110 protein-coding genes, 1 pseudogene and 1 riboswitch (2 of these 112 only partly in view) are annotated in these 115,343 nt (G+C 37.4%); of the genes and pseudogenes, 79 read left to right on the top strand and 32 right to left on the bottom strand.

Annotated features, from left to right (window positions below; translation table 11 throughout):
* Both WAX74_RS05105 and WAX74_RS05100 read left to right on the top strand, forming a co-directional pair.
* Positions 1 to 95: the 3' portion of an ABC transporter permease gene (locus WAX74_RS05105; protein ID WP_336496583.1), read on the top strand. 1,396 nt of this gene lie to the left of the window's left edge; only the last 95 of its 1,491 coding nucleotides appear in the window; the start codon falls outside the window, past its left edge; the stop codon is at positions 93 to 95.
* A 29-nt stretch (positions 96 to 124) separates the two neighbouring features.
* A complete protein-coding gene (locus WAX74_RS05100) occupies positions 125 to 1,936 on the top strand; it encodes an ABC transporter substrate-binding protein (protein WP_336496582.1) in 1,812 nt (603 codons plus the stop codon).
* Between the two features lie 344 nt (positions 1,937 to 2,280).
* On the opposite strand, the gene WAX74_RS05095 is transcribed toward WAX74_RS05100, so the two are convergent.
* The gene (locus tag WAX74_RS05095) at positions 2,281 to 2,478 is read right to left on the bottom strand and encodes a hypothetical protein (RefSeq protein ID WP_336496581.1); all 198 of its coding nucleotides are present in this window, start codon (positions 2,476 to 2,478) and stop codon (positions 2,281 to 2,283) included.
* Positions 2,479 to 2,654: 176 nt separating this feature from the next.
* Positions 2,655 to 3,455 carry a TIGR00266 family protein gene (locus WAX74_RS05090; RefSeq protein ID WP_336496580.1) on the bottom strand — a complete coding sequence of 267 codons (801 nt, stop codon included), beginning with the start codon at positions 3,453 to 3,455 and terminating at the stop codon, positions 2,655 to 2,657.
* A gap of 167 nt (positions 3,456 to 3,622) precedes the next feature.
* Here WAX74_RS05090 and WAX74_RS05085 point away from each other — a divergent pair, with 167 nt between their 5' ends.
* The 4 genes from WAX74_RS05085 to WAX74_RS05070 all read left to right on the top strand — a co-directional run bounded on the left by WAX74_RS05085 (position 3,623) and on the right by WAX74_RS05070 (position 7,987).
* Positions 3,623 to 5,101, top strand: coding sequence for an aldehyde dehydrogenase family protein (locus WAX74_RS05085; RefSeq protein WP_336496579.1), 1,479 nt, complete (start codon positions 3,623 to 3,625; stop codon positions 5,099 to 5,101).
* Positions 5,102 to 5,116: 15 nt separating this feature from the next.
* Positions 5,117 to 6,277, top strand: coding sequence for a saccharopine dehydrogenase family protein (locus WAX74_RS05080; protein ID WP_336496578.1), 1,161 nt, complete (start codon positions 5,117 to 5,119; stop codon positions 6,275 to 6,277).
* Positions 6,277 to 7,473 carry an acyl-CoA dehydrogenase family protein gene (locus tag WAX74_RS05075; protein ID WP_336496577.1) on the top strand — a complete coding sequence of 399 codons (1,197 nt, stop codon included), beginning with the start codon at positions 6,277 to 6,279 and terminating at the stop codon, positions 7,471 to 7,473. The genes WAX74_RS05080 and WAX74_RS05075 overlap by 1 nt, the downstream gene beginning before the upstream one ends.
* A 283-nt stretch (positions 7,474 to 7,756) precedes the next feature.
* Positions 7,757 to 7,987, top strand: a complete 231-nt coding sequence (locus WAX74_RS05070; protein WP_336496576.1) for a hypothetical protein — start codon at positions 7,757 to 7,759, stop codon at positions 7,985 to 7,987.
* Positions 7,988 to 8,387: 400 nt separating this feature from the next.
* On the opposite strand, the gene WAX74_RS05065 is transcribed toward WAX74_RS05070, so the two are convergent.
* On the bottom strand, positions 8,388 to 9,704 hold the full coding sequence (locus tag WAX74_RS05065; protein WP_336496575.1) for a short-chain fatty acid transporter: 1,317 nt from the start codon (positions 9,702 to 9,704) through the stop codon (positions 8,388 to 8,390).
* Positions 9,705 to 9,858: 154 nt separating this feature from the next.
* On the opposite strand from WAX74_RS05065, the gene WAX74_RS05060 reads away from it, so the two are divergent.
* The 3 genes from WAX74_RS05060 (at position 9,859) to WAX74_RS05050 (ending at position 13,382) form a co-directional block, all read left to right on the top strand.
* Complete coding sequence (locus tag WAX74_RS05060; RefSeq protein WP_336496574.1) at positions 9,859 to 11,964, top strand: beta-propeller domain-containing protein; 2,106 nt, start codon at positions 9,859 to 9,861, stop codon at positions 11,962 to 11,964.
* Between the two features lie 223 nt (positions 11,965 to 12,187).
* Positions 12,188 to 12,931 carry a threonine/serine exporter family protein gene (locus WAX74_RS05055; protein ID WP_336496573.1) on the top strand — a complete coding sequence of 248 codons (744 nt, stop codon included), beginning with the start codon at positions 12,188 to 12,190 and terminating at the stop codon, positions 12,929 to 12,931.
* A 10-nt stretch (positions 12,932 to 12,941) separates the two neighbouring features.
* The gene (locus WAX74_RS05050; protein WP_336496572.1) at positions 12,942 to 13,382 is read left to right on the top strand and encodes a threonine/serine exporter family protein; all 441 of its coding nucleotides are present in this window, start codon (positions 12,942 to 12,944) and stop codon (positions 13,380 to 13,382) included.
* Between the two features lie 40 nt (positions 13,383 to 13,422).
* Here WAX74_RS05050 and WAX74_RS05045 read toward each other — a convergent pair whose 3' ends face one another.
* Positions 13,423 to 15,438, bottom strand: a complete 2,016-nt coding sequence (locus WAX74_RS05045) for an EAL domain-containing protein (RefSeq protein WP_336496571.1) — start codon at positions 15,436 to 15,438, stop codon at positions 13,423 to 13,425.
* 169 nt (positions 15,439 to 15,607) lie between these two features.
* On the opposite strand from WAX74_RS05045, the gene WAX74_RS05040 reads away from it, so the two are divergent.
* The 6 genes from WAX74_RS05040 (at position 15,608) to WAX74_RS05015 (ending at position 22,859) form a co-directional block, all read left to right on the top strand.
* Positions 15,608 to 16,534: a DMT family transporter gene (locus tag WAX74_RS05040; RefSeq protein WP_336496570.1), complete on the top strand. Its 927-nt coding sequence runs from the start codon at positions 15,608 to 15,610 to the stop codon at positions 16,532 to 16,534.
* A gap of 170 nt (positions 16,535 to 16,704) precedes the next feature.
* A complete protein-coding gene (locus WAX74_RS05035; protein WP_336496569.1) occupies positions 16,705 to 18,441 on the top strand; it encodes an ABC transporter ATP-binding protein in 1,737 nt (578 codons plus the stop codon).
* Positions 18,422 to 20,245 (top strand): ABC transporter ATP-binding protein, encoded by a 1,824-nt coding sequence (locus WAX74_RS05030; protein WP_336496568.1) that lies wholly within the window; start codon positions 18,422 to 18,424, stop codon positions 20,243 to 20,245. Before WAX74_RS05035 ends, WAX74_RS05030 begins: the two co-directional genes overlap by 20 nt.
* A gap of 15 nt (positions 20,246 to 20,260) precedes the next feature.
* Complete coding sequence (locus tag WAX74_RS05025; protein WP_336496567.1) at positions 20,261 to 20,404, top strand: hypothetical protein; 144 nt, start codon at positions 20,261 to 20,263, stop codon at positions 20,402 to 20,404.
* A gap of 15 nt (positions 20,405 to 20,419) precedes the next feature.
* Positions 20,420 to 21,127 carry a GNAT family N-acetyltransferase gene (locus WAX74_RS05020; RefSeq protein ID WP_336496566.1) on the top strand — a complete coding sequence of 236 codons (708 nt, stop codon included), beginning with the start codon at positions 20,420 to 20,422 and terminating at the stop codon, positions 21,125 to 21,127.
* A gap of 1,012 nt (positions 21,128 to 22,139) precedes the next feature.
* A complete protein-coding gene (locus WAX74_RS05015; protein WP_336496565.1) occupies positions 22,140 to 22,859 on the top strand; it encodes a glycerophosphodiester phosphodiesterase in 720 nt (239 codons plus the stop codon).
* A 90-nt stretch (positions 22,860 to 22,949) separates the two neighbouring features.
* Here the strand turns inward: WAX74_RS05015 and WAX74_RS05010 are convergent, their stop codons facing one another.
* Genes WAX74_RS05010 through WAX74_RS04995 form a run of 4 tightly spaced genes read right to left on the bottom strand, consistent with a single transcriptional unit; the run spans position 22,950 to position 26,729 of the window.
* Positions 22,950 to 23,957: a FecCD family ABC transporter permease gene (locus tag WAX74_RS05010; protein ID WP_336496564.1), complete on the bottom strand. Its 1,008-nt coding sequence runs from the start codon at positions 23,955 to 23,957 to the stop codon at positions 22,950 to 22,952.
* Positions 23,954 to 24,952 carry a FecCD family ABC transporter permease gene (locus tag WAX74_RS05005; RefSeq protein WP_336496563.1) on the bottom strand — a complete coding sequence of 333 codons (999 nt, stop codon included), beginning with the start codon at positions 24,950 to 24,952 and terminating at the stop codon, positions 23,954 to 23,956. Before WAX74_RS05005 ends, WAX74_RS05010 begins: the two co-directional genes overlap by 4 nt.
* A gap of 60 nt (positions 24,953 to 25,012) precedes the next feature.
* On the bottom strand, positions 25,013 to 25,933 hold the full coding sequence (locus WAX74_RS05000) for an iron-hydroxamate ABC transporter substrate-binding protein (protein ID WP_336496562.1): 921 nt from the start codon (positions 25,931 to 25,933) through the stop codon (positions 25,013 to 25,015).
* A gap of 4 nt (positions 25,934 to 25,937) precedes the next feature.
* The gene (locus tag WAX74_RS04995) at positions 25,938 to 26,729 is read right to left on the bottom strand and encodes an ABC transporter ATP-binding protein (protein ID WP_336496561.1); all 792 of its coding nucleotides are present in this window, start codon (positions 26,727 to 26,729) and stop codon (positions 25,938 to 25,940) included.
* A 122-nt stretch (positions 26,730 to 26,851) separates the two neighbouring features.
* Between WAX74_RS04995 and WAX74_RS04990 the strand changes: the two genes are divergently transcribed.
* Positions 26,852 to 27,892 carry an NAD(P)/FAD-dependent oxidoreductase gene (locus WAX74_RS04990; RefSeq protein WP_336496560.1) on the top strand — a complete coding sequence of 347 codons (1,041 nt, stop codon included), beginning with the start codon at positions 26,852 to 26,854 and terminating at the stop codon, positions 27,890 to 27,892.
* Between the two features lie 169 nt (positions 27,893 to 28,061).
* Here WAX74_RS04990 and WAX74_RS04985 read toward each other — a convergent pair whose 3' ends face one another.
* Positions 28,062 to 29,084, bottom strand: a complete 1,023-nt coding sequence (locus WAX74_RS04985) for a DUF2804 domain-containing protein (RefSeq protein WP_336496559.1) — start codon at positions 29,082 to 29,084, stop codon at positions 28,062 to 28,064.
* 146 nt (positions 29,085 to 29,230) lie between these two features.
* On the opposite strand from WAX74_RS04985, the gene WAX74_RS04980 reads away from it, so the two are divergent.
* The gene (locus WAX74_RS04980) at positions 29,231 to 29,719 is read left to right on the top strand and encodes an amidase domain-containing protein (RefSeq protein ID WP_336496558.1); all 489 of its coding nucleotides are present in this window, start codon (positions 29,231 to 29,233) and stop codon (positions 29,717 to 29,719) included.
* A gap of 48 nt (positions 29,720 to 29,767) precedes the next feature.
* Here the strand turns inward: WAX74_RS04980 and WAX74_RS04975 are convergent, their stop codons facing one another.
* The gene (locus WAX74_RS04975; protein ID WP_336496557.1) at positions 29,768 to 30,619 is read right to left on the bottom strand and encodes a DegV family protein; all 852 of its coding nucleotides are present in this window, start codon (positions 30,617 to 30,619) and stop codon (positions 29,768 to 29,770) included.
* A 105-nt stretch (positions 30,620 to 30,724) separates the two neighbouring features.
* Positions 30,725 to 31,291: a glycerol-3-phosphate acyltransferase gene (locus WAX74_RS04970; protein WP_336496556.1), complete on the bottom strand. Its 567-nt coding sequence runs from the start codon at positions 31,289 to 31,291 to the stop codon at positions 30,725 to 30,727.
* A 56-nt stretch (positions 31,292 to 31,347) separates the two neighbouring features.
* On the opposite strand from WAX74_RS04970, the gene WAX74_RS04965 reads away from it, so the two are divergent.
* Positions 31,348 to 33,165 (top strand): sensor domain-containing diguanylate cyclase, encoded by a 1,818-nt coding sequence (locus WAX74_RS04965; RefSeq protein ID WP_336496555.1) that lies wholly within the window; start codon positions 31,348 to 31,350, stop codon positions 33,163 to 33,165.
* Between the two features lie 84 nt (positions 33,166 to 33,249).
* A complete protein-coding gene (locus tag WAX74_RS04960) occupies positions 33,250 to 33,828 on the top strand; it encodes a nitroreductase family protein (protein ID WP_336496554.1) in 579 nt (192 codons plus the stop codon).
* A 741-nt stretch (positions 33,829 to 34,569) separates the two neighbouring features.
* Here WAX74_RS04960 and WAX74_RS04955 read toward each other — a convergent pair.
* From WAX74_RS04955 to WAX74_RS04945, 3 genes are read right to left on the bottom strand one after another with little or no spacing between them, the layout of a single operon-like run.
* Positions 34,570 to 35,334 carry a hypothetical protein gene (locus WAX74_RS04955; protein ID WP_336496553.1) on the bottom strand — a complete coding sequence of 255 codons (765 nt, stop codon included), beginning with the start codon at positions 35,332 to 35,334 and terminating at the stop codon, positions 34,570 to 34,572.
* A gap of 11 nt (positions 35,335 to 35,345) precedes the next feature.
* The gene (locus tag WAX74_RS04950; protein WP_336496552.1) at positions 35,346 to 35,843 is read right to left on the bottom strand and encodes a GNAT family N-acetyltransferase; all 498 of its coding nucleotides are present in this window, start codon (positions 35,841 to 35,843) and stop codon (positions 35,346 to 35,348) included.
* Positions 35,844 to 35,902: 59 nt separating this feature from the next.
* Positions 35,903 to 37,318 (bottom strand): dipeptidase, encoded by a 1,416-nt coding sequence (locus WAX74_RS04945; RefSeq protein WP_336496551.1) that lies wholly within the window; start codon positions 37,316 to 37,318, stop codon positions 35,903 to 35,905.
* A 113-nt stretch (positions 37,319 to 37,431) separates the two neighbouring features.
* Here WAX74_RS04945 and WAX74_RS04940 point away from each other — a divergent pair, with 113 nt between their 5' ends.
* A complete protein-coding gene (locus tag WAX74_RS04940) occupies positions 37,432 to 38,697 on the top strand; it encodes a hemolysin family protein (RefSeq protein ID WP_336496550.1) in 1,266 nt (421 codons plus the stop codon).
* Between the two features lie 121 nt (positions 38,698 to 38,818).
* Positions 38,819 to 39,367, top strand: a complete 549-nt coding sequence (locus tag WAX74_RS04935; RefSeq protein WP_336496549.1) for an RNA polymerase sigma factor — start codon at positions 38,819 to 38,821, stop codon at positions 39,365 to 39,367.
* 362 nt (positions 39,368 to 39,729) lie between these two features.
* Here the strand turns inward: WAX74_RS04935 and WAX74_RS04930 are convergent, their stop codons facing one another.
* The 3 genes from WAX74_RS04930 to WAX74_RS04920 all read right to left on the bottom strand — a co-directional run bounded on the left by WAX74_RS04930 (position 39,730) and on the right by WAX74_RS04920 (position 42,834).
* Entirely contained in the window at positions 39,730 to 41,298 is a 1,569-nt protein-coding gene (locus WAX74_RS04930; protein ID WP_336496548.1) for an ABC-F family ATP-binding cassette domain-containing protein, read from the bottom strand.
* Between the two features lie 300 nt (positions 41,299 to 41,598).
* Positions 41,599 to 41,781 (bottom strand): SE1832 family protein, encoded by a 183-nt coding sequence (locus WAX74_RS04925; RefSeq protein ID WP_336496737.1) that lies wholly within the window; start codon positions 41,779 to 41,781, stop codon positions 41,599 to 41,601.
* A 48-nt stretch (positions 41,782 to 41,829) separates the two neighbouring features.
* On the bottom strand, positions 41,830 to 42,834 hold the full coding sequence (locus tag WAX74_RS04920) for a hypothetical protein (protein WP_336496547.1): 1,005 nt from the start codon (positions 42,832 to 42,834) through the stop codon (positions 41,830 to 41,832).
* A 122-nt stretch (positions 42,835 to 42,956) separates the two neighbouring features.
* Between WAX74_RS04920 and WAX74_RS04915 the strand changes: the two genes are divergently transcribed.
* From WAX74_RS04915 to WAX74_RS04900, 4 genes are all read left to right on the top strand, one after another.
* The gene (locus tag WAX74_RS04915) at positions 42,957 to 43,715 is read left to right on the top strand and encodes an NAD(P)H-binding protein (RefSeq protein WP_336496546.1); all 759 of its coding nucleotides are present in this window, start codon (positions 42,957 to 42,959) and stop codon (positions 43,713 to 43,715) included.
* Positions 43,716 to 43,858: 143 nt separating this feature from the next.
* Positions 43,859 to 44,422 (top strand): NADPH-dependent FMN reductase, encoded by a 564-nt coding sequence (locus WAX74_RS04910; RefSeq protein WP_336496545.1) that lies wholly within the window; start codon positions 43,859 to 43,861, stop codon positions 44,420 to 44,422.
* 106 nt (positions 44,423 to 44,528) lie between these two features.
* Positions 44,529 to 45,065, top strand: coding sequence for a sigma-70 family RNA polymerase sigma factor (locus tag WAX74_RS04905; RefSeq protein ID WP_336496544.1), 537 nt, complete (start codon positions 44,529 to 44,531; stop codon positions 45,063 to 45,065).
* Positions 45,058 to 46,365: a DUF4179 domain-containing protein gene (locus WAX74_RS04900; protein ID WP_336496543.1), complete on the top strand. Its 1,308-nt coding sequence runs from the start codon at positions 45,058 to 45,060 to the stop codon at positions 46,363 to 46,365. The genes WAX74_RS04905 and WAX74_RS04900 overlap by 8 nt, the downstream gene beginning before the upstream one ends.
* Positions 46,366 to 46,592: 227 nt before the next feature.
* On the opposite strand, the gene WAX74_RS04895 is transcribed toward WAX74_RS04900, so the two are convergent.
* Both WAX74_RS04895 and WAX74_RS04890 read right to left on the bottom strand, forming a co-directional pair.
* Positions 46,593 to 48,782: a DNA topoisomerase III gene (locus WAX74_RS04895; RefSeq protein ID WP_336496542.1), complete on the bottom strand. Its 2,190-nt coding sequence runs from the start codon at positions 48,780 to 48,782 to the stop codon at positions 46,593 to 46,595.
* A 95-nt stretch (positions 48,783 to 48,877) separates the two neighbouring features.
* On the bottom strand, positions 48,878 to 49,816 hold the full coding sequence (locus WAX74_RS04890) for a VOC family protein (RefSeq protein WP_336496541.1): 939 nt from the start codon (positions 49,814 to 49,816) through the stop codon (positions 48,878 to 48,880).
* A 168-nt stretch (positions 49,817 to 49,984) separates the two neighbouring features.
* On the opposite strand from WAX74_RS04890, the gene WAX74_RS04885 reads away from it, so the two are divergent.
* The 16 genes from WAX74_RS04885 (at position 49,985) to WAX74_RS04810 (ending at position 63,722) form a co-directional block, all read left to right on the top strand.
* Positions 49,985 to 50,398 (top strand): BlaI/MecI/CopY family transcriptional regulator, encoded by a 414-nt coding sequence (locus WAX74_RS04885; RefSeq protein ID WP_336496540.1) that lies wholly within the window; start codon positions 49,985 to 49,987, stop codon positions 50,396 to 50,398.
* Positions 50,399 to 50,401: 3 nt separating this feature from the next.
* A complete protein-coding gene (locus WAX74_RS04880; protein WP_336496539.1) occupies positions 50,402 to 51,250 on the top strand; it encodes a M56 family metallopeptidase in 849 nt (282 codons plus the stop codon).
* Between the two features lie 53 nt (positions 51,251 to 51,303).
* Complete coding sequence (locus WAX74_RS04875) at positions 51,304 to 51,945, top strand: DsbA family protein (protein ID WP_336496538.1); 642 nt, start codon at positions 51,304 to 51,306, stop codon at positions 51,943 to 51,945.
* Positions 51,935 to 52,339, top strand: coding sequence for a disulfide oxidoreductase (locus WAX74_RS04870; protein WP_336496537.1), 405 nt, complete (start codon positions 51,935 to 51,937; stop codon positions 52,337 to 52,339). Before WAX74_RS04875 ends, WAX74_RS04870 begins: the two co-directional genes overlap by 11 nt.
* Positions 52,340 to 52,544: 205 nt before the next feature.
* Complete coding sequence (gene resA / locus WAX74_RS04865; protein ID WP_336496536.1) at positions 52,545 to 53,090, top strand: thiol-disulfide oxidoreductase ResA; 546 nt, start codon at positions 52,545 to 52,547, stop codon at positions 53,088 to 53,090.
* Positions 53,091 to 53,765: 675 nt separating this feature from the next.
* Positions 53,766 to 54,092 (top strand): metal-sensing transcriptional repressor, encoded by a 327-nt coding sequence (locus WAX74_RS04860; protein ID WP_336496535.1) that lies wholly within the window; start codon positions 53,766 to 53,768, stop codon positions 54,090 to 54,092.
* 14 nt (positions 54,093 to 54,106) lie between these two features.
* Entirely contained in the window at positions 54,107 to 54,316 is a 210-nt protein-coding gene (copZ, locus tag WAX74_RS04855; RefSeq protein WP_336496534.1) for a copper chaperone CopZ, read from the top strand.
* A gap of 81 nt (positions 54,317 to 54,397) precedes the next feature.
* On the top strand, positions 54,398 to 56,815 hold the full coding sequence (locus tag WAX74_RS04850; protein ID WP_336496533.1) for a heavy metal translocating P-type ATPase: 2,418 nt from the start codon (positions 54,398 to 54,400) through the stop codon (positions 56,813 to 56,815).
* A 118-nt stretch (positions 56,816 to 56,933) separates the two neighbouring features.
* Positions 56,934 to 57,503, top strand: a complete 570-nt coding sequence (locus WAX74_RS04845; protein WP_336496532.1) for a YdhK family protein — start codon at positions 56,934 to 56,936, stop codon at positions 57,501 to 57,503.
* A gap of 61 nt (positions 57,504 to 57,564) precedes the next feature.
* Positions 57,565 to 57,891, top strand: coding sequence for a four-helix bundle copper-binding protein (locus tag WAX74_RS04840; RefSeq protein ID WP_336496531.1), 327 nt, complete (start codon positions 57,565 to 57,567; stop codon positions 57,889 to 57,891).
* A 178-nt stretch (positions 57,892 to 58,069) separates the two neighbouring features.
* On the top strand, positions 58,070 to 58,759 hold the full coding sequence (locus WAX74_RS04835) for a hypothetical protein (RefSeq protein ID WP_336496530.1): 690 nt from the start codon (positions 58,070 to 58,072) through the stop codon (positions 58,757 to 58,759).
* A 12-nt stretch (positions 58,760 to 58,771) separates the two neighbouring features.
* On the top strand, positions 58,772 to 59,263 hold the full coding sequence (gene ybaK, locus WAX74_RS04830) for a Cys-tRNA(Pro) deacylase (RefSeq protein ID WP_336496529.1): 492 nt from the start codon (positions 58,772 to 58,774) through the stop codon (positions 59,261 to 59,263).
* Between the two features lie 30 nt (positions 59,264 to 59,293).
* Positions 59,294 to 59,944 (top strand): YczE/YyaS/YitT family protein, encoded by a 651-nt coding sequence (locus tag WAX74_RS04825; RefSeq protein ID WP_336496528.1) that lies wholly within the window; start codon positions 59,294 to 59,296, stop codon positions 59,942 to 59,944.
* Between the two features lie 54 nt (positions 59,945 to 59,998).
* The gene (locus WAX74_RS04820; protein WP_336496527.1) at positions 59,999 to 61,087 is read left to right on the top strand and encodes a hypothetical protein; all 1,089 of its coding nucleotides are present in this window, start codon (positions 59,999 to 60,001) and stop codon (positions 61,085 to 61,087) included.
* 253 nt (positions 61,088 to 61,340) lie between these two features.
* The gene (locus WAX74_RS04815) at positions 61,341 to 62,531 is read left to right on the top strand and encodes a glycine C-acetyltransferase (protein ID WP_336496526.1); all 1,191 of its coding nucleotides are present in this window, start codon (positions 61,341 to 61,343) and stop codon (positions 62,529 to 62,531) included.
* Positions 62,532 to 62,762: 231 nt separating this feature from the next.
* A complete protein-coding gene (locus WAX74_RS04810; RefSeq protein ID WP_336496525.1) occupies positions 62,763 to 63,722 on the top strand; it encodes an L-threonine 3-dehydrogenase in 960 nt (319 codons plus the stop codon).
* Positions 63,723 to 63,746: 24 nt separating this feature from the next.
* Here WAX74_RS04810 and WAX74_RS04805 read toward each other — a convergent pair whose 3' ends face one another.
* The 5 genes from WAX74_RS04805 to WAX74_RS04785 all read right to left on the bottom strand — a co-directional run bounded on the left by WAX74_RS04805 (position 63,747) and on the right by WAX74_RS04785 (position 67,545).
* A complete protein-coding gene (locus WAX74_RS04805) occupies positions 63,747 to 65,087 on the bottom strand; it encodes a YjiH family protein (protein WP_336496524.1) in 1,341 nt (446 codons plus the stop codon).
* A gap of 107 nt (positions 65,088 to 65,194) precedes the next feature.
* Positions 65,195 to 65,881 carry a bacillithiol biosynthesis deacetylase BshB2 gene (gene bshB2, locus WAX74_RS04800; protein ID WP_336496523.1) on the bottom strand — a complete coding sequence of 229 codons (687 nt, stop codon included), beginning with the start codon at positions 65,879 to 65,881 and terminating at the stop codon, positions 65,195 to 65,197.
* 12 nt (positions 65,882 to 65,893) lie between these two features.
* Positions 65,894 to 66,244 (bottom strand): YojF family protein, encoded by a 351-nt coding sequence (locus tag WAX74_RS04795; RefSeq protein ID WP_336496522.1) that lies wholly within the window; start codon positions 66,242 to 66,244, stop codon positions 65,894 to 65,896.
* Between the two features lie 137 nt (positions 66,245 to 66,381).
* On the bottom strand, positions 66,382 to 67,215 hold the full coding sequence (thiD, locus tag WAX74_RS04790) for a bifunctional hydroxymethylpyrimidine kinase/phosphomethylpyrimidine kinase (protein ID WP_336496521.1): 834 nt from the start codon (positions 67,213 to 67,215) through the stop codon (positions 66,382 to 66,384).
* 69 nt (positions 67,216 to 67,284) lie between these two features.
* Positions 67,285 to 67,545: a hypothetical protein gene (locus WAX74_RS04785; RefSeq protein WP_336496519.1), complete on the bottom strand. Its 261-nt coding sequence runs from the start codon at positions 67,543 to 67,545 to the stop codon at positions 67,285 to 67,287.
* Positions 67,546 to 67,650: 105 nt separating this feature from the next.
* Here WAX74_RS04785 and WAX74_RS04780 point away from each other — a divergent pair, with 105 nt between their 5' ends.
* From WAX74_RS04780 to WAX74_RS04760, 4 genes are all read left to right on the top strand, one after another.
* Complete coding sequence (locus tag WAX74_RS04780) at positions 67,651 to 68,403, top strand: DUF4230 domain-containing protein (RefSeq protein WP_336496517.1); 753 nt, start codon at positions 67,651 to 67,653, stop codon at positions 68,401 to 68,403.
* A 6-nt stretch (positions 68,404 to 68,409) separates the two neighbouring features.
* A complete protein-coding gene (locus WAX74_RS04775) occupies positions 68,410 to 69,099 on the top strand; it encodes a uracil-DNA glycosylase (protein WP_336496516.1) in 690 nt (229 codons plus the stop codon).
* 303 nt (positions 69,100 to 69,402) lie between these two features.
* Positions 69,403 to 69,648: a YwdI family protein gene (locus WAX74_RS04765; RefSeq protein WP_336496515.1), complete on the top strand. Its 246-nt coding sequence runs from the start codon at positions 69,403 to 69,405 to the stop codon at positions 69,646 to 69,648.
* Positions 69,649 to 69,667: 19 nt separating this feature from the next.
* Positions 69,668 to 70,048: a DUF423 domain-containing protein gene (locus WAX74_RS04760; RefSeq protein ID WP_336496514.1), complete on the top strand. Its 381-nt coding sequence runs from the start codon at positions 69,668 to 69,670 to the stop codon at positions 70,046 to 70,048.
* 162 nt (positions 70,049 to 70,210) lie between these two features.
* Here the strand turns inward: WAX74_RS04760 and WAX74_RS04755 are convergent, their stop codons facing one another.
* From WAX74_RS04755 to hemQ, 4 genes and pseudogenes are all read right to left on the bottom strand, one after another.
* A complete protein-coding gene (locus WAX74_RS04755; RefSeq protein ID WP_336496513.1) occupies positions 70,211 to 70,390 on the bottom strand; it encodes a hypothetical protein in 180 nt (59 codons plus the stop codon).
* A 410-nt stretch (positions 70,391 to 70,800) separates the two neighbouring features.
* Positions 70,801 to 71,142 carry a spore coat protein GerQ gene (gene gerQ / locus WAX74_RS04750; RefSeq protein ID WP_413788920.1) on the bottom strand — a complete coding sequence of 114 codons (342 nt, stop codon included), beginning with the start codon at positions 71,140 to 71,142 and terminating at the stop codon, positions 70,801 to 70,803.
* Positions 71,143 to 71,160: 18 nt separating this feature from the next.
* Positions 71,161 to 71,557, bottom strand: a pseudogene (locus WAX74_RS04745) (cell wall hydrolase).
* A 103-nt stretch (positions 71,558 to 71,660) separates the two neighbouring features.
* The gene (hemQ, locus tag WAX74_RS04740; protein WP_336496512.1) at positions 71,661 to 72,410 is read right to left on the bottom strand and encodes a hydrogen peroxide-dependent heme synthase; all 750 of its coding nucleotides are present in this window, start codon (positions 72,408 to 72,410) and stop codon (positions 71,661 to 71,663) included.
* A gap of 151 nt (positions 72,411 to 72,561) precedes the next feature.
* On the opposite strand from hemQ, the gene pta reads away from it, so the two are divergent.
* Both pta and WAX74_RS04730 read left to right on the top strand, forming a co-directional pair.
* Complete coding sequence (gene pta / locus WAX74_RS04735) at positions 72,562 to 73,506, top strand: phosphate acetyltransferase (protein ID WP_336496511.1); 945 nt, start codon at positions 72,562 to 72,564, stop codon at positions 73,504 to 73,506.
* A 12-nt stretch (positions 73,507 to 73,518) separates the two neighbouring features.
* A complete protein-coding gene (locus WAX74_RS04730) occupies positions 73,519 to 74,358 on the top strand; it encodes a lipoate--protein ligase family protein (protein ID WP_336496510.1) in 840 nt (279 codons plus the stop codon).
* A 778-nt stretch (positions 74,359 to 75,136) separates the two neighbouring features.
* Here the strand turns inward: WAX74_RS04730 and WAX74_RS04725 are convergent.
* A complete protein-coding gene (locus WAX74_RS04725; RefSeq protein WP_336496509.1) occupies positions 75,137 to 75,760 on the bottom strand; it encodes an RsfA family transcriptional regulator in 624 nt (207 codons plus the stop codon).
* Positions 75,761 to 75,918: 158 nt separating this feature from the next.
* Between WAX74_RS04725 and WAX74_RS04720 the strand changes: the two genes are divergently transcribed.
* From WAX74_RS04720 to WAX74_RS04710, 3 genes are all read left to right on the top strand, one after another.
* A complete protein-coding gene (locus WAX74_RS04720) occupies positions 75,919 to 76,146 on the top strand; it encodes a YuzB family protein (protein WP_336496508.1) in 228 nt (75 codons plus the stop codon).
* A gap of 184 nt (positions 76,147 to 76,330) precedes the next feature.
* Complete coding sequence (locus WAX74_RS04715) at positions 76,331 to 77,626, top strand: HD domain-containing protein (protein ID WP_336496507.1); 1,296 nt, start codon at positions 76,331 to 76,333, stop codon at positions 77,624 to 77,626.
* A 75-nt stretch (positions 77,627 to 77,701) separates the two neighbouring features.
* Entirely contained in the window at positions 77,702 to 78,217 is a 516-nt protein-coding gene (locus WAX74_RS04710; RefSeq protein ID WP_336496506.1) for a YwgA family protein, read from the top strand.
* A 304-nt stretch (positions 78,218 to 78,521) separates the two neighbouring features.
* On the opposite strand, the gene WAX74_RS04705 is transcribed toward WAX74_RS04710, so the two are convergent.
* A complete protein-coding gene (locus WAX74_RS04705) occupies positions 78,522 to 78,707 on the bottom strand; it encodes a 2-hydroxymuconate tautomerase (RefSeq protein WP_336496505.1) in 186 nt (61 codons plus the stop codon).
* A 66-nt stretch (positions 78,708 to 78,773) separates the two neighbouring features.
* Here WAX74_RS04705 and WAX74_RS04700 point away from each other — a divergent pair, with 66 nt between their 5' ends.
* The gene (locus WAX74_RS04700; protein WP_336496504.1) at positions 78,774 to 79,289 is read left to right on the top strand and encodes a YwhD family protein; all 516 of its coding nucleotides are present in this window, start codon (positions 78,774 to 78,776) and stop codon (positions 79,287 to 79,289) included.
* Positions 79,290 to 79,553: 264 nt separating this feature from the next.
* Here the strand turns inward: WAX74_RS04700 and WAX74_RS04695 are convergent, their stop codons facing one another.
* The gene (locus WAX74_RS04695) at positions 79,554 to 81,620 is read right to left on the bottom strand and encodes a transglycosylase domain-containing protein (RefSeq protein WP_336496503.1); all 2,067 of its coding nucleotides are present in this window, start codon (positions 81,618 to 81,620) and stop codon (positions 79,554 to 79,556) included.
* Between the two features lie 179 nt (positions 81,621 to 81,799).
* On the opposite strand from WAX74_RS04695, the gene speE reads away from it, so the two are divergent.
* The 7 genes from speE to WAX74_RS04660 all read left to right on the top strand — a co-directional run bounded on the left by speE (position 81,800) and on the right by WAX74_RS04660 (position 90,628).
* The gene (gene speE / locus WAX74_RS04690) at positions 81,800 to 82,633 is read left to right on the top strand and encodes a spermidine synthase (protein ID WP_336496502.1); all 834 of its coding nucleotides are present in this window, start codon (positions 81,800 to 81,802) and stop codon (positions 82,631 to 82,633) included.
* A 4-nt stretch (positions 82,634 to 82,637) separates the two neighbouring features.
* Positions 82,638 to 83,510, top strand: coding sequence for an agmatinase (gene speB, locus WAX74_RS04685; protein WP_336496501.1), 873 nt, complete (start codon positions 82,638 to 82,640; stop codon positions 83,508 to 83,510).
* 824 nt (positions 83,511 to 84,334) lie between these two features.
* Complete coding sequence (locus WAX74_RS04680; RefSeq protein ID WP_336496500.1) at positions 84,335 to 84,754, top strand: YwiB family protein; 420 nt, start codon at positions 84,335 to 84,337, stop codon at positions 84,752 to 84,754.
* Positions 84,755 to 86,422, top strand: coding sequence for an arginine--tRNA ligase (argS, locus tag WAX74_RS04675; RefSeq protein ID WP_336496499.1), 1,668 nt, complete (start codon positions 84,755 to 84,757; stop codon positions 86,420 to 86,422).
* A 336-nt stretch (positions 86,423 to 86,758) separates the two neighbouring features.
* Positions 86,759 to 88,357, top strand: coding sequence for a sensor histidine kinase (locus tag WAX74_RS04670; RefSeq protein WP_336496498.1), 1,599 nt, complete (start codon positions 86,759 to 86,761; stop codon positions 88,355 to 88,357).
* 20 nt (positions 88,358 to 88,377) lie between these two features.
* Positions 88,378 to 89,082, top strand: a complete 705-nt coding sequence (locus tag WAX74_RS04665) for a response regulator (protein WP_336496497.1) — start codon at positions 88,378 to 88,380, stop codon at positions 89,080 to 89,082.
* Between the two features lie 223 nt (positions 89,083 to 89,305).
* Positions 89,306 to 90,628, top strand: a complete 1,323-nt coding sequence (locus WAX74_RS04660) for a CitMHS family transporter (RefSeq protein WP_336496496.1) — start codon at positions 89,306 to 89,308, stop codon at positions 90,626 to 90,628.
* A gap of 353 nt (positions 90,629 to 90,981) precedes the next feature.
* Here WAX74_RS04660 and yyaC read toward each other — a convergent pair whose 3' ends face one another.
* Positions 90,982 to 91,569 (bottom strand): spore protease YyaC, encoded by a 588-nt coding sequence (gene yyaC / locus WAX74_RS04655; protein ID WP_336496495.1) that lies wholly within the window; start codon positions 91,567 to 91,569, stop codon positions 90,982 to 90,984.
* Positions 91,570 to 92,201: 632 nt separating this feature from the next.
* Positions 92,202 to 92,341, top strand: a riboswitch (cobalamin riboswitch).
* Positions 92,342 to 92,470: 129 nt separating this feature from the next.
* Here yyaC and WAX74_RS04650 point away from each other — a divergent pair.
* The 21 genes from WAX74_RS04650 to rpoE form a co-directional block, all read left to right on the top strand.
* Positions 92,471 to 93,439, top strand: a complete 969-nt coding sequence (locus tag WAX74_RS04650) for an ABC transporter substrate-binding protein (RefSeq protein ID WP_336496494.1) — start codon at positions 92,471 to 92,473, stop codon at positions 93,437 to 93,439.
* A 4-nt stretch (positions 93,440 to 93,443) separates the two neighbouring features.
* Positions 93,444 to 94,427, top strand: a complete 984-nt coding sequence (locus tag WAX74_RS04645; RefSeq protein WP_336496735.1) for a FecCD family ABC transporter permease — start codon at positions 93,444 to 93,446, stop codon at positions 94,425 to 94,427.
* Position 94,428: 1 nt separating this feature from the next.
* Positions 94,429 to 95,898: an adenosylcobinamide amidohydrolase gene (locus WAX74_RS04640; RefSeq protein ID WP_336496493.1), complete on the top strand. Its 1,470-nt coding sequence runs from the start codon at positions 94,429 to 94,431 to the stop codon at positions 95,896 to 95,898.
* A gap of 1 nt (position 95,899) precedes the next feature.
* Positions 95,900 to 96,859 carry an adenosylcobinamide-phosphate synthase CbiB gene (gene cbiB, locus WAX74_RS04635; RefSeq protein WP_336496492.1) on the top strand — a complete coding sequence of 320 codons (960 nt, stop codon included), beginning with the start codon at positions 95,900 to 95,902 and terminating at the stop codon, positions 96,857 to 96,859.
* A complete protein-coding gene (locus WAX74_RS04630) occupies positions 96,846 to 97,922 on the top strand; it encodes a pyridoxal phosphate-dependent aminotransferase (RefSeq protein ID WP_336496491.1) in 1,077 nt (358 codons plus the stop codon). The genes cbiB and WAX74_RS04630 overlap by 14 nt, the downstream gene beginning before the upstream one ends.
* Positions 97,895 to 98,425 carry a bifunctional adenosylcobinamide kinase/adenosylcobinamide-phosphate guanylyltransferase gene (locus WAX74_RS04625; protein ID WP_336496490.1) on the top strand — a complete coding sequence of 177 codons (531 nt, stop codon included), beginning with the start codon at positions 97,895 to 97,897 and terminating at the stop codon, positions 98,423 to 98,425. Before WAX74_RS04630 ends, WAX74_RS04625 begins: the two co-directional genes overlap by 28 nt.
* Before the next feature lie 9 nt (positions 98,426 to 98,434).
* Complete coding sequence (locus WAX74_RS04620) at positions 98,435 to 99,256, top strand: cobyric acid synthase (protein ID WP_336496489.1); 822 nt, start codon at positions 98,435 to 98,437, stop codon at positions 99,254 to 99,256.
* Positions 99,253 to 100,002, top strand: coding sequence for an adenosylcobinamide-GDP ribazoletransferase (gene cobS, locus WAX74_RS04615; RefSeq protein ID WP_336496488.1), 750 nt, complete (start codon positions 99,253 to 99,255; stop codon positions 100,000 to 100,002). The genes WAX74_RS04620 and cobS overlap by 4 nt, the downstream gene beginning before the upstream one ends.
* Positions 99,972 to 100,571 carry a histidine phosphatase family protein gene (locus WAX74_RS04610; RefSeq protein ID WP_336496487.1) on the top strand — a complete coding sequence of 200 codons (600 nt, stop codon included), beginning with the start codon at positions 99,972 to 99,974 and terminating at the stop codon, positions 100,569 to 100,571. The genes cobS and WAX74_RS04610 overlap by 31 nt, the downstream gene beginning before the upstream one ends.
* Entirely contained in the window at positions 100,523 to 100,903 is a 381-nt protein-coding gene (locus WAX74_RS04605) for a bifunctional adenosylcobinamide kinase/adenosylcobinamide-phosphate guanylyltransferase (RefSeq protein ID WP_336496486.1), read from the top strand. The genes WAX74_RS04610 and WAX74_RS04605 overlap by 49 nt, the downstream gene beginning before the upstream one ends.
* Before the next feature lie 5 nt (positions 100,904 to 100,908).
* Complete coding sequence (locus WAX74_RS04600; RefSeq protein ID WP_336496485.1) at positions 100,909 to 101,499, top strand: cob(I)yrinic acid a,c-diamide adenosyltransferase; 591 nt, start codon at positions 100,909 to 100,911, stop codon at positions 101,497 to 101,499.
* 5 nt (positions 101,500 to 101,504) lie between these two features.
* Complete coding sequence (locus WAX74_RS04595; protein ID WP_336496484.1) at positions 101,505 to 101,987, top strand: ECF transporter S component; 483 nt, start codon at positions 101,505 to 101,507, stop codon at positions 101,985 to 101,987.
* Positions 101,980 to 102,642, top strand: coding sequence for a hypothetical protein (locus tag WAX74_RS04590; protein ID WP_336496483.1), 663 nt, complete (start codon positions 101,980 to 101,982; stop codon positions 102,640 to 102,642). Before WAX74_RS04595 ends, WAX74_RS04590 begins: the two co-directional genes overlap by 8 nt.
* Before the next feature lie 820 nt (positions 102,643 to 103,462).
* Positions 103,463 to 105,616 (top strand): (Fe-S)-binding protein, encoded by a 2,154-nt coding sequence (locus WAX74_RS04585; protein WP_336496482.1) that lies wholly within the window; start codon positions 103,463 to 103,465, stop codon positions 105,614 to 105,616.
* 172 nt (positions 105,617 to 105,788) lie between these two features.
* Entirely contained in the window at positions 105,789 to 106,997 is a 1,209-nt protein-coding gene (locus WAX74_RS04580) for an acetyl-CoA C-acetyltransferase (RefSeq protein WP_336496481.1), read from the top strand.
* Entirely contained in the window at positions 106,994 to 107,845 is an 852-nt protein-coding gene (locus WAX74_RS04575) for a 3-hydroxybutyryl-CoA dehydrogenase (RefSeq protein ID WP_336496480.1), read from the top strand. The genes WAX74_RS04580 and WAX74_RS04575 overlap by 4 nt, the downstream gene beginning before the upstream one ends.
* 13 nt (positions 107,846 to 107,858) lie before the next feature.
* The gene (locus WAX74_RS04570) at positions 107,859 to 108,995 is read left to right on the top strand and encodes an acyl-CoA dehydrogenase (RefSeq protein ID WP_336496479.1); all 1,137 of its coding nucleotides are present in this window, start codon (positions 107,859 to 107,861) and stop codon (positions 108,993 to 108,995) included.
* A gap of 126 nt (positions 108,996 to 109,121) precedes the next feature.
* Positions 109,122 to 110,261 (top strand): acyl-CoA dehydrogenase, encoded by a 1,140-nt coding sequence (locus tag WAX74_RS04565; RefSeq protein ID WP_336496478.1) that lies wholly within the window; start codon positions 109,122 to 109,124, stop codon positions 110,259 to 110,261.
* Positions 110,262 to 110,270: 9 nt separating this feature from the next.
* A complete protein-coding gene (locus tag WAX74_RS04560; protein WP_336496476.1) occupies positions 110,271 to 110,891 on the top strand; it encodes a TetR/AcrR family transcriptional regulator in 621 nt (206 codons plus the stop codon).
* Positions 110,892 to 111,589: 698 nt separating this feature from the next.
* A complete protein-coding gene (icmF, locus tag WAX74_RS04555; protein ID WP_336496475.1) occupies positions 111,590 to 114,847 on the top strand; it encodes a fused isobutyryl-CoA mutase/GTPase IcmF in 3,258 nt (1,085 codons plus the stop codon).
* Positions 114,848 to 115,167: 320 nt separating this feature from the next.
* A protein-coding gene (gene rpoE / locus WAX74_RS04550) for a DNA-directed RNA polymerase subunit delta (protein ID WP_413788919.1) crosses the window boundary here: on the top strand, positions 115,168 to 115,343 show its start. It continues 385 nt past the right edge of the window; only the first 176 of its 561 coding nucleotides appear in the window; its start codon is at positions 115,168 to 115,170; its stop codon lies beyond the right edge, outside the window.

The following is a 115,343-nucleotide window of genomic DNA, read 5'->3' as shown; positions in this document are numbered from 1 at the left end:
CTGTAATACCAGGGCTTGCTATTATTGGCCTAGTATTATCTTTCAACTTTTTAGGTGATGGGTTACGAGATGCTTTTGATCCAAGAATGGATTAAAAAGAATTATATTTTAGGAGGAAATTAGTATGAAGAAGAGTATATTGGCCGTCCTGATTGCGTTTGTATTGGTGTTAGCAGGATGTGTAAATACGAAGTCAGATGTTGCTGATAAAGCAAATGATAATAAAGACGTTAACACTGATCAAAGTAAGGTAGAAATTGAACTTTTAGGTATGAGTACAGGTGAAGCGGATATGAACATCGTCCGTGACCAACTGATTAAAAATGGTTTTGATGTAAAGTTAAATATTCAACCTGATTACGGTAGCTTTACTGCACAAAAAGATGCAGGAAACTATGACTTAGCATTATCAAGCTGGACAACGGTTACAGGAAACCCTGACTACGCAGTTCGTTCGCTATTCAAATCAGATGGAGATAACAGTATTATGTCTGATGAAGAAGTGGATAAATTAATTGATCAAGCAAGTACAGAAACAGAAGAAGAATTTACCGAAACATATAAACAATTAGAACAACGTCTAGTTCTAGATAAAGCATATATTGCACCGCTTTATAATTCATTCAAAGCTCAAGGTGTAAATAAAGAAATCTTAAATGCAGATACAGTAAGACTTGCAACATCACGTGCAATTGCATGGGAAACGATTGATTTTGCAGACACTTCAAAAAGAGCAACACAACCATTAATTATGCAACAAGCAATCGGAACTCTAACATCATTAGATCCAATTAAAGGTAATGATGGATCTATCAATACGCTAAATACAAATATGTATGTAAGACTCGTTAATTTAACAGATGACGATAAAGTGGTTTCAGATGGTTCTTTGTCACTTAATCACGCAATCGCTGAAGGTAATGAATCATATTACTTCCTTCTTCGTGATGATATAAACTTTGCTGCAATTACGGACCAAAAAGCAGTTGACACTGGGGAACGCGTTGGAGCAGATGATGTTGTATTTACTCTAAACCGTGCAAAAGATCAAAACTCAGTACCAGATCACCGCACATACAGCTTACACGAAAGCATGAAAGATATTGAAGTAGTAACGGACTTATCAGAGCTTGATGTAAAACAATCAGGAAGTGATGTTACTGTAAGAGAAGCTCTTGAAGAAGGTTTAGATGCAAAAATTACAGAATTAGTAGAAGACAAAAATACAGCAGATAATGCTGCAGGTAAATATCAAGTGGTGAAAATTACAACTGTAAATCCATTTCCACAAGTACTAAACTATTTAGCGCACCAATCTGCAGGAATCGTATCTAAAAAACAAGTAGAAAGCATTAATACTTATGATGTGGCAACATTTGATGTAAATAAAGATATTCCTTATGGAGATCAAAACACAGTTACAGAAGGTGACAAATATAACAATACGTTATATGCAAGCGGACCGTACATCTTGTCACATAAAAATGATTACGAAGCTATTTTCTTGAAAAATCCAGCTTATATGACAGGTACTGAAAATGAAGCTAAAATTTCAAATGTAACTGTACGTTTCATTCAAGATCCAGATAGCGCACTATCAGCATTACGTAATGGGGAAATCCATATCTTCAACGGCGTGCCAGAAACAAAATACGACTTAGTGGAAGGCGACAGTAAATTAACCCTTCAAAAAAGTGACAGCAATGCCGTATCGTATTTGTTGTTTAATACAAAAAATAGAGAAGTATCTAATAGCGAAGATTTAAGAAAAGCTATACTATATTCTATTAACCAAGATGAAATTTTAAATTACTACCAAGGTAACAAAAAGAAAGCAGTTTCCACTGTAAGCCCACTTGTTGATACTGGGAATGAGCTAGTAGCAGATCCAGCAAAAGCAAAAGAATTTTTAGATGCCTATAAAGCAAGTAAATAAGTAGAGAAAAGCTCGGTAAGTGATAACACCACTTACCGAGCTTTTTTATGGTATATAGCTATTAACTAGGCATAAAACTTAGCCATCTTAAGGCTTACCGACTAGTAGGAGCTTATAGTATGAAGAAACCGTATGAAAATCTGCTATTTGGACAGAAAACTTTTTATGTGGACAGATAAAAAGTTATACGGACGTAAATTTCTTTTATCCGGATGCATTTATTTCTATCTGGACAGAAACTTTTTTATCCGGACGAAAGTGCACAATTAGCGCTTTTCAATATATAAAAAGGCATGTGCGGTGACTTGGCCTGGACATGCCGTAAATACAAAATTACCATTTAGCTAAAAGAGCATTGGAAGAAAGATAGCTATTGCTCCAAGTACAATGGCACTCCAAGCAAGGAACTTTTGTGGGGAAGTTAAGCCGAATAGACCTAAGATTATTGCAGCACCACCAAACCAAATAGGAGAGTAAAAGAACCCTAACACTGCAAGGATAATAGCAACCCAGCCAACCCACATACCTAAAGAAGCTTTCATATTGAACACCTCCTTTTTTCAACTTGAGAACAATAAGAAATGTTCAAATTATTGATCTCATTCATAGTATATGAAGGGGTGTTCGAGTGAAAATAAACAATTTGCCGACAAAAGTAAGTGGACAGGCATTATTTCTTACACAAAAAAAGAGGCCTTTAAAAGGCCCCCTACGTATACTATTTCCCACCTAATAGGTCAAACAGTCCTCCAGTAATACTTCCTTCACCTGGGGAACCCCCACCTGGAGTTTGTGGAGCTGCTGCAAACACACGGCTTGCTAAACGGCTAAATGGTAAGGATTGAATCCACACTGTACCTGGTCCACGAAGGGTAGCGAAGAATAAACCTTCACCACCAAATAGAGCTGTTTTTACACCTTTTACCATTTCTATATTGTAATCAACGTCGGAAGTCATTGCTACTAGACATCCTGTATCTACTCGTAAAACCTCTCCTGGTTGTAAAACTTTTTTATGGATTGTTCCGCCTGCATGAATGAATGCAAGTCCGTCTCCTTCTAACTTTTGCATGATAAATCCTTCACCGCCAAAGAATCCCGTTCCCAATTTTCGCTGAAACTCAATCCCTACAGAAACGCCTTTTGCTGCTGCAAGAAATGCATCTTTTTGACAAATTATTTTTCCTCTATGTTCGCTTAAATCCATTGGAATAATTTTTCCAGGGTATGGAGAGGCAAAGTAAACATGTTTCTTTCCGCTACCTGTATTCGTAAATGTTGTCATGAATAAACTTTCACCTGTAAGCATACGTTTACCTGCGCCCATTAATTTACCCATTAGTCCACCGCCGCCACCAGAGCTGGAGCCGTCACCGAAGATTGTTTCCATTGAAACACCATCTTCCATCATCATTAAGCTTCCGGCTTCTGCAACTACTGTTTCGCGTGGATCTAGTTCAATTTCTACGAATTGCATATCGTCTCCGTATAATTTGTAATCTATTTCGTGATTGTTCATGTTTATTTCCTCCTCATTTTTCATTATTTATTAATACGAATCATGCTTTGAAAAGTTTCACTCTGAAAATTCTTATTTTCAGAAAAAATTAAAGGGATTCAACAAGTAATAGAGAATGTATTCTTTATGTTAGCGCTTTCAGAAAAAAAGAAAAGAGGTTAAAAATTATGAAGCTCACTAACTTTTTTGATGGGAAATGGCAAGATATTGGAGAGGGAAAATACACAGCTGTTTTAAATCCTGCGAATGGAGAACAGTTGGCGGAAGTAAGAATGTCAACAAAAGATGACGTTGACTTAGCTGTTGCGGCTGCTAGAAAAGCACAGAAAAAATGGGCACTTGTACCAGCACCAAAACGTGCAGACTACTTATATGAAATTGGTAGGCTAATGAAAGAAAAGAAAGAGCATTTGGCCCAAGTTTTAACGAAAGAAATGGGAAAAGTGATTGAAGAAGGCCGTGGGGAAGTACAAGAAGGAATAGATATGGCATTTTATATGGCAGGAGAAGGTCGCCGTTTATTTGGAGAAACTACCCCTTCTGAGCTTGCGGATAAATTTGCGATGAGCGTACGAGCACCAATTGGAGTAGTTGGACTGATCACCCCTTGGAATTTTCCTGTGGCCATTGCTACGTGGAAGTCATTTCCGGCAATCGTAGCAGGAAATACTTTTATTTGGAAGCCTGCAACTGAAACACCAATGATGGCATATGAAATGGCGAAAATATTTGAAGAAGCGGGTTTACCAGATGGTGTAGCTAATATAGTTTTTGGCTCGGGTTCTGAAGTCGGGACGGCAATGATTGAACACCCAGATGTTAAAGTAATTTCATTTACAGGTTCAACGGAAACAGGTAGTAAAGTCGCAGAGCTTGGAGGAAAACATTTAAAGAAAGTGTCCCTTGAAATGGGTGGTAAAAATGCTGTTCTTGTGATGGAAGATGCAGATTTGTCTCTCGCTGTAGAAGGGATTTTATGGAGTGCATTCGGAACAGCAGGCCAACGCTGTACTGCATGTAGTCGTGTAATTGTGCATAAAGATGTAAAGAAAGAGTTAGAAGCTAAGTTACTAGAGCAAATGGAAAAATTGACTATTGGGAATGGATTAGATGAGTATGTCAAAATTGGCCCAGTAATTAACAAGAAAGCATTGGAAAAAATTCATTCTTACACTTTAATTGGAAAAGAGGAAGGGGCAAACCTTCTAGTCGGTGGAAAGATATTGGAGGACGGAGACTTAGCTTACGGAAATTATTATGCTCCAACCATTTTCACAGACGTATCGCCTAACATGAGAATAGCTCAGGAAGAAATTTTTGGCCCAGTAGTTTCACTAATTGAAGTAGGCTCACTAGAGGAAGCGATTGAAGTGAATAATGGTGTAAAGTTTGGTCTTTCTAGTTCAATCTTTTCTAGAGATGTAAATAAAGTCTTCCGAGCTCAGCGTGACTTAGATACGGGGATTGTTTATGTCAATGCTGGAACTACGGGAGCTGAGATTCATTTGCCATTTGGTGGAACAAAAGGTACAGGAAATGGACACCGAGACTCAGGAGTGGCAGCACTTGATGTTTATACAGAATGGAAGAGTATTTATGTAGACTTTAGTGGGAAATTGCAACGAGCACAAATAGATACAGAATAATAGGGGGATGATTACATGAAGGTTGCTGTATTGGGAGCAGGATTAATGGGAAAAGAAGCAGCTCGTGATTTAGTGAAGAGTCCTAATGTGGAAAAGGTACTATTATGTGATTTAGATGTGGGACAGGCAACGATGTTTAAAGAAAGACTACAAAATTCTAAAATAGAAATTTTAAGATTAGATGCAAATGATGATGTGAATATACTGCAAATTATGGAAAAGGTAGATGTAGTCATTAATGCACTATTTTATTCCTTCAATGAAAAGGTAGCTAGACTTGCTGTAGATGCTGGTGTTCACTCAATTGATCTAGGTGGCCACATAGGAGGAGCAACAGATACAGTCCTATCACTTCATGAAAAAGCCAAACAGAAAGGTATCACACTGATCCCAGATTTAGGTGTAGCACCGGGTATGATTAATATTCTTGCAGGGTATGGAGCTAGTAAACTTGATGAAGTTTCAGGAATCCATTTATACGTTGGTGGAATACCGGTAAAACCAGAAGGGATATTCGGTTACAACATCGTCTTTTCATTAGAAGGTGTATTTGACCATTATACTGACCCATCCCATGTTATCCGAGACGGTAAATTGCAAGAAGTGGAATCCTTATCGGAGATAGAGCCGATTTTCTTTGACGAATATGGTGAATTAGAAGCCTTCCATACTGCAGGGGGAACTTCTACATTACCTAAATCCTTTCCGAACATTGATACATTGGAATACAAAACGATTCGTTACAAAGGGCATGCAGATAAGTTTAAATTGCTTGTAGATTTAGGGCTGACAAATAAAAAAACAATTGTGAATGTAAATGGAAATATGGTGAAGGCCCGTGATGTCTTGAAAGAAGTATTAACACCACAATTATTACTTGGTGATAAAGAAGATGCTGTTTTATTGCGGGTAATTGTTAAGGGTGTAAAAGAAGGAAAAGACACAACCTACTCGTATGAATTGGCTACGAAAAAAGACAGACTTTCTGGTACGACTGCAATGGCAAGAGCGACTGCCAATACAGTTTCTGTAGTAGCGCAAATGATTGGGAATAATGTTATTTCCAAAAGAGGCGTATACCCGCCTGAATTGATCGTCCCTGGAGAATTATATATTAGAGAAATGGCTACTCGTGGCGTAGATATTGTGGAGTCTGTTGTGAGAGGTGAAGCTTAATGAATTTTGAATTTACAGAAGAACAAGTCCTTTTACGTAAGACAGTTCGTCAGTTTGTTGATAATGAAATAATTCCTCATATAGCCAAATGGGAAATGGAAGGTGCTTTTGATAAAGGCATCTGGAAACGTCTGGCGGATCTTGGTTTAATGGGCGTATGTGTTCCGGAGAAATACGGCGGAAGTGGAATGGATTATAATTCACTTGCGGTTGTTTGCGAAGAACTAGAGCGCGGAGACACAGCTTTTCGAACAGCGGTATCGGTGCATATAGGATTAAATTCAATGACGCTTATGCAGTGGGGAACGGAAGAACAGAAGCAAAAATATTTAGTCCCGCAAGCAAAGGGAGAAAAAATAGGCGCTTTTGGGTTAACGGAACCGGGAGCAGGTTCAGATGTAGCAGCCATGTCTACTGTCGCAGTGCTCGATGGAGATCACTATGTCATTAATGGGCAAAAAACATGGATATCATTATGTGATGCCGCTGATCATTTTATCGTGTTTGCATACACGAATAAATCTCAAAAGCATCAGGGTATCAGTGCTTTCATAGTAGAACGGACGATGGAAGGCTTTTCCTCAAAAGCGATTAAAGGAAAGTATGGTATTAAATCAGGAAATACTGGAGAACTATTTTTCGAAAATATGCGAGTGCCGAAAGAGAATCTTTTAGGAAAAGAAGGAGAAGGCTTTAAAATTGCTATGTCCGCGCTCGATAATGGAAGATTTACTGTTGCAGCAGGAGCGGTAGGTCTGTCTTTAGCTTGTCTAGAAGCAAGTGTAAAGTATTGTCATGAAAGAGAAACTTTTGGTAAGGAAATTGGAAGGCACCAGCTCGTGCAACAAATGGTTGCAAAGATGGAAGCAGGCCTACAAATGAGCCGCTTACTTGTTTACCGTGTTGGAGAATTAAAAAACAAAGGAGTTCGCAATACTCGTGAAACCTCCCTTGCAAAATGGCAAGCATGCGACTTTGCAAATAAAGCTGCAGATGACGCTGTGCAAATTCACGGAGCATATGGGTATTCAGATGAGTATCCAGTAGCAAGATATTTACGTAATTCCAAGGCACCTGTGATTTATGAAGGAACACGCGAAATTCATACCATTATGCAAGCGGAATATGTACTTGGTTATCGAGAAGATAAAACACTCTCTCATATGCTACCAAAATGGCCATTCGAAGAAGAGTGATACTGTAAGCTACTGTAAAACTAGATAATATATAAAAAGGTTTTCTTGACTTGATCAAGAAAACCTTTTTCTTATAAATGAGACTGTATGGCGCACATCAGTGTTCTCTCTCTAAGTTACTATATTAGATGCTTCAAAAATTATTTATTTCTCTTATCTGGTTCGTTCTTTTGCGACTTTTTAAATCAACCATGAAGTTTAGCACTTTTATTATAGTCTTAAAAGTAAAACGAATAGTTCAACATTAACAACATCATATTAACTAAAAAGGAGAGATGATTAGATGACTCGAAAAAGTGGTAACCAGCATGTTGAAGCAACTCCGCATTTCGATGGAGAAAAGGAAAATATCCTTAATGACCCAACAGCATCTGCTGCAACAAAAGTAGGTATACAAGTTAATGCAAGAGAGGAATTTGCGCAGGAAAGAAACCCTTTCAATTACCTTCCAAAATACGATAAAGACATGAAAGAATTCGAAAAATTGACTAGAGGAAATAAAGTAGAAGAATAAAAAGAAAAGACCCCTTAATGGGGTCTTTAGATTGACACAAAAGTATTTTTCTAAACAGTTATAAATAATAAACCTCCTAAAGAGGTTGCTTTATCCAATTAAAAGTAAAGATAGTAGATTCCAATATGGAATTGTTTATGAGGCAAGGACCACCACGAAGACTCCTGTGGGAACAGCTTGAGCAGAAGACCCCGCAGGAAAGACACTGGCCGAACTTTATTAGGCCAGTGACTTTGCGACGAGTAACCGCAGAAGCACATGTTTTTGAAGTGACGAGGAGGCTGAAGCCAAGCCCACGGAAAGCGAAGTGGTGGTCCCCGCCGAGTTTTATAAAAAATTCTATGCACTCAAAATCGAGGTTGTCTAAGACCCCTTAATGGGGCCATGTTTTATAAATTATTTAAAAAAAGTAAAGTCCAACACTAATAACTATTCCACTTAATAGGAGAACGAAGACGCAGTAACCCATTATATCCTTTGCTTTTAACCCAGCAATTGCTAATGCAGGTAATGCCCAGAATGGTTGAATCATATTAGTCCAAGCATCCCCCCACGCAATAGACATAGCTGTTTTAGCGTAGCTTAAGTCTAATGCTGAGGCAGCATCTAACATAATTGGTGCCTGTACAGCCCATTGACCACCACCTGAAGGTATAAAAAAGTTAACAATACCAGCAGCGTAAAAAGTAAAGAGATAGAAAGTATGTTCATTTGAAATACTGATAAAAGCCTCGGATACAACTCCTGCTAAACCGGAGGCTACCATCATACCCATAATCCCAGCATAAAAAGGGAATTGAATGACGATATCTCCAACTGTTTTAGCCGCATTTTTCACGGCGATTAAAAACCGTTTAGGTGTACCATGACAAATGATACCAAGTGTCACGAATATTAAGTTGACGATGTTTAAGTTTAAATCAAAACCTTTAGTAATGAAATGTTGTACTAGATATACAAGCCCAAGTAAGCCAATTAAAACCGAAATGACGTAACTACTTTCTAATCGGGAAGCAGGAGTTTTTGTTAATGGTTCTTTTTTCTCTATTACTTCCTCCTCGAGAAGAGTAGGGTCAATTGAAAAGGTCTCTTCTTTCCTAGGCATCATCCATCTGTTTAATAATGGAACTGAAATTAATAGTACTATTACAATTACTAAGTTATAGGTTGAAAATAAAGTTTCAGTTGTAGGAATAACACCCATTTTCTCTGCAAACGGGTGACCTTCTGTTGCGATAGACAGAGGTATCGATCCTGCTAACCCACCATGCCAAATGATAAATCCTGAGTAAGCACTTGCAATAAGTAAACGATAGTCGACATTTTTTACTTTACGTGCAATCTCTTTTGCAAATAAAGCCCCAATAACTAATCCAAAACCCCAGTTAATCCAACAACCTATTAAGGAAACTACTGATACTAGAATAATTGCGGAACCAGGTGTTTTAGCACTGCTCGCCATGGTACTTAGTAACTTTTTAAATACCGGACTACTAGCTAGAACATGTCCTGCTAATAAAACGACAACCATTTGCATAGTAAAAGATAGTAATCCCCAAAAACCATCACCCCAATAAGATACCATCTCTAATGGGGTAGAATCTGTTAAAGTTACCCCCAATAAAAATACTAATAAAGTTAATATTGCAACAAAAATGTATGGATCGGGTAAATACCTCTCCATTATTGCATTTGAAAACCTAGTTAGTGTTTTCACAACATTCCCTCCTTTGTAAAATACTATGTTGCAAATCTAATAATAGACTAATAACAGTAAATTCTCTACATTCAAAAAATAAAACAGAAAAAGTGAAACGAATTAAATAAAATGAAGTCTAATGGTTTAACAAAGGAATAGAGAGGGAGATCATATGAAGAAGTGGATCATGTCGATAATTGGAACGCTCTTAATTGTTGGATTGGTCATAGTATTTTTTTCAGCTAGAACGTCCGTGAGTGCTCAGGATGCTGTATTATCCAACCAACCATTTATCGTTAATTTATCTTCGGCAGTTAGTGAGGATGCATTCGAAAAAGGGGAAATGTATGTAATTGACCAACAAGGGAAGAAAGTAAATGCAAAGCATAGTATCTCAAATAAGGGGAAGTTAGTTGAAATAAAAGGATTAAAAGAAGGTGCTTATACTTTATTTGTAAAAAATAAGATTCTAAAAACGAAATTTCCTTTCACGGTGTACAAAGAACTTCAGTCCGTAAAATCAAAGGAAGAGCTAAAAGCTTATTTCGAGCAAGCGAAAAAAACTCAAGGGTATGAAAAAGTCACAATTATGGAAGACACTATGGCGGAAGCATCAAAAGAATCTTCCAATGTTCAGGGAGGAGATTATTCTTCTACGAATAACCAGGTAGATGGTGTAGATGAAGCAGATATGGTGAAAACAAATGGTTCCCATGTATTCTCGATTAGTGAAAATAATGTTGTTGTAGTAAATATAAAAGATCCAAAGAAAATGAGTGAAGAAACGAAAATCCGCTTCACGAATGATTTTTATCCTTCTCAACTTTTATTGTCTGATGATACGTTAATTATCATTGGGCAAAAGAATGTTTTCCGAACACTAGAATCAGATGGTAAACAAAATATTGATAGAATTGGAATGCCGATGGATTCCATGACGAGTGTATATTTTTATGATATAACAAACCCTGCCTCACCAAAACTATCTAGGGAGATTGCAACCGAAGGATATTTGAATGGGGCGCGTTTAACGAATAATACTATGTACTTTGTCACAACTGTCTATCCAAAGTTTTGGATGATGGAGGAGAATGAGAATATAGAGTTACGTCCAATTATATATGATTCCAAGACCGATAATGAACCAAAACCTATGAATTATGATAGCATTGCCATTCTTCCGAATTCCATGCAAGCAAATTATAGTATTATATCAGCAATCAATATAGAAAACCTAAAAGATAATAGTGTTATGACAAATGGGTACCTTGGAGGAAGTGAACAGCTATATATGTCCAAGGAAAACTTATATTTAACCTCCACAATTTTTGAATCAACAAATTCCAATTCTAAAAAATTGATATGGAATCCAGGTAAAATGGATACGGAAGTATTTAAATTTGCACTTAACGAAACAGCCGTTCAATTCGTTGCATCAAGTCGTTTGACGGGTACGATATTGAACCAGTTTTCCATGGATGAACATGATGGTTATTTCAGAGCTGTAACAACAAAAGAAAATAGGTGGGAAGAAAATGAACCTTCCGAAAACAACCTTTTCATTCTAGATAAAGGGATGAAAATAGTTGGATCCATAACGGGTCTAGCTAAAGATGAGCGTATTTATTCTGCGAGATTCATGGGTGATAAAGCATATATGGTGACTTTCAAGCAAACGGATCCACTATTTGTCATCGATGTTGCAACACCGACAGCACCAAAAGTATTAGGTGAACTAAAAATACCTGGCTTTAGTAATTATTTGCATCCATTAGACGAAAATCATCTAATTGGATTTGGATATGAAACAAAGACGGTCCCACAAGAGGGTTCTAAAGAACCGCTTATTATGACAGAGGGCATGAAAGTGTCTTTGTTTGACGTAAGTGATTTATCAAATCCTAAAGAATTAGATACAGAAGTTATTGGAGGTCAAGGAACTTTCTCGCCAATTCAATACGATCACCATGCATTGTTCCAACATCGTGAAAAAAATCTATATGGCTTTCCAATATCTATTTATGAGCAAGGGACTGGTCAAGAGTATGCTCAGTTCAAACAAGACGGAGCATTGGTTTATGAAATTACACCTGAAAAAGGAATTGTAATGAAAGGAAATTTATTGAACCCTCACAATCCAGCTCAGCTCTACGAAAATTGGGAAAGTAGTATTCAACGAATGGTTTATGTTGGAGATTCTTTGTACACGATAGCAGTAAGGGAAATCACAAGCTATAACTTAAATAAATATGAAAAGATAGGGAAATTGAAATACTAGAAAAAGGGATGAAGCCGACCGTTAACGTTGACTTCATCTTTTTTATGCAGAAAACATTAATCGGGAAGAGATAAGTTGTCGTTTAATGTATACCAACGCTTTATTTTGTTGAAACTTGGAGTACTAAATGAAGATTTTTTATATGATAAAGTAATAAACTGGATTGTTTTTATGTTCAGCGTTCGATAAGATTATCGTAAATAGGGGAAGGGCGGTGTTTTGATTGAGACCTAACTATGATTTAGCAGTAGAGTGTTGTATTCTTGCAGGTCGTTTAATGATGGAGAGCGGAGCAGAGACGTACCGTGCGGAGGATACAATGGATCGCATGGCTCAGTCGCAACAATTGACCGAATCACAAAGCTTTGTGACGCCAACAGGTATTCTTTTCAGCGGAACTAGAGCTATTCCAACTAGATTAGCAAGAATTAATAATAGAACAACAGATTTAGAAAAAATTGCACTCGTTAATGCAGTCTCCAGAAATTTAGCCAACAAAGTAATTACTTTGGATGAAGCGTATTTAGAATTGAAAAGAATAGAGGAAGAACATAAAAAGTATCCCTTTTGGATACAAATAATTGCGGCGTCCATAGCATCCGGGGCTTTTCTCTTTCTCTTCGGTGCAGATCCTATTGATATACCGATGGCCATGTTAGCAGGAGGAATAGGATACACTGTATCTGAAATGCTACAGGAAAAAACAAAGGTTAAATTTTTTGCAGAATTATTAGCTGCATCAATAATTAGCGTGATAGCTATTACTTCAGTTGAATATAGTTTTGGAAGTGAAGTAGATAAAATTATTATCGGTTCTGTTATGCCCCTTGTACCTGGACTACTCATTACAAATGCTATTCGTGATTTAATGGCAGGCCATTTTGTTTCAGGATTATCAAAAGGAGCAGAGGCATTTCTTACCGCAACTGCAATAGGGGCAGGGGTTGCAATAATACTGTCACTTTAAGGAGGAAGTCATGTCCTATTTATTACAAGGTTTTTTAAGTTTTATTGCGGCTGCAGCGTTTGGGATAGTTTTTAATGCACCCAAAAATTCACTTTTTTACTGTGGGCTTGTTGGTATGACAGGCTGGTTAATATACTCTTATGTAAATGAATTAAGCAATGATCCAGTCAAAGCTTCATTTGCGGGTGCGTTTACTATTGCATTTGTTGCGCATTTGATGGCAAAGCACTTTAAAATGCCTATGATAATTTTTAGTGTAGCTGGAATTATACCTTTAGTTCCGGGGGGAGTTGCCTATAATGCCATGAGACATATTGTAGAAAAAGATTATGGGGTAGCGATAGAGTATGCCTCTCACGCACTAATGATTTCTGGAGCGATAGCAATTGGAATGGTATTTGCAGAAATAATTACTAAATTACTATTAAAGACTTTTAAAAAAACAACATAAAAACCGTGAAAAACTTATATGTTTTTCACGGTTTTTACATTTAATTTAATAAATTTTCAACTTCTCTTGTGGAAATAGGACGGCTTATATAATACCCTTGTAAAGCGTCACAGCCTATTTGCTTTAATAGGCTAAATTGCTCGGCCGATTCTACCCCTTCTGCGACTACTCGAAGGCTCAAGGAGTGTCCAAATTGTATCAATCCTTGGACAAGCTGTTGGAGCTTTTCTTGTTGTAAAAGTGAACTGATAAATGATTTATCAATTTTCAGTTGGCTAATTGGGAGAAGTTGCAAGTACCGCAAAGATGCATAGCCGGTCCCAAAATCATCTAGTACAAAAGTTACGCCATCTTGCTGTAACGTCTGCATTTGTTGAATAATGGATTTTTCCGCTTCTGCTTCTAATGCAAATTTCTCCGTAAATTCTATTTGCAATGCTTCAGGTGGGCAATCATATTTCTCTAAAACTTTTCGAATGGTTTTCACCATATTCTTGTCACGAAACTCCCTAATAGAAGAATTAAAGCTAACCTTTATTGGAAATCCTTTGCTGTGCCAAATGGCCGCTTGTTCGCAACATTTTTCTAGTATAAACGTGCCGATTTCATTAATTAGTCCAGTTTCTTCTGCAATCGGAATGAGTTCCTCCGGGGAAATTACTCCAAGAACTTCATCTTCCCAACGAACAAGAGCTTCGACAGCTGTAATTTTATCGGACTCCAAATCTTTTTGTGGCAAGTACATTACATGCAAATCACGATGATTTAATGCTTCTAACAAGCGTTTCTCGATTTGTATTGACCGACTTAACTTATCATGTTCAGATTGAGAAAGACTGGCAATCATACCTCCGCCTTCTTGCTTAACCTTTTGAATTGTTGTATTGGAAGCTTTAATTAAATGTAAGAAGGAATGTTGAGCTTCTGGATATTTTGTTATCGCTCCACTTATAGTAATTGGAATGGCCTTATTATTTAAATAAATTGGGTTTTGTCTAAGATAATTCGTAAAACCTTGGATATACCAATCACTTAATGGAGTGATCAATGCAAATTCATCTCTTCCAACACGAGCAATAGTCGTATCTTCAAAATATACTTTTAATCTTTTTGCGAACTCGATTAATAATTTGGATTCGGTTTGATCGTTAAAAATCTCTCTTAAAGTATAGAATTGATCAATTGTAATAAATACAAATGAAAAATGTCTTTTTTCCTCTATATATTCTGTTACAATATCCTCTAAACGGTGCCTACTCATAAGCCCAGTTTCCGTATCTACATATGCAATTTTCTCTAATCGAGACTGAAATAATTTTTTTTCAGTAATTTCCTCTTCCAATAAAAGATAGTAGAGGGTATCATTTTGAGTGTCTCTAACTGGGAAAGCAAGCATGTTTACCCAGTAGTTCAACCCATCTTTTGTCATTTTTTCTATAGTACCTTGAAAACTCTCTCCTTTTCGGAGTAATTTCATAATGTTATTGGCGACTTTTAGATGATCCGGAGTATCCGGAAACATTTGCCAAAAAGATTTTCCTAATATCCGTTTTGGAGTCCAATTGCTTTTCTTTAAAAATTGAGCATTTGCATCCGTAATTAAACCTTCTTTGTCTAAATAAACAACCATGTAGGAATTAGATAAGCTTTTCTTAATGGATTGTAATTCTAAAAAAGAAGCTTCTTCGGATTTTGGTTGATTATAAAGGTCTATTAGAAATAAAACGAAGGAATTATGATCAATAATAAAGGATCTTGCCACAATAGAAGCAATAGAATGCTCTCCGTTTTCATGATATAGCAGAACAGAATCATAGCGGACAGGATCTTCATTGTGTGAATAATTGTTGTATAAATCTGAGAAAGATTCTTTTACACTACTATCAAGTAAGGGCGGGTTTTCGACTTTAACATCATCATGACTAAACCCAAAATGTTTTTCAGCCTCTTTACTCCACCAAATAATGTTACCTTCTTTATCTGTAAGAAAGGCAGGGTAGGGTATATTATTGAAAATAGAGCTGCTAGAATCTAATGTTGCTTCAATTGAATACATCTTTTCAACCCCTTTCAATATGATTATTTGTTTCTAATTATATAGAATATAGGTAAATTAGTCATTACTCTAGAACAAAATAATCATATATTCAAAAATAATAGTTAATTAGTCACTGAATAACTATTGTATACTAGTAAACTTACAATTAATAAGAGGTGAGAAGTACGTGAATCGTTGGAAAGGTATACTATTAATAATAGTTGGTTCTATGCTTTGGGGCGCTACAGGTCCGATGATGGAGTGGGTATTCAACCATAGTAGATTGTCTGTTTCTTTTTTCCTAACTATAAGATTATCTATAGCAGGTCTATTTCTTTTATTGTTTATGAGATTGAGCGGTAAACAAATTTTTGCTATATGGAAAGAGCCTAGTTGGTGGAGACAGTTAATAATCTTTGGCGTATTTGGGATGCTTGGTGTTCAATATACGTTCGTAGCAGCAATTGATGCTAGTAATGCATCTATTGCGACTTTATTACAATTTTTAGGACCTATCTATATTATTCTATTTGTTTCATGGAAAAGTAAAATGTTCCCACCAAAATACCAAGTGGTAGGTATTATTGGCACTTTAATTGGTCTGTTTTATTTGTTAACCAATGCTGAAATGAACAACTTATTAATAAGTACAGAAGCATTGCTTTGGGGGTTAGGTGTAGGTCTTGCTTTTGCATTTTATACCGTTTACCCAGCTCGTCTCATGAAGGAATGGGGAGTACTAACTATTGTTGGTTGGGGAATGCTAATCGGTGGTTTTTTGTTGGGGATAATCACTCAATTATGGCGTTCAGATGAATGGATATACCTTGCAGATTATCCTTTAAATTTGACGATTATTTTTATTATATTAATTGGTACAGTAGCATTTGTTCTCTTTTTATCCAGCATGAAATACATAACTGCAGTGGAAACAAGTATTCTCTCTAGCCTAGAACCTTTGACAGCAATGATTATCTCTGTAATATGGTTTGGACAAATTCTGGGAGCATGGCAATACTTTGGAGTAGTGGTAATGCTTATTTTTGTCACATGGCTTTCGGTAGCAGGAGAACTTAAATGGATAAAGAAAGGAACAGAGGGTCTAGAAAGTTAAAGATTGATACTGAATAAGCGTTCAAGCTTGTCCGTTTTGGAATTATGTGAATAATCTGAGATGACTTAAATTTTAAGTCATCTTTTTCTATATGTTCTAGTTTGAATATGTCATAATAGGTCTTATCAATAATTAATTCGAGCAACGAAGAATCTAGGGGTGATGGAAACATGAAGACAGTTTTATCCTACTTATCTCCATATAAGTGGCTTGTAATTACGGCATTAATCTTTATGCTGATCGAACTGTCCGTAGAGCTTATTCAACCTTTAATAATAGCAACTATTATTGATGATGGAATTCTAGCTAGAGATCAACAAACAATTATATTTTGGGGAAGTATTATGCTTGCTTTGTCTTTCATTGCATTTCTGGCAGGGATAATTAACACATTCATCGCTTCTCATGCAGTCCAAAGCTATGGATATGACATCCGACAAGCGCTATTTAAAAAGATTCAATCCTTTACGATGACAACCTTTTTAAAATTTCCTACTTCTAGTTTAATTACACGATTAACAACAGATGTGACGATTACACAAAACGTAGTTTTTATGGGCCTACGCATCATGCTGAGAGCTCCTTTGCTCGTTGTAGGAAGTATAATTATGTCATTTGTTGTTCATCCATATTTAGCGCTATATTTAGTGATTGGAGCTCCTTTTTTAGTAGTTTTTTTATATTGGATGAGCCGAAGGGGATTAAAGCTTTTTGGAAAAGTCCAAAGAAGTGTTGACCGTGTGACTCGTAAAATCCAAGAGAATCTTCAGGCAGTACGTTTAATAAAGGCATATTTACGTGGAAGTTTCGAATCCACTCGATTCGAAAAAGTAGCAGATAGTCTCAAGGTGGATAATGTTACTGCATTTCGCATAATGGAGTTAATCTTACCAGTTCTTTTGTTTGTGATGAATGTAAGTTTAATGGCCGTTCTTTGGTTTGGTGCAAAGGAAATACAAATTGGAAACGCTCAGATGGGTGAAGTAGTTGCAATCGTGAACTATGCAACCCGTATGACCGGTGCTTTTTCAATGTTCGCTTTTATCATCATTTTTTTCTCTCGTGCAAAGGCATCATCCGAGCGTATGGAAGAGGTGTTATTAGAGAAGGAAGGAATAGAAGAAATCGATACAGATTCTCCTTATTCTCCTACTGGAATTGGAGAAATTGAATTTAACGATGTATCATTTCATTACCCTACAACGGATGTTCCAGTTTTAAAGGATGTGTCCTTTATTGTCACGCCTGGCTCAAAACTAGCGATCATGGGTGCAACAGGATCTGGAAAGTCAACTCTGTTAAACTTAATTCCCCGCTTTTTTGATGTGACAAAAGGAGAAGTCTTGATCAACGGAGTAGATGTCAAGGAATGGCCTTTAAAGGAGCTTCGTCAAGTGATAGGGCTTGTCCCGCAGCAGTCGATTCTATTTACTGGCAGCATTGAAGAAAATTTAGGCTGGGGTGACTCTAATGCAACAGAGGAGTTATTAAGAGAGGCAGCAAAGCAAGCACAAATTCATAATTCGATTGAGCAATTCCCCGACCAATATGATACAAGAGTTGGTCAAAAGGGAGTGAATCTTTCTGGAGGCCAAAAGCAAAGACTTTCGATTGCGCGTGCTTTAGTTCGAAAACCAGAAATTCTATTGTTAGATGATAGTACAAGTGCATTAGATGTATCGACAGAAAATGCTTTGTGGGGAGCATTAGAGGATGAAAAGGCAACTATGCTCGTGGTCACACAAAAAATTAGAACTGCTAAAGGTGCAGATCAAATCCTCTTGTTAGAAGAAGGAAGAGTTTCGGCCTATGGTACCCATGATGAGTTAATGGAGAGCTCGTCTCTATATAGAGAAATTGCAGAATCACAGCAGGAGGGAGACAATTATGTTGAACTTCATTCGTAAGCCTTTTGGTTATGAACCAATTGTAACAAAAGAAGATTTGAAGAAAAGTAATAAGAAGAAAGTAGAGAAAGCATCCGACTGGAAAGGTGTACTTTCGCGTATATGGAAATTAGTGGATGAACAACGGTTTCTTTTAATAATCGTTCTTTTATTAGTAGTTGTAAGCTCTGCTTTAGCATTACTGGGACCTTATTTAATTGGTGTCATAATAGATGAATACTTAACAAAGAGCAATTTTGCTGGTCTTGCAAAGATAATTGGCATACTAGTCATTGTATATGTTTTTTTATCTGTCTCGATGTACTTGCAAAGTTATTGGATGATTGGAATCTCTCAACAAACGATTTATCGTATGCGAACTGGTCTATTTAATAAGCTACAAAAATTACCGGTGTCCTTTTTTGATCGAAGACAGCATGGTGAGCTGATGAGTCGTATGACAAATGATATTGAAAACGTCAGCCAAACGTTGAATTCTTCATTTATCCAGGTGTTTTCGAGTATATTAACATTAGTAGGTACGACCGCAGTCATGCTTTTATTAAGCCCCTTACTTACAGTAATCACTTTAACAATTGTTCCATTTATGTATTTTGCGATGAGATGGATTACGAGACGAACTTCCAAATTGTTTAAGGAGCAGCAGCAAGCGGTAGGCGAATTAAACGGGATGATTGAAGAAACAATTTCTGGTCAACGAATTGTCAAGGCATTCTCTCAAGAAAGCCGTATGCTAGAAGAATTTTCAGTAAAAAGCGATCGATTGAAAAGAACAGGATTCTGGGCCCTTACATACTCTGGTTTTATTCCAAAAGTGATGAATCTTTTAAATAATGCAAGCTTTACACTGGTAGCCGCAGCAGGTGGGATCTTAGCATATTATAATTACGTAACAATTGGTGAAATTGTTATCTTTACGGAGTATGCTCGTCAATTTACCCGTCCTTTAAATGATTTAGCCAATCAATTTAATACGGTTCTTTCTGCTATCGCAGGAGCAGAACGTGTTTTTACGATTATGGATGAACCTGAAGAAGTGGATGCCGCTATTGACAATAAAGATTACAAACTAATAGGAGATGTCACTTTCGAGAATGTGACGTTTCGATATAATCTAGAGGAAGAAAGTCCAATCATTCAGCATGTTTCTTTCCATGTAGATGCAGGGAAAACAGCTGCTTTAGTTGGTGCAACTGGTGCAGGGAAAACGACTATAATGCAGCTTCTTGCTCGTTTTTATGAAGTGAATGATGGGCGAATATTAATTGATGGGATCCCAATGGATCAATTACCAAGACATACATTACGTAGCCAAACAGCGTTTGTATTACAGGACCCTTTCCTTTTTGAGATGACGGTAAAAGAAAATATTCGTTACGGTAAATTAAATGCAACAGATGAAGAAGTAATAAATGCAGCGAAAGAAGCGAACGCCCATGACTTTATTAGGAAGCTGCCAAATGGGTATGATACGATTTTAACGGCCGATGGTGGAGAGATTAGCCAAGGTCAAAAGCAACTATTATCGATTGCACGAGCATTAGTAGCCGATCCTGCCCTACTTTTATTGGACGAAGCAACGTCTAGTATTGACACAGTTACGGAACTAAAGATCCAAGAAGCGCTCGAACGATTAATGGAAGGAAGAACGAGCTTTGTTATTGCCCATCGATTAAACACAGTACGAAAAGCTGACCTAGTATTCGTAATGGAAGGTGGAAAGCTTGTAGAATCAGGAGATCAAGAAGAATTATTAAAACAAAAAGGTCTCTATTACAATATGTTAACCAATGCGAAAATTTAAGGAGGAAATATGCATATGCATATCTCGATCATGACTGTTTCAATTCCATTAGATGTTGATACGATGTTAGAAATAAAAGGATTGATACAAGAAGCCTCTATAACAGATAAAGAAAACTACACATCCTTATTAAGTGTAGATGAACTTACAGATTATTAATTAAAGGGTTTTTGCGTGCTTGCTTATAATGATGAAGCAGATAAGCTAGTCGGATTAGCAACTGCCATTGATCGTATCGCCACACTAGATTTTGAGTGGAGTGCAGTAGTCTCGCCTAGCTTCCGTCGTCAAGGTATAGGGGAGCAACTTGTGGAGGAGCTTAAAAGGAACTTTGAGCAAAGAGGAGCAGAGACCGATTTAGCTCTAGTTCCAGAAACAGCAGAAATTGGACAGCTTTTGCTAACTAAACATGGGTATAGCCATGACTTTTCAGAGAGAACGATGGTAGGAAATGCTGAAATCATTCCAGTTTCAAATGATATAAAAATAATTCCCTACACGGAAGAAGAATCCGCAGTAATTAAAGTATTAGTAAGTGCATTTGGAGACACAGAAGAGGAAGCAAGGGAACTAATTAGGTTTAATACTGTCACTCCAAACCGTCAACTCATGATCGCATTAATGGATAATGAAGTAGTAGGTACTGTGTCTTTAGTGGACGATTCTGATAAGTTATGGGTGACCGGGCTAGCTGTTCATGAAAAAGCTCGAGGTCGGGGGATTGCCACAGCATTATTAAATTGGTCTAAAAACGAAGCACATCTTTTAGGAAAATCGTCCGTATATCTAGACGTAGAAACAGATAATGAAAATGCATTATCAATATATTCAAAAGCAGGATTTCAGACAATCCAACATACACATTTTTATAGAAAGGAATGATTCAATTGGAGGGCACTGAAAAAGTCCTCAAAAGGTTTTCATAGCGAGTAAGTGAACGACATATTGTTCACTTACTCGCTTTTTTAGATGGAACCCGTTGATTTCAGTTCCAGGCGGACGCGTTCCGCGGGGTGAGCGATGAACCATCACCGCCCCTTCGGGTACGTTGTGATGTTTCATCTGTCTCACTGATCCCGCCGGAGTCGCCGCCTTCCACTACAATCAACTAGTGTATGTCTGTCTACAGTAAAATAAAATAAAATAAAGTAAATGCAGGTGGTGCTCCTCGTAATCTTTCAAACCAAGAGACCCTTTTTCAAAGCCTGATAACAGGAAGTAGGGTTGCTTCTTTCAATAAAAATTCATCGGGAAGTCTACAGGATGTGCGCCTTACACGCCGCATGAGCGCGAAGAATGAGACCCCGTAAAGGATGTGGGAGCGACAAAGGAGCGACTCATCCTGCGGAGGCTCATGCGTAGCGTGCGGCAAGCGCACATCCCGTATTTCTATTTTCTGTGATTGTTATTTTAGCACCTTTCTTAAAAGCAGAAGTCGAATTGGATGAAAGCATCCAATCCTCTTACGAAAGCAACCAACCAACTATCGAAAGCAACCAAATATAATGGAAAGCAACTAGATTAACAAACTCTAAACATAACCTTCACATCCCTTTCATAAACTACGTATATGATGAATGATGAAGACATCGTTCAATCGAAAAGGAGAGATACATATTGGGTTTAAACGAACGCAATGTAACATTGAGAATTTCGAATAAACGATTAAAATCTTTACCTTTCACTCACTTGAGACAAATGATTCAAACAAGTCTACAATGGACTATTCTTAAAAAAGCACGTCCACCTAAGCTAAAATATATTCCAATCCCACCTCGGGATTAATTTAGATGGCGCCATTTCCTTTTGGAGATGGCGTTTTTATTATTATGTTCTAAATGTGTATAATAGAGAGTATAAAAAAGGAAGAAATATTTTGATGGGGGGCCTTTTATTGAAAATTTATGCACATAGAGGATCATCAGGTACACATCCAGAAAACACAATTGCTTCATTCAGAGCAGCTGCAGCTCTTCCAATACATGGAGTAGAATTCGATGTTCATATGACAAAGGATGAGGAGCTAGTAGTCATTCATGATGAGACAATTGACCGTACATCAAACGGAAAAGGCTATATCAAGGACATGACACTAGCTGAGCTGAAAAAGTATGATTTTGGAAAAGGCTTTTCCCCTAAGTTTAAGGGAGAACTAATTCCGACACTTAGAGAAGTGTTATATGTATTTAAAGATACCCATCATCATATAAATATTGAATTGAAATCAGATGTTTTCCCATATGAGGGGATGGAACAAAGAGTTCTAGAGATGCTGAAGGATTACCGATTAGAGAGCCGAGTCGTTATCTCTTCTTTCAATCATGAAATGGTAAGAAATTTTAAAAAGTTGGCCCCCCAAGTAGAAACAGCTATTTTATTTATGGAGGTAATGATCGCTCCACATGATTATGCACGTTTGGTAGGGGCTGATGCGCTTCACGCTTTTTTCCCGACGGCGCTGAGACCTATGGGGATAGAAGCGGTTGCTAGCGGACGAAAGCTTCGTGTATTTACAGTCAATGAAGAGGCATATGCTGACATGCTAAGAGCTGTCAAGGTGGATGCTATTTTTACGGATTACCCGGAGAAAATGTATAACTATTTGAATAAATAAAGATAGAATGGACTTCAAGATGGTTGGATGTAAACATATAAAACAAAAACACGAGCGGTTTACTACCGTTCGTGTTTTTGTTGTACCTAATTATTTCTTCCATAACAAATACATAAAATATGGCGCACCTATTAGGGCGACCATGACCCCTGCTGGAATTCCATTTGGTTCAATAATATTTCGACCAATTGTATCTGCAAAGAGCAAGAGCCAACCGCCTATTAAAAGTGCTATTGGTACAAATAATTGATGTCTAGGACCAACTAAGGACTTTGCGATATGCGGCGCCATTAGACCTATAAAAGCAATACCTCCAGTAACGGAAACAGCAGAAGCTGCCAGAGCAACAGCGGCTAGTAGGAGAACAATGCGTTCCTTTTCTATGGATACGCCAACACCGACAGCTACAGGTTCACTTAATCCCAAAAGGTTTAACTTATTGGCTTTATAAAAAGTGAAGGGGATTAGAACAAATAACCAAGGTAATAAGGCAATAATAAATGGCCAATCAGCTCCCCAAATGTTGCCCGCTAACCATTTCGCGATAAAATCAACCTTTTGGCGTTCAGCAGAGGAGATAAGCACAATCATTAAACCTGATAATGCCATGGAAAAACCTACTCCGACAAGGACTAGTCTTACTGGTTGCAAACCTTCTTTGCGAGTATAAGATAATAAGTAAATTAAACATGCACTAAGTAAAGCCCCTATAAACCCAACAACAGGCAGCAAATAAACAAAAGAACCCGCCTCTATAGGAAGGAATAAGAAAAATAAAGAAATGGCTACTCCTGCCCCTGAGTTGATTCCAATAATGCCTGGGTCTGCTAAATCATTTCGTGTAATACCTTGTAAAATAGCACCAGATAGCGCTAATGCCATTCCAGCAAGAATTGTAATAAGAATTCTTGGTAAACGTATGGAGAATAATACAAATTCTTCTTTAAATGTCCCATTCCCTAGAATGGTTTGTATAAGCCGATCAAAAGTTAAAGAAGAGTATCCAAGTCCAGCACTAATAATGGCCGTTATTACTAGTAGTGCAAGTAAACTAATCAGGATTATACGTTGTTTTTTTAATAGCTCTGATTGTATCATCGGAATATGCCCCCTCCTTTACGAACTATTATTAAGAAGAAAGGTAATCCCATTATTGCAATAATGGCAGTGACAGGTGTTTCATAAGGGATGTTAATTGTGCGTCCAAGCGTGTCCGCAATCAGCATTAAAATTCCACCAACAACAATGGACATAGGAATAATGAAACGGTAATCGGTTCCAACGACAGCTCGTACGATATGTGGAACCATTAATCCCACGAACGCCATATTACCGACAATTGCAACTGATGCTCCTGCAAGTAAAATAACGACGATAAAAAGGATAATCTTTATTTGAACTGTTTTTTGTCCTAGTCCAACAGCAACCTCTTCATTAAGACTTAAAATAGTAAGCTGTCTAGAGAGTAGTAGGGCAATCAATATACCGATACAAATGAATGGACTTATGATTGCAAGTTGTTTCCATGAGGTACCTATTAAGCCTCCTGCTGTCCACATCGAGACATCTTTTGAAACTTTAAAGTAAATTCCAACACCATCTGCGATTGCAAATAGAAAAGCGGAAACAGCAGCTCCCGCAAGAACGATTCGAAATGGTGAAAAACCACCTTTTTTTACAGCACCGAGGCTAAAAACCATTAATGCGCCAAAAGCAGCGCCTATGAAACAAGCGATCGTTATCCCTAAATAGTTGGTAACGGGTAACAGAGCAATTGTAATAGCCAGTGCAGCGTTAGCTCCAGAAGTTAATCCTAATAAACCCGGATCAGCAAGAGGATTACGTGTGATACCTTGCATTATGGCTCCAGAAACAGCAAGAGCAGCGCCTACAATTATTGCTGCAACTTCCCTAGGAAAACGAATCTCTCGAAGAATATTAATTTGATCGCTCTTCATATTTGAAAAAATAGCAGTCCACACATCTTGAATTGATGTTTCTGCTGCGCCAAACACAACAGATACGATAAACATAGTAAGAAGTAAGACCAACCCGACTAAAAACTTTATACCAAAATGAAAAGAAGATTTCATACTACTTATCCTTTCTAATTGAAAGAGGAGGAATCTATTCCTAGAATTCCTCCGCTATTATTACTTACTACCTAAAAAATGATCTTTAAAGAATTCAAGTTGGAAATCTAATGAAATTGGATCATTAAAATAAAATTCCTTTGCATTCGCTTCAAAAACTCGATTATTTTTAACAGCGGGGATATTTTTGTATACATCTGTTTCTTGGAAAGAGTTATCTTGATCTGCTGTTTTACTAAAAATGACATAATCTCCACTGTATTCTGGTAGTACTTCTAAGGATAAAGCGTAGTATCCAGCTTCTAATGCCATTTCTTTTACTTTCTCGGGCATTTTTAAGCCCATTTCTTGATAAAGTACTTCTGTTCCACGTCCCCAGTTATCACCGAATACATATAGTTGTTTATCGAAATTCTCAATTACTGAAACGGTTGCATCTTCACCAATTACATCTTTTATTTCATCACCAGCAGATTTAGCACGTTCTTTAAAATCATTGATCCAATCTTGCGCTTCTTTTTCTTTGTTTAATAGTTTTCCTATTTCTAAATGCTGCGTTAAGTAATCTACTTTTCCATAAGTGAATGTTACAGTCGGTGCGATTTCTTTTAATTTATCTAGATTTTGTGCAGTAGAAAGTCCAATGATTAAATCCGGATTTAGTTCAATAATTTTCTCGAGATTTTCTTCAGATACTTCCTCCACATCTGCTAAATAGCTTTCGTATCGAGGATTTTGTTTGGACCAAGAATCAACTCCCACTAGATTAACGCCAAGTGCAGCAACATTCCCAGCGAAAGAAGAAACAACAACAACTCGCTTCGGATCTGCCGGAACTTCTACTGGACCTTCTTCTGATTGATATGTAATTGTAGTAGGCTCTTCTTTTTCTTCACTTGCTTTCGTTTCAGCTGGTTCGCTATTACATGCTCCTAATATTAGTACAGTCAAAAATAACATAGATAATAATAGTTTTCTCATGATCTTATTCTCCTTTGAGTAAATTGTATGTAATGCACATTGGTTTATTTGTTCGTGGATCAACGCCAATTTCAGCATCAATTTGGAACACATTTTGTAATACTTTTTGTGTAATCACTTCATTACAGCTACCTGCTTTAACAATTTGACCTGATTTTAAGGCAATAATATAGTCAGCAAATCGTGCGGCTTGATTGAGATCGTGTAAAACCATAACAATTGTGCGTTTTTCTTCTTTGTTCAGTTTTTGTAAAAGCTCAAGGACTTCCAGCTGGTGGGCCATGTCCAAGTAAGTAGTAGGTTCATCCAAGAAAATAATTTCTGTTTCTTGAGCAAGGGCCATTGCTATCCATACACGTTGGCGTTGACCTCCCGATAGAGAGTCAACGGGGTAGTACTTAAATTCACTTGTACCTGTAACTCTTAGTGCCCAATCGATTACCTCATAATCTTTTTTTGAAAGACGACCAAATCCAGTTTGATATGGAAATCGACCATACGAAACAAGCTCTCCAACAGTTAGACCTGCAGCACTTTCAGGAGTTTGGGGTAAAATGGCCATTTTCTTTGCTAGATTCTTCGTGTTTTCTTTTGTAACGCTTTTCCCATCTAAGACGATTGCGCCAGAATGGTGCGAAATAATACGAGTAATTGCTTTTAGTAGGGTAGATTTCCCGCATCCATTTGGGCCAATTATGGTTGTAATTTTTTGGTCAGGTATTTCAACAGATAATTCTTTCACAATTAACCGATCGCCATAGCTTATAGACAAATCATCTGTATAAAGACGAACCATATGTAATCCTCCAAACTTAAGATTGCTTTTATAATTGATAACGATTATCATTATCATATATGCAACTATAGGTAACTTTATGAATGATGTCAACAATAATTTTTAGCGGAGGACTGGGTAAAATGGATAATATTTTTGATGTGACGATAATTGGTGGAGGTCCAGCAGGGCTATATTCAGCGTTTTACAGTGGATTACGTGAAATGAAAACAAAGATTATTGAATATCAGCCTCATTTAGGTGGGAAGATACATGTTTATCCAGAGAAAATGATTTGGGATGTAGGAGGACAAACTCCAATTTCAGGTGAAAGGTTAATTGTTCAATTGGTGCAGCAAGGGCTAACGTTTGATCCAGAGGTCGTGTTAAACGAAAAGGTAGAATCGATCGCTCGTGAAGAAAATGGATTATTTGTTTTACATACTGCATCTGGGCAACTCCATTTCTCAAAAACCATTATTATCGCCGTTGGAAGTGGGATATTAAATCCGATTAAGCTAGAGATTGAAGGGGCAGAAAGATATGAAGTGAGTAATTTAAACTACACGGTGAAGTCTCGACAACGATTTAAAAATAAAACGATTGTCATTTCAGGAGGAGGAAATGCAGCGATCGATTGGGCAAATGAACTAGAGCCAATTGCAAAAAAGGTTTTTGTTACTTATCGAAAAGATGCCTTAAATGGTCATGAAGCACAAATAAGTCAACTACTTGAGAGCACTGTAACATGTTTTTTCAATACAACTATTTCAAAGCTAATCGCTAACGATAATCATGATGTAATTGAGCGTGTAGCTTTAACAAATCATGAAACTGGAGAGGTTACCTATCTAGCTATTGATGAAGTGGTTATCAATCACGGATATGAACAAGATGCAGATTTATTGAAGAATAGTGCTATTGATATCGACATTGCAGAGAATTTTTATGTTGCTGGCAATAGTTTAAGCGAGTCTTCTGTTGAAGGTGTTTTTGCTGCTGGAGATATTCTTCATCATCCTGGTAAACTGCATTTAATTGCTGGAACCTTTCATGATGCTGCAAATGCTGTCAACCGTGCAAAACAATATATTCAACCAGATGCAAGCAAAATTGCAATGGTTTCTTCTCATAACGAAGTATTTAAAGACAGAAATAAAGAAATGATTAAACAATTGAATTAGGGAAAAAGGGACTTTTCTAACTAAAAATAAAAATTTTCCAACTAACCCGTCCATTATTCCAACTAAACCATCCATTTTTCCAACTAACCAACTCAAAATTCCAACTAACCAAAAAACCGCTACTTCCTGAGTAATCAATGCCTCAGGAAATAGCGGTTTAATCATATATTTACCATTTTGCTTTATGTTCTTCAATACAACCTAGCATTTTTCGAATATGCAGAGTTGGACCGTTTTCTAATTGGATTTTACCATTATAGTAACCCATCATTTGATTGATTTCTGAGGTAATTAGCTTTGCATCAGTTTTAGCGATACGGTGGAAAAATGGAGTAAAGGTTAGATTCACATCATTGGAAAACTTAGTTTTGATCGTCCAAGGTTCCATGAAATCAAGCGGGTTATAGGAAAACAACAAATCTTCATGAATTTTTGTCATTTGACCATCGACAAAAATGGCGTTTTCCGTCATCCCTGTTCCATCTGTCCATTTACCGCCAAAGTTTAATCCGATTCTTTTTAGACCAACACGTTGGGATGCAAATCCCCAGTTATAAGTAGCTTCACGGGGCCAAACGCCTCTTCCATAGTCGAGTACCGAGAAATTATCCTCTTCTTGAAAAGAATACCTTGAATCACCAATTTTCACAAAACCCGTAGTAGGTAATAGATGATGCTTTGCCGTAAATTGAAATTGTGTACGACTCCATGGGATTACGACGTTTAGCGAATCATCCTCTGTAGGGTGTGAAATATGTAAGTCAGCATGCAAGAGATCTCCATCAAAGTTAGGGATAGTAACAGTCATATGTGTTTCATTCTGTATATATAATAGTTGAATAGACATTTCTTTTGAATGTAATTGTACGCTTTCTAAAATTTGTGTGGGCATTTTTACTTTATTTCCTAAAGGAATGGTTACCGTTTTCTCCACAAATCGTTGCGTTTCGTAATTTAAAAAGTAAACAAAGCAAACCGCTGCATAATCTAAATGACTAATTGTTGCAGAAAAGAGAATTTCATCCCCGAACACGCACCAATAATTCCACTTCTTCTTTCTCATATAGTGACCCTTAAGATTGCTTTCAATAATTGGCTTTTTAGCATAACCGATTGCTTTTGGATTCAAGTTGCCTTTATCATCGCAAAGTAAGGTAGGTACTGTAATTTCTTTCTCGGCATGTTGTGGCATCAGCCATCTTCCTTTCTAAAACCGAGCCTAATTCCACCGTTATCTACTCAGTTTCTGTTTGTTTGCTTTAAAAAAGGATTCATTGACTCAATACTAGCATATATTTTCATTGAAATCATATAAACAAAGTATAGGGAGGTTGAAATTTGGTAAAGTATGATCGTGATGCAGCTGTGGCGTATGCTCAAAAGTGGTGGAATAGCTATAACCCGAAGTTTCCTAAATTTGATGTGGATTGTACCAATTATATCTCACAATGTCTGTTTGCAGGGGGTGCCCCGATGAGAGGGCAGCCAAATAGAGAGAGGGGATGGTGGCTAGGTAGTAATTCATGGAGCTTTAGTTGGAGTACACCACATTCGTTACGTTGGTATTTGGCAGGATCTACAAGGGGATTGCAAGCAACACAAGTAAATTCCCCAACGAAACTGGTTCCAGGAGATTTAATTTTTTATGATTTTGAAGGAGACGGCAGATACGATCATTCTACTATTGTGACAAGTATTCAAAATGGAATGCCATATGTAAACGCACATACGAATAACAGTCGAAATAGGTATTGGAATTATGCAGATTCCTATGCCTATACTTCAAAAACGAGTTATATTTTCTTTCACGTTAAAGACAATTTTTAACAATAATAAAAGAGGGGACCCAAATCCATGGGTGACCCTCTTGTTTTATTAGGAAGCGTACCAAAGCACAGCTATTGTTTCTTCTCCAGCATGCACTGCTAAAGAAGTACTTATTTCTCCAATTTCTAACTGTAGATTAGGTACTTGCAACTGAATGGCTTCTTTTAAGCTCTCCGCTTGTTCCAATGCGTTTGCATGCATAATATATACTACTTCTGCACCTTCTGTTTGGACTGACTTTACAACATTATTTATTAAATACTGTATTGCTTTTTTATGGGAGCGAACCTTATCCAGTTCCTGAAGCTCGCCTTTATTATTAATTTGAATTACCGGTTTTATTTTCAGTAAACTGCCCAAATAAAACTGTACGCTACTTAGTCTTCCACTTTTGTAAAGTCGAGTTAAATTTCCTATGAGAATATAATTACGAAATTTTGTAGCATATGTTCTTAATTGGTCAGCTATTTCTTCGAAAGATAGACCTTGTTCTTGTAAAAGGAATCCTTTATCAACAAGACCGGTGATCCCGGCAGATAATGAAAGGGAATCAACACATTCCATACGCACGTTTGCAATTTGAGCACCACTCATCGAGGCTGAAATCGTCCCACTTAAACTATTGGTAACGTGGATTGCTATGATAGACTCATATTCTTTATCTAATTTTGAATATAGCTCTGCGAACTGTCCAGCGGATGGTTGAGATGTTTTAATCGACTCGGTTTCTATACGAAGTCGATCGTATAATTGTGCTGAAGTTAAGTCAACACCATCTATAAATTCTTGTTGTCCAAAATGAATATTAAGTGGTATAACGTGAACATCTGGATTGTTTTTTAACGTATCACTTACATATGCACTACTATCTACAACCCATGCTATTTTTTTCTTGGTCATATTAAACATCCTATTCGATAAATTATTTAAATGATAATAATTATAGCATAAAGATTAATAGTATACGTAATATTTCACGGAAAAATGTTATAATTTTCATAACAATTATGCGGTCTTTTTCCACCATCTTTTATTCCATGACTCTATCATGTCAAATCGATGTCGAATGAGGATAATAATAATTGCTAAGGAAAGTGGCCATCCATCTTGAAAAGCTGGGTTCACCAAACAAATGCAAGCATATGTGAAAAAGGCTATGATCATGCTTAAAGTAGCACTTCTAAGAATAATTAATAATAATATAAATAGAACCACAAATATTCCAAATAATAGTGTATGATAAAAAAGAGCTACACCAATAAAGGTAGCGATTCCCTTGCCACCTTTAAATTTCAACCAAAAAGGGAAAAGATGCCCCAATATTACAAATAATCCACCGATCGCAATAGTTACCATGGAAAAATGATAATAAATGCCGATATATATAACAAGAATTCCTTTGAATGCATCTCCTAGAAATGTTATAAGAAAGGCGGATTTACCAAGCACAGCACCAGCATTTCTGGCACCCAAGTTACCACTACGAATTGTTCTTAAATCAGTTTTTTTCCACTTACCTACCCACCAAGCTGTAAGAAAGGTTCCAATTATATAACTAATAATCCAATACATATACAATTACATCACCTCAACAAGTTTGATTGTGTGAGTAGAAAGGCTTACAAAGAATGAGAATACGCTTTTTACTACTATTGATTCCTATTTTATTTATACTAACTTCTTGTCAAGAACCGTCATCTAGTCATTCTTCAGCAGTAAACGGAAAACTAACTTTAACAGAGGAAGACTTTACTATTAACGAATCAATTCCATTAAATGGAGAATGGAAGTTCTTTTGGAAAGAACTATTGAATGAAAATGAAATTAACAATAGATTGATTGAAAATAATCAAGCCAATATGTTGGTTCCATCGAATTGGGAAGATTCATTGGGTACATCTCTAGGTTATGGTACATATTTCTTAAAGGTTATTATACCTCAAGAAAAAGTAGGGAACACTCTTGCATTTACAACTTCACACCAAAATACTTCTTATACTTTATTTGTAAATGGGGTAAGAATTGCATCTAATGGCTTTGTAGGAAGTAGTGCTAAAACGAGTGAACCTGAATATTCCAACCGTTTAGTGTATTTTACACCGAGAAGCAAAGAATTAAATATTGTTTTACATGTCTCTAATTATGTCCATCCCGTAGGAGGGGCGTCAAATCCTATATTAATAGGCACAGCTGAACAGTTAACAATAAGCCATAGTGATACATTAGCATATACAATGTTTACTATTGGCGGCATATTAGTAATGGGGATTTATGAACTTGTTATTTTCTTTTTTAGAAGAAAAGAGATCGTCTTTCTCTACTTTGGCTTAATTAGTGTTCTAATTTCTATCTACACAATCGTAAAACCACCATTTTTCTTTAATAAAATATTCCCTACCGTTGATTGGCTATGGGTCTATCGAATAGAAATTATTTGTATATATGCATTGTTTCTATTTTATTTGCTTTTTGTGAGAGCAATGTACCCACAGGAAATGAAAAAAATACCGACAATAGTTGGGGTAATAATAGCTATTTTTTGCATAATGTATACCTTACTCCAAGAACCATTAGTGTTTAGACCATTATTAAATACTATCTTTTTAATAATGATGCTTTATATAATTTATGGTACTTATGTTCTTATACTAGCATTTATAAGAAAACGTCCAACAGCTCGTATAAATTTAATAGCCATTCTTATTTATTTTGTTACTGTTTTAAATGATGTATTACTTACGCTTAATTGGATAGACTCTATTTCACTGTCTACTAGTGGATTCTTTTTATACGTCTTAATTCAATCTATTAACCTAAGTAGAGATTATGCAAGAAAGTTTGAAGAAGCAGAAAAACTATCGAGTGACTTACAAGTTTTGAATGTTTCATTGGATGAAAAAATTAAAGAAAGAACAGAGGAACTAAAGCACAAGAACGAGAAACTGAAACAATTGACTCTAGTTGACGGGTTAACAGGAATATATAATCGTAGATACTTTGATGAATACATGAGTAAATATTTTGCAGAATCCTTTGCAACGAGTAGTCCTCTTTCACTTTTAATGATAGATATAGATAACTTTAAGTTATATAACGATAACAAGGGACACATAGCAGGGGATGAATTACTTAAAAAAAGTTCCCAGCTATTAAATGAAATGTTTAATGGGAACAGGTTTATTGCTAGATACGGGGGAGAAGAGTTTGCTGTTGTTTTGCCCAACACTACTATCCAACGTGCAATTGAAATAGCAGAAGATATACGCTTATTAATCGAGGAACAGAAATTTAGTCTAGGTATAGATAATAATATAGTAACTATTAGTATAGGGGCATCCTCTACAGAACAACATGCTTTTAAACAAAAGGAAGAGCTCATTGATCGAGCAGATAAAGCACTTTATCAATCGAAGAAAAATGGGAAAAACCGAGTAACACTTCTTTAAGAAAGACAAGGCTTTTATTGTAATGACATAATTGGTATGATAATAATGATCATTCATGTTTATTAAAAGGGAGTTTTTCAAAAAATGATGAATCAATCATTAAGTATTCGTGAGGCTATTATACAGAGACGTTCTATCAAATTATTTAATGGACAGCCGGTAGAACAGGATGTATTAATGTCTATTTTAGAAGACGCTTTATGGGCACCAAACCATCAGCTAAGACAACCGTGGAGATTTGTAGTTGCATGCGGAAGTGAACTCCTAGATTTATATGATGTCTTAAAAGAATTTGCATTACCTAAGTGGAAAGAGCTCTCGGAAGAAGACTTAGAGAAACAAATGAAAAAATATACATTAGCTGGAGGCTATGTATTTGTCATCGTTCCGGAAGATGCACGCCAAAAGGAACGATTAGAGGACTATGCTGCAGCCAGTATGCTTGTACAAAATGTGCAGCTACTTGCTTGGGACCGAGGAATCGGATCTTGCTGGAAAACACCAGGATTTTTAGACAATCCAAAATTCCGCGAAGCACTTGGAATAAAAGCAGGAGAGCGAATCATCAGTATGCTACAGGTCGGTTACTTTGATGAAATGCCAAAGCCGAAACCAAGAAAAAGTATAGAAGAGTTTGTTACAGTATTTGAAAAACACGAGTAATTGATAGATGGCTATCTCAATGGAGATAGCCTTTTTTGTTTGTTTTTAAATGGCAAAAAGCAACCATCATTGCCCTGGGAGCAACCAACCGAGTCCAAAGGGCAACCAAATTGTGATTAGAGCAACTATTGTTCTAGTATAAGCAACCAGTTCAAGCTATTTCTAGTTGAGATAATTAATTTAGTCTGGAATTATTTTACTTAAAATGTTACAAAACGTCTGAACGAGACCAATTTAGAGAGAAGCGAGACCAATCGCGTCGTAATCGAGACTAAATTACTTATATCCGAGACCAATTTCACGTTAACCGAGACCATTTCTCCTAGTAAAGAAAATAATCTCTCATATAAATGGAAGGATTTAGTAAAGGGCAACCATCATTACTCTGAAAGCAACTAACCGAGTCCAAAGGGCAACCAAATTATGAGTAGAGCAACCATTGATCTAGCATAAGCAACCAGTTCTCAATATAAAAAGCTATCTTTAAGTGAGATAATTAATTCATTCTGGAATTATTTTACTTAAAATGTTACAAAACATCTGAACGAGACCAATCGCGCCGTAATCGAGACTAAATTACTTATAACCAAAACCAATTCCACGTTAACCGAGACCAATCGCACTGTAACCGAGACTAAACTACTTGTAACCGAGACCAATTCCACGATAACCGAGACCATTTCTTTCAAAGCAACCAGTTCTCACAATAAAAAGCTATTTCTAAGCGAAATAGCTACTAGTTTATTTCTTATAATACGGTGGTTTTAGGCCACGATTCTCTATAGCGGTAAGTGAATTACGGTCTACCCTATAGGAAGAAGAATAAGAACCATTCACTGTATTGTTAAACCAGGTTTCTGTAAGAGTTACGATGTAGGTTTCTTTATCAATCTGTTTGACAGTTGTTTCTCTTTCCACATTAAAACCGTCGATGGATCCTTGCCACTTGCCAATTTTCTGCGGGAAATTACTCTCAATTGTTCCGGCTGTGGATGTGGCGAATTTTGCTGCATCTTCTTTGGTAAAGGGTGGTTCGGAAGGGGAAGTGAAATGAAAATAACCCCAAAATAAAGGAAGAGCAATGATCGGTAATAAAATAATGAGCTTTATACTTTTACTCTCTAAATAACTCTTTCTTATCCACTTATCTATAAATCCGTAAAATAAAGCGACTATCATACCATATATGGCTGCAATCGTTTCTTGAAAAAATAGACCATATAGTAATCCGAAAAAACCATGAAGTAAAATATAGAGCCAATCATGCGTTCTAAACCATTTCTTCTGAATAAAATCCAAGCCAATAGATATAAGGTTTCCATAAAGTAAAACAATGAGACCACTGTAAAAGAAGAAAATCATAAACCAACCAATAAACAATTCTCCAAGGTTATAAGAAGTACTCCTAAATAGACTAAAAAGTACTAACAGTAAAGATGTGACTGTTGTTGTGACAAAAGTAGTTACAAACTTTATAAAAACATACCCCGCTGTACCCGAAGGCATATATGGTCCTCCTACTTTATTTTAGACATAAAGTACTCATCTAGAAGTTCGCCATTTATAAGCAGAGAGCTTCTTTTAGTGCCTTCTATTTCAAATCCCATCTTTTGATATAAAGACAATCCTGCTTCGTTTTGAGTGACGACTGTTAATTCTATTCTTTTGATTTGACGGTCAGAAGACCACGCATCTAATTGTTGGAAGAGTTTAGTTCCTACACCTTTGCCTCTATGATTTTCTAAGATTCCAGTTACTAAGTATGCAGTATGCTTCGTTCGTTTTGCTTTTCCGCCTATAACTATTAAATATCCTATTAGTTCGCCATTTTGTTCAGTTATGAAAATAGTAGAATTGCTTTCTTTTTCCATTTGTTCTATGGCTAATCGTTGGAGATCGACTGTTATTTTTCTTTCTCCGGGCTCCATTAACATGAAAGGGGAGGAATCTTCCACTTGTTTTATTAGGTCAACAAATTTCTCTGCATCATTTGCTGTTATTTCTCGTATATTCAATTAAAGCATCCTTTGTGAAAAAACACATGGATTTTTGAAACCCATGTGTTTTAGCTGAATTATTTTTTTAAGTTTTCTTTGGAAAGCTCTGCTAGTTCATAGTAGTAGTCGCCAATTACTCGTAAGCCTTGGTCGAAGTTTTCTAGATGGAAATGCTCGTTTGGTGCATGGAAATTTTCTGTGGATAGACCAAAGCCCATTAAAACTACTGGCAATCCTAGAATTTCATCGAATGCAGCAACGATTGGAATGGAACCTCCGCCGCGAGTGTATGCTGTAGGAACTTTATATACCTTCTCATAGCTACGACCAGCCGCTTGAATTGCAGGGTGATCGAATGGGGTAATAAATGGTTTTCCTTTATCAAATTCAGTTAGTGTCACTGTGACACCAGCTGGCTTATTTTTCTCGATATGAGCTTTTAATTTAGCAACGATTTTGTTAGGATCTTGGTCTGGGACTAAGCGACAAGTGATTTTTGCTCCTGCTTCACTTGGTAAAACTGTTTTAATGCCTTCTCCAGAGAATCCTCCGAATACACCATTGATCTCTAAAGTAGGGCGGGCCCACACTCGTTCTAAATGAGAGTAACCTTTTTCACCAAAAAGCTCGTCTACACCAACTTCTTTTTTCAGTTCTTCTTCATCAAAACCAAGTGCTTTGTATGCTTCTCTTTCTTCATCAAGAAGTGGGCGAACGTTATCGTAAAATCCTTCTACTTCGATTGTACCTTCAGCGTCACGGAAAGAATCTAAAATAGAAACTAGCGCATGAATAGAGTTTTGAACTCCGCCACCATAAAGACCAGAGTGAAGATCGCCTTTTGCGCCTTTTACGTCAATTTGTACGCCGCAAAGTCCTCGTAAGCCATAGCAAACTGCTGGTTGACCAGGGCCTTGCATTCCTGTATCTGAAATGACGATTACATCAGCAGCAAGTTTTTCTTTATTGTTCTCAATATATTCTTCTAAATTGGGGCTGCCGATTTCTTCTTCGCCTTCAATTAAAAACTTTACATTAACAGGCAGTGTTCCTTCTGTCTGAAGAAGAGCTTCTACTGCTTTTACATGCATAAATACTTGTCCTTTGTCATCGCTAGCACCACGAGCGTATAATTTATTGTCTCGAACTTGTGGTTCAAATGGTTCTGAATCCCAAAGGTTTAAAGGGTCAACAGGTTGCACATCATAATGACCATAAACAAGTATAGTTGGTTTGCCTTCTGCGTGTAACCAATCTGCATATACAACAGGATGACCACTTGTTTTATCAATGATGACATTTTCTAATCCAGCTTTTGTGAATGAATCAGCTAGCCACTGTGCACCTTTTTGCATATCATCTTTATGCTCTGATAAGGAAGAAATGCTTGGTATGCGTAAGAATTGTTTTAATTCTTCTAATTGTTCTTCTCTTTTTTCTGTAAAGTAATTGTCTAATGCTGAAAATTGGCTCACTAAAACCCCTCTTTTCATAAAATTTCGTGAATAGAAATAGTATAGCATAAGATTTGTGACAACTAAAATCACAGTATGATATAGTTATAAAGAAATACTGTTCGACTTAATCATTTTAGGAGGATACACACTTGTACATAGAATTTGTACTATTAGGTTTTTTACTACTTGTATCATTTTTTTTATCAGGTAGTGAAACAGCTTTAACAACAGTTAATAGGACGAAGGTCCGGTTACGAGCTGAACAAGAGGAGAGAGCAGCAGAGAAATTACTTGTTCTTTTATCGAAACCGGACCGAATGATCATAACAATTTTAGTTGGAAATACTATTGCAAATATAGCAGCAACTGTTTTGTTAATCCTGATAGCTGAGAATTATCAATGGAATATTGCCTGGTCCGTTGTCATTTTAGCGGTAGTAATAATACTGTTTGCTGAAGTTTTACCAAAAACAATTGCCGGCACTTTTTCAGAATCAATTGCCTACATAATAGCTCCTATCATACGCCTACTAGTTTCTTTGTTAAGACCAATAACGTTTTTAATAGCAGGACTCATCAATATGATGATTCGTATTGGTTCTAAAGGAGCGGTAAGGGAAACAACCATTTCAAAAGAAGAATTATTAAATATGGTAGATATTGCCTCTAACAATGGGACATTCGAAGAAGAAGAATCAGAACGTTTAAAAGGTATACTCGATTTTCCAAATAAAGATGTATCGGATGTTTTGTCAACCCACCGAACAGAAGTGGTTGCAATTCCTTTACAAGCTACATATGAGGAAGTACGAGATACGATATTAGAACACTTTTACACTCGATATCCTGTATACGATGAGGATATGGATACAATAGTGGGAATGTTTTATTCGAAAAAGCTGATTGAGTGGTCGATGGTTCCATCTACAAGTTTAGAGGAAATAATTGATAAAGAGCCATTATTTGTAGTTCAGACATTGAGTGTCGAGAAAGTCTTTAAACTGATGTTGACGCACAAAAAACATATGGCCGTTGTATTAGATGAATATGGTGGAACACTTGGAATTGTGACACATGAAGACATATTAGAAGAAATGATCGGGCAAGAAATTGAAGACGAAACCGATTATGATGAAGAAATATTAGTGCATGAGATGACCGATAATCAATTAATCTGTGCAGGACGTTTGGAGATAGAAGATGTTAATCAAATGTTTAATATTAACATCTTGAATGAAAATGATACGATCGGTGGCTTTATACTGGATCAGTTAGGGCATGTTCCGGAAGAAAATGAACAGTTTACCTATGAAAATCTTCTTTTCGAGGTAAACGAAATGGATCGAAACCGTATTGCTAAATTAACAATAATAAAAAAAGAGATTATAACTGAAGTAGAGACGCAAGAGAGATAATTACTCCTTGCGTTTTTTATTCTTACACGTTTGTAATAGAATTGAAAGAGAATCCGATGGAGTGAAAGGTTGATATTTGGCATTATAAAGGTATCAACAAAAGCTGAGCGGAGGAATAATCATGCAAGTCAAATTAGAAAATGTTTATGAAGAATATAACCGTTACATATATTACTTATGTTTAAAATTAACTAAAAACCAAATAGATGCGGAAGATTTAATGCAAGAGGTTTGGATGAAGGTCGTACGTTACGAATCTTATATGAAAGAAGTTGACCACTTAAAAGCGTGGTTAACAACTATTTGTATGAATACGTTCCGTGATCGTTACCGCAAACAAGTGCGACGTAGCAAATATGTTGCAAACCAACCCGAACAGTTGGATGTTTCTATTTTAGATTTAATTGCTTCCGATGTATTATCGGTGGAGGAGCAACTGGAGAAAGAAGACGTAAGTGAAATCATTCGTTCCAAAGTTGCAGAATTAGATGGTATCTATCAAAAAACAGTTTTATACTTCTATGTTCACCAATATTCATTGATTGAAATTGCCGAAGTGATGAAGGTTTCTATTGGTACGGTAAAATCACGACTTTTTAGAGCGAAACAACGCTTGAAAGAATTAATTATGAATGATGAAATAGCAAAAGAATCATTAGTTTTAGCTTAATAAAGAGAAGAGTCTCCAGTGAGGAGGCTCTTTTTTAATTTTAGTTACTTTACTCATAATATTGGACGCTCCAAATACAATTTGGTTCCCTTGTACTTTTAAATTTACTAGAACATTGCTGTTGATAAGAATTCTACGAACCTATTTGCACTTGCGCTTGGCGGCGCACGACCCCGCATCCCGCAGTCTCATAAAGTCGTTCATGCGGCTATTAAGGTGCAAATACAAGTATCAACTATTACTAATAATAGGCTTTCTATTTATCATTTTCGGGTAGTTTAAGACTTTAAAAAACAATAATGAATAATAACGGACCAAAAAGCCCCGAGCTATACTAAGCTCAGGGCAATCAAAAAACAAACCTATTCTTCTATAACTTCTTTTCCTGTGGAGAACCATTCCTCTACGTTCCATACTTTTGTTACTAAGCCTTCATAGAATTCAGGTTCATGGCTCACGAGCACGATTGTTCCTTTAAATTCTTTCATTGCTCGTTTTAGTTCTTCTTTTGCATGGATATCTAAATGGTTAGTCGGTTCGTCAAAGATTAACCAGTTACTTTCTTCCATCATCAGTTTACATAAACGTACTTTAGCTTGCTCTCCACCACTTAAACTAGAAAGGGGACGAGATATATGCTCACTTTTTAAACCTGTCCGAGCTAGAGCTGCGCGTACTTGGCTTTGCTCCATACTAGGATAAACTTCCCAAATCGCTTCAATCGGGGTAATATTCCCAGCTTTTACTTCTTGTTCAAAATAAGAAGGGAATAAGAAGTCTCCACGAGTTACTTTTCCACCTAACGCAGGAATCTTACCTAGCATTGTTTTAAGTAAAGTAGATTTACCAATACCATTCATTCCAACAAGTGCAATTTTTTCTCCACGTTCAATATTAAACGTTAGAGGAGGAAGTAAAGCTTTGTCATATCCGATTTCTAAATGTTCTGCTTCTACTACATATCGACCGGAGCTACGCGACTCTTTAAAACTAAATTCAGGCTTTGCTGCTGTTTCCGGACGGTCTATACGCTCGATACGATCAAGCTGTTTCTGGCGGGATTTTGCTCGTCCCGTTGTGGAATAACGTGCTTTATTTTTGGCAATAAATTCTTCTTGTTTTTTAATAAAGTCTTGTTGCTTTTCATAAGCATCAATATGTTGTCTTTTATTTAACTCAGCAAGCTCTAAGAATTTTTCATAGGAAGCAGTATAGCGAGTCAGCTTCGAAAACTCTAAGTGGAAGATGACATCCACAATGCCATTCATAAATTCTGTATCATGCGAGATTAATAAAAATGCATATGGATAGTTTTTCAGATAGTTTGATAACCAAGAAACATGTTCTTCATCTAAATAGTTGGTAGGCTCATCTAATAACAATACTTTTGGCTTCTCTAATAAAAGCTTAGCTAGAAGTACCTTTGTACGTTGTCCGCCAGAAAGTGCTTCGACCGGACGATCTAATCCAATCGCATCTAGTCCAAGCCCTCGAGCAACCTCTTCCACTTTCATGTCTAATGTATAAAAATCACCAGCATCTAAAGCATCTTGAATTTCCGCCATTTGTTCAAGTAATTCTTCCAATTCCTCTGGAGTGGCATCTGCCATTTTTGCTATGATTTCATTTAACTCTTCCTCTTTTTTATAAAGAGGCAAAAAGGCATCTCGAAGTGTGTCGAACATGGAGCGTCCTTGTTGTAAACGTGTATGCTGATCTAAATAACCGTAATGAGTGCCAGGTAACCATTCTACACGGCCCTCATCATAAATGATTTCGCCTGTCAGTATATTCATCAAAGTGGATTTACCAACACCGTTTGCACCAACTAGTCCAACATGTTCTCCTTCCACTAAACGAAAAGAAACCTCTTTGAAAAGAGTGCGATCTCCGAATGTATGTCCCAAATTTTCTACGTTTAATAAGCTCATTTATTGTTTCCTCCAAAAAGAAAGCTCGCCAGACTGTTGACAAACGCTTTCATTCTTCGTTGCTCCTGCGCAAAGCTCGTCGCAGAAAGAACGTTTGCTGGCACTTCGTTGTAAGCTCATGAACTAAAGTTCTATTCGCTTCCGCCTCGAGCTGGCGCGCAGGCCCATAGGATGTGGGTCATGCAACCGTTGCGACAAGGATGTCGCGAACTTAGGTTGCCTCGACTGACAAGCGTTTTCAAGTCAGTCTGGGAACCTAGCTTCGAAATTTATCAGCCAGAAATCTGAATAATTAACGTTTTACAATTCCGCGAGCTGTTTGTTTAGTTCTGCAAGGTCTTCTTCCATTTTGGCTAATCTACGTTCGGCGTTTTCTACTTGAGTGGGGTGGCCGTTTGATTCTAGTTTTTCCATGTCACCTTGTAAACGGATGTAATCCATTTTTAACTCAGCTATTTGTGCCTGTAGTTGGTCTTTTGTCATGAATGTTTCACCTTCAGCTTTTTGCATAATTGTAGCATAAAAAGTTGTTTAACGCGCTATTTCTTCTTGTTCTTTTTTATTCGTAATAGTTTCTTGGATAAGATTTACGACATCTTCTAAATTAGAACTAAATTGAATATGTTGCTGTTTCTGTATATACGCTTTTCTTCTATTGTCATGCAAAATGATTTCCATCACTGCATTTTGAAGGTAGGACTGCTTAATTTTGCGCCCTAATCCCAAATTGGCAAAGCCATTTACTTCTTGTGGGAACGCATAGTTCATTTCTTCTTCATGTGCACAAAGGATAATGCAAGGAATTTTTAGTTGTGCAACAAGGAAAGGGGTGTAAGCACCAGAAGTAATGACGATATCACTAGTGTATATATAAGATTCTGGTTCTTTGGTGGAAATTACTTTGATGGATTTACGAGTTAAAGCAAAGCGCTTCAGCTCTGTTATGTCATGTTTGTAATGTTCATCAACTACCACACTGATTTGCAAAGGGATGTGCAATTGGACAAGATGTCTTAAAGTGCGGTACGTCAAATTTTCTGGATCTTCATAAGGGAAGGCAACAACAATATGTGGAGGGTCCTGTAACATGTTATTATTTTTATATACAATTTTATGTGCTGGAATATACCCGGTAGGACCATATACATAATTTTCTTTGGAAATATCCTTTGGATTTTCATATAATGCCTGAAAAACAATGTCAGCTAATGCCCCGCCATCCCCGTGATCATCAAAATGAATAAGCGTACAGTTTAAAGTTTTTAAATGGCGAATCAAATCTTTTTCGGAATTCCCACTATCATGAATAATACAATTAGGGCTAAATAATTTAAGTTCTTCTAAAAGGTTAGCGTTATTTCGAAATAAAACTGCTTTGATATTTAGTGTTTCTAAATATGCAATTAGGCTTGTATTAGAGCTAGGTACAAAAATTTTACAGTCTGAAGTATTTAATGCAGGGAGCAGCATTTTTGCTCGATCAGCAGGATATAATCCGCGGTGTGGAAATGTATTTAAAAGATAAGCTAGTTTCAATTTTCATCATCCTTTCCTGACTATACTTATTATTGTATGGAAAGGGACAGGTGTGTATGACTGCAAGAAAGGGGACAGGCTGAAGTCTCTCTATATTTTATAAGGATGGGTGGCATATTGAAATGGAAAAAAGAACAGCTATCGTTGTTGGTGCGACGGGGTTAACGGGAAGCTTTTTAGTAAGACAATTATGTGAAAGCGAAGAATATGTTGCAGTATCTATACTTACAAGAAAAGACATTACATATAAGCATCCAAAACTAGATGTGAAAATAATAGATTTTGACACGTTGGAAGAAAAGGACCTTGAAATTGCGGATGACCTTTTTTGTTGTTTAGGAACAACGATGAAAAAAGCAAAGACGAAAGAAAACTTTGAAACAGTAGATTTTACTTATCCTCTTCAAATTGCTTCACTTGCTAAAAAAAGAGGGATACAGCATGTGCTTGTTATTTCTGCAGCAGGTTCCAGTGTGAAATCTCCGTTTTTTTATAGCCGCGTAAAAGGTAGAATGGAGCAGGAGCTTATAGACTTAAATCTTCCTCAACTGTCCATTTTTCGTCCTTCTTTACTTACAGGAAATCGAGGGGAATTTCGATTTGGAGAAAGGCTTGCAGAAGGGGTATTCCAATTACTTAATCCACTATTGGTTGGTCCATTTAAACGTTTTCGTTCCATTGAAGGTAAACAATTAGCTTATGCAATGTACCATTTTGCAGTCCATAGAAATAAAAACAAAGTGAATACATATAAAGCTTTACTTATTTTAGAAGCAAAACCAATTATAGAAAAGGATGAGCAGCCGATTCCGAGAGAAGAATTGTTTAATTGGGAAAAACGAAAAGATATATTTGTAGATAATGAAAAAACAGATGATTGATGTAATTTACAGTTATTAAATAAATGCATATACTACATTTATTTAATGATGACAATGAATAGAGGACTCTCGGTCAAAAGGATGAATGAATTTTAACCTTCTTTTTTGATACAATAAGGGACGGATAAAGGAGGTTCTGTATAATGAAAATTCTACTTGTAGACGGAACAATTATCGGTACGAAAACAGGTGTTATTTTAGAACAAGTGAAAGACTATATAGAAAAACTAAACATGAATTATACATTAGAAATTGTAAGCCTAGCTAATTATGAACACCAATTCGTGGATGGTAGACCATTTGAAAATTACAACGATGATATGAAGCTGCTCGTTAGTAAGTTTGAGCAAGCAGACGGATATATTATCGCAACACCTATTTTTCAAGGCTCAATCCCTGGAGTATTAAAAAATACATTTGACTTTTTACCACCAAAAACAATGAGATACAAACCAGTATCTATTGTGGCGAATGGCGGAACGTATCAACATCACTTAGTAATCGAAAACCAGTTAAAGCCCATTTTGGACTATTTCCGATGCCTTGTCACACCAAACTATGTGTACACACACTCAAGTCACTTTGATGAGAATAACGTCATCGTTGAAGAAGATGTGCATGAACGCCTCCGCGAACTTGCTCGTGTCTTTGTGCAATACGTGGAAATGAGTAAGACACTTTGTAAAGAGCCAATTGATACGCATTAATTAACTAGTATAGAAGGATGTCTCCAAAGCTTTTGGTGACATCCATTTTTTTATTTTAAAACAAATGAACTTTTTTGGTGTTCAGATGTCTAATGTATAAGAGGGGATGAAATGGGGTGTGGATGTGGAGGATTTAGAGATAGCAAGTAAGGCCATTCAAGGGGAAGAGCAATCATTTATACAGTTAATGCAGTTGCACAAAAAAGTACTGTATCGTACAGCATTTGCCTTTCTAAAAAATGAACATGATGCAATAGAAGCATTTCAGGAAGTTACATTTAGAGCCTATCTAAAAATACATACAGTAAAAGAGCCACAATATATGAAAACATGGCTTATTCGAATTATGATGAACTATTGCCAAGATCATTTAAAAAAGAAGAAACGATATATTTCAAATGAATTACTGCAAGAAATGGGCTTTTACACAGACAATACTAATCTTGAAATGGAAGAGGCCATTGCCTCCTTGTCTCGTGCTGAGCAACAGTTAATATTCCTAAAATACTTCCAAGATACGAAAATCAAAGAAATAGCAGAGATAGAAAATATTCCAGAAGGAACCGTAAAATCGAGACTTCATAAAGCACTAAAGTCATTGAGAAATTTCCTCACAGAGAAAGGAGATGTAGACCATGTATGAGAAAGAAGAAGAGATGTTAAACAAATCAAAACAGCGATTGGAGCAAATTGAGATTCCTGAACAACGGCTAAACGATGCCATACAAGAAGGCATCAAAAAGGCAAAAAGCAAAAAAAGAAATCGTCGAAAAACACTCTCCATGCTTTCTGTAGTAGCAATTCTAATGCTTACATTGGTGACATCTATTCGAGTGTCTCCTGCATTTGCTAACGCAGTTGCATCAATTCCCGGGATGGAGAGATTTGTTCATTTAATTCAATTTGATAAAGGGTTAGAAGCAATTATTGAAAATGACTATTACGAGCCAATCGGCGTTAGCCAAATAAAAGACAATATGACGTTTACGATTGATGGAGTTATTATAGATGAAACGGGAGCAGAGATTTTCTATACGTTAGAAGCCCCTCATTCTATTGAAAAAATTAGCTATGAAAAAATTGATTTATTAAATGACGATAGAAGTCTAATTGGTTCTATTGGGTACGGTTCACCAAATCAGGAGCATTCAAACCGAAAGGAAGATAAAATAAGCTTTGTTTTTGTAGAGACAGAGAAATTTACTTCTAATGAGTTTGAGATGACTTTTCAAGTAGAGATGGATAGTAAAAATACAACCTTCGAAGTTCCGTTCACTATTAAAAATGAATTGAAGAATGGAAAAGTATATTCAATAAATAAAGAAGTAGAGATGGATGGCCAAAAAATAAGCGTGAAAGAAATAAAGGTTTATCCCCTACGTGTAGCAGTATCTATAGAGTTTGACGAACAAAATGATATGGAAATCTTACAGTTTGAAGATATGCGAATCGAAGATGAAAACGGCGAAGTTTGGAGTTCCATTCAAAATGGAACTAGTGGTTTTGGTGGAGTAGAAAACAAAGAAAGAACGTACTTTTTACAAAGCAATTATTTTAAAGAGCCAAAAGAGCTTTATTTTAAATTCGATAAAGTTCAGGCGCTCCCTAAGGACGAAAGTTATTTGTTAATAGACTTTGGAAAGAAGGAACTTTTGGAACAACCATCTTTCGGTAAAATTGAAGTGACTGATATTCATAGTAATTTCTTTAAGGTAAAATATGCTCCTATACGGGAAAACCACTCCTATTCGTTATTCTCACAAGGAAAGAATGCAAATGGTGAAGTGGTTGATATTCCAACTCTAAGTACATTTGGCGCTGGTGATGAATATGAATACTCGGAAGTCACTTTAGATGCAGCAGATATTATAAATCCTGTAAAAATACCCTTTTTAGCATATCCAAATTACTTAGATGGTTCTGTAACAATTAAAATGAAATAAATATGGAGTAGTAGGTGAGTTTAATTGGAATAAAATGTATGTTCGAGACTAATTTCACTAAAGCCAAGACCAATCCAGACAATATCGCAACCAATTTATCAATAACGAGACCAAATCAATTAGAACCGAGACCAAATCAACATTAACCGAGACTAAATTAAAAAATCACTAAAAAAGAGAGTGATTTTAAAGTCGTTTAATACGACTTCAAAGTCACTCTCTATTAACTACAACTTCAAATTCTTCAAAGCCTCAGCTAATGCATTATTAACTGGCTCTTCTTCTTTGTTTTGTTGCTTCAGATACTTTTGTACATCTCGTTTATCTGCTTTCCCTCCGGAGGTTTTTTTACGACGTTCGTTGAAAGCAGAGAGCTTTTCGCGATAGCCACATTTACATGTGAAAATTTGCCCTTCGCCTTCACCGCGAAGTTCAAGCTTTTTCTTACATTGTGGACAGCGGGCATTTGTCACTCTAGCTACATTTTGACGGTGACCGCATTCACGATCTTGACATACGAGCATTTTACCCTTCTTACCATTTACCTCAAGCATAGGTTTACCGCAATCAGGACAGCTCTTCGTGGAGATATTGTCATGCTTAAATTTCTTCTCGCTCTTTTTGATGTCACTTACAATTGTTTTTGTATAGTTTTTCATTTCACTTATGAAGACATTTTTGTTTAGTTTTCCTTTTGAGATTGCTTCAAGTTTTTGCTCCCACTCTGCAGTAAGGGCAGGGGTCTTCAAGTCCTCTGGAACTAAATCAAGCAATTGTTTTCCTTTTGATGTGATATATATATCTTTGCCCTTTTTCTCCATAAGGAAGGAGTTAAACAGCTTCTCAATAATATCAGCTCTTGTTGCAACTGTTCCAAGACCACCCGTCTTATCAAGTGTTTTTGCCAACTCTTTATCTTGGGTACCCATATATTTAGCAGGGTTCTCCATAGCTGTAAGTAAAGTTCCTTCATTAAATCTAGCTGGAGGTCTTGTTTGACCAGAAGTTTCTGTAACCAATTTAATAGATAATTTATCGCCTTTTTCAATACGAGGAAGTATTTGTTCCTTCATATCCTCTGCGTTATCATCTTCTTCAAAGCGATTTTCATATACTTCCTTCCAACCTGATGAAAGAATTGTCTTCCCCTTTGCTACAAATGTTTCATCTCCAATAGCTGCCTTCACTGTGATTTGTTCATATTCGAAAGGAGGGTACAAAACTGCTAAGAAGCGTTTTACTACTAAATCATAAATTTTTCTTTCTTTATCCGTAAAGTTTGCTTGATTCACAATTTCTTCTGTTGGGATGATTGCGTGATGGTCGGATACTTTACTATCATCTACAAATGCTTTGTTTGCTTTAATCGGTTTTTGTAAAACTTTGTTTGCAAGCTGTCTGTATTGTCCGATACCACATGACTTTAAGCGTTCTGGTAAGGTTTCTACGATATCGCTTGAAATGTATCTGGAATCCGTTCTTGGGTATGTTAGCACCTTGTGTTGCTCATACAATTTTTGCATAATACCAAGCGTTTCTTTAGCAGAATAGCCAAATATTTTGTTCGCATCACGTTGTAATTCTGTTAAATCATAGAGTTGAGGGGCAAAGTTTTTTTTCTGTTTCTTATCCACTTCCACAACTGTACCTTGCTTCTTATCTACTTTTGCAATTATTTGTTCTACTTTTTCTTTCGTAAATGTTCGAGTGTCGTTTGTCTTGCTATCGACCCAAGTGAGTTTTAAATTTTTATCAGTATGAGCCTCAATTCCATAATAGGTTTTAGGATTGAAGTTTTTTATTTCTTCTTCTCTTTGCGCAATTATAGCGACTGTTGGAGTTTGTACACGGCCACATGATAATTGAGCATTAAATTTACTAGTAAGAGCTCTAGTTGCATTTAATCCGATGTACCAATCAGCTTCGGAACGTGCAACAGCAGCGTGATATAGGTTTTCATAAGCCTTACCAGGTTTTAAATTTTGAAAACCTTCTTTAATTGCTTTGTCAGTCACGGATGAAATCCAAAGACGTTTAATTGGCTTGTTAACTTTTGCTTTATCAATTATCCATCTCGCTACTAGTTCACCTTCACGACCGGCATCTGTAGCAATAATGATATCACTCACATCTGTACGGACTAATTGACTTTTTACAGCATTGTATTGCTTACCGGTTTGCTTAATCACGACAAGCTTTAAGTCGTTAGGGAGCATTGGTAAATCTTCCAGGTTCCAAGTTTTATATTTATTGTCGTAAACTTCAGGGTCGGCCAGTGTTACAAGATGTCCTAATGCCCAAGTCACAATATATTTGTCGCCTTCTAAGAAGCCGTTTCCTTTTTTATGGCAATTCAATACTCGTGCTATGTCTCGAGCAACTGAAGGTTTTTCTGCTATTACTACACTTTTCTTCATTTTAAAACATCCTTTCGGGGTAACCATTGAATTTAAATATAGCATAGAACGTGTAATTTGTAGAAAGGGATGCGTTGATATGTTGTTCTTATGATTTATTTAGCTATAATTTCAAGGGTATTTCCTGAAGGATCTTTTACAAGTATGAAACTATCATTTTCTTCAAATGGAAAATCCAAACGCTTCAGTTCTGTTTTAGCTTTATCTAATTCCTCTTGTGTAAATATAATCGAAAACTTCCTTAGGCCCTTAGAATTGTCTGGAGGTGCAGGGAGGCCGGTGCCAGACCATATGTTTAATGCAATGTGATGATGGTAGTGGTCTTTTGATAAAAACAGACTTCCATTTCCTTTTGACGTTATATCAAAACCAAGGCCGTCTACGTAAAATTGTTCCGTTATTTCAAGTTCAGAAGCTTGCAAATGCATATGGCCAATGCGAGTGTCATCTGGAAGCCCGTTCCATGAAGGAGTTGCTTGTTTGACCAAACTCTCGAAATCTATCGGATAAGAACCACCTACATATCCACCGTCTTTGTCACGCTCCCAATTAGCTGGAGGAAGATCTGTGTATATTTCAATACCGTTTCCATCTGGATCTGCTAGATAAAGAGCATCACTATACTGATGATTTGATGCACCTTGCATAGGATATTCTGTTTCTGATAAATGAAGAAGCATAGTTCCTAAACTGGAATGGTCTGGCAATAGAATAGCAAAATGATAGAGCCCAGTTGTTCCTAGAGGTTTCTCCACCGAGTTTTCAACTTCTTCTAGTACTAGCAAAGGTGTTTTACCATCGGCAGTTAGGGTAACTTTATTTTGTTCTGCTATTAAAATATCAAAGCCGATTACTTGTTGATAAAAAGTAGTTAATTTATCAACATCAGATACGATCAAGCTCACTTCTTTCACTCTAGAAGGTGAATTAGTATTATATATTTCATAAGTTTCTTCATTTTCTTTAAACAGAAAGAATAGTGATAGAAGCACTAATAATCCGATGCTTAAACTAATAAGTCGTTTGTTTTTCATTGTGTAAATCTCCTTTTTTATATAAACTACAATTTGTAGTGTAGCAGGACTTTCTATTAAATACAGTTATTAGATGTTACAAAATTGTTAATTGTATCATTTTCGATTAACGATTGTTGACTGGAATAGTCAGTCACACTACAATGAGTAATGTGAGGTGATAAAATCATGTTGATTCGTAAATTTAATAAAAATGAAAGTGGGTTGAACCGCTTTTTCGGACCACTTGAGGCGAAAATAATGGACATCTTATGGAACAATTGTGAAATGACAATAAAAAATGTTCAACAAGTTCTTGACCGTGAAAAGGGGACCAATTTTAACACGGTTATGACCGTTATGAATCGGCTGGTCGAAAAAGAAATTCTTCAAAAGAGAACAGAAGGAAGATCTTCATTGTATAAACCAGTTCTATCGAGAGATCAGTTTTTACATACGCAGTCAAAAGAAATGACAAACGAATTAATGGATGAATTCGGAACCGTTGTCGTAAGTCATATGCTAGATGCATTAGAAGATGTTGATGACGATCTTGTCGCTAAACTTGAGAAAAAAATTAAAGAATTGAAAAAGGATAAGTAATTTATGTCAAAACGTCAATCATCAATTATGTTCATCGTGTCACTAGTCATTTCCGGGATAATTTTTCTTCAAATGGCTCTATATATTATCTCGATGTTAGCAGGATGGAACGTTAAGTTTAATATAGTTGCAGTTTGTCATAGTACCTTAAAAGCAATTGGATTATCCTCACTTGAATATGTCCTTGATGCACTTGTTGTTTATACCGTTCTCTTTGCCCTTTGGAAAATAGGATCACAAATAATACATGCATCCAGAATGAAAAGAAGGTTTCAGCAATACAGAGAGAAAAAGCTGACAATCGAAATGAATAAGAAGTTTGGTAGTGGAGAAGAGGATATTTTCGTTATCTCTTACCCTATTCCAATCGCAATAACTATGGGGTTTATACGACCTAAAATTGTCGTATCAACAGGTTTGATTAATCTATTAAATGAGGAAGAACTAAAAGCTGTCATTGCTCACGAAAATTTTCATCAAGAAAATCGTGATCCATTTAAGATTTTTTTACTCACACTTTGTTCTTCGACAATGCGCTATATTCCAATTCTTAAGTGGTTTAATGAAAAATATAGAATCATTCAGGAAGTATTGGCAGATGAATTCGCAATCGAGAAACAGGAGACATCTATGTACTTAGGGAGTGCCTTGTTAAAAATATTGAAAGTTGGAAAGCAAGAAAGAATGCCTTTTACTTACGCATCCTTTGCAGATACATCTGTAAATTATCGAATTCAATATATTTTAAATCCATTAAAAGATGTTGAGTGGAAGATACCCTTGAGGGAAGCGTTCTTGTCGTTAGCAATTTTTATCTTAATCTGTATATTTTTTATTTACGCTTTAGCGTAAATTTTTTACCAAATTACACTACACAATGTAGTTTAAAACTAGGAGTGTTTTAATTGTCGAAGAAAATATTTTGGGTGATCGGTATAGTTGCAGTATGTCTTATAGCGATTGTTATGTTAACAGATGCAAAAGAAAAGGCAGTCGATATTAATTACGAAGGACAGCCGTTTATAGGGGAAGAATCTGCGCCAGTTGAAATTATTGAATTTGGTGATTACAAATGTCCACATTGTGGGGAATTCAATAACAGTCTCTTTCCTATAATAAATCAAGAATTAGTTGAAACAGGAAAAGCGAAGTTTTACTTTATTAATTATTCATTTATTGCTCCTGATTCAACAACCTCTGCGCAATTTGCGGAAACTGTTTACAGAGAACTTGGTAATGAAAAGTTTTGGGAATTTCATCATCTATTATTCGCAAATCAAACAACAGAAAATGGGCAAGCGAATTTAATGTCAGAAGACTTTTTAAAGGCTGTTTTAGCTGAAGTTGCAAGCCCTGAAGAAACAGAGAAAGTTACGCTTGCATTTAAAGAAGGTAAAGGCAAAGAAGCATTGGATAAAGATATGAGTACGGCTAATAGGTTAGGCGTAACTGCAACTCCAACAATATATGTCGGCGGAAAAGAATTTACTGGAGGAACAATGGATGATTTAGCCGAAATGGTGGAAGAGGCCGCTAATGGTAAATAAACATTTGCTAATTGCTTGGGTTGCATCTATTATAGCAATGGTTGGAAGTTTGTTCTTCAGCGAGCGTATGGGCTTTATACCTTGCACTCTTTGCTGGTATCAACGAATTTTGATGTATCCCCTTGTGATTTTTCTAGGTATTGCTTTTTATAGTAATGACAGAATTATATATAAGTATATTTTGCCTTTATCTGTTATTGGAATGTTCGTTTCCAGTTATCATTATGCACTTCAAAAGATTCCTTCTATGCATGAATTCAGTGCGTGTACGAGTGGAGTTCCATGCTCAGGTCAATATATTAACTGGTTTGGATTTGTCACGATTCCATTTTTGGCGCTAATTGCTTTTACTTTTATTACGATTATGATGTTAATGCTTTGGAAACGTAAATAACTACATTATTTGGAGATAAAATTTTGATGAATCTCAGAAAATCTCAGAGTATCTCAGAAAATCTCGGGGTATCTCAGAAAATCTCGAGGGTATCTCAGAAAATCTCGGGGTATCTCAGAAAATCTCGAGGGTATCTCAGAAAATCTTGGGATTATCTCAGAAAATCCCGGAGTTTCTCAGAAAATCAGAAAGGATGGGGATAACTATGGAAAAAAAGAAGAAAAGGTTTTATATACGACTTATAGTCTTGGTATTAATGATTGGAGCTATTGGATTTACCATTTATTCAAATTTAACTAAAGAGAAAAATGCTATATTGCAGGTAGGGGATTATGCACCTGACTTTGCACTTGTTGATATGAATGGAGAAGAGCATCAATTATCGGAATATAAAGGACAAGGTGTCTTTCTAAATTTTTGGGGAACTTGGTGTAAACCATGTGAAAGAGAATTCCCTCTCATGGACAAACAATATCAGGAATACAAAGACCAAGGCCTTCAAATATTAGCAGTAAACATTGGTGAATCAGATTTTCAGGTTCAAAAGTTCGTAGATCGTAAAGGCTTAACTTTCCCTGTACTAATTGATGATAATAAAAGTGTGATGGAAACTTACAATATTAACCCATTGCCAACAACCTTTCTAGTAAACCCAGAAGGGAAAATTGAGAAAATAATTACAGGTGAAATGAGTGAAGAAACCATTAAGCGTAATATGGAGCAAATCATGCTTAATAATGGATCTCTCTAAGCAAATAATAATTGAAGTAGTTATAAATAATGGCGTTCATTTAAGTTAAAACTTTAACTAAATGAACGCCATTTTTGTAGTTAATACATCTTATTAAAAGAATAAGCATTGTTTAATTATGCTTTAGGTTAAAGGGAATACTGCAGATCTATTGGCATTCGCGCTGGTCGCACGTCCGCATGAGAGACTTGTAAGTGTTAGCGTATCTAGATGTTTTATACGGCACGTCATGTCGCTGGGAAGGCGCGAATGCCAGAGTATCCTATTAATGAATTTCGAGTAATAGTTCTCTGTTACAGTTAAATTAGTCTCGGTTATGCTGCGATTAGTCTCGGTTGTCCTTGAATTGGTCTCGGTTATGCTATGAATAGTCTCGGCTGTAACTTAATTGGTCTCGTTCCGACATTTCGTTACATTTTCAGAGAAATATTTCCAATTAGAACAGCTAACTCACATAGAGATAACTCTTTACTTATCATTAACAAGTTACTTCTGACTGAATCTACGGAAATTTATAGGATGTGCGCTTCAAAAACCGCAAGCGCACATCCGTGTCTACTCTCTAAATGCTGATACAGATGTTATTGAGATTATTCAAAAAACAAAATAAATCATTTTTGTTGCATACCCCTAATAGGTATCGTATAATAAGCCTAAGAATAGGAGGTTGCTTAGTTGGACAATGTATTAGAAGAAAGCACAAATGCATCTGACATCTCTTGTAGAAAAAGTCATCATCCTGAACACGTAAAAAAAGACTTAACGAATCGATTAAACCGTATTGAAGGACAGATAAGAGGAATTAAAGGAATGGTCGATAAAGATGTCTACTGCGACGACATTATCACGCAACTTTCTGCAACTCAATCGGCTCTAAACAGTGTTGCAAAGGTACTTTTACAAGGACATTTAAAAGGTTGTGTAGTAGATAGATTAGCTGAAGGTGACAACGAAGTACTAGACGAATTGTTAGTAACAATCCAAAAACTAATGAAAAAATAGAGGAGGAATTTTATATGGTAAATCAAGTTACAATACAAGTTCAAGGAATGTCATGTGGTCATTGTGTTAACGCAATAGAAGGTAGTGTAGGGAAGCTAGATGGCGTTGAACAAGTAAAAGTTCATTTGGAATCAGGAAATGTGGATGTTTCATTTAATGAAGAAAAAGTAACAGTAGAAGAAATTAAAGAAACTATCGATGATCAAGGATACGAAGTTCAATAAATTATGGGTGCTTCTTGGAGCACTCTCTTTCTTACTTTAAAATATACCCCCTAACCGTATATAAAGGAGAGGTGAAAACGAATGAGCAGTGAGTTAAAAGAAACAAGTCTACAAATCACAGGGATGACTTGTGCAGCCTGTGCAACAAGAATTGAAAAAGGCTTAAATAAAATGGATGGTGTAGAAGAGGCAAATGTAAACTTGGCTCTTGAAAAGTCGTTGATTAAATATGATGCAGCAAAGCTCAGTGACAAAGACTTCGAAAAGAAAATTCAAGATTTAGGATATGGTGTTGCCAAAGAGAAAAAAGAGTTTGCTATTACGGGAATGACATGTGCTGCCTGTGCAACGAGAATTGAAAAGGGATTAAACAAGCTAGAGGGTGTATCTTTTGCAAATGTAAACTTAGCGCTCGAAAATGCAACTGTTGAGTATAATCCATCTCAAATTTCCGTGGCAGATATTATTGCACGTGTAGAAAAGCTTGGCTATGAGGCACATAACAAAGAAAACGAGAAGGAAGCAGTAGATTATCGAGAGCAGGCAATACAAAAACAAAAAAGGAAATTTATCCTTTCTGCTATTTTATCTTTGCCATTGTTATGGACGATGGTTGGCCATTTTTCATTTACGTCGTTTATTTATATGCCCGACTTCCTAATGAATCCTTGGGTCCAAATGACGCTTGCGACACCTGTACAATTTATCATTGGTAAACAGTTTTATGTCAGCGCGTATAAAGCGTTACGAAACAAAAGCGCGAATATGGATGTGCTTGTCGTTATGGGAACATCTGCTGCTTATTTTTATAGTGTGTACCAAGCCATTATTACGGCTGGTGAACATCATAGTGCTCAACTTTACTTTGAAACAAGTGCTGTACTGATCACTCTGATTTTATTGGGAAAATTGTTTGAAGCTAAAGCTAAAGGGCGCTCTTCGGAAGCTATTAAAAAGCTGATGGGATTGCAGGCTAAAACAGCGTTGGTTATTAGAAATGAAACAGAAGTAGAAATACCGCTCGAAGAAGTTGTCACAGGAGACATTATATTAGTGAAGCCGGGTGAAAAGATCCCAGTGGATGGAGAAGTCATAGAAGGAAACACGGCGGTGGACGAATCGATGCTTACAGGGGAAAGTATTCCTGTTGATAAAACTATCGGTGACTCTTTATTTGGATCCACTATAAACAAAAATGGTTTTCTAAAAATGAAAGCTACCAAAATCGGAAGAGATACTGCACTTGCGCAGATAATAAAAGTGGTGGAGGATGCACAAGGATCTAAAGCACCTATTCAGAGACTAGCAGACAAAATCTCCGGTGTGTTTGTTCCGATTGTAATCGGTATTGCTATTATTACCTTTTTAGTGTGGTTTTTCTTCGTCGTTCCAGGTGAATTTACACCAGCATTAGAAGCGCTAATTGCGGTTCTTGTCATTGCCTGTCCTTGTGCATTGGGACTTGCGACGCCAACTTCAATTATGGCTGGTTCTGGTCGTGCAGCGGAGTTTGGAATCCTGTTTAAAGGTGGAGAACATCTAGAAACTACTCACCATATTGATACAGTTATTGTGGATAAAACAGGAACAGTAACTAATGGAAAGCCTGAGTTAACGGATGTGATCGTAGCAGATGGAGTTAATGAGAAAGAGTTTCTAGCTTTAATTGGAGCAGCGGAGAAACAATCGGAACATCCGCTAGCCGAAGCGATTGTTCAAGGGATTCAAGAGCGTAATATACAGCTTAAAAATGTTCAACACTTTGAGGCAGTACCTGGTTATGGGGTAATAACAACTGTAAATGGAAAAGAGATTGTAGTTGGAACCAGAAAGCTGATGACTCAATCAAATGTAGACATTTCTAATATTCAAGTCATTATGGAAGAATTAGAAGCGAATGGGAAAACAGCAATGTTAGCAAGTATTGATGGACAATATGCAGGGTTGATTGCGGTTGCAGACACCATAAAAGATTCCTCTAAAAAAGCCATTAAACGTTTAAAAGAGATGAATATTGAAGTCATCATGATGACAGGCGATAACCAAAGAACTGCTACTGCAATCGGTAAAGAAGTTGGAATCGACCATGTTATTGCAGAAGTTCTTCCGGAAGGGAAAGCGGAAGAAGTAAAAAAACTTCAGGCGACTGGTAAAAAAGTGGCTATGGTTGGTGATGGGATTAATGACGCACCGGCACTAGCAGTTGCTGATATCGGTATGGCGATTGGAACTGGGACTGATGTGGCAATGGAAGCAGCAGACATTACACTGATACGTGGAGATTTAAACAGTATTGCGGATGCAATCATTATGAGTCGTAAAACAATGAAGAATATAAAACAAAATTTATTTTGGGCATTCGCCTATAATACGTTAGGTATTCCAATTGCGGCAGTAGGGTTATTGGCACCTTGGGTAGCAGGAGCAGCTATGGCCTTTAGTTCAGTGTCCGTTGTAGTAAATGCCCTTCGATTACAACGAATAAAATTAGATAAATAAATTTTTATCAATTAGCAATTCACTTTTGTGAGTAGTTTGTTACCAATAAAAGGAACTGAGTTTTTGGTTTTATTTAAAAAAACAAAGGGAAAAATATTTGACGGAGGAGAGATATATAATGAAGAAAAAGATTTTGTTAGGAATAGTTACGTTTGCTACTGCAGTTACGTTGGTGGCATGTGGAAATAACAAAGAGGAGCAAAATACAACGGAAGGCGAGGATATGAACCATTCAGAAATGAACCACTCGGAAATGAATCACAGTAGTTCAGGGGAGATTCCTGCAGGATTAAAAGAAGCTGAAAATCCAACCTATCCAGTTGATAGTAAAGCAATTTTAAAAACTGATCACATGAATGGCATGAAGGATGCAGAAGCGACGATTGTGGGAGCATATGATACGACTGCATACGTAATTTCTTATACTCCGACAACTGGTGGAGAAAAAGTAGAGAATCATAAATGGGTAATTCAAGAAGAGATTAAAAATGCTGGTGGCAAAACTTTAGAACCTGGCACCGAAGTTACAATTGAAGCCAGTCACATGGAAGGAATGGATGGAGCAACCGGAACCATTGAGTCATCTGAAAAAACTATTGTATATATGGTGGACTACACTCCAACGACTGGTGGAGAAGAAGTAAAAAATCACAAATGGGTAACAGAAAGCGAACTAGCTTCAAAATAACTCTTCATATTCGGTTTGAACTCATTTCTTATAGGTAACTATACTAATAGGAGGTGAGTACATGAATCCTAAGTACGATGAATGTCTTGAAGCTTGTATAGAATGTCTTAAGGCTTGTAATACATGTTTTGATGCATGCTTACGAGAAGATGATATTAAAATGATGGCAGGATGTATACAATTAGACCGTGCGTGTGCTGATGCCTGTGCATTTGCGATACAAGCAATGACTACAAATAGCCCTTTTGTGAAGGAAATTTGCCGACTATGTGCAGATATATGTGAAAGCTGTGCGCGTGAATGTGCTAAACACGAACATGAGCATTGTAAAAAATGTGCGGAGGCCTGCCTTAAATGTGCAGAAGCGTGTCGTATGAGAAGTTTATAAGTAAATTATTACCTGAAAAAGGTGTTAAAAAAGTCTAAGAGGGGCTTTTTTAACATCTTTTTTTAATTCTTTTGGACTAGAAATATGTATATAAAACCTTATGACTATAGTAAGTTTGATTATTCAGATAAAGTGGTAGAATGGTAAATAGAAGAATTAAAGGAAAGGGGTGACCTATATGAGCTTGGTTAAATCTACTGGTAATGGTATGTCTCATCAGCTTGTTGGCGTGGAAGAAAGAAAGCGGGCAATACAGCGTAAAGATGCCGAAGATGCATATCGCAGACAAGCAGCGTATTATAAGCCGAAAGTACCTACATTATCTGAATTAGAGAATTTATTGCTAGGTAATAAAGAAAGAGAACTCGATTCACCAGAAGTAAGTGCTGCAGTAAGAGAATTCCAACAAATTGAGCGTGTTAATAACCAAAAGCAAAATATACTGGAGATTAAAGGACCTAGCATCCCCGTGCAAACGATTGGTGGGCCTACACCGGAAAAAACAATTGAGCTTTTAGAAAAAGTAAGAAGTTTTGCTCTTGAATCACCCGATCCAACTCCACAAGATTTAAGAGTTGCTGCTGGCGCTACTGCAAAAATTCAGCAAGTACAGTCACAGATTACATTGAATCAGGAAGCAAATCGCCAAATCGAGCTGGAAGTTAAAAGACAAATGGAAGACGAGGCAACTGTTTTCAATCGCTCTGTTCAATCAGATTTTCAATCTCCAAAAGTGTTAGAAGAGGATTTGGAGAAGTTACAGAAAAAACGATTAATAGAACAAGCAATTGCTAAATATTCATATCAAGTACATTTGAAACGTAATGGATTTGGAGATATGCAGCCTAGTTTCTTCCGAATAGCTTAGGAGTAAAATATCATGGTAAAGAAACACAAAACAAACGCTGTTCGAATATTGGAGCAGCAAAAAATTGCGTTTGATTTAATTGAGTATGAGTTATCTGGTGATCAAGTAGACGGGGTAACTGTAGCTAACAAAATTGGCTACCCCGTTTTTGTCGTGTACAAAACATTGCTTGTTACAGCAGGTCCCCAAAAATATTTCGTTTGTATCATCCCGGTTGATAAGGAATTAAATTTAAAGGAAGTAGCAAAAGTAGTAGGGGAAAAGAAAGTAGAATTGCTACCACTAAAAGACTTGCTTCCGACTACAGGATATATTAGAGGTGGATGCTCACCCTTTGGTATGAAAAAATTATTTCCTACATTAGTTGACGCTAGTGCCAATAACATTGATTTTATTATAGTAAGTGGAGGAAAGATAGGACTTCAAGTAAAACTTGCATTGTCGGATTTGCTTAAAATGACAAATGGAAAAGTTGCCGTAATTAGTAAAAGTGAAAATGAATAGCTTTTCATAGATGAAAAGAGTTGATTATTGATGAAAAAAGATTTAATTTGGCGCTGGGTATTTTTTGTGGCAGGCGTTACAATCATGTCGTTAGGCATTTCAATGTCAATTAAAGGACAACAATTTGGAATTAGTCCATGGGATGTATTGCATGTCGGTCTTTTTAAACATCTAGGTTTGTCAATTGGAACATGGGCTATATTAACAGGTATAATTATCGTCATTGTAACGATGATTGGTACGAAGAAATTACCTCAATTAGGTACATGGTTGAATATACTTTTCATTGGTTCATTCATTGATGTGTTTAATTGGTTACTGCCAGATATCACTAGTTTTTTAGGTCAACTAATAATTTTCATGCTCGGCGTAATTGTCATGGCCGTTGGTGTCGGTGTTTACGTATCTCCTAATGTGGGTGCTGGCCCACGAGATTCTCTCATGCTGTTAATCATTGCAAAAACGGGATGGAGTATCAAAAAAGTACGGACAGGTTTAGAAGTAATTGTAGGTTTTGTTGGATGGATCCTGGGAGGGCCGGTAGGAGTAGGTACTGTTATTATTGCATTGCTGCTTGGGCAATTAGTTCACTATGCCTTACCGATGTCTCAAAAATTATTATTTAAGATATGTGGCTATACATTGCCTTTCACAAAGGTAAGCACTGAAAATCAGAAATGATTTTTGGTGCTTTTTTTCATATTTCTACTTTTGTGGGCATACATTATCCATTGAATGAAAGATAGAGAGGATGATGATATGAACGGTACTATTACGCACTATATAGGTAAATCGTATACTGGCCAAGGTGTTAAGAGTTTTTATAAAGAAATTATACAAGAAGCTAAAAAAGTTTACTTCTTAAAGGGACCGACCTCTTATCGACTGACAGAAATATTGAAGGAAATTGGCTACGTAGCAATTCGTAGGGGGAATAACATGGAGTGGTTTTATGACCCCCTTCAAGATGACGTTTTAGATGGAGTTTATATCACGGACACAAAGACGCTTTATATACAAACAGATACGTTAGATCCGTCTTACTACGGTGCAGGACATGAATGGGTTCCTTACTATAATGCTTATGATGAAAGAAAATTACGAGATATAGGTCCTCTAATTCGAGATAAGCAAATTGCGAATGATATATGGTTAACGAAAGGACTACAGGCATTAAGTCGTGCAAAAGTAATTCATGATGAATGGGAGAAGCTCATCCATCCGGCAATCCAATGGGATGGCATAAATAATTTGCTGGAACAATTAAAAAAGAATGCGATAGGTAATGTGGCACTTCAAAAGAATCCAACAGTAACACACCGTCTGATGGGATCACTTACTCCACTTGGTGCAAAGGATACGTTACAATCTATTTCTAAAAACTTAAAATCCCGTTTGTTTATAAAGGGATTGCCTGGTAGTGGAAAATCTTCTTTCATCAAAAGCTTTGGAGAAGAGGCAAAGAAACATGGATTAGATACTCGCCTTATTTGGTGTGGATTGGATTCAAATAGTGTAGATGGAATTGTCGTCCCGGAGTTGCAAATGTGTCTGGTAGATGCGACTAGTCCACATGTTTACGAGCCAGAACGCGAAGGCGATGAAATAGTAGATTTCTTTCCTCATATTGACCAATCGTTACTAGACGAGGAGAAGATAACAGAAGTGAAAGATAGATATTCTGAAGAAATGCTACTTGCACAAGATTATATTTCGACTTATGCGGGAGATTTAAAAGTCATTAAGAAGCTATACGATGGTGCAATTGATGAAGAAAAATGGACAGAATTACAAAATAAAATGATAGAGACAATTGGCATTTGAGATATTTGGAGAACAGATAAGCAGTTTTCCAACTAAGATGTGAGATATTCCAACTAAACTAGCTATTATTCCAACTAAGATGTGAGATATTCCAACTAAACTAGCTATTATTCCAACTAAAATATGATATTGTATAAACCCAATTACAATTTGCATCCTTTTGACCGTCTGACGTTTGTCAGCGGTTTTTTTTATATTTTGTCTTACTCATGTTAAGATAGAGAAGACTATCTCGCTTGAAAGGAAGATGACCTTGTCAAACGTATTAAATAATTTTTTAACAGAAAACTTAGATGCTCTAAAAAACCAAGGACTATATAACGAAATCGACCCCGTAGAAGGTCCAAACGGTGCAAAAATAATTGTAAATGGTTCTGAATTGATAAATTTATCTTCTAATAACTACTTAGGTCTGGCAACGAATCCAGAGCTTAAGCGCATTACAAAAGAAGCAGTGGACAAGTACGGAGTTGGTGCAGGAGCGGTTCGTACGATTAATGGAACGTTAGATCTTCACGTAAAACTAGAGCAAAAGCTTGCGGAATTTAAAGGTACGGAAGCTGCTATTTCCTATCAATCTGGATTTAACTGTAATATGGCTGCAATCTCTGCGGTAATGGACAAAAATGATGCGATTCTTTCTGATCAATTAAACCATGCTTCTATTATTGACGGTTGTAGACTTTCAAAAGCAAAAATTATCGCTTTCAACCACTCGGATATGGAAGATTTACGTGCAAAAGCAAAAGAAGCAACAGAATCTGGCCTATACAATAAAGTAATGGTTATCACAGATGGTGTCTTCTCTATGGATGGGGATATTGCAAAACTTCCCGAAATCGTAGAAATTGCAAAAGAATTCGATCTCATCACCTATGTCGACGATGCACACGGTTCAGGCGTTACAGGTAAAGGGAAAGGAACTGTAAAACATTTCGGTTTAGAGAAAGAAATCGATTTCCAAATCGGTACGCTTTCAAAAGCAATCGGTGTAGTAGGTGGATATGTTGCTGGTAAAAAGGATTTAATTGACTGGTTAAAAGTTCGATCACGTCCGTTTTTATTCTCTACAGCTCTACCACCTGGGGATGTAGCAGCAATTACAGCAGCTGTTCAAATGATCATTGACTCTACAGAGTTACACGATAAGCTTTGGGAAAACGGAGACTACTTGAAAGCTGGATTATCTAAACTAGGTTTTAATATTGGTGCTTCAGAAACACCAATCACACCATGTATTATAGGAGACGAAAAACTGACCCAACAATTCTCCAAACGACTATTTGAAGAAGGCGTATACGCTAAATCTATCGTCTTCCCAACCGTACCAAAAGGCACAGGCCGAGTTCGTAACATGCCGACTGCAGCCCACACAAAAGAAATGCTCGATGAGGCATTGGCTATATACGAAAAAGTAGGGAAAGAGCTTGGGGTCATTTCATAAAAGAATGTAAAGTAAGGGAAAGCAGCCAATAATATGGCTGCTTTTTTATGGTCATAGGGAATTTTTTATGCTTTTGCATAAGCTATATGTAACGTTTTAAACTTAACTTATTGTATATAACCAAAGAACATCGTATAATGGAGTTAATAAAAACGTTGTTATATCAACGTTTTATTTATTAAAATTGTATTCTTGAGAAATACATTTGTTTTCGAAAGGAAGAAAAATAATATGAAAAAGATAATGGTAACCGGTGCTTTAGGGCAAATTGGTTCAGAGTTAATCATAAAACTTCGAAAAGAGTATGGCGCTGATAATGTGCTGGCAACCGATGTAAGGAATCTTTCATCTGTAGTAACAGAAAATGGGCCATTTGAAATTCTTGATGTAACAGATGGAGAAAAAATGCATGAGTTAGCAAAAGATTTTCAAGCAGATACGATGATTCATATGGCTGCTCTTTTATCTGCTACTGCAGAAGCTAAGCCACTTCTTGCATGGAACTTAAATATGGGTGGATTAGTGAATGCGCTAGAGACTTCACGTGAACTAAATCTGCAGTTTTTTACACCGAGTTCTATTGGCGCTTTTGGACCTTCCACGCCTAAAGAGAATACACCTCAAGATACACTTCAACGTCCAACAACTATGTATGGGGTGAATAAGGTGTCGGGAGAACTTCTTTGTGACTATTACTTTCATAAATTTGGATTGGATACTCGAGGAGTGCGTTTTCCTGGTTTGATTTCTAACGAAACTTTACCAGGTGGAGGTACAACTGATTATGCTGTAGAGATTTATTATAAGGCATTGAAAGAGGGAAAATACACATCATATATTGCTGCAGAGACATACATGGATATGATGTATATGCCAGATGCACTTCAATCAATTGTTGACTTAATGGAAGCGGATGGCTCTAAGTTAGTTCATCGTAACGCTTTTAATGTTACAGCTATGAGTTTCGAGCCCGAGCAAATAGCAGCATCCATTAAAAAGGTTATTCCAACATTTACAATAAATTACGAGGTAGATCCTGTTCGTCAAGCGATTGCAGATAGCTGGCCAGATTCTATCGATGCTTCGTCAGCAAAAGCAGAGTGGGGCTTCTCGTATAAATATGATTTAGATGCAATGACGAAAGATATGCTTGAAAAATTGGCAATCAAAAAAGCAGCGAGTTCCTTGTAAAAGGACTCGCTGCTTTTGAATTTTCTAGAATAAAATATGTGCAACTAACGCAATGATTGGGAATGAAATAAGTGTACGCAGTAAGAAAATAACGATTAAATCTTTAAAATTAACAGGAATTTTCGAACCGAGTAACAATCCACCAACTTCAGACATATAGATTAACTGCGTAACAGACATAGTCGCAATAAAGAAACGTGTCATTTCAGAGTCAATAGATGCACCTAAAATAGAAGGCAAGAACATGTCAGCAAATCCAACGACCATCGTTTGTGCAGCAGCAGCTGCTTCTGGAATACCGAATAGCATGAGCAAAGGTTCAAATGGTTTACCTAGAATAGTAAAGACAGGAGTATATTCCGCAAGCATTAATGCAATCGTACCGAATGCTAAAACAACAGGTGCCACACCAATATACATATCAATTACATTCTTAATTCCATCTGAAAAGAATTTATAAATGGATCTATTACGATTCGCAGTGTTCAATGCATTTTCTAAGCCATGCGTAATAGCATTATAATTTTCTGGGTGCTTTTCCGCCTCTAAATCTAACGGACGACCGTCAATATGATTTTCTTCCTTGCCGGCAAGTGGATAGATTCTTGGCATAATAAAAGCTAGAACAACTCCACACAATAAAACAGTCAAGTAATAAGGGATAAAGTAATTGGAAAGTCCCACTTCTTCGAGTACGACGATACAAAAGGTAATGGATACTACTGAAAAAGTAGAACCGATAATTGCAGCTTCTTTTTTCGTGTAGTAACCTTCCTCGTACTGTCTGCTTGTTAGCAAGACCCCAATCGTTCCGTCACCTACCCATGAAGTTAAGGCATCAACCGCAGAACGACCAGGAAGTTTGAACAATGGACGCATGATTTTCACCATCATCGTACCAAAAAACTCTAGTAATCCGAAATTTAATAAGAGTGGTAGTAATAATCCCGCAAACAAGAAAATAGTAAATAGGAAGGACACTAAACCATCAGGGCTTAATAACATTCCACCTGTATTTTCATTGCGAACGATTTCTGGTCCCACTTCAAAAACAATCATAAAAGCAAAAATTGCTCCAACAACACGAGTAACAGTCCAAAATGGGGTTACTTTAAAGAGATTGTGGATAAATGTATTCTTATTAGGAACAAATAAAAACACCACTGAACCGATTGCTGCAATCGACATTGTTACGAGAGAAACCCAGTGAACAACTGGTACTAACACTCCCGCAAGAAGACTAGCAAAATAAGCAATGGGAATTTGGGTTGCCCCTTCAATTGGCAAAGGAATCATAAATAATATTACACCTACTATGGAAGGTAGTAAGAATAGAATCCAAGTAGATAATGAGAACTTTTTCAAAACGTTAGACCAACTTTCTATAAATGAATAAATATGCGTTATCTTTAATCATTCATACATATTAATTCATTTAATGTGTGAAGTCTATAGGATTGCTTTATGTTCTATTATTCGAAATCTTTACTAAAATTATACGTATAGAAACGTTCATAATGAAGCCAATTTTCTGCTTCTGGTTCACCATCTGCTAATCGTTTTTCCATTTCCTCGAGCATCCAAGCTGTTTGAGAAATATGTGCTCTCATTGAACCCATTTTTTCTTCTTTTGATTCCTTAATATTATGAACTACGTCTGGCTCTCCAAGAACCTCTCGTGAATTGTTTGAGAACGCAAGTGCATATACAGTTGGACGTTTTTCTTCTGGCATACGGCGGACAGCTCGTATCATCGCGCGACCAGTAGCGTCATGATCAGGATGTACTGCATAGTTTGGATAGAAAGTAATAACTAGAGAAGGGTTTGTATCTTTAATTAAGTTCTCCATCATTTCCACCATTTTTTCATCATCTTCAAATTCTACCGTTTTGTCGCGTAAACCCATCATTCGAAGATCCGTAACTCCCATTGATTTAGCAGAAGCAAGAAGTTCTTGTTTTCGAATTTGAGGTAGTGTTTCGCGTGTTGCAAATGGAGGGTTACCTAAGTTTCTTCCCATTTCTCCTAAGGTTAAGCATGCATACGTCACAGGAATTCCTTGTTTTATATATGTAGCAATCGTACCTGAAACACCGAAAGCCTCGTCATCTGGGTGAGGGAATACGACCAAAACATGTCGTTCCATTGGTAAAGTCATTTCATTTTCCTCCTAATAAGTGAATGGTGTTCTGCTAATTTGAAGTGCAACTGCAAGCTTTCCACTTTGATCATGGCCGGCCATTAATAATCGGCCATGCTCATCTAACTCGAAATGCGTAATTCCTTGCGCATACACCCATCCGTGTGGAAGTTTTAAGCCAACTCGATGAGGAGCCTCACCAGCCACTTTTCCAAGTTCATAACGAATGATCACATTACGGATAAAAGCACCTGCATTAAAAACATTCTCATTAAAATGAGTAGCATAAGCACCGTTTGTTGTTTCTAAATGTATATAAACATCTTCGTTTGCAAAATTATTCAAAAGCTCTTGTAATCGTTCAACATTCACAAGTTCCATATTTTAATATCCTCCTAGCATACTGTCTTTTATTAGTATAATGAAAAAATGTTTTTGAAGCGAATGATTAAGCTATAAATGATCAAAACAAAAAACTCGCAAAGCTAAAGAGACTTTGCGAGAAATTTGAAATAATATTAAACGATAGTAGTAGTAACTTCTGGTGCTCCAAATTGACCTTTTGCTCCGTGAAGAACTGGTCCAACGTATTGGTTTAGTTTCCAACCGTGAGTAATTGCTGCAGAAACAAATTCTTTTGCTTCGAAAACTGCATCCGACACAGTCATACCGTTTGCTAAGTTTGCAGTAATTGCAGCAGCGAATGTGCAACCGGCACCGTGATTATAAGTTGTTTCCGTTTTTTCTGTTTCTAAAAGTGTATGAGTTTGTCCATCATAGAACAAGTCTACCGCTTTTTCATGTGCTAATTGTTTACCGCCTTTAATGACAACATTTTTTGCGCCTAATGCATGAATTTTTTCAGCAGCAGCCTTCATGTCTTCCACCGTTTTTAATGCTCCAAGTCCTGAAAGTTGTCCAGCTTCGAACAGATTAGGTGTCACAACTAAAGCACGTGGAAGTAAAAATTCGATCATTGCATCCACTGTACCAGGGTTCAACACTTCATCTTCACCTTTGCAAACCATAACCGGATCGATGACTACACTGCTTACGCCAGATTCTTCAATAATATTACCAGCAGTCTCGATAATTTCTTCTGTACTTAACATACCTGTTTTTATAGCATCAACATCTGTTGATAATGCTGTTTTTGCTTGACGCTTAATTTCCTCTACGGGAATAGAGTATACTCCGTGGCTCCATCCATTGTCAGGATCCATCGTTGCAATAACAGTTAATACATTCATACCGTATGTTCCATGCTCTTGGAACGTTTTTAAATCTGCTTGTATTCCAGCCCCGCCTGAAGTATCAGAGCCTGCAATCGTTAATGTTTTTTTGATAGACATGGTGTATTTCTCCTTTTTCTTTGCAATATATAATTATTTTCATTATAACAGATTAGACCATTTTTTTGTTTAAGGTAGTTTCGGAGCAGTCCATAGTTTAATTAAAACAAATACTAAAATAATTGCAATGAAAAAACTAATACTAGAGCCTATGAGAATTCCATTTATAAATAAAGAAAATGCTAAAAAGATAAGAAAAGCTATTAATAGAATCGTTCCTAAAGTAAAACAACCCATTCCAAGATTTTTAGCCTTTTCTGGAACTTCATTCGACGTACTGGCAGCTTTTTCTATATTTTTTAGCTTTTCACGAAAATGTAAATCGGCCATGTGCATGTCTCCTTTTTTTTATCCTACCACGTATTGGATAGTTGTTAATATAGAAACTTTTCGGTACTGTTAAACGTAATAGATTAAGAGGAAAAGAGGGATGACATGCGAAACGACGATAAAAAAATTCGTGAAATGGAAAAACTATTAGAAGAGTTAAAAGCACAGAAAGAATCAGCTGCTACCATTGCAGAAAGTCCCACTAGAAATGGATTTGGATTTTGGAAGATACCGCGTGTTTTATCGAATCTTCGTTTTAAAACGTTTATGGTTTTAGCAATCATTGTTCTTCTACTATTAGCAGCTTTGCCATTTGCCGCTTTTTGGGCAATCAAAGGAAGCACATTCACGGAAAACAAAGGATCATTTCTTGAGCAGGTACAAGCCTTGAATGAATTATCTACTGCTCAAGCATTTACAAAAGTAATTATTGAACGACAAGATAATGCGGTATTTGGAAAAGAAATCGGTATTGATTTGCCAGGTACAAAAAGACAGTTACTCGTAGTTGTACCAGGATCGGTAAAAGCAGGAGTAGACTTTTCTCAAGTCACAGCTGCTGATATTAAAGTAGATGAAAATAACAAAACTGCTGAACTTACATTACCTAAAGCTCAATTTTTAGGTGGACCAGAAATTTTATTTGATCAAGTGGAAGTTTTTTCTTATGAAGGATTATTCCGTGAAAAAGCGGATATAGAAGAAGCATATGAGCTTGCAGAAACTGCAAAGCAAATGATGATTGAAGAGGCGACAGGACAAGGCTTATTACAGCTTGCAGAAGAAAATGCTGCAACCTCTGTAAAAGAAATGTTCGGATTGGTAGATTATGATGTGCAGGTTGAATTTAAGGAGTGATGTGTTATGACAACTTGGAAAGAAATATTTGAGGAAGAACGTAATAAGCCATATATCGTAAAACTAAAAGATTTTCTAGACAAGCAATACACAGCACATACTATTTATCCGGCACATGCGGACATCGGAAGTGCTTTTCGTGCCACACCATTTAATGAAGTGAAAGTCGTGATTCTTGGTCAAGATCCTTATCATGGGCCAGGGCAAGCGCATGGTATGAGTTTTTCTGTGAAACCAGGAGTGAAGATTCCACCAAGCTTACGCAATATGTTTAAAGAACTCTCGGATGATATTGGTTGTCCCTTTCCTACAAGTGGTTATTTAAAAAAATGGGCAAGACAAGGGGTTTTATTGCTAAACACGGTACTAACGGTTCGTGCTGGAGATGCTAATTCACATAAAGGACAGGGCTGGGAAGTTTTCACGGATACCATTATAACTAAGCTATCGGATAGAGAGAAGCCAATTATTTTTGTCTTGTGGGGTAAACCTGCACAATTAAAAAAGAAATTAATAGATACAAGCAAGCATGTTATTCTAGAAGCTCCGCACCCGAGCCCACTCAGTGCACACAGAGGTTTTTTTGGAAGCAAGCCGTACTCCAAAATAAATGCACAGCTAGTAGCATGGGGAGAGCAGCCAATCGATTTTTGTCTCACTTTAACGGGCAGTGAGACTCCTTCACCAAAACTTTAGGTAGGTCACAGAAGATCAATTGCCTGTAAAGTCCGAATGGTTCATTTAGCTACCTGTGGAGGAAACGGATAGAGTTTCACTTTACCTCTAATTATGCTAGTATATGGAATGGAAAGTGGGGAGTGAAATGGCTGTAAACTGTTTTAAATGCCGACACTTTTTTACTACATGGGATGCAAGACATCCACGTGGCTGTAAGGCTTATGGATTTAAAACGCAAGAGTTGCCGTCGGCTCTGGTTAAGCGTTCATCCGGTATGGAGTGCTTGAAGTTTGAACCTAAGCAAGAGGAGGGGCATAAGAGATGATAGCTAGTGAACAAATATTAAATCAAATAGAAAAGCAATTATATAAAGCGAAAATGGATAGTAATGAATCATCGACAAGAGAGGCATTAAGTGCAATTCGCGCATTATGTGACGTTGTGTTAGATTCCTCGTCAACTTTACCTCCTGCTACTAATCCAGTTTTAGCAACTCCCAATATTAATGCTCAATCGAATGTGTTAAAAGAAGACGATGCAAATGGATACTCATTATTTGATTTTTAAAAGAAAGTAGGAGATTTAGTTGAAACTATTTATCATTGCAGGGGCAATAAATGGATTTCTTGCAGTAGCATTAGGCGCATTTGGTGCACATGCATTAAAAGAAAGATTATCTGAAAAATATCTAGCTATTTGGGAAACTGCAGTACAATATCAAATGTTTCATGCACTTGCACTAGTGGCAATCGGTATTTTGATGAGTGATAAATTAATCGGTTATGTATCCTCGTTGAATACAGCAGGCTATCTTATTTTAGTAGGAATCATTTTATTCTCCGGAAGCTTGTACGTGCTGAGTTTATCTGGCATTAGTGTTCTAGGTGCCATCACACCAATCGGTGGAGTGGCGTTTTTAGTTGGTTGGATTCTGTTAATCGTTGCAGCAGTAAAGTATGCAAGTTAATAATAAATGTTATGTATTGAAAAGACAGGTTAAACAGTAAAACTTTAAACTCTTAGTTGAATTTCCTCTTAAAATTCACTTTAACACCGCCTTAAGCGGTGTTTTTTTTTAACAAAAAACAGCCCATTTAAATGAGCTGACCCGTTTAATTTTCCATATTTATTATATATTTTTATTCTCTTTAAGTCGTTTATTTTCTTTTTCCAATTCTATTATTCTTCTTCCTGAATCACTATTTCTATTTCTATTCGATCTTTTTATAGCCCGAACAATGGCGATAATTATTCCTGCAAAAACCAAAAGCCAAAAAATTAAAGGTAAAAATGCTAAGAAAATATCCATTTAATTCCCTCCCTGTTAGTTATCATAATTTAAAAATTCACAAAATGCATAGTAAAATTTCAGGTTTTTTTTGATTTTTTGGCTTGTATTTATTTTCTAGAAACTATTAGAAAATGGCAGAACGAGACTAATTCATCTGTAAACGAGACCAACTAGTTTTAGAACGAGACCAACTTCAGTATAACCGAGACCAATTTTGTTAAAACCGAGACCATTTCTCATAGTAAAGAGTTCACTTAATGTGAGATTTCCTATAATTTGGATAAGGGCGACCAATTCGTGAATATAAGCAACCAGTCAAAATTGGAGAGCAACCAATTTCATTCCAAAGCAACCAACACGAATCCCAAAGCAACTAAAAGGTGCTCAAATTAAAAAGCTTATCCGCGAAATTGGATAAGCTTTTCATTTTATAAATTGTAATTGATTTCCTCATCAAATGTTACGTAATCTAAGTAAATCAGAAGCATTAAGTATCTTTTTCCGCTAGGATCACTAAGGATGACGTGATCTCGACCAGCAGCTTCGATGTAACCTTTAATTACTTTGGCGTTCCATTCTTTATTATTCTCGAATGTAAAATAAAAGGTGCCAAGCTTTCCTTTGTTCATTCTTAAAATGTTTTCAATGTAGGATTGTTCCTCACGAGCGGCTGCGGGTGTGGGTGGTTGAGCTGGTGGTGCGGTCATTTGTTGCTGTTGTTGTGGTTGGGGTTGAGCATAGCCTCCAGGGTACCAGTAATATTGAACCATTCATACATCCTTTCTTTTTTAGATATTTGGACAATCTGAAGCTGAAGGTGAGAAAAAGCAATGTGCTTTATAACGTCCGGTATTCCATTGGTTATACCACTAACAGGACATTCGCCAGGGGGCTCAAAAAACCATAATGAGCGTTCTGCAGGATGAAAGCGTTCGCCGTCAATAACCTGTCTTAGTCTTTTTTCAGAATCCCGTGCGCGTTGTGTTGCTTCAAATCTACCAGAACTTTGAAAAACTATGTCTTCCAAATTACGGATATCTTTGAAATCTAGACAGTCAACACGAACTCTGTTCGCTCCAACATTCTCGACCATTAGCATTCCGAGATTGCCTTACCCTCTGACTCAGCACGCATTAGCCTTGCAAGTAAATCCCATTGGTTTTCATTGTATTGAATTACCGCCAACGCATCACCTCCTACACTACACTATGCAGGGAAATCAAACATCATACCGAAATGCATACATACCAAATAAAAAAAGCTGCACTAGCTGCAGCTTTTCCATCAATTAAATATTAAAAAACTCTGAACGTTTTTCGCCTGCAAGAATAGTACCAGTGAAGAATGAACCGAATTCTGCATAACGAGCGCTTACTTCATCAAAACGCATCTCGTATATTAACTTTTTAAATTGAAGAACATCGTCTGAGAATAGAGTTACGCCCCATTCGAAATCGTCAAATCCAATCGAACCAGAGATAATTTGTTTTACCTTACCAGCATAGCTGCGACCTATTAAACCATGGCTACGCATTAAGTCTTTACGTTCTTGCATCGGTAGCATGTACCAGTTGTCATCACCGTCACGACGTTTGTCCATTGGATAGAAACAGATATATTGAGAGCGTTGAAGCTCTGGATATAAACGTGCGCGTACATGTGGATTTTGATATGGATCTTCGTTAGATTCACCAGCTAGGTAGTTAGACAATTCTACTACTGAAACGTATGAATAAGCAGGAATCGTGAAGTCCGCTATTGTTAATTTATTGAATCTTGCTTCTAGTTCTTGAAGCTCATCCATTGTTGGACGTAATGTCATTAACATGAAATCTGCTTTTTGACCTACAATTGTGTAAAATGCATGTGCGCCTGTTTTTGCGTCATCTGCTTGTTGTAATTCATCTAGGAATGCTACAAATTCATCCGTAGCTTGTTTACGAAGCTCTGGATCAACCTGCTTCCATGATGCCCAGTCCATTTGGCGGAAATCATGTAAAACGTACCAACCATCTAGTGTAATTGCTGCTTCATTCATTGAGTAAGACACTCCTTTTAATTAAAATTTCACATTTTTAGTGTATCATACAACCGCCAAAGTTTCCCGTTTAGCATGTATTTACGCATGACAATGTGTGACAAAGTCGTGTATGCTTGAACTATCAAAATCGATCGAAGGAGTGCTGTAAATGGCAGATTTATTTCAAGAGTTAAAAGATAAATTACATAATGCCAATATATCCATTGTGTTGCCTGAGGGAACGGATGAACGGATTATCGCAGCAGCGTTAAAACTTCAAGAAGAAGGCATAATAAAACCGATAATAATCGGCTCTGCTAAAAAACTTCCTGCAAATCTGACAGTCATTGATCCTGAAACGTATGAAGAAATAGACGATCTAGTACAGGCATTTGTAGAACGACGTAAAGGGAAAGCTACGGAAGAAGAGGCGAGAAAGCTTTTAAAAGGCGTTAATTACTTTGGGACAATGCTTGTGTATACAAATAGAGCGGATGGGTTAGTAAGCGGAGCCGCACATACAACTGCTGAAACGGTGAGACCTGCACTTCAAATTATTAAGACAAAGCCCGGTATCTCTAAAACAAGCGGGGCTTTTATTATGGTGAAAGACGAACTTCGTTATGTATTTGCAGACTGTGCAATTACAATAGCTCCAACAAGTGAAGATTTGGCTGAAATTGCCGTTGAAAGTGCGAAAACTGCTGCAGCCTTCGGAATAAAACCAAAAGTCGCAATGCTATCTTTTTCTTCTAAAGGCTCTGCACAATCAGAGGAAACAGAAAAAGTAGTGAAAGCAACAGAGCTTGCGAAAAAATTAGCACCAAATGTTGCGATAGAAGGTGAATTGCAATTTGATGCAAGTATTGTTCCTGCTATAGCAGCCAAAAAAGCTCCAGGAGCAGTCGTGCAAGGGGATGCAAATGTATTTGTTTTTCCATCATTAGAAGCTGGAAATATAGGATATAAAATCGCTGAACGTTTAGGTGGATTTGAAGCAATCGGACCAATCTTACAAGGATTAAATGCACCAGTTAACGATTTGTCACGTGGATGTTCTGCAGAGGATGTATATAAATTGGCTTACATTACAGCAGCACAAGTATTGAATTAAGGAGTAACATAAATGTCTCAAACAGAAGATTTATTACAGCAAGAAACATGGCGATTTTGGGATCAATCGCTAAGTGGAAAAAGTCGTTCTGCATTAGAGTCATTTGCATCGGATGATTTACTCTGCCATTTAGTCGGACAAGGGCAATCTCCAGCAACGGTTCGAACGTGGGTACACGACAATACGGTTGTACTTGGGATTCAAGATCATCGTCTCCCATTCGTAGAGGATGCACAGAATTTCTTACGTTCACAAGGATATGCTCCAATAGTTCGTAATTCTGGAGGACTTGCGGTTGTTTTGGATGAGGGAGTACTTAATATATCAATCGTCTTATCTGAAATAGATAAGTCTATTGATATCCCAACTGGATATGAAGTAATGCTAGAATTTGTTCGTCTATTATTTCCAGAAGCAGAAGGGAAAATAGAAGCTTATGAAATTGTAGGATCTTATTGCCCAGGTTCATATGATTTAAGTATTGGTGGAAAGAAGTTTGCTGGAATTTCTCAACGAAGACTTCGTCAAGGAATCGCCGTACAAGTTTATTTGTGCGTGGAAGGTAGTGGAAGCGAACGAGCAGATCTGATTCGTCAATTTTATGAATATGGTGTACAAGGAGAAGAAACGAAATTTAGTTATCCAGTAATTAATCCAGATGTTATGGCATCTTTAAATGAATTACTTGGTGCCTCTTTTACAGTGGAAGATATCGTCATTCGCATCCAACAAATGTTACACCATCTTTCTACTAACGTAGTCTCCCAATCTGTCACGCAAGAAGAAATGGAACTCTACTTGTTTTATTTGCAACGGGTAGTAGATCGAAATAAAAAGATGCTTGAGAAATAAGAAAGGCTCACAATACGAATTTTTAAAGGAATCTCTTAGCATGTGAGTGACATTTCGTTCACATACTCGCTTTTGTGTGGGTACCGTTGATTTCCGTTCCAGGCGGACGCTTTCCGCCGGCATGGCTTCAGCCGCTTCCCTCGCTTCGCTCAGTCCAGGGTCTTCAGCTCATGCTATTCCGGCTGGAGTCGCCGCCTAAAACGAAAATCAACTATTGTGTGCTTACAATTAAGCGTATTTGACTAGCAAGGCCCGAATGCTAGTGTATTCTCTTAATAAGTAATAAAGTAGATTCTATTTAAATGTATTATTAATCATCAATAATCCTGAAAACCCGGCAGCAGGTTTACTTTTTTCATTGAATTGTAACTATTTACGGGTGTCATCAGGATGTGCGCCTTACAGCCGCAAGAGCGCGAAGAATGAGACCCGTAAAGGATGTGGGAGTGACGTAGGAACGACTCATCCTGCGGAGGCTCATGCGTAGCGTGCGGCAAGCGCACATCCGTGTTTACGATCTCTATAATAATGAGGACAATCTTCTATATCTTATCCTGATTTCACTTCTTTCATTGAAATGGTTTTTATAGAAGGGTGTCATCAGGATGTACGCCTTACAGCCGCGAGAGCGCGAAGAATGAGACCCGTAAAGGATGTGGGAGCGACAAAGGAACGACTCATCCTGCGGAGACTCATGCGTAGCGTGCGGCAAGCGTACATCCGTGTATCTGGCATATATGTATAATGCAAAACTAGCATGAAAAAAACCACCAACTTTTTAAATGGTTGGTGGTTCTTTAGTTATTAGGTTGCCGTTCTTCTCCATTTGAAATACCGGAGTGATTGGGGCTTCTTCATCATTCAATGTAACCAAACGTCTAGCACGGTTCATGATTTGGACGAATTGCTCGTAATCTTGTTTAATTGCTGCATTTTCTTTTTCTAGCTTTGCAATTTCGCTTTCTAGTTTTCTGATTTTCTCAGTAGAAACGTTTGCTAAATGACGATATCTTGATATATCTGAATCGCTATGTTGTAATCGAACGAGATACGCAATGATTATATCAATTGATAATGCAGAAACTGGTATAGAGGTTGGACGCTCACCGCTTTCAGCAGGCTTCGCAAGATAAATACCGTTTCCTCTACGTCTATAGTCTTTTCCTAGTAGACGAAGTTTCTCTTTGCGTTCTTTTTTCGCTTCCTTCAATTCTTTTTCAAATTGATGACGAACTACAGCATTCCAGCGAAATCCACATGCAGCAGCTGTACGATTTAATTCATCCCCAGCTTCTTCAAATGCATTTAATTGAGTGCTGCCTTCACGGACATGTCGTAGCACCATCTCTGCAAGCATTTCGTCGTTTTCTTCCATCCATGCGTCTTGTCTTATTTTTACCATGTTTGTCCTCCTACCATGTTCATAGTTTCGTTGTTCTATTAACATAATGGACAACTTATCGCTCTTTTATTCACGTAAAATACACTTGATAGCAATATATAATTTAAGATACAATGACCTGTAGACTATTACTAAAAATAGAAAGGGTTGTGGACAATATGGCAAACCATTTTCGAGTTTGCGATGAGTGTCAGGCCGTTAATTTAAAAACGTTAATTCCAAAGCTCAAAGCGATAGATCCAGAAGCGGATATTGAAATTAAAGAATGTCAATCCTACTGTGGACCAGGTCGAAAAAAGACGTTCGCCTTTATTAATAACCGCCCAGTTGCTGCCTTGACCGAAGAAGAATTAATGGAAAAAGTACGCGCTAAACTGGAAGTATAAATAGAACTCGTACCGCTTTCATTGAGCGGTTTTTTTCTTTATAATAGATGAAATACAACTAGCTATAGCACCCTTATCTAGAGGATTTTTGAAAATATTCTATGAACACCAAGTGGAAATCGGATTTTCTCATTAGATACCAGTAGAAACAGGTGCTTACGCTTTAAATCACGGAGGTGGCTAAATGAGCTATGCATCGCAAAAGCTAGCAGAAGAGAAAGTGTTTAAAGACCCTGTTCACCGATACATTCATGTCCGTGATCAAGTAATTTGGGACTTAATCGGAGCGAAGGAATTTCAGCGACTTCGCCGAATTAGACAGCTTGGAACTACATATCTAGTTTTTCATGGAGCAGAACATAGCCGTTTCAATCACTCTCTTGGAGTTTATGAAATTGTTCGCCGAATAGTGGATGATAGTTTTAAAAATCGACCGGAATGGGATGAATCTGAAAGACTCGTAGTGTTATGTGCGGCGCTACTACACGATTTGGGACATGGACCTTTTTCACATGCGTTTGAAAATGTGTTTGCTCTTGATCATGAAGAGTTTACGAGGGCAATATTGATTGGTGATACGGAAGTAAATGAAATCTTAAAAAGAGTTGGTCAAGATTTTCCACAAAAAGTAGCGGATGTCATAGCTAAAACTTACTCAAACAAACAAGTAGTAAGCTTGATATCGAGTCAAATTGATGCAGATCGTATGGATTATTTACAACGTGACGCCTATTATACAGGCGTAAGCTATGGTCATTTTGATATGGAACGTATTTTACGTGTCATGCGTCCTCGTGAGGACCAAGTAGTTATAAAATCAAGTGGGATGCATGCAGTAGAAGACTACATAATGAGTAGATATCAAATGTATTGGCAAGTGTATTTTCATCCAGTCTCCCGCAGTGCAGAAGTGATTTTAACGAAAATTTTACATCGTGCGAAGGCTTTGAGTGAAAGTGGTTATGACTTCGAGCAACAACCTACTCATTTTAAATCTTTTTTTGATGGAACGTTTACATTAAAAGAATATCTCGCATTAGATGAGGGTGTTTTATTAACTTACTTTCAGCTGTGGATAACGGAAAAAGACTCCATTTTAGCTGATTTATGTGATCGTTTCGTCAATCGAAAGCTATTTCAATACATTGAATTTGATTTGGCAAAGGATTATATGAAGATGAGAGAGTTGGAGGTATTGTTTAAAAAAGCGGGTATAGACCCAGAGTATTATTTGGTTTTTGATTCGTCATCAGACTTGCCATACGATTTTTATCGACCAGGAGAAGAAGGAGAAAGAATTCCAATTCAATTGCTCATGCAAAATGGCGAAATTAGAGAGCTGTCCCGTGAATCTGAAATAGTGGAAGCAATATCAGGAAAACGTCGAACAGACCATAAATTATATTTTCCAGAGGATTTTTTAACAGAAGATGGCAAGAAAAAAGCATTAAAAAAACAAATATTAGAATTGCTAACTTAATTGGTTGGTAACAATAACTGATTAGGTTATAGCCTCTGGTGTAGAGGTGAATTTGAAAGAATAGGTGGGGTCGCATTGCTAGAAGAACATGCAAGAATTGTACAATTTATCGGAGCAGCTGACGGAATTACCGGAAGAAAAAAACTACAAAAGATGGTATATATAGCGAAAAAATTGCAGTTTCCATTTAAAGAAAAATATGAGTTTCATGTATATGGACCTTATTCAGTAGAGTTAACAACGCGTGTGGAAGAACTATGCAATATGGGATTTTTAAATGAAGAAAGACAAGATAAAGGGTCATACGTACAATATAAATATCAAATGACTAATGAGGGAGAGCACTTTGCTCAAATGGCTCAATTAGAAGAGACAAGTCCAGCACTAGTTTCTTGTATTACGCAGATGAAAGACAAAAGCTCGAGATTTTTAGAGCTAGTATCAACTTTACTATACTTCGATCATATGCCAAAAGAAGAGCAAATAGAGAAACTTCACGTTGTCAAAGGAAAGCTTAATTTTACGGAAGAAGAAATTGAAGAGGCATTTTCATTTGTAATGAATTTAATGAATGAACGAGCTGTCCAATAAGGGCGGCTTTTTTTTATTAATTCTGATGAAAATATTGAATCGGTCGAATAAGGATAATAATCGGTTGAATACTACTATGAATCGGTCGAATAACGACAACAATCGGTTGAATAGTGCTATGAATCGGTCGAATACGGCTAACAATCGGCCGAATTAATAAAATAATCGATCGTATTTACTTCACAAGTGGTTAAGCCTGTGTAAAAAATATCTTTAAATACTTTCTATTGATTGGGGCGGAGATCAACAGTCCAACTTTTGTGAATAAAAAAAGAACCCCTTATACTAAGGAGTCCTGGTCTGATTACTGATCACTAAAGCGTTTGCCAGCTACTGCATAATGATTTTTTGGCATTTCTTCGATAAATACTACAACATTTTCAACAGGTGCATTAGATGTTTCAGAAACTGCAGCTGTCACTTTTTCAACTAAAGCCTTTTTTTGTTCTTCTGTACGACCTTCAAGCATTTTTACTGTTACGTATGGCATATCATTTCCTCCTTTAGTGAAATTTTCTGTATACTAATATCATAACAGAACGGAGGGAACTTTCGAATGGGAAATGAAGAAAAACCAAAACAAAAAATGGGCTTTACCATTATTAAAAATGATCCGACAGACGGACATAAAGGTTTTGGGATTGGTTCTCTATCATTGGAGAACGTGTCGCCAGTCATTGTTGATATAGAAGAAGGTGTTGCAAGAGTAGAAATCGGAGCTATGCATGCAAGAAGTGATACGGAGAGAGGTATCAAGTTTACGACAAATCGTGAGGAATCTGAGGGTGGAAAAGCGTACTGGCTTGTATGGGTGACGATAGATTATAAGCAAGATGGACCATATTACGCCGGAGTAGCGGCTTGTGAAATGATTATCAACCGAGAAAAACGTCGTGGCTTTAAAAATTTAGCAGATCACGTAAACCGTATGGACAAATCAATGAAACGCCATATACTTGTAGACTTTATGGATGCTCGTTCAAAAACTATTTTGAGTGACTTTTTACAATCTCACAATAAAGAAATGTGGGAACGAAGTGAAGAAAAGCTACACACTGATTTGAACGCATAATTATTAGCAGGAAATTGTGACATTTCTGTTTTATGGCTTTATATGGTTGAATTAATATAAAAAAGAAAGTACAATTTACTTAAAGCTTACTTAACAGTAATGCTAGGACACTTAGTGAAAGTCACTATGTAAGAACAAGTGGAATTGTGACAACCCAATCCGATTACTACAAGTTTTCTGCAAGATTTTTTACTAAGAAAAAGCTTTCGATTACCTTAATTTAGGTGATCGAAAGCTTTTTATTTTTCCAGATGAATTATAAATTTATTCTCCAAAGAAGGAGAAAGGGAATAGGGACCATGGTTCATCATCTTCGTTTTCTTCGAACGTATGCTGTTTCAGTTTAGGATCAGTACATAATTTTTTTGGAACATCTTTTTCCTTTAAGTAGACTAGTCGTTGTTTGCTGCAAGCAGAAGTTGCAATTCCACCGGTTTCTATATCGACAATAACTCCTCGAACACCGGGTGGAGAAATAAACGGCTCTACAGGCAATCCTTGATGTGCTTTTTCCATAAATTCAATCCAAACTTGCTTCGTAACTTGCTTGGCTTCCGCGTCACTTACTTGTTTTCCTTGGTCATAGCCATTCCAAACACCTGCAGTTAATTGAGGAGAGAAGCCGACAAGATATTGGTCAGTATTAGTCGTTCCTGATTTTGCTGCATATGGTCGCGATTGCTTCGCACGAATACTAATGCCTGTTGCTGGAGAGTAATCATTAAAAATTGGATCAAACATCCCTGTCATTAAATGAGATAATAAAAATGCATCTTGTTCTAGCAATACTTTTTTCTCTTTCAGTTTTTCATTTTCCACATCATAAATGACTTTACCATCATTATCTGTAATTTTAGTTATAAAGGTAGGTTTTCTTTGAATTCCTTTTGCTGAAATGGTGTTATAAGCTTTCGTCATTTGTAACAAAGATACCTCAGATGTTCCAAGAGCCGTTGCTGGTGTATCTGCAACTTTCATATTGATATCAAATCGTTCAATTAATTGCTGGAAGCGTTTATATCCAACTTCCTCTAGTGTTTTTACGGCATATATATTATCTGATATAGCAAGGGCCTGTGCCAAGGAAATAGGGTGATCTGCAAATTCACCATTCACATTTTTCGGCTCATACTCCTGACGCCCACTATCATACGTAAAAATAGTACGTTCGCTTTTCAAATAGGTGAGTGGGGAAAATCCGTTTTCAAGTGCCGCTGCATATAATAATGGCTTAATGATTGAACCAGGTTGCCTTTTGGCTTGCGTCACGCGGTTAAATGGACTTTCTGCATAATTACGTCCTCCAACCATTGCGGTCACATATCCAGTTTTAGGTTCCATGCTAACAAATCCAATTTGAAGCTCGCCCTCTGGCATCCATTTTTCAATACTTTCCTCAGCTGCTTGTTGATGTTGTTTATTTAAGGTTGTTTGAATTGTCCAACCACCTTCTTCTATACGATGACCTTTACTCTGAACAATTCGACTTGCTTCTTTCCAAACTTCTTCTAAAAAGTAAGGGGCTGTTTTCTTCGTTACAATAGAATCTTCTGCTTTCAAGACGTATTTTTCATCTAAAGCCTGTTTTCTCTGTTCTGCTGATATAAATTCTTGGTTTTCCATTAGTTTCAATATAAGTTGTTGGCGAGTGACTGCTTTTTCTTCATTTACTATTGGAGAATAATGTGTAGGCCCCTTTGGAACAGCCATCAATAAAGCGGATTCTGCAAGTGTCAGCGATTTTGCGCTTTTTCCATAATAATATCTACTTGCTGCTTCCACACCGTACATTCCATGTCCAAAGTAGACAGTATTTAAATAGCCTTCTAGTAAGTCATCTTTTTCATAAAAAATTTCTAATCTATATGCGTACAAAGCTTCATTAATTTTACGATTCCATGATTTTTCATGCGTTAAAAATAAGTTTCGTGCATATTGTTGGGTGATTGTACTAGCACCTTCTACTTTTCTGCCGGCTTTTACATCTTTCAATAAAGCAGAAGCAATTCGAGAATAATCAAACCCATTATGCTCATAAAACTCTTGATCTTCTACTGCAATAGCGGCTTGTGCAACGAAAGGAGACATCTCTTCTAAAGAAATCCAATAACGTCTCTGTTCGTTAAATCGATCTCCAATCACATTTCCTTGATGATCTAAAAAAACTGAAGAAATAGGTACTTGAATAATAGGTGCCCCAACGATTTGTGCATAAATACGGAGAGTAACAAATGCACTGAAAAACGCGCAAATAGCAGCAACACTTAGTAGAATAATCCTTTTCATGCGTTTTGAACGACTGGCTTTTTTTCGGTATTGTGCACGACGCATAAAAATCTACTCCGTTCTTTTTCGATGTTTTCATTAGTATGAGAACAATAGATTCAAATTAAACAGTGAAAGAAAAAACTATTGCACTTTCTTCAAAAACCTCTATACTTTCCTTTGTATTTATTTTTTTGATAAACTACATATAACAAAAAAATCATATTGGTAAGGGAGATAGATAAATGGCTGGATTTTGGTTTACAGAAAAACAAACCGAGAATTTTGGCATCACAATGAAGGTAAAGCGTACACTTCATACAGAGCAAACGGATTTTCAACTGTTAGAGATGGCAGAAACAGAAGAGTGGGGGAATATGCTCTTTTTAGACGGAATGGTTATGACGTCACAAAAAGATGAGTTTGTATACCATGAAATGGTTGCGCACGTTCCTTTATTTACACATCCAAATCCAGAAAACGTATTAGTTGTTGGAGGCGGAGACGGTGGAGTAATTCGTGAGATTATGAAGCATCCAAAAGTGAAAAAAGCTACTCTTGTTGATATAGATGGAAAAGTAATCGAGTATTCTAAAAAATATTTACCTGAAATCGCATGTGAGCTAGATAATCCACGTGTGGATGTTCAAGTTGGAGACGGCTTTATGCATATTGCTGAATCTGAAAACGAATATGACGTAATTATGGTAGATTCTACAGAGCCAGTTGGACCTGCTGTGAATCTATTTACAAAAGGTTTCTATGCCGGGATTTCAAAAGCACTTAAAGAAGATGGATTATTCGTTGCACAGTCGGACAACCCTTGGTTCAAAGCGGACTTAATCAGACAAGTGCAAAAAGATGTAAAAGAAATTTTCCCAATTACAAATATGTACTTGGCGAACATTCCAACATATCCGAGTGGTCTATGGTGCTTCACAATTGGTTCGAAAAAATACGATCCACTTCAAGTGCCGGACGAGCAATTCTTTGATATTGAAACAAAATATTACACAAAAGAACTTCACAAAGCAGCTTTCGTATTACCTAAATTTGTGAAGGATTTAGCAGGAGAGTAAGCCGATGAGATTTGACGAAGCTTATTCAGGGAACGTATTTATTAAAAGTAATCAAAACTACGAAGAAGCCCAAGCGGTAATTTACGGTATGCCAATGGACTGGACGGTTAGTTACCGTCCAGGTTCACGCTTTGGCCCGCAACGAATTCGTGAAGTATCAATTGGTTTAGAGGAGTATAGCCCATATTTAGACCGTGAGCTAGATGATGTAAACTATTTTGATGCCGGGGATATTCCACTTCCTTTCGGAAATGCTTCCAAAAGTTTAGATTTGATCGCTGGTTTTATTCGTCAGCTTCTACAAGATGGCAAGATTCCTGTAGGGATGGGCGGGGAGCACTTAGTATCATGGCCAGTTATGAAAACAGTAGCGGACAAATACGATAACCTTGCGATTATTCATATGGATGCTCACACTGATTTACGTGAGCAATATGAAGGAGAACCACTTTCCCATTCCACACCGATTCGTAAAATTGCAGAACACATTGGTCCAAAGAATGTTTATTCTTTCGGAATTCGTTCTGGAATGAAAGAAGAATTCGACTGGGCAAAAGAAAATGGCATGCACATCGCTAAATTTGAAGTATTGGAGCCTTTAAAAGAAGTGCTTCCTACATTAGATGGCCGACCTGTTTATGTAACGATTGATATAGATGTATTAGATCCTGCTCATGCACCTGGCACAGGAACGGTAGACTGCGGCGGTATTACAAGTCGCGAGCTACTTGCTTCAATCCATGCAATTGCGAACTCAGGTGTCAATGTAGTCGGTTTCGACTTAGTAGAAGTAGCTCCAATTTACGACTCATCGGAACAAACAGCTAATACTGCATCGAAGTTACTACGCGAAATGATTCTAGGCTGGGTGAAATAGAAAGCAATTTTCTATTCTATCTGCGGTGCTGAACTAAGTGAAACAAACAGCAAACACTTTACTAGTAAATATCAAGAGAAATAATTTTATGTTTTGTTAATAAATAGCATTTAATTGAGACGATTTCATAATTACTTTTTCTAATTTTAAAAGGGAACATTTTTAATGATATATTGATTGTTCGTGAAAATAAAAATTTTTTTTCGATGATTGAAGCGGAAGGGGGCGACTCCAGCGGGAATAGCTTGAGCTGAAGACCCCGCAGGAGCGAAGCGATGAGGAGGCTGAAGCCAAGCCCGCGGAAAGCGTCCGCCTGAAGCGGAGATCAACTTTGTTCGGATATCAATTGTTTGTTCCTTATTATGAAATTGACTCGAATATATAATAAAATAATCAGAAGGTCCTTGTGTAGAAATGTGCACAAGGACCTTTTAAAATTGTTATTTTAGATTGATACTAATAGAACCATTTCCTTTGTTTCAATACCATTTCCAGAGCCAATTGAGTAATAGATTGTCCCCATAGTTTTCATGGATGGTTTTTTATCAAATCAATTTTTTATTTGGCCTCGATTATGATGAAATGGTCTCGCTTTTTGGAAATTGGTTGTGGTTAATGACAGATTGGTCTCGGTTATCGCTGAAATGGTCTCGTTAATCCATTTACTGGAATTGCGCTGTCGTTCTAGGAGGTATTCCTTTTTGGATTAGTTGTCACATAAGTGAACTTTAAGATATAATGTGAAGGTTATATATATACATGGATCATATAAAATGTACATAAAATAGGTATTCTACTTAAAAATGATTTAAAGGATGAAAGCAATGTCTCAACCATTAAAAAAGCCAGTAAATGTTCGTTTAAAATCTACTATTTGTCATCCAAATGTCGATAAGGAAATATTCGATATTCAAACGACTGGTGAACTAACGTTAAAAGGGAATCAGCCTTATTTAGTTTACGAAGAAATCCAGGATGAGAAAGTTGTGCGAACAACTGTGAAGCTTGGCGGTAAATCCGCTTTAATTTTGCGAAGTGGTGGAGTCAAAATGCGTTTGCCGTTTGAAAGAGGAGAGCTTCAAAACGGGAGCTACGATACGCTTTATGGCACATTAATGATAACTACAAATACGACGCACCTACATTTTGAAGATGGTCATTTTCATGTGGAATATGAGCTACTGATCAATGATGAGGTTGCTGGGACATATACATTAGAACTATTTTATACGGAGGCGAATTAAATGAACGCAGTAGAAAAGGTACAACAGTCCATTAAATTGGCATTGAAAGAAGCAATAATAAAAGCGGAATTAGTAGAGGTAGAGCAAATTCCTTCTATCCATTTAGAAACACCAAAAGACAAAGCAAATGGAGATTATGCAACTAATATTGCTATGCAACTAACAAAGCTTGCTAAAAGAAAGCCTCGTCAAGTAGCTGAAGCGATTGTTGAAAATCTTAATATGTCAGGTACGATGATGGAGAAGATTGACATCGCAGGGCCAGGATTCATGAATATTACTGTTCGAAAAGATTATTTACAGGAAGTTGTAAAAGCAGTCCTTACGGAAAAAGAAAATTACGGACGCACAACTTCTGGTGCTGGGGAAAAAATTCAAGTAGAATTTGTTTCAGCAAATCCAACTGGTGACTTACATTTAGGCCATGCTCGTGGAGCATCTGTAGGAGATTCATTATGTAATGTGCTTGATTTTGCTGGATACGATGTAGCACGCGAATATTATATTAATGACGCTGGAAATCAAATTCACAACTTAGCAGTATCCATTGAAGTGCGTTATTTTGAAGCATTAGATCTAAAAAAAGAAATGCCTGAAGATGGTTACCGTGGTCAAGATATAATCGATATTGCTGCAAATCTTGTGAAAGAGCATGGCGATAAATTTACAACTTTGTCAGATGAAGAACGATATAAAGCATTCCGTGCACACGGTTTGAAAGTAGAACTTGCTAAATTACAAAAAGATCTAGCAGATTTCCGTGTTGGCTTTGACAACTGGTTCTCTGAAACTTCATTATACGAAGACGGTAAAATTGAAGTAGCTCTCAACAAATTAAAAGCAAATGGTCACATTTTTGAAGAAGAAGGAGCAACTTGGTTCCGCTCCACTACTTTTGGAGATGACAAAGACCGTGTATTGATAAAAAGTGATGGCTCTTTCACATATTTATTACCAGATATCGCCTATCATGAAGACAAATTGGTTCGTGGTTTCGACCAACTGATTAACATTTGGGGAGCAGACCACCATGGCTATATCCCACGTATGAAAGCGGCAATCGAGGCACTTGGATATGAGCGCGAAAAATTAGAAGTATCGGTTATTCAAATGGTTCAACTGTATAAAGACGGCGAAAAAATGAAAATGAGTAAGCGTACAGGGAAGGCAGTTACAATGCGTGAGCTTGTAGAAGAAGTTGGATTGGATGCGGTTCGTTATTTCTTCGGGATGCGTTCTGGTGATTCTCATATGGATTTTGATTTAGATTTAGCTGTTTCTCAGTCAAATGAAAACCCTGTATATTATGCACAATATGCACATGCACGTATTTGCTCTATTTTACGCTCAGCTGAAACACAAGAGATGAATGCAGCAACCGACTCACTTGAGTTATTACAAAGTGAAAAAGAACTAGACCTATTGAAAAAAATTGGTGACTTCCCACAAGTAGTAGCGGACGCTGCAAAACTTCGTGCACCTCACCGTGTGGCAACATATATTCAAGAACTAGCTGCAACATTCCATAGCTTCTACAATGCAGATAAAGTATTGAACCCAGAAAACATGGCACTATCAGAAGCTCGACTAGCTCTAGTAACATCTGCTCGTCAAACAATTGCAAATGCTCTACGTTTAATTGGCGTAGCTGCTCCTGAAAAAATGTAATAAAGAACACTTCGACTTTATCGGAGTGCCAGTTAGTATAAATGATCAAGTTGAACAAGTTGTTAAATTGTAATTATACTAGTGCCCTGGGCTGGATAAACGTCAGCTAAAAAGATTATCAAAAACAGAAGAGCGGGAAGTGGCTATGCCACTTTCCGCTCTTTCAAATTCCTAAGCTAATCATGTTACTGATGTATCATACAAAGCACTCCAATGATGGTGGAGATTACGCACTTACTCGGCGCGGGCACTTTTTTATCATAAGTTATTCCATTGAAGAAATATAAATCAAACTATATAATAATATTTTATATACTAAAGGTGTGAGGCTAAAATATGAATGTTTCAGCTAAAAAATCCCGAGTCACTTTACTGACACAAATGACGCTACTCATCATAGTTGTTGTGTTGCTCAGTACATTGCTTGTAAGTATTCTTTTTTCTAGAATGCTAGACGATATTGTAGAAAAAAATATGGGACAGCAAGCGATGACAGTCGCTAAACTAACCGCTCAAAATCCAACAATTATTGAAGCATTTGACGATGCTAATCCATCCAAAAGTATTCAACCAATTTCAGAAATAATACGCCAAACAAGTGGTGCTGACTATGTAACTGTCGCGAATGAGAAAGGACTACGATACTCGCATCCTAATCCTAAAAACATTGGAAAACCAACAGCGACGAGTAATGATCCGGTCCTCCAGGATCACGAGTCCATCATTTACAGAGGGAGCGGGATATCAGGACCTGCGATAAAAGCAAAAACGCCTATTTGGAACAGCAAAGGGGAAGTAATTGGTGTTTCTTCTGTAGGTTTTTTAGTAGAAAATATAGAGCAGCAAGTACAAGGTTATAGAAAACACATCATTCAATTAGCCATTATTCCGCTCATTGTAGGAATAGGCGGTGCTATATTAATAGCGAGAAGATTAAAGAAGCTGACTTTCGGGTTGGAACCAGAAGAAATTTCTTTTCTTTTTACAGAAAAAGAAGCAACTATCGAATCCATTCGAGATGCAACGATTACAGTTAATAATGAAAAAAGAATTACATCCATGAATAAACGAGCACGTGAACTATTCGATGAACAACAGCTTATCATTGGGTCAGTTATAACGGATAACCAACTGGAAAGTTATATTAATGATGCAATTGAAACAAAAGGTAGTTTTATGAACAAGAAATTAATGCTGGATCAACAATTCTATGTTTTAGATACTTCTCCAATAGTGATAGCGAGCGACGTCAAAGGTGTTGTTTTAACAATTCGGGCTGTCTCGGAAATTGAACAATTGACTGAAGAATTTTCTAAAATAAAAACTTTTTCTGAAAACATGAGAGCCCAAAATCATGAGTTTTTAAACAAATTAAATACAATTTATGGGTTACTTACTTTAAAAGAATACGATCGTGCTATTAAGATCGTCTCTTCAGAAGTTAGCGAGCGACAAGATATCATTTCTTTTCTCATGTCGTCTGTGAAAGATCCTTTAATTGCAGCTTGTTTACTTGGTAAAATGAATCGATCTAAAGAATTACAAGTAAGTTTGGAAATTGACCCAGATAGTCGATTAGACAGCGTTTTAGATAATACAATGTCAAATCATTTCGTACCAATCATTGGGAACATAATTGAAAATGCAATGGAGGCGGCAAGGAAAAAGGGAGAACATAAAGGTAAAGTCAAAGTTTCCTTTACAGATCTAGGAAAAGAAATTATTTTTGACATAGAAGACAACGGACAGGGCATTCCGATTATGATGGAAGATATCATTTTCAAAGATGGATACACAACTAAAAGTGGAGAAAATCATGGAATTGGTTTAGCGATTGTAAAAAATTCAATCGGATTATTGAATGGCCAAATTTATGTCGATAAAAGTGAGTTAGGGGGAGCAAGGTTTACAATAGTTATTCCTCAAAACAGTTAGATCGAATAGGAGGTGTGAATATGTCTAATGAGACGATTAATGTAATTATCGTGGAGGACGATGCAGATGCTGCAAATATCTATAAGCATTTCACCAATGAAATTGATCATTTTAATGTAATTGCTACAGCCAGTTCGGGAAGCCAAGCACTACAATTATTAAAGGTTATACACCCCCAGCTAATCTTGCTCGATGTTTTTTTACCTGACATGAATGGAATTGAACTTCTTAGGGAAATTCGAAAGGAGTATCGAGGAATAGATGTTATTATGATCACCGCTGCAAACGACACTGAATCTGTTAGCGAAGCAATACGTGGTGGAGCTTTCGGTTACCTAATAAAACCTATCATAATCGACAAGCTTATCGCTGCACTAATACAATATGACGTTGTGAGAGGTCAACTATATCAAAATCAATCTGTAAATCAAGACAATATAGATGACTTGTTTCGATCAAATAATAAACTGAAGCAGGTAGCAAATACTCCGAAAGTAGCCTATCCAAAAGGAATTGACAAACATACTTTGAAATTAGTCAGAAGTAAAATTCAAAACGTATTGGAAAGCCTAAGTGCAGATGAGTTCAGTCAACTGGTTGGAATAAGTTATTCAACAATGCGAAGATATTTGGAATATCTAGTTTCACTTGAAGAAATGGAAGTAGAAATAATATATGGAAGTGTCGGAAGGCCAGAAAGGAAATATAAATTATTAACCAAGTAAATCCCTATTGATGAGTCTTATACTCTCATCAATAGTTTTTTTTTGCACTTTAACATATCATCGTGAAAAATATGAAAACAATACAAACTATAAAAAAAATACCTATTATTCTCTTTATATATTCGAAATAACTAATAGCTGATAATATTTTAACAAGAAAGCGCTATCATTCAGATAAATTTTAGTTGGTAGTTTATGTTTATAAAGTAATGGGGGGTAAAATATGTTAGCTTTTTTAGGGTTTTCAATGGTTGCGGTATTCATGTATTTAATCATGTCGAAGCGACTTTCAGCTTTAGTTGCTATTATGGTCGTGCCTATCGTATTTGGTATACTAGGTGGATTCTTGACTGAGTTAGGGCCAATGATGCAAGAAGGTGTAGAAAAAGTAGCACTTACAGCTATAATGATCTTATTTGCAATTTTATACTTTGGAATAATGATTGATACGGGTCTTTTTGATCCTTTAATTTCTAAAATACTGCAAGTGGTTAAAGGCGACCCTTTAAAGATAGTAATAGGGACTGCTGTACTATCTATGATGGTTGCGTTAGATGGAGATGGAACGACTACATATATAATTACTGTTTCGTCTTTATTGCCACTTTATAAGCGACTTGGAATGAACCGTCTAGTATTAGCGACAGTAGCAATGCTATCTATGGGTGTTATGAACATGACGCCTTGGGGTGGAGCATCGGCGATGGCAATGGCATCGTTAGGACTTGATTCGTCAGAACTATTCATCCCGATGATTCCGGTTATGGGTATCGGACTCATTTGGGTTCTTGTTGCTGCGTTTATGCTAGGAAAAATGGAACGTAAAAGAGTCGGTGTTATTGAACTTGAACCAATTCAAAAGAAAAGAAATAATCAGTTCGAGGGTAATCCTGAACTTGCTGCAACAGCTGAAGTTCCAGATTATAAACGACCGAAGCTTGTATGGTTCAACCTTGGATTGACGATTGTTCTCATGGCTTGTTTAATCATTGACTTTATGTCTTTGGCAATTCTCTTTATGATCGCTTTTGGAATTGCATTGCTTGTCAATTATCCAGAATTGAAATTACAGCAAGAACGTATTGCAGCACATTCTAAAAATGCGTTAGCTGTAGTATCTATTGTTATTGCTGCAGGTATTTTCACTGGTATTATGAGTGGCACAGAAATGATCGATGCGATGGCACAAACATTAGTCGCTATTATTCCTGACGCTTTAGGACCTTATTTAGCGGTAATCGTGGCATTTATAAGTGCACCTTTTACTTTCTTCATGTCAAATAATGCATTCTATTTTGGGGTGCTCCCTATTATTGCGCAAGCTGCGGAAGCTTATGGAGTAAGTGCAGTAGAAATTGGTCGTGCGTCATTGATTGGTCAACCTGTCCATGTATTAAGTCCTTTAGTTGCAGCGGCTCATTTATTAATCGGCTTAGTTGGTACTGAGTTCGGTGATTTACAACGATTTGCATTGAAATGGGCTTTTGGTACAGTTATCGCTATGACAATTGGTGCAATCATTCTAGGTGTTATTACAATTGGATAAAAAAAAATGACGATGGATCAAAAAGGATTGATCGTCTCAGCTTGACGACGAAAGTATTTCTATAAACGATTATGAATAATAATAAATATTCCTATAGAGGTTGATTAATCCATTTAATAAAGAAGTAAATATCTATAAGGAATTGTTTATAAGGCAAGGACCACCACGAAGACTCCTGTGGGAACAGCTTGAGCAGAAGACCCCGCAGGTACGCGAGTACCGAGGAGGCTGAAGCCAAGCCCACGGAAAGCGAAGTGGTGGTCCTTGCCGAATTTAATATACAACTCTATGCACCAAAAATTGAGTTTGTCTACAGTCTGAGACGATGAATCAAAAAGGATTCATCGTTATTTTTATATTGTTCTTATTTTGACTGACTTCAATAAAATTGCAGATGTAATTTTTGCAAGGCTCATAACAGTGCTTAATCTCGTATTATTTAAAGAGTTTGTAGGAAAGCTCGGATCTAAATAGTTTACAATCGCTTTTAATTGATAGTTTCCCACTTCGGGCAGCGGATTATTTATAGCATTTCCAGGAATGAGGGGACCATCTTTTAATATAATTGATCCGATTTGGTGATTATCTCCTAAACAGGCATCCACACTAAAAATAATTGGTTCATTGAACTGGGTATTAATTTCTTTTAATACCGCTTTTAAATTTAGTGCGTGAACGGGCTCTTCGATTGTTCCAAATACATGATGTGGAAAGTTTTTTTCTTTTAGCATCGTTCCAACAAAGGGACCGAAAGAATCCCCAGTCGATCGATCTGACCCAATACATAAAAAGATAATATCACTGGTGCCAGTCTCACATAATGTTCTGAGCAGATAAGACATCTCATTCATATCTTCTTCTGTCGAAGAATTTAATGAATAACTGTAATACAACTTCTTAGTTTGTATATGCACTCTACTTCTTTTCTTAAAAGGAAACAACCCGTTGCCCCCCAAAAATAATAGTTTTTTTATTATAGTATCACGAAAACATTTTTACTGAAAGTTTTGAATAATAACTCTCTTTTAAAATTTGCATTACTATTCTAAAAAGAAAGGATATGAGATTGGAGTTCATAAGATAGAAATAGTAAGTATTCCCTTAATAGAGTGATGGATAGCGTCCGAAATTGCATCTTCGGGAGCTTACAATCTGTTAAAATAGCATCTATTCACTAATTACCCAAAAGCTATTAACCAGTTTCCAAAAGTTGAAGGGGAGCGACGAACAGACTGAAGCAACATGATTACTTAAAAAAGAGAAGGGGTGGTCGTGAAGATAGACACGGCCAACCCTTCAAAATAATCCTACGGTAACTTTGAAGCCAAAGTTTGTCCAAAGCAATTCGAAAACAATAGAAGCAAGGTTTTGCTTTATAAAGTACGCTTGCGTTTGAATGAATCGGTCGAATAAAGTCGGAAATCGGTTGAATACGACTAGTATCGGTCGAATAAAGTCAAAAATCGGTTGAATACCATTAGTATCGGTCGAATACGACTAGAATCGGTCGAATACTATGAAAACTTCTGTCGACAATAAATAGTTTTGAGGTATAATGAAATCGATGCATCATGAATATTTTTAACATGAAGGTGCTTGCTAGTTTGCTAGTAAGTTAAAAGGGAAGCTGGTGCAAGTCCAGCGCGGTCCCGCCACTGTAAGTGATTGAACATGATCACAAGTCAGAAAACCTGCCTTTATGCGTTTACACTTTACTACCTACGAGGATAGGTTATGTGTGAGTCCGCTTTGGCATGCTTGACCCTAGCAGATTTATACCTATTCTATCTCTCGTTCATTGGACGAGAGATTTTTATTTGCACAAAAATGGAGGAATTGAGAATGAAGAAGTTATGGCAATTATGGATGACATCCGCTCTAGCAGTATTATTGTTAGTTGGATGTTCTCAAGAAGAAGCAAAACCTGTAGAAGAAAATGAAACTACACAAGAGGAAGCAACAATAGAAGAAACAGAATTTCCAATTACGATGACCGATGCGGTTGGCAATGAAATAACTTTGGAAGAGGCACCGAAAACAATCGTTTCGATGTTGCCAAGTAATACAGAGATTTTATTCGCGCTTGGACTTAATGAAGAGATTATTGGAGTAAACGATTTTGATAATTATCCTGAGGAAGCGCTTGAAAAAGAGAAAATTGGTGGTATGGAATTCAATGTAGAAAAAATTGTTTCCATGAATCCAGAAATCGTATTTGCACATGAGTCTATGTTAGGAGTCGGTGAAGCTGGTTTACAACAAATCCGTGACGCTGGCGTAAAAGTGTTTGTCGTAAAAAATGCGGCTGATTTTAATGAAACATATACAACCATTGAACAAATTGGTCGTGTAACTGGAAAATTACCAGAAGCACAAAAAATTGTAGAAGATATGAAAGCGAAAGTAGAAGATGTAAAAGAAAAGGTAGCAAATGTAGAAACGAAGAAGACTGTATTTGTTGAGACTTCCGATGTTCCTGAAATTTATACACCTGGTAAAGGGACATTTATGCAGGAAATTTTAGATATGGTAAATGCAGAGAATATTGCTGCTGATCAAGAAGGCTGGTTTAAAATTGAGCCAGAGGAAATTGTAAATCGTAACCCAGATGTAATTATCGTTATGTATAGCTATGTAGAAGAAATTGTAGATAGCGTAAAGGCTCGTGATGGTTTTGATTCCATTACTGCTGTGAAAAATGACGCAGTAGTACAAGTGGATGAAAACTTAACAAGTCGTACAGGTCCACGCCTTGCAGAAGGATTAGAAGAAGTAGCGAAAGCAATTTATCCTGAGGCATTTAGTGAGTAAAGCCATGATCGGCTACACCTTGTCTATTATTGCGCTTATAGTGGCAATATGGCTAGGTGTATCGGTCGGATCCGTAAAGGTACCGATCAGCACATTATGGGATAGGGGAGCAGATGAAATCGCGACCAATATTGTTTGGAAAATTCGCTTGCCACGGGTTGTGCTTGCAGGGTTAGTTGGTGCATCACTAGCAATTGCTGGAGCCGCGTTTCAAGGTTTGTTAAAAAACCCGCTTGCCGATCCTTATACGTTAGGAGTGTCGTCCGGTGCCTCTGTAGGCGCTGTGGCTACGCTCTTTTTCGGTATTTCGGTACCCTTTCTAGGAATCTATACATTACCTATATTCAGTATGATCGGTGCATTAGTTACGATGCTTCTTGTTATTACATTTGCCAAACTAGTCGACCGTGCGATGAAAATGGAGACGATTATATTAACAGGAATCATTTTTAGTTCTTTTTTAGGCTCAGTTATTTCATTAATGATTGCGTTAACAGGAGAAGAGCTAAGACAAATCATCGGTTGGCTGCTTGGTAGTGTATCGATGCGAGGCTGGAGCTTTGTACAGATGTCATTACCTTTTATCGTCATTGGTTCGGTTTTATTAGCTTTAAACAAAAGAGAATTAAATGCACTTTTATTTGGTGAAGAACGAGCAAAACATCTTGGAGTAAATGTAAAAAGAAGAAAGATGATGATCTTGATTGGCGGGTCCATGTTGACGGGAACTGCAGTTGCAGTATCTGGAACAATCGGTTTTGTAGGGCTTGTCGTTCCTCATATGACGAGACTTTTATTTGGATCTGATCACCGACATGTATTGCCACTTAGCTTTATCAATGGGGCTACCTTATTAATCATCTGTGATTTAGTTTCGCGTACCATTATTTCACCAACTGAACTACCTATTGGAGTGATTACAGCTTTTATTGGGGCACCAGTATTTGCATTTATTTTCTTTAGACAACGGAAAATAGGAGGCGTTTAATATGTTGAAAGTAGAAAACTTGTCCGGTGGTTACGACCATAAATTAATCGTTAAAAACGTCTCTTTTGAAGTTGAAAAGGGAGAAATGCTTGGAATACTTGGGCCCAACGGAAGTGGAAAATCTACATTATTGAAGGTAATGAGTGGGATTTTGCCAATTAGTTCTGGTGATGTATTAATCGATGGGAAATCACTTCAATCATACTCATCCAAAGAGCTCGCTAAAAAAATGGCTGTTTTGCCGCAAATACATAGTCATTCATTTTCACACACGGTTAGAGAAACAGTAGCTCTTGGACGATACCCACATCAAAGTGGATGGTTTTCCTCTTGGTCAACTGAAGATGAAGAAGCTGTTATGGAAGCAATGAAGCTAACAGCGATGGAAGTATATGAGCATCAATCACTTGACCTATTGTCTGGTGGAGAACAGCAGCGTGTATTTGTGGCACAAGCACTTGCACAACAAGCACCAATATTATTGCTCGATGAACCGACAAACCACCTAGACATTGCTCACCAAAAACAATTGCTCGATACTATTAAAACGCAAACAATTGAAAAAGGAATTACCATCATCAGCGTATTTCATGATATAAATCTTGCGTCCCTATACTGTGATCGGCTGTTATTAATGGAGCGGGGGGAGATTAAAGCAATCGGAGAGCCTCATGAAGTAGTTAAGAAAAATCAGATTGAAACAGTGTACCAAGCACGAGTTAGCACGAATCCACATCCAGAACGCCCGAAGCCACAAATTACTATTCTTCCAGACGTGAAAGAAAAGATAGTTGATGACCTAATAACTACCGAAAACTTTCAGGTTTCAGAAGAGCTCGTTGTATTTCGAGCAGAAAAGCAACTAAAAACATGGTCATCAGCTGTAATAAATGCTGGAAGCGGATGGTATCGATCATTTGTAAATAGAAGAGTGGATACACATTACGCTTGTGATAATGTGCACGTTGAAATGCTAGATTATTTAAAGAATAGAGGGTTTTCTGAAGCTGATACAGTCGGAATGATGACTGCAGTTCAGACAACTGACGCAGTAATAAAAGAATATAACACCACGTTTGGCAGTATTGTCATTATGGTTACTGCTGGGGTAGGGAATGCAGTTGACGTATCGAGAGCACATGAGGTTGAAATGTTACCCGCAATTGGAACTATTAATACATGGATTATTGTGAACGGAGAGCTCGCAGAAGAAGCATTCATACAAGCAGTGATAACAGCAACAGAAGCAAAAACGAAAGCTCTAACTGCTGAATCTGTAATGGATCCGCGTACAGGCACAATCGCAACTGGAACGTCCACAGACAGCATATTAGTTGCTGCGACACAGCAAGGGAGCCATATTCCATATGCTGGGCCAATCACAGAAATCGGAAAAAAAATTGGGCTCGGAGTGTATGAATGTACAGTGAAAGCAATCCAAACTTATAAAAAAGCAAAAGGCTGGGTGTAGGATGGGTCCGCATATTATTGCCATAGCGATTGGCCTAGTACTAGATAAAATAATAGGTGATCCGCCAAATTGGCCGCACCCTGTTAGATGGATTGGCAATCTTATTTCGAAGCTTACCTCTTGGCTAAATAAAGGGAATGGACGGAAAACAAAAGGATTCTTACTTGTTTTCATTGTAGTAGGAATTACTTTCTTCGTTACAGTCGCGATTTTAACCGCTGCTTACTCTGTTCATGTGATTGTTGGCATTGCATTGGAAAGTATATTGATTGCTTCTGGGCTTGCGCAAAAAAGCTTGAAGGATGCTGCGATGGAAGTTTATAAACCTTTAGTGGATAATGATTTACCAGAAGCAAGACAAAAACTTTCGTGGATTGTTGGACGCGATACGGGAAAATTAGATGAAAAAGAGATCACGCGAGGTGTCGTAGAAACAGTTTCTGAAAACATAAGCGATGGAATCACCGCTCCTCTCTTTTATGCATTTTTATTTGCAGGTGCTCCTGGACTTTGGGTATATAAGGCAATTAATACACTGGATTCGATGGTTGGGTACAAAAATGAAAAGTACGAGGAGTTCGGTTATGCATCTGCAAAGCTAGATGACATCGCTAACTACATACCAAGCCGCATGACTGGCTATATTATCATGCTTTGGGGGAAGAAAGAAAGCACACTACCTTTTAAAGAACGAATGAAAGGGTGGTGGCTGGATGCAAAAAAACATCCAAGTCCAAATAGTGGCTATTTAGAAGCTGCGACTGCCTACCAACTTGGAATTCAACTAGGTGGAATAAATACATATAAAGGAATCATTTCTAACCGTGCACGAATGGGGATTAGTGAGTTTCCACTAAACCCAAGCCATATATTAAGTTCCATCTCCCATTTGAATACAGCTGTATTTCTATTTTGGCTTTGGTTGATGGTGATTGGAGGAGTTTTATTTGTCATTACCTAATCATGGAGCAAATGCTAATCATCTCTATGAACGTCTTGGAATAAAGATGCCTGAAGCGGTGATAGATTATAGTGAAAATGTGAATCCTCTAGGACCACCACCTTTTGTTAAAGAGCATTGGGAATCATATGCAAGTTTAATCACTAAATATCCTGATCCATACGGAGAGCCATTTTTATCAGCTGCGGCTGCCTATCATAAAGTTACGGTTGATCAGATAATAGTAGGGAATGGGGCAGCAGAAATTTTCGCTAGTCTTGCAAAACGGTATGAAAACAAACGTGCAGTTTTGATTCACCCTACATTTTCGGAATACACTTCGACACTTACTCCTTATCATGTGTACATAAAAGAAATTATCGCGTTACAAGCATTACCTATGGAAGAAGTATTGGATGAAATAGAGTTTGCAGAGGTTATTTATATTTGTAGACCGAATAACCCTACTGGGTACTTAATTTCATTAGAAGAAATTATACAAATAGCAGAGTATGCGAAAAGGTATAAATGTGAAGTCATTTTAGATGAAGCTTTTCTTGATTTTATTGATGAAAGAGAATCATTTATCCCGCTCTTAAAAGGCTTTCCGAACGTGATTGTTGTTCGTTCGATGACAAAAATGTATGCAATCCCAGGATTACGACTTGGCTATGCAATAGCTATTGAACAGATTATTAACGAAACTCGTGCAACCATGCCGCATTGGAATAGTAATGCCATAGCGACAACGATTGGTGCAGCTTGCTTGAAGGAAGAGGAATATCGACTGCAGGCAATTGCTTTTGCGGGAGTCATGCGAGAGAGATTTACTGTATTTCTCGAAAATTGGCATTGCGAAGTGCTTCCATCTAGAACGAATTTTGTTTGCTTTCAACTTCCTAATCCTGACCGTTCGAAGGAGTTTTTTACGTATTTATTAGCAAAGGGTTGTGTTCTTCGGCATACCGAGAATTTTAAAGGACTAGACGGTAAATGGTTTCGCGTCGGAATGAAAGAGGAGTTACATATGGAGCGATTGCAGAAGGAGATGACCGCATGGTTCGAGGAAAACTGGTCTTCATAACGGGTGGAGTCCGCAGCGGAAAAAGCAGCTTCGCTGAGAAATATTTGATGAATGAGCAGGCAAAACGAAACGTGTACGTCGCGTCGGGAGTTGCAGTTGACGTAGAAATGAAGAAACGGATTGAACGGCATCAGCAGGACCGTGAGAGTTATCAGGTCGAGTGGGTTACCATAGAACAGCCTCGACACTTCGAGAATATACTCCCCCATATCCAAGATGGAGACGGAATCCTTTGGGATTGTGTCACCACCTGGCTTGCCAACGAGCTGTATGAAGGAGAAATGGAGACAATTGAAGAACGTCTCTACGATGCAATCGATCAATTAGTAGAAAAAGCAAAAGTAGTGATTATCGTTTCGAATGAAGTGCTGGATGAGCCTTTATCCCAACATGAAAGTGTCGTCCTCTATCAAAAGTGGATCGGCCGAATTCATCAACGGCTTGTGGCGAAAGCGGATTATGCCTTTGAGATGGAATATGGATTAAGTCATCAATGGAAATGAGGAATATAAGTGAAAGGTTTAATGGTGCAAGGAACTGCTTCAAGTGTAGGAAAAAGCTTAGTGTGTACGGCAATTTGCCGCTTACTTGCGAACGAAGGGAAACGAGTAGCACCTTTTAAATCTCAAAACATGTCTAGTTTAAGTATATACACGAAAGATGGTCTTGAAATAAGTGTTTCGCAAGCTTTACAAGCAAGAGCAGCTAAAACTTCTTATTTGCCTGAGATGAACCCAATATTACTAAAGCCTAATGGAAATATGGAAACGGACATCATTCTATTAGGGCAAAAAGTAAACAAAATGAATGCAATACACTATCGTGAACAGTTTTTTGAAGAAGGACAAAAACTCATTCAAACCAGTTTAAAGATGCTATCAGATTCCTATGAGTACCTTGTTTTAGAGGGTGCAGGAAGTCCTGTCGAAATGAATTTAAGAGAACGCGAATTAGTGAATATGCGCGTTGCCGATATGGCAGATGTGCCTGTTTTATTAGTTGCCAATATTGAATACGGTGGGGTGTTTGCCTCTATGGTTGGCACACTTGCGCTGCTTCCGGAAACCCAAAGAGCAAGAGTGAAAGGAATCATAATTAACAAGTTTCAGGGAGATATTGCATTATTCCAAGATGGTATTGATTTTATTGAAGGGTATACAGGAGTGAAGGTTATAGGTGTTATTCCATACTTTCCAAATGAATTAGAGGAAGAAGATGGCATAGCAAAGAGCTCGGCTGCTGCTTCAGATGACCAAATAGATGCATGGACAGACCATTTTAAGAAGTATGTAAAATGGGAAAAAATAGTGGATATATTTGAGGTGGGCAATTGAATAGTCTTTTATTGGCACTTCAGTTTTTCACAATTATTCCTGTTCATAAAAATTTACCGATGGAAGAGCGGCAAATCTCTGGAATATATAGCTTATTCCCATGGATCGGAGCTAGTATAGGAGCAATTAGTTGTGCATTACTCTACTTTCAGTGGGGTCCATTGATGACAGCCTTTAGCATTGTTTTTATGGGAGTTCTGTTATCTGGTGGCCTCCATTTGGATGGTTTTATTGATACATCGGATGCATTTTTTTCCTATAGAGATCGAATGAAGCGCTTTGAGATTCTAGATGATCCACGGGTTGGAGCTTTTGGTGTGATGGCAGTTGTCTTATTGATTGTCGGAAAAGTGATTATAGTTTCAGAAGTATTGGCAGCCGAATCGTTTCATTGGATTTTTGTCTTGCTTCTCCCACTTTTCTCAAGAGCAGCACTTGTAATGCTATTTGGGTTAACGCGTAGCGCGAAAGAAAGTGGGCTTGCTTATTTTTTTAAGCAGAAGATGAATGCAAATGCTGTTATTCTAGCAACTGCATGTAATATCTTTGTTGGGCTTTTATTAATCGGATGGATGACGAGTTGGTTAATTGCCGTTACTTTTGCAGTTGTATTGCTAGTATTTATTTGCTTTTATCGCAATTGGGCACTCAAAAATTTTGGTGGTGTGACAGGAGATCTTCTAGGGGCATGTGTAGAAATTACGGAGGTGGTATTATGGCTGACGCTTTTACTATTACTCTCATAAGGCACTTGCCAACGCAAGGTAACCAAGAAAAAAAGTATATCGGCTGGTCGGACGAACCTATTTTAGCTGGAATGAAAACGAAAATATTGTCTCAAGAGATAAAACAAGTAGTCGGTAGTGATTTGTTACGCTGCAGACAAACAGCAAAACAGCTATTTAAAGAAATTCCTTATATTGTGAATGAAAAACTCCGAGAATGCTCCTTTGGTGATTGGGAAGAAAAAACATATAATAAATTAAAAGAGGATAGTTTATATCAGGCATGGCTAAACAGCCCTCGGCAATTGGCACCTCCGAATGGAGAGTCGCTTGAAAAGATGGAAGAGCGTGTGCTTGAAGGCTTTTATCATGTAGTAAATGAATTTGAGAATCCAGTAATTATTACACATGGTGGTCCTATTCGATTTTTATTAACAAAGTTTACGAGTGATGAAAAGAGTTTTTGGGAATGGAAAGTGCCGCATGGTTGTAACTATGAATTACGTTGGGTAGATAAGAAAGATGTACTGGAGGGGCAGCGATGCACGTCATTTTCGGTGGAGCATTTAATGGAAAACGAGCGTATGTAGAGCAGTTAGTACTGGAAAGAGAAGCGCAGTGGTTGGATGCTACAGAGGAATTCCCGGCTTTATTCCCAAAAACCGAAGTTGTAATTATTTTTGGGGTGGAAAATGTATTAGAAGATAAGTTAAATATGTTGCTTGAGCATTTTGAAAAATGGGATAAAAAGTTTGAGGTAATAGTCATTGCGACAGAAATTGGGCGTGGAATTGTCCCGATGGGTGCGAGCATGCGTAAGCTGCGAGATGACGTGGGAAGATTTTATCAACAGCTCTTTACAAGGGCAGAACGTGTCACACGAATTTGGTATGGTATTTCACAAACAATAAAAGGGAGATGATGGAGTTGAAAATTTACACAAAAACAGGTGACAAAGGGCAAACAGGATTAATCGGTGGAAGAACAGATAAAGATGATATTCGTGTAGAAACATACGGGACAATCGATGAAGTAAATTCGTTTATCGGAAAAGCAGTGACAGAGTTGGATTCTACTATTTTTGCGGATATCTTAGAAGACCTAGAGACTATTCAACACGAATTATTCGATTGTGGTGGCGACTTAGCAAACGTATCAAACCGTCGAGTATATAAAATGACGGATGTACCGATCGAAGCAATGGAAAAACGAATTGATGTACTAGTGGAGGAAGGGCCAGTATTAGAGCGCTTCATTTTACCAGGAGGAACTCCGGCAGCAGCAACTCTTCATATCGCGCGTACTATTACGAGACGTGCTGAGCGACAAATGGTGACACTGATGAAATCGGAAGAAGATGTTCCAGCAGTTGTACAACGCTACTTGAACCGTTTATCTGATTATTTATTTGCAGCAGCTCGAGTTGCGAATGCAAGAGAAAACGTGTCAGATGTAGAATATGTACGCAGTGCAAAAGTATTTAAAAATGTAGGAAGCGTGAAAAAAGAGGAGGCGTAAGGACGATGAAACTTCGTTTACTTACACTTGCAGCAATGTTTGCAGCACTATCCGCAATAGGTGCATTCGTTAAAATTCCAGTGGGGATTGGAAGTGCCGCACTAGATACTGTTCCGGCACTAGTATCAGCCGCTTTTTTGCCTCCTGTATATGCAGGAGCAGCATCATTAGTTGGACATTTATCTTCGGCGTTGTATGCTGGATTTCCTTTAGGACCGTTGCATATAATCATTGCTGTAGAAATGTTCATTATATTATTCGTATTTACGAAGCTACATCAAGGCGGCCATCATTTGGTGAAATGGTTATTTTTCATCGTTGCCAATAGTTTGCTAGCAACACTTCCATTTTACTGGATCATTTCTTCAGCATTTTTTGTAGGAGCCTTGCCTGGAATTACGATTGCAACCATATTAAATGCGGGAATTGCAATTATAGTCTCTCCAGTAGTTGAGCGAGTAATGGAGAGAGTGAAAACTCATGCGTAATGCGGTTTTATTGCCAAATGGGCTAGTACTGACTACCGATAACTCAGCAGGCATCGGGGAAAAAGTAGACGATGTAGTTCATGTAGAAGATGAAATAGTTGCATATTTTTGTGCAAGGGTTGCCTTGTTGGAGCAATGGGCAGCAGGGGCACATACAATTTCCATTGTCGTGCACAACTTTACGGGCAATAAAAGCTGGGATAAATATGTTGCTGGGATAGAAAAAGTGTTTAAAGAAATAGAACAATCCTGCCCAGTCGTAACAGGAAGTACTGAATCCAATATGGCAACTTTGCAATCTGCGATGGCTGTGACAATGATCGGAGAAAATCGATGGGCAAATGAATCGGAATTGAGATGGTTTGTGTACGGGAAACCATGTGTAGGTGAAGAAGTATTGGACCATATAGATAAAATTGCAGATTTGAAAAAGATATGGATCGCAATGGAAAATGGATTAGTCAAACAAGTATGGCCAGTAGGCTCTAATGGAATTGTCGGAGAATGCATCCGACTAGGTTTGCACGGGGAATTAACTGGATGGAACATAACGAAATCGGCTGGCCCGGCTACTTCTGTATTACTAGGAGTTGGAAGTGATCGGATAGAAGATGCGAAAAAGTATTTTGGAAAATATTTTGAAAAAATTCAATGAACAGAAGGGCTATCTCACATCGAGATAGCTTTTTATTATGAGAAATGGTTGCTGTTGGGGGAAAGTTGGTTGCTGATGGAATGGGATTGGTTGCTTACGCGGGGAAATTGGTTGCTTACGCGGGGAAATTGGTTGCTCACATGGTAGAATTGGTCGCTTTCACCCGTATAGTTACTTTTAATAGAAAATAATTCCAAATGTAATATGGTGCTAGTAATGAATAAAACCCATATCTCATAAACATAACTCTTTATTATGAGAAATGGTCTCGGTTGTGTGGAAATTGGTTGCGGAATTGAGTAAATTGGTCTCGGTAATGAATCAAATGGTCGCGGGTAGGATGCAAATGGTCTCGAAGTGCCTTATAGTAACTTTTAATAGAAAATAATTCCATGTGAAATTTGGTGGTAATGAATAAAACTCATCCCACATAAACATAACTCTTTATTATGAGAAATGGTCTCTGTTGTGTGGAAATTGGTTGCGGAATTGATTAAATTGGTCTTGGTAATGAATCAAATGGTCGCGGGTTGGAAGCAATTGGTCTCGAAGTGACGTTTAGTAACAATTAATAGTAAATAATTCCATGCAAGTTTACATAAATAGAAACATATATTGTACAAGTATTGCCTCATGTACATTTTATTTAAAAGAACAGCAAGCCTAAAAACAAATTTTCTACTATTTCGCACAATTTTGAATAAATAAGTATTGACTGAATGCTCATTCAGTTTTAATATTAAATTAATTCTTTATAAATCTATTAACCTAATGTATTCTAACCATAATATCATTTTACATCTTAGAGGGGGAGAATAAGATGAGTCCATTATTAATCGCAAACTGGTTACTGTTCATCGCAGTCACTTTGTATGCAATCGGTTTATTCGTATATCTACTTAAAACAAGGTATGCATATATCAAACTGGGGAAAAAAGTCGAATTTGAAGACAATGTGAAGGAAAGACTACGCAAAATTTGGGTGTATGTGTTTGGACAAAAGAAGCTTTTAAAGGATAAGAAAAGTGGAGCGATCCACGTCATGTTCTTTTATGGTTTTTTGCTTGTTCAGTTTGGAGCAATTGATTTTATTTGGAAAGGGTTAGCGCCAGATTCACATTTACCATTAGGTCCTTTGTATCCAGCGTTTACATTCTTCCAAGAGATCGTGACATTTGTTATTTTAATAGCTGTCGTGTGGGCATTCTACAGACGCTATATTGAAAAATTAGTTCGTTTAAAACGCGGTTGGAAAAATGGACTAGTTCTTATTTTCATCGGTGGTTTAATGGTTTCTGTTTTAGTTGGTAATGGTATGGGGATGATTTGGCATGGTCATGAAGCTACATGGTCAGAGCCGATTGCGTCATCTATTGCAACCATTTTTGGACTTGTTCCACCGACAGCAGCAGCAGTAGTATTCTATGCAATGTGGTGGGTACATCTTTTATTCCTACTAACATTCTTAGTGTATGTACCGCAATCAAAGCATTTCCACTTGATTACTGGTCCGGCAAATGTATACTTCCACCGATTAGACAATGTTGGAAAGTTACGTCCGATCAATTTTGAAGAGGAAGAAGACGAAGAAACAAATGAAGAGGAAATGCCTTCATTCGGAGTAGGTCGCATTCAAGATTTTACGCAAGCACAGATGATTGATTTCTATGCATGTGTAGAATGCGGACGTTGTACAAATATGTGTCCTGCTACGGGAACAGGTAAAATGCTTTCCCCAATGGACTTGATCGTAAAGCTTCGTGATCATTTAACATTAACTGGAGCAGTAGAAACGAAGAAAAAACCTTGGGTGCCTGCACTTGCGTTCCAAGGAACAAAAGGTAATCAACTTGCGATGGCTGCTGGTGCAGAAGGCGCAGTAATCGAAGATATTTATAGCCCATCCCTTATTGGTGACGTTATTACAGAAGAAGAAATTTGGGCATGTACAACTTGCCGTAACTGTGAAGATCAATGTCCAGTAATGAATGAGCATGTAGATAAAATTATCGACCTTCGCCGTTACCTAGTAATGACGGAAGGTAAAATGGATCCTGATGCACAACGTGCGATGACAAATATCGAGCGTCAAGGAAATCCATGGGGGTTAAACCGTAAAGAAAAAGAAAACTGGAGAGATGCACGTCCAGATATTCATATACCAACAGTGAAAGAAGTATCGAAAGCTGGAGAAGAATTTGATTACTTATTCTGGGTTGGCTCAATGGGATCCTTCGATAACCGTTCACAAAAGATAGCTTTATCGTTTGCGCATTTGATGAACGAGGCTGGAGTGAAATTTGCAATTCTTGGTAATAAAGAGAAGAACTCTGGAGATACACCACGCCGCTTAGGAAACGAGTTTTTATTCCAAGAGTTAGCTACAAATAATATTTCTGAATTTGAAAAAGCTGGGGTAACTAAAATAGTAACAATTGACCCGCATGCATATAATATCTTTAAAAATGAATATAGTGATTTTGGATGGAGTGGAGAAGTTCTTCACCACACAGAAATGCTATATGATTTAGTTCAAGCTGGTCGCTTGAAACCACAATACGCAGTAGAAGAAACAATTACATTCCACGACTCTTGTTATCTAGGTAGATACAATGATGTGTATGACGCACCTCGTGAAGTGTTAAAAGCTATTCCTGGTGTGAAATTAGTTGAGATGGATCGTAACCGTGAAAAAGGAATGTGCTGTGGAGCAGGTGGCGGATTAATGTGGATGGAAGAGCATGTTGGAAACAGAGTCAACGTTGCTCGAACAGAACAGGCTTTAGAAGTAAATCCAACAATCATTTCTTCTGGATGTCCTTACTGCTTGACGATGCTTTCTGATGGAACGAAAGCGAAGGAAGTAGAAGAAACAGTTGGAACATACGATATTGCGGAGCTTCTTGAAAAGTCTATTTTCGGAAAAGTAATTGGAACAGAAGAAGACGATGAAGTTGCACCTACTGTTCAATAATTAGACATTTAAATATTGCAAATAGTTTTATAGTTTCGTAAACTAGAGTTAATAAGTAGAGGGAGTGGAAGCACTCCCTTTTTCTAACAAAAGAAGTCGAGCGAGCGTTCAGTCAATTTTTTATTTTAAAGTATTTGAAAGCGATTTCAAAAAAAATGAAGGGGTGGCTATTTTGGCAAAGACAGTTATTTTGGATGGGGCACGTACAGCATTTGGAAAGTTTGGGGGAGCACTAAGTAGTTTAACAGCTTCTGATTTAGGTGGAGTAGCAATAAAAGAAGCGCTAACTCGTGCTGGTATAGCGGCAGATCAAGTGGATGAAGTCATAATGGGGTCTGTTTTGCAAGCGGGGCAAGGGCAAATTCCTTCAAGACAAGCGGCAACAAAAGCGGGAATACCTTGGTCTGTTAAAACAGAAACGATTAACAAAGTGTGTGCTTCTGGAATGCGTAGTGTAACGCTTGCTGATCAATTAATTCGCTTAGGTGATGAAGCCATCATTGTGGCGGGTGGTATGGAATCCATGTCTAATGCTCCTTATTATTTACCAAAAGGTAGATTTGGCCTTCGAATGGGCGATAGCCAGATAGTAGATGGCATGGTTTACGACGGACTTTCTTGTTCATTCCACCCAAAACATGTGCACATGGGAACGTACGGAAACTCTACAGCAGAATCATTTGAAATATCACGAGAAAAGCAAGATGAATGGTCTTACAGAAGTCATGATCTTTCTATAAAAGCAATCGATAACGGCATTTTAGCAGAGGAAATTGTTTCAGTAGAAATACCACAACGAAAAGGAGATTCGATCGTTGTTGATAAGGACGAAGCACCTCGACGTGATACATCGATAGAGTCACTATCTAAATTAAAACCAGCATTCGGTAGTGAAGGAACGATTACAGCAGGAAATGCACCTGGAATAAATGACGGGGCATGTGCAATCGTTTTGACGAATGAAGAAAAAGCGAAAGAACTTGGTAAAGAGCCACTTGCATATATACTTGGTCATGCAGAAATAGCAATTGAACCAGAAAACTTTCCTCAAACACCGGGAATAGTCATTAACAAATTACTAGATAAAACAGGGAAATCCCTTCAAGAAATTGATTTGTTTGAAATTAATGAAGCATTTGCAGCGGTTGCTCTAGTAAGCAGTGAAATCGCTGGGCTTGATGAAGAAAAGGTAAACGTGAATGGTGGAGCAGTGGCACTCGGTCATCCGATTGGAGCATCTGGGGCCCGTATTATTCTCACGCTTGCGTACGAATTAAAACGCCGAGGTGGCGGGATTGGGATTGCAGCTATTTGTTCCGGTGGTGGGCAAGGCGACGCAATTATGATTGAAGTTCCAAAAACAGGGGGTAAAAACGCATGACAATCCAAAAAGTAATGGTAATTGGAGCAGGACAGATGGGCTCAGGGATTGCTCAAGTTTGTGCGCAAGCAGGTTTTGAAGTAAAGCTTAATGACCGTGAAGAACAATTTTACGATCGTGGAATCCAAACGATTACGAAAAACTTGTCACGTAATGTAGAAAAAGGACGAATGAAAGAAGAGGAAAAACAAGCAGTACTAAGTAACATTACAAAATCACTTTCTATTGAAGATGCTAAAGATGTGGATATTGTAATCGAAGCAGCTGTTGAAAACATGGAAATCAAGCAATCTATTTTTAAACAACTAGATGAAATCACACCAAAGCATACGATTCTTGCTACAAATACATCTTCTCTACCAATTACAGAAATAGCAGCAGTTACGAATCGCCCTGAGCAAGTAATTGGGATGCACTTTATGAATCCAGTTCCTGTGATGAAGCTTGTAGAGATTATTCGTGGATTGGCAACTTCTGACGAAGTGTATACAGCAATAGAAGAAATGACTAAAAAACTAAGCAAAGTACCCGTTGAGGTAAACGATTTCCCAGGTTTCGTTTCCAACCGTATTTTAATGCCAATGATCAACGAAGCGATATACACACTTTACGAAGGTGTCGCGTCAAAAGAGGCGATTGATGATGTGATGAAAATGGGAATGAATCATCCGATGGGACCACTACAACTTGCTGATTTTATTGGCCTTGATACATGCCTATACATTATGGAAATCTTACACGAAGGATTTGGAGATAGTAAGTATCGACCATGCCCACTACTTAGAAAATACGTCAAAGCTGGCTGGTTAGGGAAGAAATCAGGTCGTGGCTTCTACTCTTACGAATAAAGGAGCGTGAATCATGGAATTAACATTCACCGAAGAACAACTTATGATGCGCAATATGGTTCGAGACTTCGCAAAAACGGAAATCGAGCCTTTTATTGAACGAATGGAGCAAGGGGAGTTCCCCCGTGAAATTATAAAAAAAATGGGTGAGCTTGGTTTAATGGGAATCACGGTTCCTGAAAAATACGGCGGTTCTGAAATGGACTTTACAAGCTACGTTATAGCGATTAACGAGCTTTCAAAAGTGAGTGCAGTTATAGGAGTAATTCTCTCTGTTCATACTTCCGTTGGAACAAGTCCAATACTTTATTTTGGAAATGAAGAGCAAAAGGCTAAATATGTACCGAAGCTTGCTTCTGGTGAATACCTTGGAGCGTTTTGCTTAACGGAAGCCTCTGCAGGATCAGATGCTGGAGCTTTGAAAACGAAAGCCGTGTTAAAAGGTGATCACTATGTTTTAAACGGTTCTAAAGTTTTTATTACTAATGGTGGAGAAGCAGATATTAACATCGTTTTTGCTTCAACAGATCCATCAAAAGGATCAAAAGGTATAACTGCATTCATCGTAGAAAAGGATACACCAGGTTTTATTGTCGGAAAAGACGAAGAGAAAATGGGACTACATGGCTCAAGAACAGTCGAGCTCACTTTTGAAGATATGAAAATTCCAGTAGAAAATAGATTAGGTGAAGAAGGCGAAGGATTTAAAATTGCCATGGCAAATTTAAATTCTGGACGCATCGGAATCGCTACGCAGGCTTTAGGCATTGCAGAAGCAGCACTCGAGGCGGCAGTTGGATATGCGAAAGAGCGTGTGCAATTTGGTAAGCCAATCGCTGCAAACCAAGGTGTAGGCTTTAAACTTGCTGATATGGCGACAGCGGTAGAGGCAGCTAGACTTCTTGTTTACCAATCAGCGAGTCTTCGCGAACAAGGGCTTCCTTGCGGAAAAGAAGCATCCATGGCTAAATTATTCGCTTCCAAAACAGCAGTAGACGTATCAATAGAGGCGGTCCAAGTATTCGGAGGATATGGTTATACAGAAGATTACCCGGTAGAACGTTATTTCCGTGACGCAAAAATTACGGAAATCTACGAGGGAACTAGTGAAATTCAAAGGATTGTAATTAGTAAACATGTGATTAATTAACCAACCTCCTAAAAAATGGCTGAACGAGACCAATTGAGGTCAAACCGAGACAAATACACAAAAGCGCAAGACCAATTTTCATTAAACCGAGACCAAATTAAAATAATCAAAAAAGGCGGGAAAACAATGAATTTTCAACTATCCGAAGAGCATGAAATGATTCGTAAAATGGTACGTGACTTTGCAGAAAACGAAGTAGCACCTACTGCAGCAGAACGCGACGAAGAAGAACGCTTTGATCGTGAAATTTTCGATAAGATGGCTGAGCTAGGCTTAACGGGTATACCTTGGCCAGAAGAATACGGCGGAATCGGTTCTGATTATCTTGCATACTGCATCGCAGTAGAAGAGTTATCTCGTGTTTGTGCTTCAACAGGGGTAACCCTTTCTGCACACACTTCCCTTGCTGGTTGGCCGATTTTTAAATATGGCAATGAAGAGCAAAAACAAAAATATCTTCGTCCAATGGCAGAAGGCTCAAAAATTGGTGGATACGGTTTAACTGAAGCAAGCTCTGGATCAGATGCTGGTGGTATGAAAACAACCGCTAAATTAGATGGCGATCATTATGTATTGAATGGTTCTAAAATCTTTATTACAAATGGCGGCATTGCAGACATCTATGTTGTGTTCGCGGTTACTGATCCAACATCCAAGCATAAAGGTACAAGTGCATTTATCGTAGAGGCAGATTTCGAAGGATTCTCTGTAGGGAAAAAAGAAAAGAAATTAGGAATTCGTTCTTCTCCTACAACAGAAATTATTTTTGATAATTGCCGCGTTCCAAAAGAAAATCTTCTTGGTGAAGAAGGTGAAGGCTTCATTATCGCAATGAAAACATTGGATGGAGGGCGTAATGGTATTGCTGCGCAAGCAGTTGGAATTGCGCAAGGGGCTCTTGATGCTGCAGTAGGTTATGCGAAGGAACGTGTTCAATTCGGAAAGCCAATCGTTGTAAATCAAGGGGTCTCATTCAAGCTTGCTGATATGGCAACTGCAACAGAAGCATCACGTCTGCTTACGTATCAAGCTGCCTGGTTAGAATCCAATGGACTTCCATACGGAAAAGAGTCTGCAATGGCGAAATTGATGGCTGGCGATACAGCGATGAAAGTAACAACAGAGGCAGTGCAAGTATTTGGTGGATATGGATATACAAAAGATTACCCGGTTGAACGCTATATGAGAGATGCAAAAATTACACAAATATACGAGGGCACACAAGAAATTCAACGCCTTGTTATTTCTCGTATGCTAACGAAGTAATCGATGCCTATGGAAAAAAAGCATGAAGTAAAGACATCTGTAAAAGATGAAAACCTCATCGAAAAAAGACGTCACCAAATGATTCGTGCGGCTGTTACTTTATTCAAGGAAAAAGGCTTTCATCGAGCGACAACAAGAGAAATTGCAAAGGAAGCCGGGTTTAGTATAGGCACCTTGTATGAATACATTCGCTCAAAGGAAGATGTCCTCTATCTAGTCTGCGATAGTATTTACAATGAAGTGCATGACAAGCTCTCACAAATAAAGTTGGAGAATGGTACGATTGACGACCTAAAAAATGCAATCCGCCATTATTATGGGGTAATAGATGACATGCAAGATGAGTTCGTTGTCATGTATCAAGAATCCAAATCCTTGCCAAAAGGCGCACTAGATTATGTGTTAAAAAAAGAATTAGAAATGATGGATATCTTCCATAAAATTCTAAAAGGTTGTATACAAACTGGGGAACTGGAATTAACAGATGCCCAAGCAAAACTTTATGCACATACCCTTGTAGTACAAGGTCAAATGTGGGCATTTAGAAGATGGGCATTACGTAAGGAATTTACAATTGAACAATTTACAGAACTACAAATAGAATTTGTACTAAATGGGATGGGGAAATAAGAAATGCGCAAGCGCCTAGTAGAGGAATACAGTATAATTTCGCGACATCGTGTCGCAACGACTGTATGACCCACTTCGTATGGGCCACCGACAGGCAAACGGGAAAGGGCACTGAAAAAGTCCGATAAATAAGAAAATCGTTGAAACGGCTCCCTTTCCGCGGGCGTTGCCTTAGCCTCCTAGGCCAACACGATGTTGGTCATGCAATTGTTGCCGCAGGCGCAGGATGCGGCGAACTTAGATTGCCTTCCCTCAACGGCGGGGTCTTCGGCTATCGCTATTCCCGCAGGAGTATCGCCTTTTTCAACGATTATCTATAAATACTAATTGAAAAAATTTATGTGAATAAAATCTGCTCTATTAATGGCATTATGGTTTTCTAATTGAAAAGCGGATAACAGTTAATTGGAGTGGAGGGCGGCGACTCCTGCCGGAATAGCATGAGCTGAAGACCCTGGACTGAGCGTAGCGAGGGAAGCGGCTGAAGCCATGCCGGCGAAAGCGTCCGCCTGGAACGGAAATTAATGGGTCTAAAATAAAAAATCGAGTATCTGAACAATTTGTCGTTCAAATACTGTTATGAAATCTCATGGAGGAGTTTTTCAGTGCCTTCCAAACGGGGTTGGGAAAGGTCCTTCTGCGACAGCTTTGCGCTGGAGTCTGGACATTAAGATTAATTCAAACAAAGGGGGAACGACATGTCTACTGTAGAAGTATATCGTCCAAAAAATCATGTGCGTTTTGTAACTGCATCAAGCCTATTTGACGGACATGATGCGTCGATCAATATTATGCGACGTATTTTACAAGCGAGTGGGGCAGAAGTAATCCACTTAGGTCATAACCGTTCGGTAGAAGAAGTGGTGAATGCTGCTATTCAAGAGGATGTTCAAGGGATTGCCATATCTTCCTATCAAGGAGGACATGTTGAGTATTTTAAATATATGAAGGATTTACTCGTTGAACGTGGTGCGCCTCATATTCGCATATTTGGCGGTGGCGGCGGGGTAATCATTCCGAAAGAAATAAAAGAACTGCAAGAATACGGTATTTCGGGTATTTTCTCTCCAGAGGATGGCCGTAAACTAGGTCTTCAAGGTATGATCAATCAAATGCTGTTGGAATGTGATGTTCCAACGAAAGCTTCAGGAGCAAAAGACGAGATTTCCCAAGTGTCTACGGAGAATCCTGAAGTACTAGCTCATTTGATTACATTAGCGGAGGAAGCACATCAAACAAATGATTCTGAAGCAAAAGAAATGCTAGAACAAGCGAAGGCTTTATCCAAAGGTACACCAGTGCTAGGTATTACGGGTACGGGTGGGGCAGGGAAAAGTTCATTAACAGATGAATTGATTCGCCGATTCCTTCATGAATTGCCGGATAAGAAGATTGCAGTTCTTTCCATTGACCCGACGAAGCAAAAAACAGGTGGGGCATTGCTAGGGGACCGTATTCGTATGAACGCTATTTTCAATAAACGTGTGTTTATGCGTAGTTTGGCAACGCGAGGATCTCGTACAGAATTATCTGGTGCTATTGCTGATGTACTTGATGTTGTTAAAGTAGCGGGCTTTGATTTAATTATTGTAGAAACAAGTGGTATCGGGCAAGGGGACGCAGAAATTACCAATGTATCGGACGCTTCGATGTATGTAATGACAAGTGAATTCGGTGCGCCTTCTCAATTAGAAAAGATTGATATGATCGATTACGCAGATTTGATTGTTATCAATAAATTCGAACGAAAAGGCTCAGAAGATGCACTTCGCCAAGTACAAAAACAATATCAACGCAGTCGTGAATTATGGCATGATGATTTGGATACTATGCCTGTTTACGGAACGATTGCTAGCCAATTTAATGATAAAGGTACGAATTCTTTATTTGCAGCTTTAGTTGCGGTGTTAAATGAAAAAACGGGTACTGACTGGGAAACAACATACGAGCAATTTGTGAAAACACAAAAGCAAAACGTGATCATCCCAAATGATCGTCGTTATTACTTACGTGAAATTACAGACACAGTTCGTGGATATCATAAAAAATCTGAGGAGCAAGTAGCTTTCGCAAGAAGATTGTTTCAACTAGAAGGCGCAATCGAAGTTGTAAAAGAGAAAGCAGCAGATGATGCGCTAGTTCAATCCTTGGAATCATTAGCTAGTGGAGTTCGTGATGAACTGACTGCTGAATCAAAACGTATATTGGAAAACTGGGCAACTTTAAAAGAAGCATATGCTGGGGACGAGTTTGTTACAAAAATTCGGGATAAGGAAATTCGCACGATTCTTCGTACGGAAAGCTTATCTGGGTTGAAAATACCGAAAGTTGTACTTCCGAAATTCGTTGATTATGGTGAAATTTTAAGATGGGTGTACAAAGAAAATGTACCTGGGTCCTTCCCATACACAGCTGGAGTTTTCCCATTCAAACGTGAAGGGGAAGACCCTAAGCGTCAATTTGCTGGAGAGGGAACACCAGAACGTACGAACCGTCGCTTTCATTATTTATCCAAAGATGACGATGCAAAGCGTCTTTCTACTGCATTTGACTCGGTAACATTATATGGAGAAGACCCAGATCATCGACCTGATATTTACGGAAAAGTCGGCGAATCTGGCGTAAGCATTTGTACGTTAGAGGATATGAAAAAATTGTATGATGGGTTTGATTTATGTGCACCATCAACCTCCGTATCTATGACAATCAATGGTCCAGCACCAATTATTTTGGCGATGTTTATGAATACGGCTATTGATCAGCAAGTTCGCATTCGCGAGGAGGAACTTGGCCGTACTCTAACTGTGGAAGAATTTACAGAAGTAAAAAATGCGACACTTCAAGTAGTTCGTGGTACTGTTCAAGCAGATATTTTAAAAGAAGATCAAGGTCAAAATACATGTATTTTCTCTACTGAATTCGCTTTACGTATGATGGGCGATATTCAACAATACTTTATTGACCATAAGGTTCGAAACTATTATTCCGTTTCTATATCTGGATACCATATTGCAGAAGCTGGAGCGAATCCAATTTCTCAGCTGGCATTCACATTATCAAATGGCTTTACTTATGTGGAATATTATTTGAGCCGTGGTATGAATATAGATGATTTTGCACCAAACTTATCTTTCTTCTTCTCAAATGGTTTGGATCCGGAGTACACAGTTATCGGACGTGTTGCCCGTCGTATTTGGGCAGTTGTGATGCGTGACAAATACGGCGCAAATGAGCGTAGTCAAAAGCTAAAATATCATGTGCAAACATCAGGTAGAAGTCTACATGCGCAAGAAATTGACTTTAATGATATTCGAACAACTTTACAGGCGTTGATGGCACTTCAGGATAACTGTAACTCACTTCATACAAATGCTTATGACGAAGCGATTACAACACCTACGGAGGAATCTGTTCGTCGAGCAATGGCGATTCAAATGATTATTACAAAAGAGCATGGATTATCAAAAAATGAAAATCCGTTACAAGGAGCATTTATTGTAGAAGACCTGACGGACCTAGTAGAAGAAGCGGTTCTTTCTGAATTTGATCGAATCAATGACCGCGGTGGCGTACTTGGTGCAATGGAAACCCAATACCAACGTGGAAAAATTCAAGAAGAATCCATGTACTATGAAATGAAAAAACACACAGGCGAATTGCCAATTATCGGGGTGAACACATACTTAAATCCAAATCCTGCTTCTGAAGAGGATATCGATAATATGGAACTCGCCCGCGCATCGAAGGAAGAAAAAGAAATTCAAATAACAAATCTTCGAAGCTTCCATATGAAACATGAGTCAGAGGTAGAAGAAGCGCTCAATCGTCTAAAGCAAGTTGCAATGACAGGTGGCAACATCTTCGAAGAGCTTATGACAACTGTCCAAAAGGCAAGTCTTGGCCAAATTACGAACGCTCTTTACGAGGTAGGCGGGCAGTATCGAAGAAATATGTAAAAAAAAATTAGTGTTCCGCTAAGATATCGGAACACTTTTTTCTTTTTATTTTGTATAATGAAACTACTAAGTAGTAAGGGAGAAATGGTATGAAAACCCCAATACACATAATGATCATAATAATATTCCTATTACTAACCATTCTCCTTTATAATAAACAACTGGGAGCCATTCCCTTACTATTACTTTCGTTTTATTTATTCGCATTAGCTTTTCAGAAATTATTCCTTTTCAAAAAGAATAAATGAATGTAGCATATAACATACTGGTTTGTATATAATGGGAAGTATGCAAACGGACATAGAAAGGACGTGCACGATTTGAATTTTCGTGAAATGACAACAGCACAATTACAAGAAGAATCATTAATAGATTTAGGATTTGCAATATTAGAAGATAAGAAAAACTCTTTAACTCTATCTGACCTTTTTAATGAAATCCAAAAACTTAATGGTTTTACAGACGATGAAATGGCAGCTCGTAAACCTCAATTTTA

The organism is Psychrobacillus mangrovi (assembly GCF_037104765.1).
Lineage (GTDB): Bacteria > Bacillota > Bacilli > Bacillales_A > Planococcaceae > Psychrobacillus > Psychrobacillus mangrovi.
The sequence above is the reverse complement of the archived record's forward strand: the minus strand, read 5'-3'. Positions and strand labels throughout refer to the sequence as shown.

Coding starts and splice junctions, on each gene's coding strand:
- WAX74_RS04825 (WP_336496528.1), top strand. CDS start 59,294: ATGAAAAAAGATTTAATTTGGCGCTGGGTATTTTTTGTGGCAGGCGTT.
- copZ (WP_336496534.1), top strand. CDS start 54,107: ATGGTAAATCAAGTTACAATACAAGTTCAAGGAATGTCATGTGGTCAT.
- WAX74_RS04945 (WP_336496551.1), bottom strand. CDS start 37,318: ATGAAAAGAGGGGTTTTAGTGAGCCAATTTTCAGCATTAGACAATTAC.
- WAX74_RS04985 (WP_336496559.1), bottom strand. CDS start 29,084: ATGCCACAACATGCCGAGAAAGAAATTACAGTACCTACCTTACTTTGC.
- WAX74_RS04820 (WP_336496527.1), top strand. CDS start 59,999: ATGAAAGATAGAGAGGATGATGATATGAACGGTACTATTACGCACTAT.
- hemQ (WP_336496512.1), bottom strand. CDS start 72,410: ATGAATGAAGCAGCAATTACACTAGATGGTTGGTACGTTTTACATGAT.
- WAX74_RS04680 (WP_336496500.1), top strand. CDS start 84,335: ATGTCTCAACCATTAAAAAAGCCAGTAAATGTTCGTTTAAAATCTACT.
- WAX74_RS04975 (WP_336496557.1), bottom strand. CDS start 30,619: ATGACCAAGAAAAAAATAGCATGGGTTGTAGATAGTAGTGCATATGTA.
- WAX74_RS04730 (WP_336496510.1), top strand. CDS start 73,519: ATGTCTCAAACAGAAGATTTATTACAGCAAGAAACATGGCGATTTTGG.
- speB (WP_336496501.1), top strand. CDS start 82,638: ATGAGATTTGACGAAGCTTATTCAGGGAACGTATTTATTAAAAGTAAT.
- resA (WP_336496536.1), top strand. CDS start 52,545: ATGGAAAAAAAGAAGAAAAGGTTTTATATACGACTTATAGTCTTGGTA.
- WAX74_RS04780 (WP_336496517.1), top strand. CDS start 67,651: ATGCGAAACGACGATAAAAAAATTCGTGAAATGGAAAAACTATTAGAA.
- bshB2 (WP_336496523.1), bottom strand. CDS start 65,881: ATGACTTTACCAATGGAACGACATGTTTTGGTCGTATTCCCTCACCCA.
- WAX74_RS04910 (WP_336496545.1), top strand. CDS start 43,859: ATGAAAATTCTACTTGTAGACGGAACAATTATCGGTACGAAAACAGGT.
- WAX74_RS05010 (WP_336496564.1), bottom strand. CDS start 23,957: ATGATACAATCAGAGCTATTAAAAAAACAACGTATAATCCTGATTAGT.
- WAX74_RS04930 (WP_336496548.1), bottom strand. CDS start 41,298: ATGAGCTTATTAAACGTAGAAAATTTGGGACATACATTCGGAGATCGC.
- WAX74_RS05085 (WP_336496579.1), top strand. CDS start 3,623: ATGAAGCTCACTAACTTTTTTGATGGGAAATGGCAAGATATTGGAGAG.
- WAX74_RS05005 (WP_336496563.1), bottom strand. CDS start 24,952: ATGAAATCTTCTTTTCATTTTGGTATAAAGTTTTTAGTCGGGTTGGTC.
- WAX74_RS04795 (WP_336496522.1), bottom strand. CDS start 66,244: ATGGAACTTGTGAATGTTGAACGATTACAAGAGCTTTTGAATAATTTT.
- WAX74_RS04870 (WP_336496537.1), top strand. CDS start 51,935: ATGGTAAATAAACATTTGCTAATTGCTTGGGTTGCATCTATTATAGCA.
- WAX74_RS04840 (WP_336496531.1), top strand. CDS start 57,565: ATGAATCCTAAGTACGATGAATGTCTTGAAGCTTGTATAGAATGTCTT.
- cbiB (WP_336496492.1), top strand. CDS start 95,900: ATGGGTCCGCATATTATTGCCATAGCGATTGGCCTAGTACTAGATAAA.
- WAX74_RS04625 (WP_336496490.1), top strand. CDS start 97,895: ATGGTTCGAGGAAAACTGGTCTTCATAACGGGTGGAGTCCGCAGCGGA.
- gerQ (WP_413788920.1), bottom strand. CDS start 71,142: ATGGTTCAATATTACTGGTACCCTGGAGGCTATGCTCAACCCCAACCA.
- WAX74_RS04880 (WP_336496539.1), top strand. CDS start 50,402: ATGTCAAAACGTCAATCATCAATTATGTTCATCGTGTCACTAGTCATT.
- WAX74_RS04835 (WP_336496530.1), top strand. CDS start 58,070: ATGAGCTTGGTTAAATCTACTGGTAATGGTATGTCTCATCAGCTTGTT.
- icmF (WP_336496475.1), top strand. CDS start 111,590: ATGTCTACTGTAGAAGTATATCGTCCAAAAAATCATGTGCGTTTTGTA.
- WAX74_RS04560 (WP_336496476.1), top strand. CDS start 110,271: ATGGAAAAAAAGCATGAAGTAAAGACATCTGTAAAAGATGAAAACCTC.
- WAX74_RS04850 (WP_336496533.1), top strand. CDS start 54,398: ATGAGCAGTGAGTTAAAAGAAACAAGTCTACAAATCACAGGGATGACT.
- WAX74_RS04695 (WP_336496503.1), bottom strand. CDS start 81,620: ATGCGTCGTGCACAATACCGAAAAAAAGCCAGTCGTTCAAAACGCATG.
- WAX74_RS04650 (WP_336496494.1), top strand. CDS start 92,471: ATGAAGAAGTTATGGCAATTATGGATGACATCCGCTCTAGCAGTATTA.
- WAX74_RS04565 (WP_336496478.1), top strand. CDS start 109,122: ATGAATTTTCAACTATCCGAAGAGCATGAAATGATTCGTAAAATGGTA.
- WAX74_RS04990 (WP_336496560.1), top strand. CDS start 26,852: ATGGATAATATTTTTGATGTGACGATAATTGGTGGAGGTCCAGCAGGG.
- WAX74_RS04590 (WP_336496483.1), top strand. CDS start 101,980: ATGCGTAATGCGGTTTTATTGCCAAATGGGCTAGTACTGACTACCGAT.
- WAX74_RS04810 (WP_336496525.1), top strand. CDS start 62,763: ATGAAAAAGATAATGGTAACCGGTGCTTTAGGGCAAATTGGTTCAGAG.
- WAX74_RS04955 (WP_336496553.1), bottom strand. CDS start 35,334: ATGCCTTCGGGTACAGCGGGGTATGTTTTTATAAAGTTTGTAACTACT.
- WAX74_RS04915 (WP_336496546.1), top strand. CDS start 42,957: ATGGAAAAAAGAACAGCTATCGTTGTTGGTGCGACGGGGTTAACGGGA.
- WAX74_RS04700 (WP_336496504.1), top strand. CDS start 78,774: ATGGGAAATGAAGAAAAACCAAAACAAAAAATGGGCTTTACCATTATT.
- WAX74_RS04905 (WP_336496544.1), top strand. CDS start 44,529: ATGAAATGGGGTGTGGATGTGGAGGATTTAGAGATAGCAAGTAAGGCC.
- WAX74_RS04585 (WP_336496482.1), top strand. CDS start 103,463: ATGAGTCCATTATTAATCGCAAACTGGTTACTGTTCATCGCAGTCACT.
- WAX74_RS04665 (WP_336496497.1), top strand. CDS start 88,378: ATGTCTAATGAGACGATTAATGTAATTATCGTGGAGGACGATGCAGAT.
- WAX74_RS04900 (WP_336496543.1), top strand. CDS start 45,058: ATGTATGAGAAAGAAGAAGAGATGTTAAACAAATCAAAACAGCGATTG.
- WAX74_RS04670 (WP_336496498.1), top strand. CDS start 86,759: ATGAATGTTTCAGCTAAAAAATCCCGAGTCACTTTACTGACACAAATG.
- WAX74_RS04640 (WP_336496493.1), top strand. CDS start 94,429: ATGTTGAAAGTAGAAAACTTGTCCGGTGGTTACGACCATAAATTAATC.
- WAX74_RS04970 (WP_336496556.1), bottom strand. CDS start 31,291: ATGTATTGGATTATTAGTTATATAATTGGAACCTTTCTTACAGCTTGG.
- WAX74_RS04965 (WP_336496555.1), top strand. CDS start 31,348: ATGAGAATACGCTTTTTACTACTATTGATTCCTATTTTATTTATACTA.
- WAX74_RS05090 (WP_336496580.1), bottom strand. CDS start 3,455: ATGAACAATCACGAAATAGATTACAAATTATACGGAGACGATATGCAA.
- WAX74_RS04575 (WP_336496480.1), top strand. CDS start 106,994: ATGACAATCCAAAAAGTAATGGTAATTGGAGCAGGACAGATGGGCTCA.
- WAX74_RS04765 (WP_336496515.1), top strand. CDS start 69,403: ATGATAGCTAGTGAACAAATATTAAATCAAATAGAAAAGCAATTATAT.
- WAX74_RS05030 (WP_336496568.1), top strand. CDS start 18,422: ATGTTGAACTTCATTCGTAAGCCTTTTGGTTATGAACCAATTGTAACA.
- WAX74_RS04785 (WP_336496519.1), bottom strand. CDS start 67,545: ATGGCCGATTTACATTTTCGTGAAAAGCTAAAAAATATAGAAAAAGCT.
- ybaK (WP_336496529.1), top strand. CDS start 58,772: ATGGTAAAGAAACACAAAACAAACGCTGTTCGAATATTGGAGCAGCAA.
- WAX74_RS04995 (WP_336496561.1), bottom strand. CDS start 26,729: ATGGTTCGTCTTTATACAGATGATTTGTCTATAAGCTATGGCGATCGG.
- WAX74_RS04895 (WP_336496542.1), bottom strand. CDS start 48,782: ATGAAGAAAAGTGTAGTAATAGCAGAAAAACCTTCAGTTGCTCGAGAC.
- WAX74_RS04845 (WP_336496532.1), top strand. CDS start 56,934: ATGAAGAAAAAGATTTTGTTAGGAATAGTTACGTTTGCTACTGCAGTT.
- WAX74_RS04570 (WP_336496479.1), top strand. CDS start 107,859: ATGGAATTAACATTCACCGAAGAACAACTTATGATGCGCAATATGGTT.
- WAX74_RS05060 (WP_336496574.1), top strand. CDS start 9,859: ATGAAGAAGTGGATCATGTCGATAATTGGAACGCTCTTAATTGTTGGA.
- WAX74_RS04725 (WP_336496509.1), bottom strand. CDS start 75,760: ATGGTAAAAATAAGACAAGACGCATGGATGGAAGAAAACGACGAAATG.
- WAX74_RS04645 (WP_336496735.1), top strand. CDS start 93,444: ATGATCGGCTACACCTTGTCTATTATTGCGCTTATAGTGGCAATATGG.
- WAX74_RS04755 (WP_336496513.1), bottom strand. CDS start 70,390: ATGGATATTTTCTTAGCATTTTTACCTTTAATTTTTTGGCTTTTGGTT.
- WAX74_RS05070 (WP_336496576.1), top strand. CDS start 7,757: ATGACTCGAAAAAGTGGTAACCAGCATGTTGAAGCAACTCCGCATTTC.
- WAX74_RS04705 (WP_336496505.1), bottom strand. CDS start 78,707: ATGCCATACGTAACAGTAAAAATGCTTGAAGGTCGTACAGAAGAACAA.
- WAX74_RS05045 (WP_336496571.1), bottom strand. CDS start 15,438: ATGTATTCAATTGAAGCAACATTAGATTCTAGCAGCTCTATTTTCAAT.
- WAX74_RS05075 (WP_336496577.1), top strand. CDS start 6,277: ATGAATTTTGAATTTACAGAAGAACAAGTCCTTTTACGTAAGACAGTT.
- WAX74_RS05000 (WP_336496562.1), bottom strand. CDS start 25,933: ATGAGAAAACTATTATTATCTATGTTATTTTTGACTGTACTAATATTA.
- WAX74_RS04610 (WP_336496487.1), top strand. CDS start 99,972: ATGGCTGACGCTTTTACTATTACTCTCATAAGGCACTTGCCAACGCAA.
- WAX74_RS05080 (WP_336496578.1), top strand. CDS start 5,117: ATGAAGGTTGCTGTATTGGGAGCAGGATTAATGGGAAAAGAAGCAGCT.
- argS (WP_336496499.1), top strand. CDS start 84,755: ATGAACGCAGTAGAAAAGGTACAACAGTCCATTAAATTGGCATTGAAA.
- WAX74_RS04890 (WP_336496541.1), bottom strand. CDS start 49,816: ATGAAAAACAAACGACTTATTAGTTTAAGCATCGGATTATTAGTGCTT.
- WAX74_RS04715 (WP_336496507.1), top strand. CDS start 76,331: ATGAGCTATGCATCGCAAAAGCTAGCAGAAGAGAAAGTGTTTAAAGAC.
- WAX74_RS04935 (WP_336496549.1), top strand. CDS start 38,819: ATGCAAGTCAAATTAGAAAATGTTTATGAAGAATATAACCGTTACATA.
- pta (WP_336496511.1), top strand. CDS start 72,562: ATGGCAGATTTATTTCAAGAGTTAAAAGATAAATTACATAATGCCAAT.
- WAX74_RS04720 (WP_336496508.1), top strand. CDS start 75,919: ATGGCAAACCATTTTCGAGTTTGCGATGAGTGTCAGGCCGTTAATTTA.
- WAX74_RS05100 (WP_336496582.1), top strand. CDS start 125: ATGAAGAAGAGTATATTGGCCGTCCTGATTGCGTTTGTATTGGTGTTA.
- speE (WP_336496502.1), top strand. CDS start 81,800: ATGGCTGGATTTTGGTTTACAGAAAAACAAACCGAGAATTTTGGCATC.
- WAX74_RS04925 (WP_336496737.1), bottom strand. CDS start 41,781: ATGACAAAAGACCAACTACAGGCACAAATAGCTGAGTTAAAAATGGAT.
- WAX74_RS04960 (WP_336496554.1), top strand. CDS start 33,250: ATGATGAATCAATCATTAAGTATTCGTGAGGCTATTATACAGAGACGT.
- WAX74_RS04775 (WP_336496516.1), top strand. CDS start 68,410: ATGACAACTTGGAAAGAAATATTTGAGGAAGAACGTAATAAGCCATAT.
- WAX74_RS05095 (WP_336496581.1), bottom strand. CDS start 2,478: ATGAAAGCTTCTTTAGGTATGTGGGTTGGCTGGGTTGCTATTATCCTT.
- WAX74_RS05035 (WP_336496569.1), top strand. CDS start 16,705: ATGAAGACAGTTTTATCCTACTTATCTCCATATAAGTGGCTTGTAATT.
- WAX74_RS05025 (WP_336496567.1), top strand. CDS start 20,261: ATGCATATCTCGATCATGACTGTTTCAATTCCATTAGATGTTGATACG.
- WAX74_RS04595 (WP_336496484.1), top strand. CDS start 101,505: ATGAAACTTCGTTTACTTACACTTGCAGCAATGTTTGCAGCACTATCC.
- WAX74_RS04660 (WP_336496496.1), top strand. CDS start 89,306: ATGTTAGCTTTTTTAGGGTTTTCAATGGTTGCGGTATTCATGTATTTA.
- WAX74_RS05050 (WP_336496572.1), top strand. CDS start 12,942: ATGTCCTATTTATTACAAGGTTTTTTAAGTTTTATTGCGGCTGCAGCG.
- thiD (WP_336496521.1), bottom strand. CDS start 67,215: ATGTCTATCAAAAAAACATTAACGATTGCAGGCTCTGATACTTCAGGC.
- WAX74_RS04605 (WP_336496486.1), top strand. CDS start 100,523: ATGCACGTCATTTTCGGTGGAGCATTTAATGGAAAACGAGCGTATGTA.
- WAX74_RS04885 (WP_336496540.1), top strand. CDS start 49,985: ATGTTGATTCGTAAATTTAATAAAAATGAAAGTGGGTTGAACCGCTTT.